At 73.1% G+C, this 114706-nt stretch carries 98 protein-coding genes, 4 tRNA genes and 2 pseudogenes (1 of these 104 running past the window's edge); 53 read left to right on the plus strand and 51 right to left on the minus strand.

Annotated elements, in window-relative coordinates; all coding sequences use genetic code 11:
- Positions 1 to 115: 115 nt before the first annotated feature.
- Entirely contained in the window at positions 116 to 835 is a 720-nt protein-coding gene (locus ABT263_RS07130; RefSeq protein WP_329488729.1) for a DedA family protein, read from the minus strand.
- A 323-nt stretch (positions 836 to 1158) separates the two neighbouring features.
- Here ABT263_RS07130 and fbaA point away from each other — a divergent pair, with 323 nt between their 5' ends.
- The 4 genes from fbaA (at position 1159) to ABT263_RS07150 (ending at position 4767) form a co-directional block, all read left to right on the plus strand.
- On the plus strand, positions 1159 to 2181 hold the full coding sequence (gene fbaA / locus ABT263_RS07135; RefSeq protein WP_329488730.1) for a class II fructose-bisphosphate aldolase: 1023 nt from the start codon (positions 1159 to 1161) through the stop codon (positions 2179 to 2181).
- A 125-nt stretch (positions 2182 to 2306) separates the two neighbouring features.
- Positions 2307 to 2720 (plus strand): DUF3151 domain-containing protein, encoded by a 414-nt coding sequence (locus tag ABT263_RS07140; protein WP_352288463.1) that lies wholly within the window; start codon positions 2307 to 2309, stop codon positions 2718 to 2720.
- A 215-nt stretch (positions 2721 to 2935) separates the two neighbouring features.
- Positions 2936 to 3898: a DUF3152 domain-containing protein gene (locus tag ABT263_RS07145; protein ID WP_352288465.1), complete on the plus strand. Its 963-nt coding sequence runs from the start codon at positions 2936 to 2938 to the stop codon at positions 3896 to 3898.
- Positions 3899 to 4056: 158 nt separating this feature from the next.
- The gene (locus ABT263_RS07150) at positions 4057 to 4767 is read left to right on the plus strand and encodes a hypothetical protein (protein ID WP_352288466.1); all 711 of its coding nucleotides are present in this window, start codon (positions 4057 to 4059) and stop codon (positions 4765 to 4767) included.
- A 23-nt stretch (positions 4768 to 4790) separates the two neighbouring features.
- On the opposite strand, the gene ABT263_RS07155 is transcribed toward ABT263_RS07150, so the two are convergent.
- From ABT263_RS07155 to purS, 4 genes are all read right to left on the minus strand, one after another.
- Positions 4791 to 5618, minus strand: coding sequence for a sterol carrier family protein (locus tag ABT263_RS07155; RefSeq protein WP_352288468.1), 828 nt, complete (start codon positions 5616 to 5618; stop codon positions 4791 to 4793).
- Positions 5619 to 5683: 65 nt separating this feature from the next.
- Entirely contained in the window at positions 5684 to 7939 is a 2256-nt protein-coding gene (gene purL / locus ABT263_RS07160) for a phosphoribosylformylglycinamidine synthase subunit PurL (RefSeq protein WP_329488735.1), read from the minus strand.
- Positions 7939 to 8616: a phosphoribosylformylglycinamidine synthase subunit PurQ gene (gene purQ, locus ABT263_RS07165; RefSeq protein WP_329488736.1), complete on the minus strand. Its 678-nt coding sequence runs from the start codon at positions 8614 to 8616 to the stop codon at positions 7939 to 7941. Before purQ ends, purL begins: the two co-directional genes overlap by 1 nt.
- Entirely contained in the window at positions 8613 to 8867 is a 255-nt protein-coding gene (purS, locus tag ABT263_RS07170) for a phosphoribosylformylglycinamidine synthase subunit PurS (RefSeq protein ID WP_033250393.1), read from the minus strand. Before purS ends, purQ begins: the two co-directional genes overlap by 4 nt.
- A 467-nt stretch (positions 8868 to 9334) precedes the next feature.
- On the opposite strand from purS, the gene ABT263_RS07175 reads away from it, so the two are divergent.
- From ABT263_RS07175 to ABT263_RS07205, 7 genes are all read left to right on the plus strand, one after another.
- Positions 9335 to 9652: a histone-like nucleoid-structuring protein Lsr2 gene (locus ABT263_RS07175; RefSeq protein ID WP_238860361.1), complete on the plus strand. Its 318-nt coding sequence runs from the start codon at positions 9335 to 9337 to the stop codon at positions 9650 to 9652.
- Positions 9653 to 9782: 130 nt separating this feature from the next.
- Positions 9783 to 9855, plus strand: a tRNA-Gly gene (locus ABT263_RS07180).
- Positions 9856 to 9894: 39 nt separating this feature from the next.
- Positions 9895 to 9970: transfer RNA gene (locus ABT263_RS07185), tRNA-Gly, on the plus strand.
- 206 nt (positions 9971 to 10176) lie between these two features.
- Positions 10177 to 11181: an ABC transporter ATP-binding protein gene (locus tag ABT263_RS07190; protein WP_352288471.1), complete on the plus strand. Its 1005-nt coding sequence runs from the start codon at positions 10177 to 10179 to the stop codon at positions 11179 to 11181.
- The gene (locus tag ABT263_RS07195) at positions 11178 to 12008 is read left to right on the plus strand and encodes an ABC transporter permease (protein ID WP_352288472.1); all 831 of its coding nucleotides are present in this window, start codon (positions 11178 to 11180) and stop codon (positions 12006 to 12008) included. The genes ABT263_RS07190 and ABT263_RS07195 overlap by 4 nt, the downstream gene beginning before the upstream one ends.
- A gap of 83 nt (positions 12009 to 12091) precedes the next feature.
- Positions 12092 to 13369 carry a sensor histidine kinase gene (locus ABT263_RS07200; protein ID WP_352288474.1) on the plus strand — a complete coding sequence of 426 codons (1278 nt, stop codon included), beginning with the start codon at positions 12092 to 12094 and terminating at the stop codon, positions 13367 to 13369.
- Positions 13366 to 13986, plus strand: coding sequence for a response regulator (locus ABT263_RS07205; RefSeq protein ID WP_329488741.1), 621 nt, complete (start codon positions 13366 to 13368; stop codon positions 13984 to 13986). Before ABT263_RS07200 ends, ABT263_RS07205 begins: the two co-directional genes overlap by 4 nt.
- A 32-nt stretch (positions 13987 to 14018) precedes the next feature.
- On the opposite strand, the gene ABT263_RS07210 is transcribed toward ABT263_RS07205, so the two are convergent.
- The 4 genes from ABT263_RS07210 to purD all read right to left on the minus strand — a co-directional run bounded on the left by ABT263_RS07210 (position 14019) and on the right by purD (position 20162).
- Positions 14019 to 14918, minus strand: coding sequence for a phosphoribosylaminoimidazolesuccinocarboxamide synthase (locus ABT263_RS07210; RefSeq protein ID WP_352288475.1), 900 nt, complete (start codon positions 14916 to 14918; stop codon positions 14019 to 14021).
- Positions 14919 to 15024: 106 nt separating this feature from the next.
- Entirely contained in the window at positions 15025 to 16566 is a 1542-nt protein-coding gene (locus ABT263_RS07215) for a N,N-dimethylformamidase beta subunit family domain-containing protein (RefSeq protein ID WP_352288479.1), read from the minus strand.
- A 220-nt stretch (positions 16567 to 16786) separates the two neighbouring features.
- The gene (locus tag ABT263_RS07220; protein ID WP_352288481.1) at positions 16787 to 18370 is read right to left on the minus strand and encodes a hypothetical protein; all 1584 of its coding nucleotides are present in this window, start codon (positions 18368 to 18370) and stop codon (positions 16787 to 16789) included.
- A gap of 544 nt (positions 18371 to 18914) precedes the next feature.
- Entirely contained in the window at positions 18915 to 20162 is a 1248-nt protein-coding gene (gene purD / locus ABT263_RS07225; protein ID WP_329488745.1) for a phosphoribosylamine--glycine ligase, read from the minus strand.
- Between the two features lie 473 nt (positions 20163 to 20635).
- Between purD and ABT263_RS07230 the strand changes: the two genes are divergently transcribed.
- A complete protein-coding gene (locus ABT263_RS07230) occupies positions 20636 to 21421 on the plus strand; it encodes an SLATT domain-containing protein (protein ID WP_380388881.1) in 786 nt (261 codons plus the stop codon).
- Between the two features lie 127 nt (positions 21422 to 21548).
- Here the strand turns inward: ABT263_RS07230 and ABT263_RS07235 are convergent, their stop codons facing one another.
- From ABT263_RS07235 to ABT263_RS07245, 3 genes are all read right to left on the minus strand, one after another.
- Complete coding sequence (locus ABT263_RS07235; protein WP_329488746.1) at positions 21549 to 22196, minus strand: putative DNA-mimic protein; 648 nt, start codon at positions 22194 to 22196, stop codon at positions 21549 to 21551.
- A 114-nt stretch (positions 22197 to 22310) separates the two neighbouring features.
- Entirely contained in the window at positions 22311 to 23405 is a 1095-nt protein-coding gene (locus ABT263_RS07240; RefSeq protein WP_352288483.1) for a GntR family transcriptional regulator, read from the minus strand.
- 158 nt (positions 23406 to 23563) lie between these two features.
- A complete protein-coding gene (locus tag ABT263_RS07245; protein ID WP_329488748.1) occupies positions 23564 to 24361 on the minus strand; it encodes a carbon-nitrogen family hydrolase in 798 nt (265 codons plus the stop codon).
- A gap of 172 nt (positions 24362 to 24533) precedes the next feature.
- On the opposite strand from ABT263_RS07245, the gene ABT263_RS07250 reads away from it, so the two are divergent.
- Positions 24534 to 25355 carry a maleylpyruvate isomerase family mycothiol-dependent enzyme gene (locus tag ABT263_RS07250; protein ID WP_352288486.1) on the plus strand — a complete coding sequence of 274 codons (822 nt, stop codon included), beginning with the start codon at positions 24534 to 24536 and terminating at the stop codon, positions 25353 to 25355.
- A gap of 78 nt (positions 25356 to 25433) precedes the next feature.
- On the opposite strand, the gene ABT263_RS07255 is transcribed toward ABT263_RS07250, so the two are convergent.
- From ABT263_RS07255 to ABT263_RS07265, 3 genes are all read right to left on the minus strand, one after another.
- On the minus strand, positions 25434 to 26864 hold the full coding sequence (locus tag ABT263_RS07255) for an MFS transporter (RefSeq protein WP_502885768.1): 1431 nt from the start codon (positions 26862 to 26864) through the stop codon (positions 25434 to 25436).
- Positions 26865 to 26925: 61 nt separating this feature from the next.
- Positions 26926 to 28158: a M64 family metallopeptidase gene (locus ABT263_RS07260; RefSeq protein ID WP_352288491.1), complete on the minus strand. Its 1233-nt coding sequence runs from the start codon at positions 28156 to 28158 to the stop codon at positions 26926 to 26928.
- 303 nt (positions 28159 to 28461) lie between these two features.
- Entirely contained in the window at positions 28462 to 29694 is a 1233-nt protein-coding gene (locus ABT263_RS07265; RefSeq protein WP_352288493.1) for a benzoate/H(+) symporter BenE family transporter, read from the minus strand.
- 215 nt (positions 29695 to 29909) lie between these two features.
- On the opposite strand from ABT263_RS07265, the gene ABT263_RS07270 reads away from it, so the two are divergent.
- Entirely contained in the window at positions 29910 to 30281 is a 372-nt protein-coding gene (locus ABT263_RS07270; protein WP_352288496.1) for a hypothetical protein, read from the plus strand.
- Positions 30282 to 30387: 106 nt separating this feature from the next.
- Here the strand turns inward: ABT263_RS07270 and ABT263_RS07275 are convergent, their stop codons facing one another.
- From ABT263_RS07275 to pdhA, 3 genes are read right to left on the minus strand one after another with little or no spacing between them, the layout of a single operon-like run.
- Positions 30388 to 31794, minus strand: a complete 1407-nt coding sequence (locus ABT263_RS07275; protein WP_352288499.1) for a dihydrolipoamide acetyltransferase family protein — start codon at positions 31792 to 31794, stop codon at positions 30388 to 30390.
- Between the two features lie 14 nt (positions 31795 to 31808).
- Positions 31809 to 32783 (minus strand): alpha-ketoacid dehydrogenase subunit beta, encoded by a 975-nt coding sequence (locus ABT263_RS07280; protein WP_329488754.1) that lies wholly within the window; start codon positions 32781 to 32783, stop codon positions 31809 to 31811.
- Entirely contained in the window at positions 32783 to 33937 is a 1155-nt protein-coding gene (gene pdhA, locus ABT263_RS07285; RefSeq protein WP_380388867.1) for a pyruvate dehydrogenase (acetyl-transferring) E1 component subunit alpha, read from the minus strand. Before pdhA ends, ABT263_RS07280 begins: the two co-directional genes overlap by 1 nt.
- A gap of 379 nt (positions 33938 to 34316) precedes the next feature.
- Between pdhA and ABT263_RS07290 the strand changes: the two genes are divergently transcribed.
- Together ABT263_RS07290 and ABT263_RS07295 are read left to right on the plus strand one after the other, a co-directional pair.
- The gene (locus tag ABT263_RS07290) at positions 34317 to 34976 is read left to right on the plus strand and encodes a response regulator (protein ID WP_352288504.1); all 660 of its coding nucleotides are present in this window, start codon (positions 34317 to 34319) and stop codon (positions 34974 to 34976) included.
- A gap of 67 nt (positions 34977 to 35043) precedes the next feature.
- A complete protein-coding gene (locus ABT263_RS07295; RefSeq protein ID WP_352288507.1) occupies positions 35044 to 36132 on the plus strand; it encodes a phosphotransferase in 1089 nt (362 codons plus the stop codon).
- 23 nt (positions 36133 to 36155) lie between these two features.
- On the opposite strand, the gene ABT263_RS07300 is transcribed toward ABT263_RS07295, so the two are convergent.
- The 12 genes and pseudogenes from ABT263_RS07300 to ABT263_RS07355 all read right to left on the minus strand — a co-directional run bounded on the left by ABT263_RS07300 (position 36156) and on the right by ABT263_RS07355 (position 48364).
- The gene (locus tag ABT263_RS07300; protein WP_352288509.1) at positions 36156 to 37967 is read right to left on the minus strand and encodes a protein kinase domain-containing protein; all 1812 of its coding nucleotides are present in this window, start codon (positions 37965 to 37967) and stop codon (positions 36156 to 36158) included.
- A 111-nt stretch (positions 37968 to 38078) separates the two neighbouring features.
- On the minus strand, positions 38079 to 39452 hold the full coding sequence (locus tag ABT263_RS07305) for a protein kinase domain-containing protein (RefSeq protein ID WP_352288512.1): 1374 nt from the start codon (positions 39450 to 39452) through the stop codon (positions 38079 to 38081).
- 322 nt (positions 39453 to 39774) lie between these two features.
- Positions 39775 to 40380, minus strand: a complete 606-nt coding sequence (locus ABT263_RS07310; protein WP_380388862.1) for a bacterial proteasome activator family protein — start codon at positions 40378 to 40380, stop codon at positions 39775 to 39777.
- A 211-nt stretch (positions 40381 to 40591) separates the two neighbouring features.
- Positions 40592 to 41512 carry a hypothetical protein gene (locus ABT263_RS07315; protein ID WP_352288515.1) on the minus strand — a complete coding sequence of 307 codons (921 nt, stop codon included), beginning with the start codon at positions 41510 to 41512 and terminating at the stop codon, positions 40592 to 40594.
- A 162-nt stretch (positions 41513 to 41674) separates the two neighbouring features.
- On the minus strand, positions 41675 to 42652 hold the full coding sequence (locus ABT263_RS07320; protein ID WP_352288516.1) for an NAD(P)H-quinone oxidoreductase: 978 nt from the start codon (positions 42650 to 42652) through the stop codon (positions 41675 to 41677).
- Positions 42653 to 42764: 112 nt separating this feature from the next.
- Positions 42765 to 43328, minus strand: a complete 564-nt coding sequence (locus ABT263_RS07325) for a YbaK/EbsC family protein (protein WP_352288518.1) — start codon at positions 43326 to 43328, stop codon at positions 42765 to 42767.
- Between the two features lie 25 nt (positions 43329 to 43353).
- The gene (locus tag ABT263_RS07330; RefSeq protein WP_329488763.1) at positions 43354 to 44406 is read right to left on the minus strand and encodes a potassium channel family protein; all 1053 of its coding nucleotides are present in this window, start codon (positions 44404 to 44406) and stop codon (positions 43354 to 43356) included.
- Positions 44403 to 45611, minus strand: a complete 1209-nt coding sequence (locus ABT263_RS07335) for a molybdopterin molybdotransferase MoeA (protein ID WP_352288521.1) — start codon at positions 45609 to 45611, stop codon at positions 44403 to 44405. The genes ABT263_RS07330 and ABT263_RS07335 overlap by 4 nt, the downstream gene beginning before the upstream one ends.
- Positions 45608 to 45838, minus strand: a pseudogene (locus ABT263_RS07340) (DUF6457 domain-containing protein); the annotation flags it as partial. The gene ABT263_RS07335 and the pseudogene ABT263_RS07340, both read right to left, overlap by 4 nt.
- 176 nt (positions 45839 to 46014) lie before the next feature.
- Positions 46015 to 46590: pseudogene (gene mobA / locus ABT263_RS07345) on the minus strand (molybdenum cofactor guanylyltransferase); the annotation flags it as partial.
- Positions 46591 to 46630: 40 nt separating this feature from the next.
- Positions 46631 to 47608, minus strand: a complete 978-nt coding sequence (locus tag ABT263_RS07350; protein WP_352288524.1) for an MBL fold metallo-hydrolase — start codon at positions 47606 to 47608, stop codon at positions 46631 to 46633.
- 120 nt (positions 47609 to 47728) lie between these two features.
- On the minus strand, positions 47729 to 48364 hold the full coding sequence (locus ABT263_RS07355; protein ID WP_329488767.1) for an FMN-dependent NADH-azoreductase: 636 nt from the start codon (positions 48362 to 48364) through the stop codon (positions 47729 to 47731).
- 107 nt (positions 48365 to 48471) lie between these two features.
- On the opposite strand from ABT263_RS07355, the gene ABT263_RS07360 reads away from it, so the two are divergent.
- The gene (locus ABT263_RS07360; RefSeq protein ID WP_329488768.1) at positions 48472 to 48879 is read left to right on the plus strand and encodes a winged helix-turn-helix transcriptional regulator; all 408 of its coding nucleotides are present in this window, start codon (positions 48472 to 48474) and stop codon (positions 48877 to 48879) included.
- A 140-nt stretch (positions 48880 to 49019) separates the two neighbouring features.
- Here the strand turns inward: ABT263_RS07360 and ABT263_RS07365 are convergent, their stop codons facing one another.
- Positions 49020 to 49784, minus strand: coding sequence for a polyprenol monophosphomannose synthase (locus tag ABT263_RS07365; protein WP_352288527.1), 765 nt, complete (start codon positions 49782 to 49784; stop codon positions 49020 to 49022).
- 308 nt (positions 49785 to 50092) lie between these two features.
- Here ABT263_RS07365 and manA point away from each other — a divergent pair, with 308 nt between their 5' ends.
- Entirely contained in the window at positions 50093 to 51292 is a 1200-nt protein-coding gene (gene manA / locus ABT263_RS07370) for a mannose-6-phosphate isomerase, class I (RefSeq protein WP_352288529.1), read from the plus strand.
- Positions 51293 to 51386: 94 nt separating this feature from the next.
- On the opposite strand, the gene dnaB is transcribed toward manA, so the two are convergent.
- Complete coding sequence (dnaB, locus tag ABT263_RS07375) at positions 51387 to 52871, minus strand: replicative DNA helicase (RefSeq protein WP_352288629.1); 1485 nt, start codon at positions 52869 to 52871, stop codon at positions 51387 to 51389.
- A 581-nt stretch (positions 52872 to 53452) separates the two neighbouring features.
- On the opposite strand from dnaB, the gene ABT263_RS07380 reads away from it, so the two are divergent.
- Positions 53453 to 54781, plus strand: coding sequence for an MATE family efflux transporter (locus ABT263_RS07380; protein WP_352288532.1), 1329 nt, complete (start codon positions 53453 to 53455; stop codon positions 54779 to 54781).
- 118 nt (positions 54782 to 54899) lie between these two features.
- Here the strand turns inward: ABT263_RS07380 and rplI are convergent, their stop codons facing one another.
- From rplI to rpsF, 4 genes are all read right to left on the minus strand, one after another.
- Positions 54900 to 55346, minus strand: a complete 447-nt coding sequence (gene rplI / locus ABT263_RS07385) for a 50S ribosomal protein L9 (protein ID WP_329488772.1) — start codon at positions 55344 to 55346, stop codon at positions 54900 to 54902.
- A 17-nt stretch (positions 55347 to 55363) separates the two neighbouring features.
- Entirely contained in the window at positions 55364 to 55600 is a 237-nt protein-coding gene (gene rpsR / locus ABT263_RS07390) for a 30S ribosomal protein S18 (protein ID WP_030304537.1), read from the minus strand.
- Between the two features lie 78 nt (positions 55601 to 55678).
- A complete protein-coding gene (locus ABT263_RS07395; RefSeq protein ID WP_329488773.1) occupies positions 55679 to 56290 on the minus strand; it encodes a single-stranded DNA-binding protein in 612 nt (203 codons plus the stop codon).
- A 96-nt stretch (positions 56291 to 56386) separates the two neighbouring features.
- The gene (gene rpsF, locus ABT263_RS07400) at positions 56387 to 56677 is read right to left on the minus strand and encodes a 30S ribosomal protein S6 (protein WP_329488774.1); all 291 of its coding nucleotides are present in this window, start codon (positions 56675 to 56677) and stop codon (positions 56387 to 56389) included.
- 302 nt (positions 56678 to 56979) lie between these two features.
- Between rpsF and ABT263_RS07405 the strand changes: the two genes are divergently transcribed.
- From ABT263_RS07405 to ABT263_RS07415, 3 genes are all read left to right on the plus strand, one after another.
- A complete protein-coding gene (locus ABT263_RS07405) occupies positions 56980 to 57279 on the plus strand; it encodes a hypothetical protein (protein WP_352288535.1) in 300 nt (99 codons plus the stop codon).
- 236 nt (positions 57280 to 57515) lie between these two features.
- Complete coding sequence (locus ABT263_RS07410) at positions 57516 to 58634, plus strand: lipid II:glycine glycyltransferase FemX (RefSeq protein WP_329488776.1); 1119 nt, start codon at positions 57516 to 57518, stop codon at positions 58632 to 58634.
- Positions 58635 to 58677: 43 nt separating this feature from the next.
- On the plus strand, positions 58678 to 59712 hold the full coding sequence (locus tag ABT263_RS07415; RefSeq protein ID WP_352288536.1) for an alanine racemase: 1035 nt from the start codon (positions 58678 to 58680) through the stop codon (positions 59710 to 59712).
- Positions 59713 to 59759: 47 nt separating this feature from the next.
- On the opposite strand, the gene ABT263_RS07420 is transcribed toward ABT263_RS07415, so the two are convergent.
- Both ABT263_RS07420 and ABT263_RS07425 read right to left on the minus strand, forming a co-directional pair.
- Positions 59760 to 61364 (minus strand): glycosyltransferase family 87 protein, encoded by a 1605-nt coding sequence (locus ABT263_RS07420; protein ID WP_352288538.1) that lies wholly within the window; start codon positions 61362 to 61364, stop codon positions 59760 to 59762.
- A 273-nt stretch (positions 61365 to 61637) separates the two neighbouring features.
- Complete coding sequence (locus tag ABT263_RS07425) at positions 61638 to 64295, minus strand: transglycosylase domain-containing protein (protein ID WP_352288540.1); 2658 nt, start codon at positions 64293 to 64295, stop codon at positions 61638 to 61640.
- Positions 64296 to 64647: 352 nt separating this feature from the next.
- On the opposite strand from ABT263_RS07425, the gene ABT263_RS07430 reads away from it, so the two are divergent.
- From ABT263_RS07430 to ABT263_RS07450, 5 genes are all read left to right on the plus strand, one after another.
- Positions 64648 to 65349 (plus strand): PadR family transcriptional regulator, encoded by a 702-nt coding sequence (locus ABT263_RS07430; protein WP_329488780.1) that lies wholly within the window; start codon positions 64648 to 64650, stop codon positions 65347 to 65349.
- Positions 65350 to 65475: 126 nt separating this feature from the next.
- Positions 65476 to 66558 carry an inositol-3-phosphate synthase gene (locus ABT263_RS07435; RefSeq protein WP_329488781.1) on the plus strand — a complete coding sequence of 361 codons (1083 nt, stop codon included), beginning with the start codon at positions 65476 to 65478 and terminating at the stop codon, positions 66556 to 66558.
- Between the two features lie 155 nt (positions 66559 to 66713).
- Positions 66714 to 68051, plus strand: a complete 1338-nt coding sequence (locus tag ABT263_RS07440) for an MFS transporter (protein WP_352288543.1) — start codon at positions 66714 to 66716, stop codon at positions 68049 to 68051.
- A 95-nt stretch (positions 68052 to 68146) separates the two neighbouring features.
- Positions 68147 to 68809 (plus strand): LppU/SCO3897 family protein, encoded by a 663-nt coding sequence (locus ABT263_RS07445; protein WP_352288546.1) that lies wholly within the window; start codon positions 68147 to 68149, stop codon positions 68807 to 68809.
- A 61-nt stretch (positions 68810 to 68870) separates the two neighbouring features.
- On the plus strand, positions 68871 to 69899 hold the full coding sequence (locus tag ABT263_RS07450) for an LppU/SCO3897 family protein (protein ID WP_352288549.1): 1029 nt from the start codon (positions 68871 to 68873) through the stop codon (positions 69897 to 69899).
- A gap of 74 nt (positions 69900 to 69973) precedes the next feature.
- Here ABT263_RS07450 and ABT263_RS07455 read toward each other — a convergent pair whose 3' ends face one another.
- On the minus strand, positions 69974 to 71422 hold the full coding sequence (locus tag ABT263_RS07455; RefSeq protein WP_380387651.1) for a CCA tRNA nucleotidyltransferase: 1449 nt from the start codon (positions 71420 to 71422) through the stop codon (positions 69974 to 69976).
- Between the two features lie 381 nt (positions 71423 to 71803).
- Here ABT263_RS07455 and ABT263_RS07460 point away from each other — a divergent pair, with 381 nt between their 5' ends.
- From ABT263_RS07460 to trxA, 7 genes are all read left to right on the plus strand, one after another.
- A complete protein-coding gene (locus ABT263_RS07460; protein ID WP_352288551.1) occupies positions 71804 to 74350 on the plus strand; it encodes a DUF6049 family protein in 2547 nt (848 codons plus the stop codon).
- A 61-nt stretch (positions 74351 to 74411) separates the two neighbouring features.
- The gene (murJ, locus tag ABT263_RS07465) at positions 74412 to 76940 is read left to right on the plus strand and encodes a murein biosynthesis integral membrane protein MurJ (protein WP_352288554.1); all 2529 of its coding nucleotides are present in this window, start codon (positions 74412 to 74414) and stop codon (positions 76938 to 76940) included.
- A gap of 305 nt (positions 76941 to 77245) precedes the next feature.
- Complete coding sequence (locus ABT263_RS07470) at positions 77246 to 79150, plus strand: protein kinase family protein (protein ID WP_352288557.1); 1905 nt, start codon at positions 77246 to 77248, stop codon at positions 79148 to 79150.
- 89 nt (positions 79151 to 79239) lie between these two features.
- On the plus strand, positions 79240 to 80022 hold the full coding sequence (gene sigM / locus ABT263_RS07475) for an RNA polymerase sigma factor SigM (RefSeq protein WP_352288633.1): 783 nt from the start codon (positions 79240 to 79242) through the stop codon (positions 80020 to 80022).
- The gene (locus ABT263_RS07480) at positions 80019 to 81029 is read left to right on the plus strand and encodes an RsmA family anti-sigma factor (RefSeq protein ID WP_352288560.1); all 1011 of its coding nucleotides are present in this window, start codon (positions 80019 to 80021) and stop codon (positions 81027 to 81029) included. The genes sigM and ABT263_RS07480 overlap by 4 nt, the downstream gene beginning before the upstream one ends.
- Before the next feature lie 270 nt (positions 81030 to 81299).
- Positions 81300 to 82265 carry a thioredoxin-disulfide reductase gene (trxB, locus tag ABT263_RS07485; RefSeq protein WP_352288563.1) on the plus strand — a complete coding sequence of 322 codons (966 nt, stop codon included), beginning with the start codon at positions 81300 to 81302 and terminating at the stop codon, positions 82263 to 82265.
- 97 nt (positions 82266 to 82362) lie between these two features.
- Positions 82363 to 82689: a thioredoxin gene (gene trxA / locus ABT263_RS07490; RefSeq protein ID WP_329488790.1), complete on the plus strand. Its 327-nt coding sequence runs from the start codon at positions 82363 to 82365 to the stop codon at positions 82687 to 82689.
- Positions 82690 to 82808: 119 nt separating this feature from the next.
- On the opposite strand, the gene ABT263_RS07495 is transcribed toward trxA, so the two are convergent.
- From ABT263_RS07495 to rpmH, 9 genes are all read right to left on the minus strand, one after another.
- A complete protein-coding gene (locus ABT263_RS07495; protein ID WP_352288565.1) occupies positions 82809 to 83426 on the minus strand; it encodes a GNAT family N-acetyltransferase in 618 nt (205 codons plus the stop codon).
- 125 nt (positions 83427 to 83551) lie between these two features.
- On the minus strand, positions 83552 to 84643 hold the full coding sequence (locus ABT263_RS07500; RefSeq protein ID WP_352288568.1) for a ParB/RepB/Spo0J family partition protein: 1092 nt from the start codon (positions 84641 to 84643) through the stop codon (positions 83552 to 83554).
- Positions 84640 to 85632: a ParA family protein gene (locus ABT263_RS07505; RefSeq protein ID WP_329488793.1), complete on the minus strand. Its 993-nt coding sequence runs from the start codon at positions 85630 to 85632 to the stop codon at positions 84640 to 84642. The genes ABT263_RS07500 and ABT263_RS07505 overlap by 4 nt, the downstream gene beginning before the upstream one ends.
- Before the next feature lie 309 nt (positions 85633 to 85941).
- The gene (gene rsmG, locus ABT263_RS07510) at positions 85942 to 86775 is read right to left on the minus strand and encodes a 16S rRNA (guanine(527)-N(7))-methyltransferase RsmG (RefSeq protein WP_329488795.1); all 834 of its coding nucleotides are present in this window, start codon (positions 86773 to 86775) and stop codon (positions 85942 to 85944) included.
- 178 nt (positions 86776 to 86953) lie between these two features.
- Positions 86954 to 87484 carry a Jag family protein gene (locus ABT263_RS07515; protein ID WP_329488796.1) on the minus strand — a complete coding sequence of 177 codons (531 nt, stop codon included), beginning with the start codon at positions 87482 to 87484 and terminating at the stop codon, positions 86954 to 86956.
- Between the two features lie 84 nt (positions 87485 to 87568).
- Positions 87569 to 88726, minus strand: a complete 1158-nt coding sequence (gene yidC / locus ABT263_RS07520) for a membrane protein insertase YidC (RefSeq protein ID WP_352288571.1) — start codon at positions 88724 to 88726, stop codon at positions 87569 to 87571.
- Positions 88723 to 89094 (minus strand): membrane protein insertion efficiency factor YidD, encoded by a 372-nt coding sequence (gene yidD, locus ABT263_RS07525; RefSeq protein ID WP_352288573.1) that lies wholly within the window; start codon positions 89092 to 89094, stop codon positions 88723 to 88725. Before yidD ends, yidC begins: the two co-directional genes overlap by 4 nt.
- Positions 89091 to 89519, minus strand: a complete 429-nt coding sequence (rnpA, locus tag ABT263_RS07530; protein WP_352288575.1) for a ribonuclease P protein component — start codon at positions 89517 to 89519, stop codon at positions 89091 to 89093. The genes yidD and rnpA overlap by 4 nt, the downstream gene beginning before the upstream one ends.
- Before the next feature lie 18 nt (positions 89520 to 89537).
- Positions 89538 to 89675: a 50S ribosomal protein L34 gene (gene rpmH / locus ABT263_RS07535; RefSeq protein ID WP_148643823.1), complete on the minus strand. Its 138-nt coding sequence runs from the start codon at positions 89673 to 89675 to the stop codon at positions 89538 to 89540.
- A 442-nt stretch (positions 89676 to 90117) separates the two neighbouring features.
- Here rpmH and dnaA point away from each other — a divergent pair, with 442 nt between their 5' ends.
- The 13 genes from dnaA to ABT263_RS07600 all read left to right on the plus strand — a co-directional run bounded on the left by dnaA (position 90118) and on the right by ABT263_RS07600 (position 105800).
- On the plus strand, positions 90118 to 92004 hold the full coding sequence (gene dnaA, locus ABT263_RS07540) for a chromosomal replication initiator protein DnaA (protein ID WP_352288578.1): 1887 nt from the start codon (positions 90118 to 90120) through the stop codon (positions 92002 to 92004).
- A 946-nt stretch (positions 92005 to 92950) separates the two neighbouring features.
- Positions 92951 to 94081, plus strand: coding sequence for a DNA polymerase III subunit beta (gene dnaN, locus ABT263_RS07545; protein ID WP_329488801.1), 1131 nt, complete (start codon positions 92951 to 92953; stop codon positions 94079 to 94081).
- A gap of 206 nt (positions 94082 to 94287) precedes the next feature.
- Positions 94288 to 95163 (plus strand): phosphogluconate dehydrogenase (NAD(+)-dependent, decarboxylating), encoded by an 876-nt coding sequence (gene gnd / locus ABT263_RS07550; RefSeq protein WP_329488802.1) that lies wholly within the window; start codon positions 94288 to 94290, stop codon positions 95161 to 95163.
- Between the two features lie 46 nt (positions 95164 to 95209).
- On the plus strand, positions 95210 to 96343 hold the full coding sequence (gene recF / locus ABT263_RS07555; protein ID WP_329488803.1) for a DNA replication/repair protein RecF: 1134 nt from the start codon (positions 95210 to 95212) through the stop codon (positions 96341 to 96343).
- A 163-nt stretch (positions 96344 to 96506) separates the two neighbouring features.
- Positions 96507 to 97106, plus strand: a complete 600-nt coding sequence (locus ABT263_RS07560; protein ID WP_352288580.1) for a DciA family protein — start codon at positions 96507 to 96509, stop codon at positions 97104 to 97106.
- Positions 97107 to 97362: 256 nt separating this feature from the next.
- Entirely contained in the window at positions 97363 to 99387 is a 2025-nt protein-coding gene (gene gyrB, locus ABT263_RS07565; protein ID WP_329488805.1) for a DNA topoisomerase (ATP-hydrolyzing) subunit B, read from the plus strand.
- Between the two features lie 56 nt (positions 99388 to 99443).
- Entirely contained in the window at positions 99444 to 102050 is a 2607-nt protein-coding gene (gene gyrA / locus ABT263_RS07570) for a DNA gyrase subunit A (RefSeq protein ID WP_380387630.1), read from the plus strand.
- Positions 102051 to 102200: 150 nt separating this feature from the next.
- Positions 102201 to 102947 carry a DUF3566 domain-containing protein gene (locus ABT263_RS07575; RefSeq protein ID WP_329488806.1) on the plus strand — a complete coding sequence of 249 codons (747 nt, stop codon included), beginning with the start codon at positions 102201 to 102203 and terminating at the stop codon, positions 102945 to 102947.
- Positions 102948 to 103216: 269 nt separating this feature from the next.
- The gene (locus ABT263_RS07580; RefSeq protein ID WP_352288583.1) at positions 103217 to 104602 is read left to right on the plus strand and encodes a class I SAM-dependent methyltransferase; all 1386 of its coding nucleotides are present in this window, start codon (positions 103217 to 103219) and stop codon (positions 104600 to 104602) included.
- A gap of 16 nt (positions 104603 to 104618) precedes the next feature.
- Positions 104619 to 104695, plus strand: a tRNA-Ile gene (locus tag ABT263_RS07585).
- Between the two features lie 121 nt (positions 104696 to 104816).
- On the plus strand, positions 104817 to 105131 hold the full coding sequence (locus ABT263_RS07590; RefSeq protein ID WP_352288586.1) for a DUF6191 domain-containing protein: 315 nt from the start codon (positions 104817 to 104819) through the stop codon (positions 105129 to 105131).
- 276 nt (positions 105132 to 105407) lie between these two features.
- The gene (locus ABT263_RS07595) at positions 105408 to 105536 is read left to right on the plus strand and encodes a DLW-39 family protein (protein ID WP_014137031.1); all 129 of its coding nucleotides are present in this window, start codon (positions 105408 to 105410) and stop codon (positions 105534 to 105536) included.
- A gap of 191 nt (positions 105537 to 105727) precedes the next feature.
- Positions 105728 to 105800, plus strand: a tRNA-Ala gene (locus ABT263_RS07600).
- A gap of 75 nt (positions 105801 to 105875) precedes the next feature.
- Here ABT263_RS07600 and ABT263_RS07605 read toward each other — a convergent pair.
- Positions 105876 to 106763, minus strand: a complete 888-nt coding sequence (locus tag ABT263_RS07605) for a DUF5324 family protein (RefSeq protein ID WP_352288589.1) — start codon at positions 106761 to 106763, stop codon at positions 105876 to 105878.
- A gap of 262 nt (positions 106764 to 107025) precedes the next feature.
- Between ABT263_RS07605 and ABT263_RS07610 the strand changes: the two genes are divergently transcribed.
- The gene (locus ABT263_RS07610; protein ID WP_352288592.1) at positions 107026 to 107931 is read left to right on the plus strand and encodes a rhomboid family intramembrane serine protease; all 906 of its coding nucleotides are present in this window, start codon (positions 107026 to 107028) and stop codon (positions 107929 to 107931) included.
- A 312-nt stretch (positions 107932 to 108243) separates the two neighbouring features.
- Here ABT263_RS07610 and crgA read toward each other — a convergent pair whose 3' ends face one another.
- The gene (gene crgA, locus ABT263_RS07615) at positions 108244 to 108492 is read right to left on the minus strand and encodes a cell division protein CrgA (RefSeq protein ID WP_329488811.1); all 249 of its coding nucleotides are present in this window, start codon (positions 108490 to 108492) and stop codon (positions 108244 to 108246) included.
- Positions 108493 to 108664: 172 nt separating this feature from the next.
- On the opposite strand from crgA, the gene ABT263_RS07620 reads away from it, so the two are divergent.
- The 5 genes from ABT263_RS07620 (at position 108665) to ABT263_RS07640 (ending at position 112528) form a co-directional block, all read left to right on the plus strand.
- Entirely contained in the window at positions 108665 to 109426 is a 762-nt protein-coding gene (locus ABT263_RS07620) for a DUF881 domain-containing protein (protein ID WP_329488813.1), read from the plus strand.
- Between the two features lie 165 nt (positions 109427 to 109591).
- Positions 109592 to 109768: a hypothetical protein gene (locus ABT263_RS07625; RefSeq protein ID WP_329488814.1), complete on the plus strand. Its 177-nt coding sequence runs from the start codon at positions 109592 to 109594 to the stop codon at positions 109766 to 109768.
- Positions 109769 to 109824: 56 nt separating this feature from the next.
- Positions 109825 to 110487 carry an aminodeoxychorismate/anthranilate synthase component II gene (locus tag ABT263_RS07630; protein WP_352288595.1) on the plus strand — a complete coding sequence of 221 codons (663 nt, stop codon included), beginning with the start codon at positions 109825 to 109827 and terminating at the stop codon, positions 110485 to 110487.
- Positions 110488 to 110492: 5 nt separating this feature from the next.
- On the plus strand, positions 110493 to 111659 hold the full coding sequence (locus tag ABT263_RS07635; protein ID WP_352288597.1) for a class E sortase: 1167 nt from the start codon (positions 110493 to 110495) through the stop codon (positions 111657 to 111659).
- 50 nt (positions 111660 to 111709) lie between these two features.
- Positions 111710 to 112528, plus strand: a complete 819-nt coding sequence (locus ABT263_RS07640) for a class E sortase (protein WP_502885769.1) — start codon at positions 111710 to 111712, stop codon at positions 112526 to 112528.
- Between the two features lie 111 nt (positions 112529 to 112639).
- Here the strand turns inward: ABT263_RS07640 and pknB are convergent, their stop codons facing one another.
- Positions 112640 to 114706 carry the 3' portion of a Stk1 family PASTA domain-containing Ser/Thr kinase gene (gene pknB / locus ABT263_RS07645; protein WP_352288602.1) on the minus strand. It continues 72 nt past the right edge of the window, so the window shows 2067 of its 2139 coding nt (coding positions 73-2139); its start codon lies beyond the right edge, outside the window; the stop codon is at positions 112640 to 112642.

Genomic DNA, 114706 nt, shown 5'->3' on the forward strand with positions numbered 1-114706 from the left:
GCGCCCCCCCCCGCCCCCGCCCCCCCCCCCCCCCCGCCCCCCCCCCCCGGGGGGGGGGGGGGCTTTTTTCCCCCCCCCCCCCCCCCCCCGGCCCCGGCCGTTCGTCGTGGGGCGCTCAGCCGCGGCGGTGGCGCCCGGCACCTGCCTGGGCGGTCTCGGCGTCGGCGGCCTCGGCACCGCCGGCCTTCTTCTTCCGGCGCTCGCGCACCACCTCGACGAGGATCGGCGACACCGAGAGCAGCACGATCAGCAGCACCGCGGGGATCAGGTACTTGTCGATCACCGGGGCGAGCGCGTCACCGAAGAAGTAGCCGATCAGCAGCATGGACTCGGTCCACAGCACGCCGCCGATCACGTTCCAGAGGAAGAACGTCCGGGCCGGCATCTCCAGGGTGCCCGCGACCGGGTTCAGGAAGGTCCGGACGATCGGCATGAAGCGGGCCAGCACCACGGCCTTGCCGGGCCCGAACTTGTTGAAGTACTCCTCCGCCTTCAGCACGTACTCGCGCCGGAAGATCTTCGACTCCGGCTTGTCGAACATCTTCGGTCCGACCTTCACCCCGATCAGGTGCCCGAGCTGGGCACCCGCGACGGCGGCCAGTGGGGCGCCGATCAGCAGGGCCGCGATCGGCAGCTTCGTGCCCTCCCCGAGCACCGACGACGCGGCGTTCGAGGAGGCGACCCCGGCGATGATCAGCAGTGAGTCGCCCGGGAAGAAGAACCCGACCAGCAGGCCGGTCTCGGCGAAGATGATCGCGATCAGCCCGATGGCACCGAGGGACGAGATCAGTGATTTGGCGTCGAGCAAGTTGACGGCCAGCTGGTTGTAGTCCACGGGCGCAGGATAGCGGGCCCGTCTTGACGCGGGCTTCCGCCCGGGGGGCGAGACGGTGGTCATCCCTTCGTCGCACGTGCGCGGCCGTCCCGACAGGCGGGCCACATGGTGGCGCCGGGGCCCGGGATGGGAAGATGGCTCCCGGCGTCCGGACCGCGGTCGCAACACCCTCATTGTCGTACCGCGGTGGCCGCCTCGAACCTTGGTACTGGTGGCCGCCCCGCAGAGCCGCGCGTCGGCCCCGGTACCCCGGAGTCGTAACAGGCGTACACAGCGTCGGACAGCACCGTCCGTACGCCGCAACCCGACAGGAGCGGATTCGCATGCCCATCGCAACTCCCGAGGTCTACAACGAGATGCTCGACCGGGCCAAGGCGGGCAAGTTCGCCTACCCGGCCATCAACGTCACCTCGTCCCAGACCCTGCACGCCGCGCTGCGCGGCTTCGCCGAGGCCGAGAGCGACGGCATCATCCAGATCTCGACCGGTGGTGCGGAGTTCCTGGGGGGTCAGCACAACAAGGACATGGTGACCGGCGCCGTCGCGCTCGCCGAGTTCGCGCACGTGGTCGCCGCCAAGTACGACATCACCGTCGCGCTGCACACCGACCACTGCCCCAAGGACAAGCTGGACGGCTACGTCCGCCCGCTGCTGGCGATCTCCGCCGAGCGCGTGGCCAAGGGCCTCAACCCGCTGTTCCAGTCGCACATGTGGGACGGCTCCGCCGAGACCCTCAACGACAACCTGTCCATCGCCGAGGAGCTGCTGGCCCAGGCCGTCGCCGCCAAGATCATCCTTGAGGTCGAGATCACCCCGACCGGCGGCGAGGAGGACGGTGTCACGCACGAGATCAACGACGAGCTGTACACCACCGTCAACGACGCGGTCCGCACCGCCGAGGCGCTGGGCCTGGGCGAGAAGGGCCGCTACCTGCTGGCCGCCTCGTTCGGCAACGTGCACGGCGTCTACAAGCCGGGCAACGTCGTCCTGAAGCCGGAGCTGCTGCGCGAGCTGCAGGACGCGATCGGCAAGCAGTACGGCAAGACCGACCCGTTCGACTTCGTCTTCCACGGCGGCTCGGGCTCCACCGCCGAGGAGATCGCCACCGCGCTGGAGAACGGCGTCGTGAAGATGAACCTGGACACCGACACCCAGTACGCCTTCACCCGTCCGGTCGTGGACCACATGTTCCGCAACTACGACGGTGTGCTGAAGGTCGACGGCGAGGTCGGCAAGAAGAACACCTACGACCCGCGCACCTGGGGCAAGCTGGCCGAGGCCGGCATGGCCGCCCGCGTGCTGGAGGCCGCCCAGCAGCTGCGCTCGGCCGGCACCCGCCTGAAGTAAGGCACCCGCCCGAAGTAAGGCGGGCCCGAAGCAGGGCACCCGCCCGACCCGAGGCACCACCGGAGTCCCGGCGCTTTCCCCGGGCCGGTCCCCGGCTCATGGCCCCCAGTGGTTCACTGGGGGCCATGAGCATTCACCAGAACCTCCTCGGGGGTCCGCCCCCGACGCACCTCCCCGCCGAGCCCGCTCCTCTGGAGCTGCTGGCCGGCGGCGCCTCCCCGGCCGAGGTCGCGGCGAAGTACCCGACCTCCTCGCTGGCCTGGGCTCAGCTCGCCGACGACGCCTTCGCCGCCGGCCGCACCGTCGAGTCCTACGCGTACGCCCGCACCGGCTACCACCGCGGGCTGGACTCGCTGCGCCGGGCGGGCTGGAAGGGCCACGGCCCGGTGCCGTGGGAGCACGAGCCGAACCGCGGCTTCCTGCGGGCGCTGCACGGCCTCGGCCGGGCCGCCGCCGCCATCGACGAGAAGGAGGAGGCCGAGCGCTGCGCCCAGTTCCTCCGGGACAGCTCGCCGACCGCCGCCGCCACGTTGGGCTGACCCGCCCGCCCCCAGGTAGCGCCCCGGGCCGACCCGCCCGGCCCGGCCGCCCCCGTACCCGCCCTCCGGCCCGTACGGGGGCGGCCGCATGCCGGGACGCGCATCCGGTACGTGGACAGCCGTCGGGTCTCCGTGTCAGGGTGGTCCGTGCGAGGGGGGCGCACAGAGGTTCGAACGGCTTTGGCGACCCCACAGGTCCGACAGGAAGCCCAGACGTGCCCGCAGCCAGACCCGACCGACGCCGCTCCCGCGCGCGCAGCTCCGGCCCGGCCGGCGAACGCACCGGCGGCTCCCGCACCGGCCGCCCCCGCGCCACCGGTGCCCGGCGCAGGCGCCGCCGGATCCGCCCCGGCATGATCACCGCGCTGGTGGCGGCGCTGGCCGTCCTCGGCGGGGCACTGCTCATGCTCGACCGCCCCGAGCCGCGACCGACCACCGGGCCGACCGCGCAGGGCCGGATCGCCCCGCCCGAGGCGAGCACCCCGCCCGCCGCCGCGCCCGCCGCCCCGGCCCTGACCCCGGCCCTGACCCCGACCCCGGCGCCCACCCCGACCTCGCCCCCGCCACCGGCTCCCGGTCCGACGCCCGGACCGGCCTCGCCGGGCACCCCGGGCCCGGCCCGGGGCGCGGGCACCTTCACCGTCGCCCCGGGCGCGGCCGCGGCGGTCGGCAAGGGCACCGTCCGCCGCTACCGGGTCGAGGTCGAGGACGGCATCGGGATCGATCCGGCCGCGGCCGCCGCCCAGGTCCAGAGCATCCTCGCCGACCCCCGGGGCTGGACCAACGACCGCAGGAACGGCTTCCAGCTGGTGTCGAGCGGTGCCTACGACTTCACCGTGAAGATCGCGTCGCCGGCCGCCGTGGACCGGATCTGCGGGGCCGCCGGACTGGACACCCACGGCGAGGTGAACTGCAACGTCGGCAACCAGGTGCTGGTCAACGTCAAGCGCTGGAACACCGGTTCACCCCAGTTCAGCGGACCGATCGACGAGTACCGGGCACTGATCGTCAACCACGAGGTCGGCCACCGGATCGGCCACGGGCACGAGACCTGCCCGGGCAAGGGCAAGCCGGCGCCCGCGATGATGCAGCAGATCTACGGCCTCAAGGGCTGCGAACCCAACGCCTGGCCGTACTCGGCGGACGGCAGCTACCTCAGCGGCCCGTCGGTGCTCTGAGCCGCAGGTCCTGAGCGGCAGGCCGAGCGCCCGGAGAGCGCGCCCGACCGGAGCCCGACCGGAGCCCGCCCGGAGCCCGACCGGAGCCCGCCCGCGTCGGAACGGATCCGATACCCGTTCACCGACCCACCGGTACAAGGCCGTTCTAGGCTGATCGCATGACCGCAGACCGCACCGCAGCAGGGCGCCGCCGCCTCCTCACCGTGGCCGGCACCGCCGGGATCCTCCTCGGCACGGCCGCCTGTTCCTCCTCCGGAGGCGTCACCGGCACCGGCAGCCTCTCCTACGACCACGTCCGGTCGACCGCCCAGGGGCTCGCCGGGACCGGCCCGTGCCCGTTCGGTCTGGACCTCCCGGCGGCGCTGAAGGCGGCCGGGATCGACCGCCCGGTGACCCCCGGGTCCAAGGGCGGGCCGGCGGTCACCACCGACCTCGGCAACGGCAGGCCGGCCGAGCCCTGGCCCTCCGGCTTCTCCGCGCCGCCCTCGATGGCCTCGGTCCCGGCCACTCCCCCGACCGCCTGGGTGACCTGCGCCTACACGGTCGGCTCGGCCCCGATCCAGATCGACCTGCTGGCCGTGCCGGAGAACGGGGTCGCGATCAACATGATGCTGCCGTACATCCAGAAGGCGGGGGGCATCGGCGTCGACCAGCTGACCCGGTTCGCCGAAGCGCAGCCGACGGCCGGCCAGACCAAGCTCACCCCGGGCGCGGAGTCGGTGGGCGTCGCCCGGGTCGCGGCCAACGGCAAGGGCGACATCGCGCTCACCCTCTCCCAGAGCTCCTCGGACGCCGGGCCGGAGCAGGCCCTGACCGGGGAGGCGCTCCGCAAGGCCACCGAGCGGCTCGCCGCCCAGCTGCGCCCGTAGGGCCCCGGCCGGTCCCGGGCGTCCTACCCGAGGACCGGCAGATGGGCCCGCAGGTCGCTGCGCTCACCGCTGGCCGAGAGCGCGGCGGCCTCCACCGCGGCGTCCCAGTCCGTCCGGCCGGTGGCGAGCCGGATCCAGGTCAGCGGGTCGGTCTCGACCACGTTCGGCGGGGTGCCCCGGGTGTGCCGGGGGCCCTCGACGGCCTGCACCACGGCGTACGGCGGGATCCGCAGCTCGACCGCGCCGCCGGGCGCCTGGTCGGCGAGGGCGTCGGCCAGCAGCCGGGTGACGGCGGCCAGCGCCTGCCGGGCGTGCGGGAAGGCTGCCGTGCCCACCGCGTCGGCCAGGTCGTCGGCGTGCACCACCGTCTCCACCAGCCTGGTCACCAGCATGTCGGTGAGCGTCATCGAGCCCAGCCGGATCTCGAACCGCCGGCCCGGGTCGGCCGTGCCGGCGTCCGCCAGGACGGCGATCAGCCCGTCGGCCGCCCGCCCGAAGGCCTCCGCGACCGAGGCCGGGTCACCGCCGTACTCCCCCGCCGCCCGCGTCCTGGCCTGCTCGTCCAGCAGCGGGGCGAGCGTACCGACCCGCCGCACCCACCGCGGCAGGTCCAGCGGCGGCCGGCCCTCCAGCGGGTCGTCCAGGTGTGCGGGCACCCAGTCGACCTGGACGCCGAGGTGGGCGATCAGCTCGCGCACCGTCCACGTGCCCAGCCGGGTGGGCCGGGCGAGCAGGTCGGCGGCGTCCGGGCGGGCGCAGAGCGCCCGGACGGTGTCGCGCAGCGCTGTGGTCTGCTCCACCAGCGCGGCCTGGACCTTGGCGGGCTGGTACGTACGGGACTTGGCGGGCATGCGCCCCAACATACGCCGAGGGGCGGACGGTTCCGTGGAACCGTCCGCCCCTCGGAGCACGCGGATCAGGCGAGCAGGGCCTCGATGACGCCGGTGTGGGCGTCCTTCAGCTCGGCCAGCGAGACGGTGAACTGGCCCTGGACGTCCAGGACATCACCGTCGACCACACCGATCCGGGTGGCCGGCAGGCCACGCGCGGTGCACATGTCGTTGAACCGGAGCTCCTCGCTGCGCGGCACCGCGACGACCGCGCGGCCGGCCGACTCGGAGAACAGGAACACGAACGGGTCCTGGCCCTCGGGCACGATGATCCGGGCGCCGTGGCCGCCCTTGAGGCAGCTCTCCACGAGGGCCTGGCCCAGGCCGCCGTCGGAGAGGTCGTGCGCGGCGTCGATCATGCCGTCGCGCGAGGCGGCGATCAGGATGTCGCCGAGCAGCTTCTCGCGGTCCAGGTCGACCTTGGGCGGCAGGCCGCCGAGGTGGTCGTGGACCACCTGCGTCCAGGCCGAGCCACCCAGCTCGTCCTCGGTGTCACCGAGCAGGTAGAGCAGCTGGCCCTCCTCGGCGAAGCCGATCGGGGTGCGGCGGGTGACGTCGTCGATCACGCCGAGCACCGCGACCACGGGGGTCGGGTGGATGGCGGTCTCGCCGGTCTGGTTGTACAGCGAGACGTTGCCGCCGGTGACCGGGGTGCCGAGCGCCAGGCAGGCGTCGGCCAGGCCGCGGGTGGCCTCGGCGAACTGCCACATCACGTCCGGGTCCTCGGGGGAGCCGAAGTTGAGGCAGTCGGAGATCGCGAGCGGCTTGGCACCGCCGGCGGCGACGTTGCGGTACGCCTCGGCGAGGGCCAGCTGGGCGCCGGTGTACGGGTCCAGCTTGGTGTAGCGGCCGTTGCCGTCGGTGGCGACCGAGACGCCGAGGTTGGTCTCCTCGTCGATCCGGATCATGCCGGAGTCCTCGGGCACCGAGAGGACGGTGTTGCCGAGCACGTAGCGGTCGTACTGGTCGGTGATCCAGGACTTGGAGGCCTGGTTCGGGCTGCCGGCGACCTTGAGCAGGTCGGCCTTCAGGCCCTCGCCGGTGGTCGGGCGGGCGAGCCGCTCGGCACTCGGGGCGTCGGCCTGCAGCGCGTCCTGCCAGCTCGGGCGGGCGTACGGGCGCTGGTAGGTCGGGCCCTCGTGGGCGACGGTGCGCGGCGGCACGTCGACCACCAGCTCGCCGTGCCAGAAGATCTCCAGCCGCTCGCCCTCCGTCACCTCACCGATGACGGTGGCGATGACGTCCCACTTCTCGCAGATCTCCAGGAAGCGGTCGACCTTGCCGGGCTCGACGATGGCGCACATGCGCTCCTGCGACTCGCTCATGAGGATCTCCTCCGGCGAGAGCGTCTTGTCGCGCAGCGGCACGGTGTCGAGCTCGATCCGCATGCCGCCCGAACCGGCCGAGGCCAGCTCGGAGGTGGCGCAGGAGAGACCGGCGCCGCCGAGGTCCTGGATGCCCTTGACGAGCTTCTCGGAGAAGATCTCCAGGGTGCACTCGATGAGGAGCTTCTCCTGGAACGGGTCACCGACCTGAACGGCCGGGCGCTTGGCGGGCCCGGTCGCGTCGAAGGTCTCCGAGGCGAGCACCGAGACGCCGCCGATGCCGTCGCCACCGGTGCGGGCTCCGTACAGGATGACCTTGTTGCCGGCGCCGGAGGCCTGCGCGAGGTGGATGTCCTCGTGCTTCATCACGCCCACGCAGAGCGCGTTGACCAGCGGGTTGCCCTGGTAGCAGGAGTCGAAGACGACCTCGCCGCCGATGTTGGGCAGGCCCAGGCAGTTGCCGTAGCCGCCGATGCCCGCGACGATCCCGGGCAGCACGCGCCGGGTGTCCGGGTGGTCGGCGGCGCCGAACCGCAGCGGGTCCATCACGGCGACCGGGCGGGCGCCCATCGCGAGGATGTCGCGCACGATGCCGCCGATGCCGGTGGCCGCGCCCTGGTACGGCTCGATGTACGAGGGGTGGTTGTGCGACTCGACCTTGAAGGTGACCGCGTAGCCCTGGCCGACGTCGACCACACCGGCGTTCTCGCCGATGCCGACGAGCATCGCGTCGTTCGGCGGAACCTTCTCGCCGAACTGCTTCAGGTGCACCTTGGAGCTCTTGTAGGAGCAGTGCTCCGACCACATGACCGAGTACATCGCGAGCTCGGCGCCGGTCGGGCGGCGGCCGAGGATCTCGCGGATGCGGGCGTACTCGTCCTCCTTGAGGCCGAGTTCGGACCACGGCTGGGCGGAGTCCGGGGTCTGCTCGGCGTTCTTGACGGTGTCGAGGCTCATCAGGCGTTCACCAGCTGCTTCAGGACGGAAGTGAAGAAGCCCAGGCCCTCGGTGCTCGGACCGGTGAGCGGCTCCACGGCGTGCTCCGGGTGCGGCATCAGACCGACGACATTGCCGGCGGCGTTGGTGATGCCGGCGATGTCGCGGTACGAACCGTTCGGGTTGACGTCGACGTAGCGGGCGACCACCCGGCCCTCGGCCTCCAGCGCGTCCAGGACGTGCTCGTCGGCGACGAACCGGCCCTCGCCGTTCTTCAGCGGGACGACGATTTCCTGGCCGGCCGAGTAATCCCGGGTCCAGGCGGTGCCGGCGTTCTCGATCCGCAGCTTCTGGTCGCGGCAGACGAAGTGCAGCGAGTCGTTGCGGGTGAGCGCGCCGGGCAGCAGGTGCGATTCGCACAGCACCTGGAAGCCGTTGCAGATACCGAGAACCGGCATTCCCAGCTTCGCCTGCTCGATGATGGTGTCCATCACCGGCGAGAAGCGGGAGATGGCGCCGCAGCGCAGATAGTCGCCGTAACTGAATCCGCCGGGCAGGACGACGGCGTCGACCTGGTGGAGATCCTTGTCACGGTGCCAGAGGGCGACCGGCTCCGCGCCGGCCAGGCGGACCGCGCGCTGGGCGTCGCGGTCGTCGAGGGAACCAGGGAAAGTGACGACGCCGACTCGGGTGGTCACTTGCCCTCCTCCTCGACGCGGACGGTGAAGTCCTCGATCACAGTGTTGGCGAGAAAGGTCTCGGCTGCTTCGCGGATACGGGCGAGCGCGGCGTCGTCGACCGGGCCCTCCAGCTCCAGCTCGAAGCGCTTGCCCTGGCGGACGTCGGCGATCCCGGCGAATCCGAGACGGGGCAGTGCGCGTTGCACCGCCTGTCCCTGGGGGTCGAGGATCTCCGGCTTGAGCATGACGTCGACTACGACGCGTGCCACTGGCACTCCCGGTGGTGTCTTCGTGAAGGCGGGGGAACTCCAGACTACCGGGGGTTTCGGGCGACTTTGCTGGCCGGGGAGGGTGACGCGCGTAGACCCACGACCCTTACGCCACAAGGGCTCCGCCTCCCCGGTACCCCCCGGCGGGCACCCCTTTTCACCGGATTCGACGGCCCGAGCGAGAACGGCCGAAGAGCACCCGAATACCGGCACTCCGGACAGATCGGCCAGCCGAGTGCACCGGGTATCCGGCACCCGCCGAAGACACGTGAATATACGGAAAAGAAAGCCGGACTCTTCGATTTCGACCCGCTTCGGGTGCAGAATAGGGCCACCTGTCGCGGCAAGTGCTGCGTATCCGGCACGCCATCGGGCCTGCCCGTATGCGCTTGCGCGAGTGGTGCACATCAGGCCACGGGAGCGCACCCCGCGCCCTTCGGCCGAATTGCCCGAGAGGATTGACACCCATGGCTCAGCGTGTAGTCGTCACGCTCTCCGACGACCTGGACGGCGGCGCAGCCGCGGAAACCGTCCACTTCGGCGTCGACGGGAAGTCGTACGAGATCGACCTGTCCCTGGACAACGCGGAAAAGCTGCGGGAGGCCCTCGCTCCGTTCGTCGCGGCCGGCCGCCGCCAGAGCCGTACCGGTAAGTCCTTCCGCCGCACCGCGCTCACCCCGGACCCGGCCGCCGTGCGCGCCTGGGCCCAGTCGCGCGGCATGGAGCTGCCCGCCCGGGGGCGCATCCCCAAGCACGTGTACGAGGCGTTCGCCGAGGCGAACTGACCCCGCCGGACCCGGTCGTCCCACCTGCCCCGAAAGGGTGGGGCGACCACCCCGACCGATGGGGTAGAGTATTCCTCGTCGCCGCAACGGAGAGATCCGAAGAGGCGGCCGGTGCCCCACCAGGCACCGTGCGGACGTGGCTCAGTTGGTAGAGCATCACCTTGCCAAGGTGAGGGTCGCGAGTTCGAATCTCGTCGTCCGCTCGCAGTGCGCGAGCACAGCACAACTCAATATCTTGACCTGCGGACGTGGCTCAGTTGGTAGAGCATCACCTTGCCAAGGTGAGGGTCGCGAGTTCGAATCTCGTCGTCCGCTCCAGTACGAAGGGCCCCCTCGATCGAGGGGGCCCTTCGGCATTCCCCGCGGTTGTGCCGGGCCCCGCCCGAGCAGCCGTCCCCGCATTCCCGGCCCGCCCCGCCGCCGGAGCGCCGATGACATTTGTCACCGCCGACCCGTGGATCCGCACCGCCTTCTCATGAGAGCCCGCACTGCCCGGGGCGCCCCGGCGGCGGAAGGCTTGAGCCATGGAAACGAGCCAGCCGCGCACCGCGAGCGACCCTGTGATCGAGGTCACCGACCTCCACCGCCACTACGGCTCCGGCGCCACCGGCTTCCACGCGGTGCGCGGGGTCGACCTGACCGTCGGCCGCGGTGAGCTCTTCGCGCTGCTCGGTACCAACGGGGCCGGCAAGACCTCCGCCATGGAGCTGATCGAGGGCCTCGCCGCCCCCACCGCCGGTACGGTCCGGGTGCTCGGCCACGACCCCTACCGCGAGCGCGCCGCGCTCCGCCCCCGGATCGGCATCATGCTCCAGGAGGGCGGCTTCCCCGGCGACCTCACCGTCGCCGAGACCGGCCGCAGCTGGGCCGGGATGACCAGCGGCGCCCGCCCGCTGGAGGAGGCGCTGGAGCTGGTCGGCCTCGCCGACCGCCGGGGCGTCCGGGTCAAGCAGCTGTCCGGCGGCGAGCGGCGCCGGCTCGACCTCGCGATGGCCCTGCTCGGCCGGCCCGAGGTGCTCTTCCTGGACGAGCCGAGCACCGGCCTCGACCCCGAGGCCCGGGCCTCCGTCTGGCGGCTGGTCCGCGACCTGCGCGCCCAGGGCACCACCGTGCTGCTCACCACGCACTACCTGGAGGAGGCCGAGGAGCTGGCCGACCGCCTGGCGATCATGCACCGCGGCCGGATCGTCACCACCGGCACCGTCGCCGAGGTCATCGCCGGCCGGCCTGCCCGGATCTCCTTCGAGCTCCCGGAGTTCACCGGAGCCTCGCTCCCGCCGCTGACCGGGGCCACCCTGGTCGCCGACGGCCGCCGGATCACCCTGCAGACCGGGCAGCTCCAGGCCACCCTCACCGACCTGCTCGGCTGGGCCGCCCGGCACGGCATCGCGCTCGGCGCCCTCGACGCCCGCAGCGCCTCGCTGGAGGAGGCCTTCCTCGCCATCGCCTCCGAGGCCGCGCACCAGCCCCCGGCCGACGCCCCGGCCGCCCCCACCACCCTCCGCCGCCTGATGGGACTCTCCCGATGACCACCGCCACCGCCCGTCCCGCCGCCGGCCCGCGAACCACCGCCGTCCGCCGGCTGCTCGCCCTCGGCCGGGCCGAGGCCACCCTGCTGCTGCGCAACCGGACCGCGATGTTCACGGCCCTGCTGCTGCCGCTGATGCTCATCGGCGCCCTGCGGGGCGTGCTCGAACAGCAGGCCGAGACCCACCCCGGCCTCGACGTCGACTCGCTGCTGGTCAACGGGGCGATCGGGATGGTGCTCGCCTTCGTCGTCTACTACAACCTGACCGCCGCCTACGTGGCCCGCCGCGGCGAGCTGGTGCTCAAGCGGCTGCGCACCGGCGAGGCGCGGGACGTCGAGATCCTGGCCGGCACCGCGGTGCCCTCGGTCGCCCTGGCCCTGCTGATGTGCCTCGTGGTCGCCGTCGGCGGCGGCGTCGCCCTGGACCTCAGCGCGCCGGTCAACCCGCTGCTGATGGCCGCCGGGCTGGTCCTGGTGATCGGCACCCTGATGGCGCTGGCCGCCCTCTCCAGCGCCTTCACCAGGACGGTCGAGAGCGCCGGCATCACCACCATGCCGGTCCTGCTGGTCTCCCAGTTCGGCTCCGGCCTGTTCATCCCACTGGAGGTCATGCCCGACCGGATGGCCGACGTCTGCCGGCTGCTCCCGACCACCCCGGCCTTCCAGCTGATCCGCCTCGGCTGGTTCGGCACCGACGGCTCCGCCGCCGCCACCGGCTTCGCCGGCACCTGGTCCCCCGCCGCCCCGCACCTGGTCACCGGCATGGTCTGGCTCGCCCTGGCCGCCTGGGGCGCCGTCCGCTGGTTCCGCTGGGAGCCCCGCCGCTGACCGGAGCCGGCCCGCCCCGGCGCCCGCTCCCCACCTGATAGGAAGGGCACAGCACGATCATGATCGAAGGGGGAGCGGGAGAGATGAGCGTCCTGACGCCGAGACGGCGCTGGAAGGGGTCCAGCAAACCCCAGCGCACCGAGCTGTACCTCCGCTGGTCGCTCTACTTCATCCCGCTGATCCTGCTCCCGATGATCGTGCTGGCCATCGCCGCCCCCACCGGCCGGGAGGACACCCGCGGCAGCGCCCAGGTCAGCGTGGTCGTCGGCCTGGCCACCACCCTGCTGACCCTGCGGGCCCTGCGCGCCTCGCTCGACCACTACCTGAACCGGCCGACCGACCACCTGCGCCGGCTCCTCACCCTCGGCGTCGTGACGATCGCCGGCTCCTGGGCGATCCTGCTGCTCGGCCCGGCCGACGGCGGACCGGACAGCCCGGGCGCACCGCCGTTCACCGTCGTGGTCGTCTCCCTCCTGCTGGCCGCCGCCTTCTGCCCGGTGAGCGTCGGCCTGCCGGTGCGCCGGGCCTGCCTCACCGGGGTGACGGCCCAGCTCCTGGTCGCCCCCGCGGCCCTGCTCGCCGGGCTCGACGGCGCGACCACGGCCGGTCTGCTGGTCGGCAACCTGATCGCGCTCACCTTCATCGGGTCCAGCTGCCGCAGCTTCGCCTGGCTGCAGTCCGTGGTCTGGGAGCTGGACGCCGCCCGCGAGGCCCAGTCCAGGCTGGCCGTGGCCGAGGAGCGGCTGCGGTTCTCCCGGGACCTGCACGACGTGATGGGCCGCAACCTCACCACCATCGCGCTGAAGAGCGAACTCGCCGCCCAACTGGCCCGCCGCGGCCGGCCGGAGGCCGCCGACCAGATGGCCGAGGTGCAGCGGATCGCCCAGGAGTCCCAGCGCGAGGTCCGCGACGTCGTCCGCGGCTACCGCACGGCGGACCTGCACGCCGAGGCGATCGGCGCCCGCGCCGTGCTGCGCGCCGCCGACGTGGCCTGCGAGATCGACCTGGGCGAGGAGCCGCACGAACTGCCGCTGCCGGTGCAGTCGGTGCTCGGCTGGGTGATCCGCGAGGCCACCACCAACACGCTGCGCCACAGCGAGGCCGCGCACTGCTCGATCCGGCTGCGCCGCGAGGACGGCCGGGTGGTGCTGGAGCTGGAGAATGACGGGGTGCCGGCCGTGCCGATCCCGTCCCAGGGCAGCGGGACGGGCCTGCACGGGCTGCGCGAGCGCCTCGCCGCCCACGACGGCGAGCTGACCCTCCCGGAGGCCGGGCCGGGCCGGTTCCGGGTGCTCGCCAGCGTCCCGCTCCGGCCCCCGTCCGCCACCGCACCGCTCCCGTCCGGAAGAAGGCCCCGATGACCGAGACCGACCCCGTGCGCGTGCTGCTCGCGGACGACGAGCACCTGATCCGGGGGGCGCTGGCCGCGCTGCTCTCCCTGGAGGACGACATCACCGTGGTCGCTCAGGCCGCCTCCGGCCCGGAGGCGGTGGCGATGGCGCAGGCGCACCGCCCGGACATCGCGGTGCTGGACCTCCAGATGCCCGGGCTGGACGGCATCGAGGTGGCCACCGAACTGCGCCGGCTGCTGCCGGACTGCCGCTCCATGATCGTCACCGGGCACGGCCGACCCGGCTACCTGAAGCGGGCGCTGGAGGTCGGCGTGCGGGGCTTCCTGCCGAAGACGGTCTCGGCGGCGGACCTCGCCGGGATCATCCGCACGGTGCGCGCGGGCGGCCGCTACGTGGACCCGGAGCTGGCGGCGGACGCGATCAGCGCGGGCGAGACCCCGCTGACCCCGCGCGAGACGGACGTCCTGGAACTGGCCGCCGACGGCACCTCGATCGCCGGGATCGCCGAGCGCGCGGCACTCTCCCAGGGCACCGTCCGCAACTACCTCTCCTCGGCCGCCGGCAAGCTGGGCGCCGAGAACCGCCACGCGGCGGTGCGGATCGCGCGCGAGCACGGCTGGATCTGAGGACCCGGCCGTGCCCGCGCGGACGGCTACCCCTAGGCCCAGGGGGTACTGGTCAGCCGCTCGTAGACCTCGATGTACTTGGCCCTGGTCTGCTCGACGACCTCGGCCGGGAGCTCCGGCGGCGGCAGCTCACTGGCGCGGTCCCAGCCGGAGGCCGGCGAGACCAGCCAGTCGCGGATGAGCTGCTTGTCGAAGGACGGCTGCGAGCGGCCGGGCTGCCACTCGTCGGCGGGCCAGAAGCGGGAGGAGTCCGGGGTGAGCACCTCGTCGCCGATCACCAGCTCGCCGTCGGCCAGGCCGAACTCGAACTTGGTGTCCGCCAGGATGATGCCGCGCGACCGGGCGATGTCCCGGGCCCGGGCGTAGACGTCCAGGGTGGTGCGGCGCAGCTGGGAGGCGAGTTCCGCGCCGATCCGGCGGGCGGTCTCCTCGTAGGAGACGTTCTCGTCGTGCTCGCCGACGTCGGCCTTGAGGGCGGGGGTGTAGATCGGGGCGGGCAGCTCGGAGCTGTTCACCAGGCCCTCGGGCAGCGCGATGCCGCAGACCGTGCGGTCCGCCTCGTACTCCGTCAGGCCGGAGCCGGCCAGGTAGCCGCGGGCCACGCACTCGACCGGGATCATCTCCAGGCTGCGGCAGACCAGCGTGCGGCCCTTCCAGTCGGCGGGGGCGCCGGCCGGGACCTCGGTGGAGATCACGTGGTTGGGCACGATGTCGGCGATCCGCTCGAACCACCACAGCGAGAGCTGGGTGAGGATGCGGCCCTTGTCGGGGATCTCGTTGGGCAGGACCCAGTCGTGCGCCGACATGCGGTCGCTGGCGACCATCACGAGGTCGCCCGACTCGGCGCGGTAGAGGTCGCGCACCTTGCCGGTGTGCAGGTGGACCAGGCCGGGCACCTGGACCGGCTCGGGCTTGGTGACAAATCCGCTCAAGGTTGTCTCAGTCCTCAGGGGTCGTTCGCGGGCGTGCGGCGCGAAAGGGGAGGTCAGTGGACCCGAGTCTGTCACGAACGCCCGTCGGGGCCCCGGCCGGGCGCCCTCAGGCGTTCTTGCAGAGGCGGTCCAGCAGGTTGGCGGTGGCCCGCTGGATCCGCTCGTCGGTGAGTCCGGGCCGGTCCAGCGCGGGCGACCACGCGAACGTCCCGGCGGCGAAGACGTACGCGCCGCTCGGCGCCCGGTACAGCGAGGTCTCCTGGTACCGGGTGCGGCCGGCGAGGTCCCGGTACGGGGAGTGCGCGAGCAGCACCCGCTCGGTGTGCCGGGGCAGCGCCACCTTGGGGTAGTACCGGTCGGCCTCGCCGGCGACCAGCCCGGGCAGCTCGTCGCCCTCCTGGACGCCGGTGCCGTCCCAGAGCCAGTGCGCGGTGTGCCGGGCGACGAGCGGGACGGGGGAGGCGACCCGGCCGGAGTACTGCAGGCCGAGCAGGTGCTGCTCCGGTTCGCCGGCGTCCCGCCAGAGCGCGCTGGCGGCGCCGCCCACCCCGGTGGCCGGGCTGCCGGGCTCGACCTTCTGCCGCTTGCGGCAGTTGAGCAGCCGGTTGGGCTCGCCGGACGGCGCGGGGCTCAGCTCGACCCGCCAGTACATGGTGTTGGCGGAGAGGAAGACCAGCGAGGTGCCGCCGTCGCGGGCCCGCTCGACCGTCCGGCGCATCGGCTCCGACCAGTACTCGTCGTGGCCGGGGAAGACCAGCGCCCGGTGCCGGGCCGGGTCGACCAGGCCGGCGTGCAGGTCGGTGGCGGTGGCGTAGGAGAGGTCGTAGCCGTAGCGCTCGGCCCAGCGGATGAAGTCGTAGGCGTGGCCGACGTGCAGCGGCAGGCCCGCGGTGGCGTGCGGGCGGTCGAAGGAGACGGTGACGGCCGCCTCCCGCTCGCCGACCAGCCGGCCCCGGTCGTCCCAGGCGTGGTACAGGCTGGCGCCGCTGCGGCCGTCCTCGGGGAAGAGGTTGTAGGCCTGCCAGGTCACGTCCGGGATCACCAGGAGCAGCTCGGCGGCGTGCGCCTGGTCCTCGAAGTCCCGCACCGTGAAAGGGATGTGGCTGCGGTGCAGCATGTCCGCGGTGGTCAGGACGGCGACGTAGGCGCCGGGGCGCCAGTGGGTCGGGATCTGCAGCCGCCAGGAGTGCCACCAGTGGTGGCAGGAGACCGTCCGCCCGGCCACCAGCGGGGCCGGCTGGGCCAGTCCGGCGATCAGCGGGCTGGACGTCATGTGGTGGGCACCGTCGCCGCCGTAGTGGCCGATCCGGTAGACGTCGACGGTGAACTCGCGGGGCGGGTTGACGGTGACCCGGAAGTCCACCGAGCCGCCGGGGCGGACCACGCCCGCCGAGGCGAACCCCTTGATCTGTTGCACCACGTCGTTGGCGCCCTGCGGGGTGCCGACCGGCGGCTTCGGTCTGGCGCCGCCGGCCAGCGGCTGCTGGCCCGGTGCGTCCACCGAGACGTACCAGGGGACGGCGCCCTCGGCCCCGGCCAGGTACTGGTCCGGGCTGCGGAGCCAGGGCAGCGGGCCCTGGCCGAAGGGGTCGGAGACGCTGTACGCGTGCGTTCCGGACTCCCAGCGGCGGTTGAGTTCCGTCCCCACGCGCCCCTCCCACAAGGTGCACCCTCCGCCGGTCGGCATGTGCCTCCCGGATGTGCGTGCGGTCAAATACACCACAGAGTGCTGGCGCTGCGTCACCCATCGGTAGCAACTGGTGTCCGGGAATCTTCCGGTCCCCCGGTGGAGGGGCTCCGGCCTGCGAAGACCTGCCGCCGGTGACCGTCACGGGGGCGCGAGCCCCGGTAGCGAGCGCCCTCCGGGCTCAGAGTCGGACCGGCTTCTCCAGCCGGACGTCGGCGGCGTCCAGCCAGGCCCGCAGCGGGCCGTCCTGGCCCTGCTCGACGGCCTGGGCGATCGGCCCGGCCAGATCGGTGCGGCGCACCCCGCCGATCAGCAGCACCGGCCCGTCCAGCCAGTCCAGGCCCGGGGTGGCCCCGGCGGTGTCGACGGCGGCGCAGCAGACCATCGCGGTGACGTGGTCGACCAGCAGGTCCCGCCCGGTGCGGACGGGTTCGAGCAGCGGGGCGGGCGCCGTGGTCCGGGCCAGCTCGGCGGTGAGCGCGGCCGCCAGCTGCTCGCCGCCGCCCTCGGCGAGCCGGCCGAGCAGCCTGGTCACCGTCGGGGCGCCGGGGCGGGCCTGCGGGGCCAGCCGGTCCAGCGCGGACTGCAGCGCGGTGGCGCGGGCCCGCCAGCCGGCGTCCACCACCTCGGCCGGGTAGTCGGTCCACTCGACCTCGCGCCAGGCGCCGGAGGCGGGGCGGCCGAAGAACAGCTCGGCGGCGAGCAGCGAGACCGCCTCGTCCACCGTGCCCGGCTCCTCCAGCAGGTCGCAGGCGGGGCGGTCGCCGAGGCGGCTGCCGTACCCGTCGGCCAGCCGGTCGCGCCGCGACAGCTCGGTGAGCGCGGCGACCACCCCGGCGTTGAGGTGCGCGGGGTGCCGGCCGAGCCGCCAGGCGGGCAGCGCGACCCGGGTGAGCAGCCGGTCCCAGCCGGCGTAGGCCAGGCCGACCTGCTCCTGGGCGGCGATCCGCAGGCCGTAGTCGACCGCCCGGGCCTGCTCGGAGGCCCAGCCGGCGACGGCCCGCTCGAGTTCGGCGGAGTGCGCCCGGCAGGCGCGGAGCAGCCGGCGGGTGATCCGGTCGGTCAGCGCGGCCGGGCCGCGGCGCCCGCGCGGCGCGGCGGGCGCGGGGGCGCCGACCACGCCGGGCCCGGGGGCGGCGTCCAGGCTGGCGTCCAGACCGCGCAGGAAGCGGCGGGCGGCGGCGATGTCCGGGTCGGCGGCGGCCCCGGTACCGGCCACCACCGGGGCGAGCAGGGCCCGCAGCTCGCCGGCCCGCATCCACCAGAGGAACGGCGAGCCGATCACCAGCACCGGCGCGGGCGGGTCCGGCTCGTGGCGCGGCGAGTGGCGCGACGAGCGGCCGGTGCCGGTCGGTCGGGCCGGCGGGACGTCCTCCAGCCAGCTGTCGCAGTCCGGGGTGAGGGCGATCGCCGAGGGGGCGGGGACCGCCAGCCGGTCGGCCAGCTCGTCGATCAGCCGGTACAGCTCGGGGGCCTGGGCCCGGTCGAGCGGGACGACCGGGGTCTGCGGCGGGACGGCCCTGCGGTGGGCGCGGGCGGCCAGGCCCGCGACCAGCAGGGTGGCGGCGGCCACCGCGCAGACCACCCAGCGGACGGCGTCCCAGGCGGCGGCGTCGGCGGAGCCTGGCGCACCGAGCCGGCCGGTGAACCGGCCCGCGAGCAGGACCACCGCCGCGGCGGCGGGCAGTACGGCGGTGGCCAGGGCGATCCCCCGGACCCGCAGGACCGCTTGGGCGTGAGCGCGCGCGGTGTCGACAGCGGCCATACGGTGCGGCACCCCCTTCGGAGCCCTCGGGCACCCGGCGACGGGGCCCTGAGCCGACTCGAAACGATCAGTTCCGACCGGGAATCGGCGGCGTCCGATCCCGGTAGTACATGCTGCGTGGCGCTTCTGACATTCTTGACGCCCTTGTCCGGGTGGGTGTTCCGGATCGCCCCGGTTTCCACTCGTCCCGGTGACGGTGCCCGGATTCCGGACGACCGCGCCGCGCGCCGTGCAATGCGGCCCGGGCGCGCTCGGTCCGGCCGGACGCCGTCCAGCATCCCCCCGCGCGACCGCCGCTACCCGGTGCGGCCGCGCACGACGCGGCCCCCGGGACCGCGGACCAGCGCACCATAAGGCCGGGCGGCCGGTTGCGTCAGCCGGATGCGGCCGCTGTCACTCGATGGGCTGGATTCCGGCCGCCGAACAGTGCGGCGGCCCCGGAACCGCTCCCGTGCCACCCGGCCCGGAAACGCCGCGGGGCGCTGCGTCCATGGGGGTTGTTTCCCCTCGGACGCAGCGCCCCGGAACGCGGCGAAAAGGCCTGCTACTGGGCGGCCTTGAGCGCGATGTCGGTGCGGTGCTGACCACCCTTGAGGCTGATCCGGTCGACCGCCGCGTACGCCCGGCCGCGCGCCTCGGCGAGGTCGACGCCGGTGGCGGTGACGGAGAGGACCCGGCCACCGGCGCTGAGCACCCGGCCGTCCTCGTCCGCCGCGGTGCCGGCGTGCAGGACGAACGCGGTGCCGTCGGCGGCCTCGGCCTCCGCCAGGCCCTCGATCACGTCGCCGGTGCGCGGCGCCGCCGGGTAGCCCTCGGAGGCGATCACCACGGTGACGGCGGCGCCGTCGTCCCAGCGCAGCGGCTCCAGCTGGTCCAGCGCGCCGGTGGCCGCGCCGTGCAGGACGGCCGCCAGCGGCGTGCGCAGGCGGGCCAGCACGACCTGGGTCTCCGGGTCGCCGAAGCGGGCGTTGAACTCGATCACCCGGGTGCCGCGCGAGGTCAGCGCCAGGCCGGCGTAGAGCAGGCCGGAGAACTCGGTGCCCCGGCGGCGCAGCTCGTCCACGGTGGGCTGCAGGACGGTCTCCAGGACCTCCTCGACCAGGCCCTCGGGCGCCCACGGCAGCGGCGAGTAGGCGCCCATGCCGCCGGTGTTCGGGCCCTCGTCGCCGTCCAGCGCGCGCTTGAAGTCCTGCGCGGGCTGGAGCGGGAGGACGGTGGTGCCGTCGGTGATCGCGAACAGCGAGACCTCGGGGCCGTCCAGGTACTCCTCGATGACCACGCGCTCGCAGGAGGCGGCGTGGGCCAGCGCGGCCTCGCGGTCGGAGGTGACCACGACGCCCTTGCCGGCGGCCAGGCCGTCGTCCTTGACCACGTACGGCGCGCCGAAGGCGTCCAGCGCCTCGGCGGCCTCGGCGGGGGTGGTGCAGAGGTAGGAGCGGGCGGTGGGCACCCCGGCGGCGGCCATGACGTCCTTGGCGAACGCCTTGGAGCCCTCCAGCCGGGCGGCCTCGCCGGACGGGCCGAAGACCGGGATGCCGGCCGCGCGCACGGCGTCGGCGACGCCCGCGACGAGCGGGGCCTCCGGGCCGACCACGACCAGGTCGGCGTCGAGCCGCCGGGCGAGCGCAGCGACCTGCGCACCGTCCAGCTGGTCGACGGGGTGGACCGTCGCCACCTGCGCGATCCCGGCGTTACCCGGGGCACAGTGCAGCTCGGTGACGGCGGAATCTTGGGACAGGGAGCGGCACAGGGCGTGTTCGCGGGCGCCGCCGCCGATGACGAGGACCTTCACGGTTGGCAAGGGTAGTCGGTGGCCGGTTCGCGCCGCCCTCCGGTCCCGTCGGAACCTCCAGGCGGAGCCGTCCGTACGCCGCCGGGCTCGGAGGATCATCCAAGCCGGGACGGGGGCGGTGCACCCGGGGTGCCCGGGTCAGGACAGCGGGTCACCGGAGGCTCGCTCGGACGGGTGAAATCTCGCCGACCGCCGCAACCCCCTCACCTCGGCATCCGGGCCCCGAATCCGGTAACGATCATTGGTGAAGCGCCCCCATGGTCAGCCATTTGGCGGTAAGAAGTGCTGATGGACAACCGCCGGCCACCGGCCGGTACGCCGTCCCGGGGCACCCACACTCGCCCGGGGGCGCCGTGTGTTCCGATCCGTCGTCCGGCGTTTCACGGCCCATCAGGTCGATGACTTGTCAGGAGGACGGGTTGGAGGACGCGATGTCAGACCCAGCAGTCCGCCCGCCACAGGGAGCCCCACAGGTGAGCCAGCCGGAAATGCAGCCCGAGGAGAGTGCCTGGGGCAAGGAGATCGGCGAGGAGGACCCGCCCCCCGCCGCAGTCGCGCCCCGGGCCGACACGCGTCGCCGGGCCGATCTGAGCGCCCGCCAGTTCCCCCTCGGGGACTGGGGCGAGCCCGCCGAGCGGCTGGAGGAGCTCTACCGCTGGTCCGAGGAGCGGGCGGTCGAGGCGATCGACTGGTACCGCCGGGACCGGGTCTGGAAGCGCCGCTGGGCACGTCTGCTGAGGTTCGGCACGGCCGGCTTCGTGGTGGGCGGCGTCACCGCGCCGCTGGTGGACCTCACCGGCACCGTCGCGAACGCCACCAGCTGGGGCTACGTCGGCCTGGCGCTCGCCGCGGCCTGCTACGGCGCCGACCGGGCGTTCGGGCTGACCTCCGGCTGGATGCGGGACGTCTCCACCGCGCAGGCGCTGCAACGCCGCCTGGAGGCCTTCCAGTTCGACTGGGCCTCGGAGTGCGTGCGGGAGGTGCTCGGCCCCACCGAGGGCACCGCGGGCGAGGCGGCCGAACGCTGCCTGGGGGTGCTGCGGCGGTTCTGCGAGGACGTCTCGGACATGGTCCGCACCGAGACCTCGGAGTGGATGCTGGAGTTCCGCGCGGGCATGACCCAGCTGCCCACCCAGGCCTCCGGCAGCTGGGGCGGCCGCAGCGAGTCGGGGATCGGCGCCCAGGTGCGGATCCTGCCCCCGCCGGGCACCCGGCCCACCATGCCGCGCCAGCGGCCGCCGGAGGGCCCGCTGCGGTAGCGGGGGCGGCGCGCGGAGGCCTTCGAGCCCGGACGCTCGCGGGCAGGACGTTCTTGGCGGGCCCGGACGTTGGCGGGCCCGCAGGCCGGGTGGCCCGCGGAGCCGGGCGGCTCGCGGGCCCGTCGGCTCAGGCGAAGACGATCATCGAGCCCTGGGTGAGGCTGCGGGTGGCCGCCGCGTACAGGCCCGCCCAGGCGTGCCGCTCCCGGGCGAAGGGGTGCAGGTCGTCCAGCGGCGGGCCGAACGGCTGCTCCAGGCCGGTCGGGCCGAGCGGCCGGGTCGGGTCCGGCGGGTCTGCCGGGTCGATGTCCAGCGCCGGGGCGATGGCCTGGAGTTCGCGCAGCAGCCCGTGGCTGGAGCCCAGCGGACCGCCGGAGGCGAGCAGCGCGTCGTCCACCAGCGGAGCCGCGAACTCGATCGGCACGTAGGCCCCGGCGTGGTCGAAGTGCCAGACCAGGTGCGAGTGTTCCGCGCTGCTCTCGAACATCTCCAGCAGCTGCTCGTAGTCGCCGCCGAGCGCGTCCACCGGCGTGATGTCCAGGCCGGTCAGGCCCAGCAGGTAGGCGCGGCGCAGGAAGTGCAGCGAGTCGTAGTCGAAGGCGGCTATCGGCTCGACCGCCCCGCTTATCCCCGGGACGAACTGGTAGACCGGCACCTCGGGCAGCCCGTGCGCGGTCAACACGGCGTTGTACAGCGCGAGATCGTCCCGGAAGGGGTTGTCGGGGCTGTGGCTCAGCACGTCCACGAGCGGGACGAGCCAGAGGTCGCAGGCCATGGGCCGGCTCTTCCTCTCCGGGCGGCGGAGTCGCCCGCGCGAGCGGGTGACGGATGGGCGGGTCGGGGTCCGGACGGTCGGTACGGGGACCGCCCGGGGCGACGACCGCCCACCCTACCGGCCCGGCGCGCGGTGCGGGCCGGGCCGCCCCTCGGACAGTTGGCCGGCCGACGGGTCGGCCGGCCGGCGGCCGAAGCGCCCGTACGGCACCGAACGCGGCTGCGGCACCAGGCCGAGGCCCAGCCCCAGCTCGCGGCCGAGCTCCCGGCCCAGCTCCCGTTCGCGGCCGCAGCCGCCCTCCGCCCGCTGCGGCTCCGGCCTGCGGCCCGCCTCCGGGCCCGCCGACACCGGCGAAGGGACCGAAGGGCCGGAAGGAACGGAAGGAACGGAAGACCTGCCGGCCGGCACCGGTGAGGGAGCCGGTCCGGACGGCCCACCCGACCGGGCGGCCGGCGGCGCGGCCACCGGCGCCGCGTCGAGCCCGGCGGCCAGCAGCGGCAGCACCCCCACCGACTCCTCCGACTCCCCGGTCAGCCCGGCCAGCGCCCGCACGGTGAACAGGTTGTACTCGCAGACGATCCGGTGCGCGCCCGCGAGGTCCTCCCGCTCGATCGCCTCGACCAGCTCGACGTGGCGGTCCCAGCAGAACCCGCCCAGCGTCGGCATCGCCCGCAGGTACGGCGCGGCGAACATCCAGGACTGCACCCGGAGCCAGTCCAGGTAGTCCCCGATCCGGCGGTTGCCGAGCAGTCCGGCGACCTCCTGCCAGAACCGGCGGTCGCAGCCCACCATGACGTCCAGGTTGCCCGCCCGGACCGCACCGACCGCCGCGTCCGCCCGGCGGCGCAGCGAGGGCAGCCGGGCGGCGTCCGGCGTCGCCGGGCGGACCGCGAGCTGGCGGAAGCAGCTGTCGGTGAGCAGCACCCGGGACTCGAAGATCTCCAGGAAGTCGGCCCAGCCGAACTCGGGCACCGTGAAGCCGCGGTGGTGCTCGGCCCGGAGCAGCCCCTGCGCGCCGAGGTCCACCAGCGCCTCGCGGGCCGGGGTCGCGGAGACGCCGTACAGCTCGGCGATCTCCTTGACGGTGAAGTTGCGGCCGGCCGCCAGCCGGCCGGCCATCATCTCCTCGCGCAGCGCGCCGGCGATCTGCTCGCGCAGGCTGTTGCGCTGGATCACGGTGCTGGTGTCGCCTGCGCCGGTGCCGTACATGCGCGCGACCTCCTCGGGCAGGCTCGACGGTCTGCCTCGGGACAGGCCGGCTGAAGAACGGCGGGTAACACGACGAAGGCTCATCTTCTCAAAAATGCCGCCGCCCCGTACAAGCCTCCCGTATGCCCCGGAAAGCCCCGCTCACCCGGCCGGGGGCGTCACCGCTGGACGGGGGCCGGGATGCCCAGCAGCCGGTCCCGGTGGACCGGGAACTCGGCGCGGGCCTTGCCCACCTCCGCGGGGTCGAAGTCCACGGTCAGCACCTCCTCGCCGGCACCCGCCTCGGCCAGCACCCGGCCCCACGGGTCCACCACGATGCTGTGGCCGGCCTGCTCGACCCCGCCGTGCGTCCCGGCGGTGTTGCAGGCCAGGACGTAGGCCTGCTCCTCGACCGCGCGGGCCCGGCTCAGCAGCGTCCAGTGCTCGCGCCGCCGCGCCGGCCAGGCCGCCGGCACCACCATCAGCTGGGCGCCCGCGTCCAGCAGCGCCCGGAACAGCTCGGGGAACCGCAGGTCGTAGCAGGTCGCCAGGCCGAGCGTGGCGAAGTCGGTGGCGGCGGTGACGATCTCCTGCCCGGCGCCCATCACCACCGCCTCGCCGCTGTCGAAGCCGAAGCGGTGGATCTTGCGGTAGGTGTGCACCAGCTCGCCGTCCGGGGCGAACAGCAGCGAGGTGTTGTAGATCGGCCCGTCCGGGTCGCGCTCGACGATAGAACCGGCGTGCAGCCAGACCCCGGCCGCCTTCGCGGCGGCGGCCATCGCGTCCGAGGTGGGCCCGTCCAGCGCCTCGGCGCCGTCCGACCAGAGGTCGTACGCGAAACCGCCCAGCGCCCACAGCTCCGGCAGGACCACCAGGTCGGCCCCCTGCTGGGCACGGACCAGGGCCGCCGCGCGGGCCCGCCGCTCGGCGGGCGGCTCGGCGTCGGAGACCGCGAGTTGGATCAATGAAGCGCGCACAGTACCACCGTCCACGGCAAGAGTCCTACGATCGTCACTCGAAAGCGCTGCCCTGTTCTCACCCGGCAGCGTAACGTGCGGTTAGCGTGTGCGCCCGGAAGCCGGACTTTCCCGTCCGACCCGAAAACAGCGCGCGCGTGGCAAGGCAGCTGACGGAGGGCCGGAGATTCCCGTGACGGACAACCAGACCGTGCAGGCTTACACCGAGGCGTGGACGCAGTCCATCGAATCGATATCGGAGCTGGTGGCCCCTCTCCCGGAGGGCTCCTGGAACCGGGCCACCGAGTGCCCCGGCTGGTCGGTCCGGGACATCGTCTCGCACGTCATCGCCGTCGAGTCCGAGCTGCTCGGCGACCCGCGCCCGATCCACTCGCTCCCCCGCGACCTGCGCCACGTCACCACCGAGTTCGCCCGCTACATCGAGCTGCCGGTCGACAAGCGCCGCTGCCACACCGCGCTGGAGATGACCGGCGAGCTGGAGTACACGATCATCCGCCGCTCCCGGGCGCTGCGCAACGCCCGGCAGACCCCGTCCGAGCCGGTCCGCTTCCCGGGCGGCCCGCTCAGCCGCGACGTGCCGTACCACGAGCTGCTGCGCCACCGGGCCTTCGACGTCTGGGTGCACGAGCAGGACCTCCGCCGGGCCCTCGCGGTGCCGGGCAACCTGGCCTCCCCGGCCGCGCTGCTCGCCCGGGACGTGCTGCTGGAGTCGCTGCCCAAGGCCGTCGCCCACCGGGCCGGCGCCCCGGCCGGGACGGCCCTGGTGCTGGACGTCACCGGCCCGGTCGAGTTCCTGCGTACCGTCCGGGTCGACGCCGCCGGCCGCGGCACGGTCGACGAGTCGATCAGCCTCGCCCCCGACGTACAGCTCACGATGGACTGGGAGACGTACGCCCGGCTCGCCTGCGGCCGCGGCCGCCCGGGCCCGGTCACCGTGGAGGGCGACCAGGAGCTGGCCTCCCGGGTGCTGGCCAACTTCGCCGTCACGGTCTGACGACCCGGCGCGGCCCGCACGGCCCCGGCCGCGCGGGCCGCGCCGAACGGCCGGCCGGCCGGCTGTCGGAGGCGGCCGTCAGACGCCCGCCGCCGCGCCCCGCTCCCGCTCGGCGACCTTGCGCCGCAGCCGCAGGATCATCAGGGTGCCCGCCGCGAGCGGCACGTAGAGCCAGCAGAAGGCCCAGCGGAAGGCGTCGGCGGAGTAGCCGCCGGTGCCGGCCGGGGTGAGGGCGTCCAGGAGGACGCCGATGCCGAACAGGGTGATCATCGTGCCGATGAAGCCGCCCATGTTGACGATCCCGGAGGCGGTGCCGAGCCGCTCCACGGGGTTGCGCGCACGGGCGTAGTCCAGACCGACCAGCGAGGCCGGGCCGTTGCTGCCCATCACCAGGATGATCCCGACCAGCAGCCAGAGCGGCGGGTGCCCGCCCGGCCAGGCCAGCACCAGCGCCCAGCCGACCGCGGTGGCGGTGATCACGGTGAGCACGATCGGCATCCGGGCCCGGGCGGTGCGCGAGAGCACCCGGCCGAAGAGGAGGCCGAAGGACATGTTGGCGAGCACCAGCAGGGTCAGCAGCCCGCCCGCCGCGGTGCGCGACATGCCCTGGGCCTCCACCAGGTAGGGCATCCCCCAGAGCAGGCCGAAGGCGTTGCCGGGGAACTGGGTGGTGAAGTGCACCCAGAGGCCGAGCCTGGTGCCGGGCTCCGACCACGCCAGCCGGACCTGCCGGCCCACGCCCGGCCGGAGCGGCGCGCCCCCCGGCCCGACGCCCCCCGGCCCGGCGGCCGCGGCCCGCTGCGGCGCGCCCGCCGGAGCCTCCCGCAGGAAGAGCGCGACCAGCGCGAACACCGCCACTCCGAGCAGCGCGATCGCGGTGAAGGTCGGGGTCCAGCCCTCCCGGTGCAGGGCGTCGGCGAGGACGACGGTGGTGACGAGGTTCCCGCCCATCCCGGCGAGGCCGGTCAGCTGGGCGACGAACGGGTTCTTCGCGGCCGGGAACCAGCGCGCGGCGATCCGCAGCACGCTGATGAAGGTCATCGCGTCACCGCAGCCGAGCACCGCCCGGGAGGCCAGCGCCGGCCCGAAGGAGGAGGAGAACGCGAAGGCGAGCTGCCCGGCGCTCAGCAGCAGGACGCCGAGCAGCAGCACCCGGCGCGGGCCGAACCGGTCGACCAGCAGGCCGACCGGTATCTGCATCGCCGCGTAGACCAGCACCTGGAGGATCGAGAAGGTGGAGAGCGCGGAGGCGCCGATCGCGAAGCGGTCGGCGGCGTCCAGCCCGGCCACCCCGAGACTGGTCCGGTGGATCACCGCGAGGACGTACACGCTGACGCCGATGGACCAGGCCAGCCAGGCGGCCCGACCGCCGGGCGGCGCCGGGATCCCGGTGGCCGGGGGCACGGGGGCCGCCGGGGGCACGGGGGCCGCCGGGGGCGTCGGCCCGGCGGTGGCCGGGGGAGCGGGAACGGACAGGGGGCGGGCTGAACTGGCGGGCTCCACGGACATAGTGTCCCCAGATTAGTCATCCCATCATTCGACCCTCGGGCCGGGGCGGGGCGGGCCCGGCTCAGCCGGTGACCGTCCAGGAGACCGTCCTGGTCATGTAGCGGTCGCGGAAGGCCTCGTCCCGGACCCAGTCGGTGGTGTCCCGGACGGTGGCCGTGACGGTGGCGCTCTGCCCCGGGAACAGGTTCAGCGCGGCGGTGTCCAGCCAGCTGCGGTCCGGCGCCTGCGGCTCCACCGCGGCGCCGTCCACCTTCCAGTCCACCTGCAGCGCGCGGGTCCCGACCAGCGGCAGCGGCCGGACCTCCAGCCGGGGGCGGCCGGTCACCTCGCCCGGGGCGGGCACGGGTGTGTCGGTCGGCCGGATCCGGCGGTAGATCTCCTCGATGATCGCCTCCCGCGAGGGCAGGTTGTAGGCCCCGCCGAGGGTGCGCATCACCGAGTCCTGGGTGGGCCGGTAGATCCCGTTGGCGCTGCGGTAGGCGCCGATCGTGCCGCCGCCGTCCGGGGACTCCGCGCCCAGCCAGCGCCACCACTTGGTCTGCTTGCGGCGCATGTCGTCGGCGTTCTCGGTGGCGAGGTTGGGGTAGTCGGCGTCGTCCGGCGCGCTGTCGTACTCGTCGCCGAGGTCGCCCACGGTGTGCCCTATCTCGTGCTGGATGATCCGCCCCGCGTCCGGGCTGCCGCCGGCCAGGGTGGTCACCCCGGTGCCGCCGGCACCCCCGTACTCGCTGGAGTTGGCCAGCGCGATCAGATACTGCGGGCCGTCGCCCTCGCCGGCGTAGCGCGCGGTGGCGGCCTCGTCGGCGCAGAGCAGCCGGGCGGTGCCCTCGCACCAGAAGTGCATGCCGAGCGGGGTCCCGGGGTTGCGGCCCCGGCTCTCGGTCTCGGCGATGCCGGAGTCCGCCGAGACGACCTCGACCCGCCTTATGTTGAAGAACCCCTGGTAGCTGCGGAACGGCTCGATCTCCATCAGTGCCCGCCAGGCCCGGTCGGCCTGGGCGCGGAAGAGCTCCTGCTCGTCCGCGCTGTAGCCGTCGCCGAGCAGCACCAGCGTGATCCGGTTCGCCGGGTCCCCGGTCCGCCTTATGTCGACGGTCGGGGCGGCGCCGGCCGCGCGGAGGTCGGCCCGCTGGGCGGTGTGCGGCGGCACCGCCCGGTCGGCGGGGGCACCCGGCCCGATCACCCCGAAGGGCGAGGGACCGGCCAGCTCCAGGGCGGCGGGCAGTACGGCGGTGGACACCAGCACGAGCGCGGCCAGACTCCGGACGAGCCGGCCAGGGTTGCCAGGCGGCATACGGGTGCGTCCTCGGGGATCCGGTCACCCGGCGTCGCCCGGGTGGTGGACGCGAAGACGTACCCGGACCGGCGTGTCACCCTCACCGTCCGGCGAAAATGTCACCGCCATGGCCGAACGACCCGGATCACCCCGGTCATACCTATGAGTCCGATCAGGTGGATGATTCGGATGGCCCGTGACCCACCAGCGCCGCCTCCGGCGGAGCCGGCCCACCCCGCCGCCCCCGGCCGAGCACACCACCGGCCGAGCGCACCGCCGGCCTGGGGCGCACCGGCCGCGCAACGCCTCAGCCGCAACGCCTCAGCCGCGCCGCTTCGGCCCCGCCCGGAGCACCAGATGGGTGCCCAGCCCGAGCAGCAGCCCCCAGAACGCCGAGCCGATGCCGAGCAGGCTCATCCCGGAGGCCGAGGCCAGGAAGGTCACCACCGCCGCGTCCCGGCCGCCCTCGTCGGCGACGGCCGCGGCCAGGCTGCCCTGGAGCGAGGCCAGCAGGGCGACCCCGGCGATCACCGCGATCAGCTCCTTCGGCAGACCGGTGAACAGGCTCACCAGCAACCCACCGAAACTGCCCACCAGCACGTAGAGCAGACCCGCCGACATCCCGGCGACGTAGCGGCGCCGCGGATCGGGGTGGCTCTCCGGACCGGCGCAGATCGCCGCGGTGATCGCGGCCAGGTTCACCCCGGGCGAGCCGAACGGCGCCAGCAGGACGGAGACCCCGCCGGTGGCCCCGATCAGCAGCCGGTCGTCCGGCTGGTAGCCGAAGGCCCGCATCACCCCCAGGCCGGGGGCGTTCTGCGAGGCCAGCGCCACGATGGTGAGCGGCAGCGCCAGCCCCACCATGGCCGGCCCGGAGAAGGCCGGCACGGTGAACACCGGCGTGGTCGGCCCGCCGGACCCGAGGTGCACCGGCAGCCCGACGGTGACCGCCGCCAGCACCCCGCCGGCCAGCAGCGCGACCGGTACGGCGTACCGCGGCGCCAGCCGCTTCGCCAGCAGGAAGGCCGCGAAGCTGCCGAGCACCAGGGCGGGCGCGCCGTGGACGGCGCCGAAGATGCCGGCGCCGAAGGAGAACAGGATGCCCGCCAGCATCGCGTTGACGATCCCGGCCGGGATCGCGGCGATCAGCCGGCCGAACAGCCCGGTGACACCGAACAGGGTCACCAGCACCCCGCTCACCAGGAAGGCGCCGACCGCCTCCCGGTAGGGGTACGCGCCGAGGCTGGTGACCAGCAGCGCGGCGCCCGGCGTGGACCAGGCGGTGATCACCGGCGTCCTGGTCCACCAGCTGAGCAGCAGACCGGGCAGCCCGCTGCCGATGGCCACCGCCCAGATCCAGGAGGCCGTGTGCGCCTCGTCCAGCCGCCCGGCCGAGGCCGCCGCGAGCACCACCACCAGCGGGCCGGAGAACGACACCGCGATGCACACCAGCCCGGCCAGGAGGGCGGGGAGGGAGACGTCCCGCCGCAGCGAGCGGCGCTCCTCGGGGTCGGTCCGACTGTCCGCCGAACGGGTTATCAGCTCCTCTGCCATGGCGGCAGTATCGCGGAGCGGGCACCGGCGGCGGGCCTTTCGAAGAATCCCGGAGGACTTCCGGATCCACCCGCAACCTCCGGCGGGGCCGCGCGTCCTTGGAAGTGGAGGGCTGGAGAGCGAGCCGGGAAGCGCCGGGGGGCGCTACCGGCCGACGGGGGCAGGACCGGCCACCTCCACCCACCACCGGCTTCATGACTGCGGGGAGTCACGTCGTGCGCATGCCTGTTTTCTCCACTTCTGCGAAGAACGCCCACCCGCGCTCCACCCGCGGCCGGCTCGCGACCGTCGCCGTCGCCGTCGTCCTGGCCGGCTCCGTGCAGCTGCTCGCCACCGACACCGCCTCGGCCCACGGGTCCGACCCCGGGACGTCGGCCGCCCGGCAGGTGTCCGGACCGCCCGCCCCGACGGCGACCCTCGGCGCTCCCGGGGCCGTCGTCGGCGCGCCCGCCTCCGGCCCCACCGCCGGCGGGCCGACCGGCATGCCGGAGCAGGCCCCGACCGGCACCGCCGTCGGGATCCTGACGGCCGGTCTCGGCGCCGTGCTGCTCGTGCTCGGCCTGGGCGTCCGGTACGCCGGGCGCTGACTGCGCGGCGCGCGCTAAGGCTTGTCCGGTGTCCGGTGTCCGGAAATGCCGAAGGGCCCTGCCCCGCACTGTCGTGCGGAGCAGGGCCCTTCCTCGGTCCGGCCGGTCAGCCCCAGGTGATCAGGCGCTTGGGGTGCTCCAGCAGCGCGGCGACGTCGGCCAGCACCCTGGAGCCCAGCTCGCCGTCCACCAGGCGGTGGTCGAAGGAGAGGGCCAGCGTGGTGACCTGGCGCGGCACCACCTTGCCCTTGTGCACCCACGGCAGCTCCCGGACCGCGCCGAAGGCGAGGATCGCGGCCTCGCCCGGGTTGAGGATCGGGGTGCCGGTGTCGACGCCGAAGACGCCGACGTTGGTGATGGTGACGGTGCCGCCCTGCATGTCGTTCGGCGAGGTCTTGCCCAGCCGGGCGGTGTCGATCAGCTCGCCGAGCGCGGCCGCCAGGCCGGACAGCGTGCGGCCGCCCGCGTCCTTGATGTTGGGGACGATCAGGCCGCGCGGGGTGGCCGCGGCGATGCCGAGGTTCACCTGGCCCCTGATGACGATCTCCTGGGCCGCCTCGTCCCACTGGGCGTTGATCTCGGGGTGCCGCTTGATCGCGGTCAGCAGCGCCTTGGCGACCAGCAGCAGCGGGCTGACCCGGATGTCCCGGCCCAGCTCGCCGCTCTCCTTGAGCCGGCGGACGAACTTCATCGTGCGGGTGACGTCGACCTGGACGAACTCGGTGACGTGCGGGGCGGTGAAGGCCGAGGCCACCATCGCCTGCGCGGTCGCCTTGCGGACGCCCTTGATCGGCACCCGGACGTCCCCGGTGCCGGCGGTCGCCACGACCACCGGTTCCACCGGTGCCACCGCGGCCGGCTCGGCCGGGGGCGCCGCGACGGCGGCCGCCGCGGCGACGTGCGCGTGCACGTCCTCGCGGGTGACCACGCCGTCCGGGCCGGTCGGTGTGACGGCCCGCAGGTCGACGCCGAGGTCCTTGGCGAGCTTGCGCACCGGCGGCTTGGCCAACGGCCGGTCACCGGTGGGCTGGGCCAGTACCACCGACGGGGCAGCCACGGGGGCCGGCGCGGGAGCGGCCGGAGCCGGAGCCGGGGCGACCACGGTGGTCGTGGTGGTCCGGCGGGCCCGGCGCTGGGTGCCGCCGGTCCGCGGACCGTAGCCGACCAGCACCTCGCGCCGGGCCGGCTCGGCCTCGGCGGGAGCGGCCACCGGGGCGACCGGGGCGGCCGCGGCCGGAGCGGCGGCGCCCGCCTCCCCCGCCACCGCGACCGAGATGATCACGGTGCCGACGTCGACCGTCGCGCCCTCGGGGAAGAACAGCCGCTCCACCACCCCGTTGAACGGGATCGGCAGCTCCACGGCGGCCTTGGCGGTCTCCACCTCGCAGACGACCTGGCCGTCCGTCACGGTGTCGCCGGGCTTCACGGACCAGCTGAGGATCTCGGCCTCGGTGAGGCCCTCGCCCACGTCGGGCATCTTGAACTCGCGGAGCGAGCGAACTTCGGTGGTCATCTTCGCTCCCCGGTTCAGTACGCGAGCGCGCGGTCGACGGCGTCGAGCACGCGGTCCAGGTCCGGCAGGAAGGCTTCCTCGACCCGGGACGGCGGGTACGGCGCGTGGTAGCCGCCGACCCGCAGGATCGGCGCCTCCAGGTGGTAGAAGCACCGCTCCGTCAGCCGGGCGGCCAGCTCGGCGCCCATGCCCAGGAAGACCGGCGCCTCGTGCACCACGATGCCGCGGCCGGTCCGCTTGACCGACTCCTCCAGGGCGGCGAAGTCCACCGGGGAGAGCGAGCGCAGGTCGACGACCTCCAGCCGGCGGCCGTCCTCCTCGGCGGCCGCGGCGGCCTCCAGGCAGACCTTGACCATCGGGCCGTAGGCGATCAGCGTCGCGTCCGTGCCGGGGCGCACGATCCGGGCGTCGTACAGGCCCAGGTCGGCGGCGTCGCCGACCTCGCCCTTGTCCCAGTAGCGGCGCTTGGGCTCCAGGAAGATCACCGGGTCGTCCGACTCGATGGCCTGGCGCAGCATCCAGTGCGCGTCGTGCGCGCTGGACGGCGAGACCACCCGCAGACCGGCGGTGTGCGCGAAGTACGCCTCGTGCGACTCGCTGTGGTGCTCGACCGCGCCGATGCCGCCCGCGTACGGGATGCGGATGGTGACCGGCATCTTGACGTGCCCGAGCGCACGGGCGTGCATCTTGGCCAGCTGGGAGACGATCTGGTCGAAGGCCGGGTAGACGAACCCGTCGAACTGGATCTCCACCACGGGGCGGTAGCCGCGCAGCGCGAGGCCGATCGCGGTGCCGACGATGCCGGACTCGGCGAGCGGGGAGTCGATCACCCGGCTGTCGCCGAAGTCCTTCTGCAGGCCGTCGGTGATCCGGAAGACGCCACCGAGCTTGCCGATGTCCTCGCCCATCAGGAGCGTCTTCGGGTCGTTCTCCAGCGACTTGCGCAGCGCCTCGTTGAGCGCCTTCGCGATGCTGAGCTGAGCGGCCATCAGAGGTTCTCCCCCGCCTCGAAGGAGGCCGCGTACTCGACGTACTCGGCCCGTTCCTCATCGACCAGTGTGTGCGGCTCGGCGTAGACGTGGTCGAAGATCAGGGTCGGGTCCGGGTCCGGCATGGTGCGCACGCCCTCGCGCACCCGCAGCCCCAGCTGCTCGCTCTCGGCCTCGATCGAGGCGAAGAACTCCTCCTCGGCCAGGCCCTCCTTCTCCAGGAGCGCCCGGAGCCGGGTGATCGGGTCCTTGGCCTTCCAGGCCTCGGTCTCCTCGGAGGGGCGGTAGCGGGTGGGGTCGTCGGAGGTGGTGTGCGCGCCCATCCGGTAGGTGAACGCCTCGATCAGCACCGGACCGTTGCCGCTGCGGGCGTGGTCGAGCGCCCAGCGGGTGACCGCCAGGCAGGCCAGCACGTCGTTGCCGTCGACCCGGACGCCGGGGAAGCCGAAGCCGGAGGCGCGGCGGTACAGCGGGATCTTGGTCTGGGTGGTGGTGGGCTCGGAGATCGCCCACTGGTTGTTCTGGCAGAAGAAGACCACCGGGGCGTTGTAGACCGAGGCGAAGGTGAAGGCCTCGTTGACGTCGCCCTGGCTGGAGGCGCCGTCGCCGAAGTAGGCGATCACCGCGTCGTCCGCGCCGTCCTTGGTGATGCCCATCGCGTAGCCGGTGGCGTGCAGGGTCTGCGCGCCGATCACGATGGTGTACAGGTGGAAGTTCTTCTCGTTCGGGTCCCAGCCGCCGTGGTTCACGCCGCGGAACATGCCGAGCAGGTTCAGCGGGTCCACGTCGCGGCACCAGGCCACGCCGTGCTCGCGGTAGGTGGGGAAGGCGTAGTCACCGGTGCGCATGGCCCGCCCGGAGCCGACCTGGGCGGCCTCCTGGCCGAGCAGCGAGGCCCACAGGCCCAGCTCGCCCTGGCGCTGCAGCGCGGTGGCCTCGGCGTCGAACCGGCGCACCAGCACCAGGTCGCGGTAGAGGGCGCGCAGCTCGTCCGGGGTGGTGGTGAGCGGGTAGTCCGGGTGCTCGATCCGCTCGCCTTCCGGGGTGAGCAGCTGTACGAGCTCCGGCTGGGCGTCCGTACCCGTGGCGCGGAGGGTGTCAGGGACGCCGGGGGCCGCCTTCTTGCGGGCCCTCGCCGTGCTTTTGACGGTCACGTTCACTCCTCGGTCTGTCCGGCCGCCCGGGGTCGCCGGTGACCGGTCCGGTCACCGCCTCGCGGGGCGCGCGTGGGTGTGCGCACCGGCTGCAAGGCAGGTGGTGATCCTGTTCCGACGGCGTCCCTCACGAGAACGTTACCCAGCGGCAGCCCTTGGCGCGCTTGCGCTAGGACGTCCTACTTGTTCAGGGCCTACAACTGCGGGTGTGGCGCAGCTCTCAATTCGGTCGCCTTCAGGACACCTGCGCACGTTATCCGGGCGGAGCCCCGTTCGTAAGGGGGTTACCGGCATCGCTTTCGACTGATCTGGCCGGATAGCGTTCCGGGGGCGGTGCGGGCAATAGGTCGCCCCTGCGGCGATATGGGAGGCTTTACACGTGACTGATAACGGACAAATCAGGGTATTTCTGCTCGACGATCACGAGGTGGTCCGGCGGGGCGTCCACGATCTCCTCTCGGTCGAGGACGACATCGAGGTGGTCGGCGAGGCCGGGACGGCCGCCGAGGCGATCACCCGGATCACCGCCGTGCACCCCGACGTCGCGGTCCTCGACGTCCGGCTGCCGGACGGGAACGGCGTCGAGGTCTGCCGGGAGGTCCGCTCCCGGCTGCCGGAGATCAAGTGCCTGATGCTGACCTCGTTCTCGGACGACGAGGCGCTGTTCGACTCGATCATGGCGGGCGCCTCCGGCTACGTCCTGAAGGCGATCCGCGGCACCGACCTGATCACCGCCGTCCGGGACGTCGCGGCCGGCAAGTCGCTGCTCGACCCGGTGGCCACCAGCCGGGTGCTGGCCCGGCTGCGCGACGGCGGCGAGAAGGAGGACGAGCGACTGTCCCAGCTCACCAAGCAGGAGCGGCGGATCCTCGATCTGATCGGCGAGGGGATGACCAACCGTCAGATCGGCAACGAGCTGCACCTGGCCGAGAAAACGGTCAAGAACTACGTCTCCAGTCTGCTCGCCAAGATGGGCATGGAGCGGCGCACCCAGGCAGCCGCCTTCGTGGCACGGCACCAGGCCGACCAGCAGCACTGAAAGCGCCGCGGATCACAGTTCTGACGGTTTGTCAAGGACCCCCGCCAGGGGGCCCTAACCTCAGCCTGTGACTTTCAGCCAGACCCTCGCCTGTGCCCCGGCCCGCCCCGATCTCACCGCACCCCCGATAGGGACCCTCAGCCCGCCCGTTCCCCACCTCGTCCTGACCGAGGTCCTGCGCCGCTACCGGGTGGGGCGGCTGCTCACCGCCGAGCCGGTCGCCGAGGGCCTGTTGAACCGGGGCTACCGGGTCACCACCGAGGCCGGGACGTACTTCCTGAAGTGCTACGTCGACGCCGCCACCGCACACCGCGAATCGATCGCCGGGCACCACCGCGCGATGGCCGCGCTGGAGACCCTCGGACTGCCCGTCGCTCCCCCGCTGGCGTGTGCCGAACGCTCCGGCACGGTGGCCTCCTTCGGCAGCCGGCTGTTCGCGCTCTTCCCCTGGGTGGATGGCCGGCACCGGCACGGCAGCGACCTCTCCCTGACGCAGTGCGGCGCGCTCGGAGCGCTGCTCGGCCGGCTGCACGGCGCGCTCGACGACGTCTGCGCCCCCCTCGCACAACCCGCCGGCTACCACAGTGCCGACCCGCTGGACAGCGCCCGGCTGGCCCGCGAACTCCGGCTCAGCGCCCGCGAGCAGCGCCCGTACGGCGCGCTGGACGCGCTGGTCGAGCGGCGCCTCACCGAACGGCTCGACCTGCTCGCCGAGTACGCCCACCGCCGGCCCGTCCCGCAGGCCGCCCCGCCCACCGGCTGGACGCACGGCGACTTCCACGGGCTCAACCTGCTGCACGCGGGCGACCGGATCGCGGCCGTCCTGGACTGGGACAAGCTCGGCCCGCAGCCGCGCGCCGAGGAGGCCGTCCGGTCCGCCACCCTGGTCTTCAACGACCGGACGTCGGGCACGCTCGACCTCGTCCGGGTCCGGACCTACTCGCAGGCGTACCGGGCCACCGGGGCGGCCACCGCGGAACACCTGGCGGCGGCCGTCCACCGGGTCTGGTGGGAGCGGCTCAACGACTTCTGGATGCTCCAGTGGCGCTACCAGCGGGCCGACCACCGGGCCGACCCGCTCTACCCCGCCTCGGCCGGCCAGCTGGCGTGGTGGTGCCAGGAGTACGAGCAGGTCCTGGACGCCTTCGCCAACTGACCGTCACCGGTCGGCGCCGCCGGTCAGCCGCCGGCCCCGGGCGCGGTGGTCGGGGGCTGGGTGGCCGGCTTGGTCGGCGGCGGCTGGGTGCCCGTCGGGGCGTTGGTCGGCGTCCCGCTCGCGCCGCCGGTCGGCGTCCCGGTGCCCCCGCCGGTCGGCGTGCCGGTGGACGACGGGGTCGTCGTCGACGACGGCTTGGTACCGGTGGGCGTCGGGGTCATGCTCGGCGAGTGCTTGGGCACGGTGGCCGGCGGGCTCTGGTTGTTGTTGTTGTTGTTCGTGTCGGTCGGCTGGTTCGGCTTCCGGCTGGTCTGGCTGGGCACCACCGTGGTCGGGGAGATCCCCCCGCCGGTGGGCGTACCGGCGTCGGAGGAGGAGACCACCGAGACGGACGGGGCGGGCGTCTGGCCGGGGTCCTTCGTCCCGCCGCCGCCACCGCCGCCGCTGAGCGCGAGCGCGATCCCGACACCGGACGCGACGAACACCGCCGCGGCGCCGGCCACCCAGGCCCAGGGCCCGCGCCGCCGGCGGCGGTCGTCGCCCCCGTCGCCGCCGTCGCCGCCCGGGCCGCCGTGACCGCCGTCGTACGAGCCACCGTCGTACGAGCCGCCGCCGTACGGGCCGCCGGCCCCGGGGTAGGGCGAGGACGGCGTGTGCGGGCCGCCGGGCACCTGGTACGGCAGCACCGTCGTCGAATCGCTCGGGCCGCCCAGCCCGAACGGCGCGGTGACGGCCGTCTCGCCGTCCGCCCCGGGCATCGGGGTGGCACCGCTGTGCCCCTGGCCGGCCGCCGCCAGCCCGGCCGCCGCGGCACCCGTCGCCCAGGCCCCGCCGTGCATCTCGCGCAGGGCGTGCTGGAGGTGGGCGCGGAACTCGTCGGCGTCCTGGAAGCGGTCGTCCGGGTTCTTGGCGAGCGAGCGCAGCACCAGCGGGTCGAGCGCCGCCGGTACCCGCGCGTTGACCTGCGCGGGCGGCACCGGCGGGTCCTGCACGTGCTGGTAGACCACCGAGAGCGGGGTGTCGCCGGTGAACGGCGGGCGCAGCGTGAGCAGCTCGTAGAGCATGCAGCCGGCCGCGTACAGGTCGGAGCGGTGGTCGACCGGCTTGCCGAGGGCCTGCTCGGGCGAGAGGTACTGCGGGGTGCCCATGACCATGCCGGTCTGGGTCATGGTGCTGGCGGTGCCGGTCAGCGCGCGGGCGATGCCGAAGTCCATCACCTTGACCGCGCCGGTGGTGGTGATGATGACGTTGGCGGGCTTGATGTCCCGGTGCACGATGCCGTGCCGGTGACTGTAGGCGAGCGCCTCCAGCACCCCGGCGATGATGATGAGCGCCTGGTCGACCGGCGGCTCCTCCTCGTCCACCAGCAGCTCGCGGACGGTCCGGCCCTCGACCAGCTCCATCACGATGTAGGGCGTCGACTCGTCGCCGACGTACTCCTCGCCGGTGTCGTAGACCGCGACGATCGAGTGGTGGTTGAGCGCCGCGACGGCGTGTGCCTCGCGGGTGAAGCGCAGCCGGGCGATGTCGTCCTGGGCGAGTTCGGGGCGCAGCAGCTTGACGGCGACGGTCCGGCCGAGCCGGACGTCCTGGGCGGCGAACACCTCGGCCATGCCGCCGCGGCCGAGCCGGTGGGTCAGCCGGTAGCGGCCGTCACCCACCGTGCCGAGCGGGGCCGCGGTGCCGCGGCCGGGGGTCTGCGGGCCGCCGCCGTACGGCGGGAGTGCGGAGGTGGCGGCGCTGTCGCTGCCGGGCTCGGGCACCCTCCGGGCCCCGCCGGTCGAACCGGCCGCCCGGGCACCCTCGTCGTCGTCCGGCCGCTGCGTCTGTGCCATCGCTCCTCGCCCCGGGCCTTCGCTCGGATCGCGGTGCCCTGTCGCTTCGTGTCCCCGAACGCTACCGCCTCCGGACTTCCCCCGTAGCACGCCCGATCCGGGCGCACCGCGTCAGAGCAGGCCATTCCGGTCGGGCAGGTCGTCCAGGTGCAGGACGGTCGCGGGCCGCTCGACGGACCGGGAGGTGCCGGTCTTCTCCGCCTTGGTCACCACGATGGCGATGATGATGATCGCGAGGACGATCACGCCGATGATGATGCCGACGATCACGAGCGCGGTGGAGCAGCCGCCGCTGTTCGACGCGGGGGCCGGCTGGAACTGCGTCGGCATCGGCATCGGCTGGGGCGGCGGGGTGTGCGCCTGCGGCGGGAAGTGCTGCGGGGCCTGGAAGGCCGGCGGCGGGGTCTGGTACTGCTGCGGGAAGGGCTGCGGCGTCTGCGGGTGCTGCGGCGGCGGGGTCTGGAAGGCCGGCGGCGGCGTCCGGTACTGCTGCTGGAACGGCGGCGGGGTCTGCGGGGCCTGCGGCCCGGCGTGCACCGAGCGCGGACCGTCGGTGATCACCAGCGGCGAGCTCGCGGCCAGCTGGTTGCCGTTGCCGCCGCCCTTCTCCGCCGCGATCAGCCGCTCCGCCTCGTCGCGCATCGCCGCCGCGCTCGGGAAGCGGTGCGCCGGGTCCTTGCGCAGCGCCTGGGCGACGAAGGCGTCCACCGCCGGGCTGACCGCCCGGTTGACGGTGGACGGCGCCGAGGGCTCCTCCTGGACGTGCTTGTAGGCGATCGAGAACGCCGAGTCGCCGTCGAAGACCAGCTGCCCGGTGAGCATCTCGAAGAGCATCACGCCGACCGAGTAGAGGTCGGAGCGGGCGTCCACCGGCTTGCCGAGCGCCTGCTCGGGCGAGAGGTACTGCGGGGTGCCGACCACCATGCCGGTCTGGGTCATCGAGGTGACCCCGGACTCCAGCGCGCGGGCGATGCCGAAGTCCATCACCTTGATGTTGCCCTTGCGGTCGAACATCACGTTGCCGGGCTTGATGTCGCGGTGGACCAGCCCCTGGTCGTGCGAGGCCTCCAGCGCGTTCAGCACGCCGACGGTGACCCGCAGCGCCTCCTCGGTGGGCATCGCGCCGTACTGCGCGACCGCGTCGTTGATCGCCTCGCGCAGGCCCTTGCCGTCGACCAGCTGCATCACGATGTACGGGGTGGTGGAGCCGTCGGCGGCGACGTCCTCGCCGCTGTCGTAGACGGTGACGATGTTGGCGTGTTCCAGCCGGGCCACGGCCTGCGCCTCGCGCCGGAACCGCTCCTTGAAGGACTCGTCCCGGCCGAGCTCGGCGTGCATGCTCTTCAGCGCGACCGAGCGGCCGAGCACGTTGTCGTAGGCGAGGTGCACGGAGGCCATGCCGCCCTCGCCCAGCACCCGCTGCAGCACGTACCTGCCGTTGCCCAGGGAGTGGCCCTCGACCGCCGCGTTGCCGTGCTCGCTCATGGTCCTCTGCTCCCCCTCGGCGCGGTCGTGCCGCCGCAACCGTGACGTTCGGTCTCGTCCGTGCGTGGTCGGGCCCGGTTTGGTGGCCCACCCGACCCCTGTCGCGGCGCTAGCCCGGCCTGCGACAGGGGCTCAGGGTATCGGCTCACGGCGACAGTGATCGGCGCAGGGCCGACACTGTGTCCGAGCCGCGACCCACTACCGGACGGTAGTGGGTCGGTCGTGCGTTCGGCACCGGATCGTGGCGGTACGTCCGATACCGGGCGGTCACCACGGGGTCCGCGGCGCCGACCGGGGCGGCTGCGCCGGGCCGGTGGCGGGCCTACAGGTACGGGCCGGAGCGGATGCCGCGGCCCTCGCCGGGCTCGTCGTCCTCCTGCTCGGCGCCGTGCAGACCCGGCGGCAGCGCCCGCCGCATCTGCTCCAACTGCGCCCGGGCGGCCATCTGCTGGGCGAAGAGCGCGGTCTGGATGCCGTGGAACAGCCCCTCCAGCCAGCCCACCAGCTGCGCCTGCGCGATCCGCAGTTCGGCCTCGGTCGGGATGGTGTCCTCGGTGAACGGCAGCGAGAGCCGCTCCAGCTCCGCGACCAGCTCGGGCGCCAGGCCGAGCTCCAGCTCCTTGATGGAGCTGGCGTGGATGTCCTTCAGCCGGACCCGGCTGGCCTCGTCGAGAGGAGCCGCCCGGACCTCCTCCAGCAGCTGCTTGATCATGCTGCCGATCCGCATGACCTTGGCCGGCTGCTCCACCATCTCGGTCACCGGGAGCTCGCGCGGCCCTTCACCGTCGTCGTGCGTCGAGCCGGCGAACCCCTGGCCCACGGGCAGCCCGTCCGGTCCGACGATCAGCACCTTCTGGCCGTCCTGCGACTGCCCGCCCATGGCCTGGTACAGGTCCTGCGGCGAGCGCTCGTTCATCGGATTCGTCATGAACAACATTCTTCCTCACTGGGGTTGGCCGGGTGGTTGGCCGGGTGGAACCCCCGACCGCACCGCCGCCCCGCACCACGGTCGCCGGTCACCGGCACCGGTCACCGCACCCGCTTCCGTTGACGACGCTACGCCCCCGCACGGCGGCCCGGCATCCGTACGGATACTCAGGTCGCGCGGGGGCGCGGCGGCCGGCGCCGGCCGCCGCGGCTCAGCCCTTGCGCAGGCGCAGTCCGATCAGCCCGAGGCCGCAGCCGATCAGGCCGAGGCCGGCGCCCAGCGGCAGCTGGAGGGTGGAGGCGTCGCGCCAGCGGGCGGGCAGTACGGCCGGGACGGCCCCGGCGGCCTGCTGGGTAGCTCCGGCCGCCACCGTGGCGCCGTCCGGCACGGCGTCCTCGGCCGGTGCGGCGCCGTCCGGCGTGCCGGGGTCCGCGTCCGGGACGGCCTGCGTGGCCTCGACGGACTGCTCCGGCCCCCGCTGCGACCGGTCGGGCACCCGCTCGGCACGCTCGGGGGCCGAGGCCGGGCGGTGCCGGTGACCGGCCCGGGGGCCGACGGGCGCCGGGCCGGGCCGCGGGTGCCAGTCCTGGTGCAGCGGCGGCGCGGCGGCCGCCGAGAGGGCGGCCGGGGGCGGCTGGGTGGCGGCCGGGGCCGGCGGCGTGCTCGGGGGCGCGGCCGCCGACGGCTCCGCCGAGGGTGCGGCGGAGGGCGGGGGCGAGGCCTCGGAGGACGCCGGACCGGCGTCGGCGGAGGGCGAGGGCGAACCGGACCACCCGGGGCCGCCGGGCTGCGGTCCGTCCGCCGCCGGAGCGCCGGGCTCGGAGGCGGTGAACGGCGCGGACGGCTCGGACGGCTCGGCGGGCACGGTGGGCGGGTCCGACGCGGCGGGCCCGGCGACCGCCTCCCACGGGCCGGACGGCCGCTGCGGACCGGCGGCCGCCGCCGGGGGCACGACGGTCAGCGGCAGGGCGAGGCCGAGCACCGCCATCGTCAGCAGCCGCCGCACCCGGTGGTCGCCCCGGCCACGGGGGGTACCGGTACCGGCCCGGCCCCGGGTGCGGGTACGGCCGTGGGGCGGCGCGGCGGGCAGCGGCCCGAGGAGCGCGTTCGAGGGGGTCGAAGGTGCGGCCACGGTCGAGGTCCTTCCGACGGCCGACCGCGCACGGGCGGGGTCGGCGGCGGGACAGCTCCGGACCAGCGTCACACAATCCGACATTCCAGGCATTTCGAACGGCTGTGCACCAACCGCCCCGCCCGGCCACCGGCTCCCCGGGCCCGCCGACCCCGCCCCGCCTCAGGCCCGCAGCACCACCTTGCCCACCTGATCGCCGGCCTCCAGCACCCGGTGCCCGTCGGCCGCCGCGGTCAGCGGCAGCACCCGGTCGATCACCGGCCGCACCAGGCCCGACTCGACCAGCGGCCAGACGTGCTCGCGCACCGCCGCCACGATCGCGGCCTTCTCCGCCAGCGGCCGCCCGCGCAGATTGGTCGCGATCACCGCGCCGCGCTTGCGCAGCAGCGTGTTCAGGTTGATCTCGCCCTGCACGCCGCCCTGCAGCCCGATGATCACCAGTCGGCCGTTGACCGCCAGCGCGTCGACGTTGCGCTGCAGGTACGCGGCGCCCATCAGGTCCAGGATCACGTCCGCCCCGGCGCCGCCGGTGGCCTCCCCGAGCACCTCGACGAAGTCCTGCTCGCGGTAGTTGATCGTGATGTCGGCGCCGAGCTCGGCGCACCGGGCCAGCTTCTCCGCGCTGCCCGCCGTCACCGCCACCCGGGCGCCGACCGCCTTGGCCAGCTGGATCGCCATCGTGCCGATGCCGCTCGCCCCGCCGTGCAGCAGCACCGTCTCCCCCGGGCGCAGGTGCGCGACCAGGAAGACGTTGGACCACACCGTCGAGGCGACCTCCGGCAGCGCGGCGGCCTGCTCCAGGTCGAGCCCCTTGGGCACCGGCAGCAGCTGCCCGGCCGGCACCGCGACCCGCTGCGCGTAGCCGCCGCCCGCCAGCAGCGCGCAGACCTCGTCGCCGACCGCCCAGCCGGCCACGCCGGCCCCCAGGGCGACGATCCGGCCCGAGCACTCCAGGCCGGGGTAGGGCGGGCTGCCGGGGGGCGGGTTGTAGAAGCCCTGGCGCTGGAGCAGGTCGGCCCGGTTCACGGCGGTCGCCGCCACCTCGACCAGGACCTCGCCGTCACCGGGCACCGGGTCCGGCACCTCGGCCCAGACCAGCGCGTCGGGACCGCCGGGTTCGGGAATCGTCATCGCATGCATGACCCGAAGCTACTGCGTCCTGACGGGGCGGCGGGGGCGCCCCGCGCGGTCCGCGGGAGCGCCGGGCGAACCCGGTCCGCGCTCCCGGCCGGCCCGCCGGGAGCGCCCCTGTTCAGCCGGCCAGCCCGGCCAGCACCTCGGCGCCCGGCAGGGCCGCCAGCGCCCGGCCCGGCAGGATCAGCTTGCCCCGCCGCCGCCCGCTGCCCACCAGCACGTACGGTGCCCGGGCCACCGCCTCGTCGATCAGCAGCGGCCAGTCGGCGGGCAGCCCGACCGGCGTGATGCCGCCGTACTCCATCCCGGTCAGCTCGACCGCCGCGTCCATCGGCGCGAACGAGGCCTTGCGCGCCTCCAGGCGCTTGCGGACGGCCCGGTTGACGTCCACCCGGGTGTGGGCGAGCGCCAGGCAGGCGGCCCGCGTGGTCTCACCGCCGCGCTTGGCGGCCACCACCACGCAGTTCGCCGAGGCCTCCAGCGGCACCCCGTAGGTCTCGCAGAACACCGCGGTGTCCGCCTTCTCCGGGTCGGTGTCCACGTAGAGCACGGACCGCGCGGCCTCCCGGTCCGCCCAGGCCGCGAGGGCGTCGGCCACCGGCCCGGCCAGCAGGTCGCGGACGTCGAGGGCCGGCGCGACCGTCTCGAACGTGCCGAAGGGGAGCTGCGGTTGATCGTTCATGACACGAACTGTAGTCACCGGCGGATCACTTGATGACGATCACCCGGTCGGTGAGCTGGAGCACCTGGGCCTCCGGCTCGGTGTAGTTGAGCACCCGGCGGCCGCGGACCACCGCCACCACGAGGTCCTCGCACTCGCGCGGGCCGTGCCCGGCCTCGGCCCGGGTCACCGGACGCTCGATCACGTCCAGGCCGTTGCCGTAGGTGAGCAGGTCCTCCATCACCGCGCCGGCGTGCGGGCTGAGCATCGACATGCCGAGCAGCCGGCCCGCCGAACTGGAGCTGGTCACCACCACGTCGGCGCCGCTCTGCCGCAGCAGCGGGGCGTTCTCGTCCTCCCGCACGGCCGCGACCACGGTGGCCGCCTTGGTCAGCTGACGCGCGGTCAGCGTGATCAGGACGGCGGTGTCGTCCCGCTCCGGCGCCACCACCACCCGCGCGGCCGCGGGCAGTCCGGCGCGCAGCAGGGTGTCGGTCCGGGTGGCGTCGCCGACCACTCCCACCAGGCCGTGCTGGGCGGCCTGGTCGATCACCTTGCGCTGCGGGTCGACCACCACGATCTCCTCCTTGCGCACCCCCTGGCCGAGCAGGGTGTCGACGGCGCTGCGCCCCTTGGTGCCGTAGCCGATCACGACGGTGTGCTCGCGCACGGTGGACCTCCAGCGGTTCAACCGCCACTGCTGACGGGTGCGTTCGGTGAGCACTTCGAGCGTGGTGCCGACCAGGATGATCAGGAAGACCACGCGCAGCGGGGTGATCACGAAGATGTTGGTGAGCCGGGCGCTGTCGCTGAACGGCGTGATGTCGCCGTACCCGGTGGTGGAGAGCGTGACGGTGGCGTAGTACGCCGCGTCGAGGAAGCTCACCCCGCCGCCGGCGTTGTCGTTGTAGCCGGCCCGGTCGAGCCAGACGATCACGGTGGTGGCCACCAGCACGCCGAGGGCCACCAGCAGCCGTGAACCGACCTGCTGGAAGGCGGGCGCGGTCCGCCGGGCGGGCAGCACGATGCCGGCGTCCGCCCACGGCTCGGTGCCGGGGGTCACCGGGCGCAGCGGCGACTCACGGCGGCGGGCACTCACGGGACCTCCAGGAGTTCGACGGTGGCGCCCTGCGCCGCGCCGCCCGGCGGCACCACGGCGAGCGCCTCGGCCCGGGCCAGGCCGCGCAGCATCGCCGGGCCGTCGAAGGCCAGCGGGACGACGCCGTGCGCGGTGCGGCGCACCGGCAGCAGCCGGGTGTCCGCGGGATGGCCGGCGAGGTCCACGGCGGCGAGCGCGAGCGCCGGCTCGCCGGCGGACCGGCCGCCCCGGGCGTGCAGCAGCGGCAGGGCGAGGGTGACGGCGCCGGCCACCGCGGCCAGCGGGTTGCCCGGCAGGCCCACCAGGTGGCGGCCGCCCGGGAGTTCGGCGAGCAGCATGGGGTGGCCGGGGCGGACGGCGACGCCGTCGACCAGCAGCCGGGCGCCGGCCTCGGTCAGGGCCCGGTGCAGGAAGTCGACCGGACCGGCGGCCGTGCCGCCGGTGGTGACCACCACGTCGGCGGTGGAGTGCCGGACGGCGTCCCGGAGCAGGCCGAAGTCGTCCCGTACCGCCCGCGGCTCACCCACCTCGGCACCGGCCGCCCGGAGCCAGGGCGGCAGCAGCGGGCCGAGCGCGTCCCGGACCAGGCCGGGCCGCGGGACCCCGGCGCAGAGCAGTTCGTCACCGAGGACGAGGAGTTCGACGACCGGGCGGCGGCGGACCGCCAGCCCGTCGTGGCCGCAGGCCGCCGCGAGGCCCAGCACGGCCGGGCCGACCGGGGTGCCGGCGGCCAGCAGCGCCTCGCCCCGGCGGCACTCCTGACCGCGCGGGCGGACGTCCTGGCCGGTGGTCAGCGAGCCCGGGCCCCGGTCGTGCAGCAGGGCGCCGATCCGCTCGCCGTGCTCGCGCCGGAGCACCGCGGTGGCACCGGGCGGCAGCTGGGCGCCGGTCGCGATCTCGGCGGCCGCGCCGTCCTCCAGCGGCGGCACGCCCGACTGCCCGGCCAGTATCCGCCCGGCGACCCGCCAGGGGCCCGGCCCGGCGACGGCCCAGCCGTCCATCGCAGAGGTGTCGAAGGCCGGCAGGTCGGTGAGGGCGGTGAGCGGCTCGGCCAGGGTCCGGCCGAGCGCCTCGGCCAGGTCCAGGCGCTGCGGCGGGAGCGGGTGCAGACCGGCCCGGCGGGCGGCCGCCCGGGCCTGCGGCCAGGTCAGCGGGCCGGCGGCGGAGCGTCCACCGGGCACCGCGGCCTCCTCGACCGTGCTCACGGGTGCTCCGGCCCGGCCGCCGCCGTCCAGCGCTCGGCGAGTTCGGCGGTGCGCCGGGACGCCTCGGTGACGGCCTCCGGGCCGCCGCCGCGCTGCGCGGCCGCGTAGCCGACCAGGAAGGCGGTCAGCGGCGCGGCGGGCCGGGCCACCCCGTGCGCGACCACCCGGGCGAGGTCGAGCAGTCCGGGGACGTCGACGTCCAGGTCGATCCCCAGCTCGGCCCGGACCTCGGCCATCCAGTCATCCAGCGTGCGCTCCATGGGCCCCATGCTGCCTGATCGGCGGTTTCCCCGGGATGTTTCCCCGATGAGCGCCGCGCGTCGTCTCCCGCACGGCGGGCCGCCGGCCCCCGTGAACCGGCCGGCCGGGACTCCATGAGAGGGAGCGGCGGGCGTCAGCGGGAGCGGTCCCGTTCCCGGGCCAGCTCCAGCTCCTCCCAGGTGTCGCAGTCGTGGCTCACGTCGTCGGTGTCGGCCAGCCGCAGGGTGCGCAGGCCGCCGGTCAGCCGGCGCAGCGGCAGCCCGGCCGGGTCCCCGGCGGCGGCCAGCGCGGCGCGCAGGGCGGCGGTGCGGTAGGCGGCGGCGAGCGGCTGGTCGCGGCCGCCGGCGTCGACCAGGACGACCGCCCCGGTCTCCGGCCCCGCCCCGGCGAGGGCCCCGGCCAGCCGGCCGACGGTCCGCGCGTCCAGGAACGGCAGGTCGGCGGCGAGCAGCAGCACCACCTCGGCCGTCACCTCGGCCAGACCGGCCGCGACGGCCGCCACCGGTCCGCCGCCGGGCGGCCGCTCGCGGGTCCAGCGGATCCCGGTCCGGGCGGTGGGCCGGGCCGGGCCGACCACCACGGTGGTGCGGGCACCGGCGGCGGCGGCGAGCACCCGGTCGAGCAGGGCCGTCCCGCCGACGGTCAGCCCGGGCTTGTCCGCTCCCCCGAGCCGGCGGGCGGCGCCCCCGGCGGGCACGATCACGTCGTACGGCGTCATGCCGCCAGTATCCGCGCCGCGGCGCCCGGTCCGCCCCGGCTCAGTCCTCGGGGTCCTCGTCGACCAGTTCGGCGTCGACGATCCCGTCCTCGTCCGGCAGGGGGCGGGGGCGGGGGCGGGCGAGGTTGGCGGCGACGCTCAGCTCCAGGATGGCCGGCAGGGTCAGCTCCCCGTACCGCTCGCCCACCGCGGCGACCAGCGCCTCCGCGTCGTCCGGGTGTGCGGCCAGCAGCCGGTCGAAGTCCTGGAGGTACTCACCGGTGAAGGCGAGCACCCGGCCCGCGTCGTCGTCCTGCTCGGGCGCCCGGTGCCCGGCGATCACGCGGTCGGCGCCGAGTTCGGCGATCCGGCCGAGGTTGCGCACCCACGCGGTGCGCTGTTCCGGAGTGGTGTCGGCCGTCCAGACGTGGGTGCCGTTGTAGACGAAGTCACCGGCGAGCACGGTGCGGATGCTGGGCACGTGGACCACCGTGGACCCCTCGCAGTCGCCCTGGCCGAACAGCAGCACCGGAATCACCTGGCGGTCGACCATCAGCGGCTGGGGCAGCAGCGGCGCGGGCACCAGCGGGTGGTCGGGGATGTCGTCGCCGTACACCGGCTTCCACTGGGCGACCTTGGCGGCCGCGGTGCGCAGGATGCCGTCCACCACCGGCGGCGCGGCCAGCAGCTGCGCCTCCGGGAAGAGCTTCAGCACCTCCTCGGCACCGAAGTAGTGGTCGGGGTGCTGGTGGGTGATCACGATGGCCAGCAGCCGTCGGTTCTTGCCGGCCACCCACTCGGCCAGCTCGCGGCCGGCGCTGCGGGTGAGCTGGGCGTCGACCAGGATCGCGGTCCGCTCGCCGAGGATCAGGGTCGAGGTGGCGAAGAAGGCCGACTCGGGACCGGTGAACACGGCGATCTCCAGCGGCCGGACACCGGCCGTCCCGGCCGCGTCCGCCCCGTCCGCCCCGGCCCGGTCGCCGTCCGCGGCGCCCGCGCGTTCCGCGGCGGCGCTCCCCTCGGGCGAGGACGACGTCACTGGCTGCTCCCTCCGGTCGGCGCTCGGACTCCCTGCGCCCTACAGCATGGGAGCACGGCCCGCCGATTGCGCGGAAGGCGCGCCCGGCGGGGCACGCCTTCCGCGCGGGGTACGGCGCCGTCAGGCGGCCGAGGCCTTCGCCAGGCGCGCCGCGTCCTCCAGCGCCCGGGCCTTGGAGTCGGCGGCGTGCTGAACGAAGTCCGCCATCGCCGGCACCGTCGCCGCCAGGGTGAACTCGGGGACGATGAACTCGACCTCCAGCCCGAGCATCCCGGTCAGCACCTTCTCCAGGTAGGTGGTGACGAACTCGTAGGGCTCGCGCGGGGCGCCGGGCGCGTAGGAGCCGCCGCGGGCCGCGACCACCGTCACCGGGGTCCCGGCCGCCGAGGGGGTGTCCCCCGCCGTGCGGCCCATCAGGATCACCTGGTCCAGCCAGGCCTTGAGGCTGGACGGGATCGTGAAGTTGTACATCGGGGTGCCGATCACGATCGCGTCGGCCCGCTCCAGCTCCGCCATCAGCTCCTCGCGCAGCGCGAAGGCCGCGGCCTGCTCGGCGCTGCGTCCCTCCGCGGGGGTGAAGGCCGCGGAGATGCCGTGGGCGTCCAGGTGCGGCACCGGCAGGGCGGCGAGGTCGCGGTGGATCACCGTGCCGTCGGGGTGCTGGGCCTGCCAGGCGGCCCGGTAGGCGGCCGAGACCTCGCGGGAGACCGAGCCGTCGGTGAACGCGGACGAGTCGATGTGCAGCAGAGTGGGCATGGCGAACCTCCATCAAAGTAAGCAGCTGCTCTTTCCGCCGCAGCTATCAGTACCGTAGCAGCTTACTTTTCTGCAGTCACTAGCGGACAGACCGGTAGGCTGTACCCATGGCCCAGCAAGAGGTGACCGAGCAGGTCCACGCCACCCCCGGGGAACACGGGGCGGCGGTGGTCGCCTGCACCGGCACGGAGATCGCGCTGACCCGGGTGTTCACCCTGCTCGGCAAGCGCTGGACCGGCCTGATCGTGGCCACGCTCACCAACAACGGGCCCGGCTACTTCTCCGAACTGCGCCGGGCCGTCCCCGGCATCAGCGAACGCATGCTCTCCGACCGCCTCACCGAACTGGCCGAGGCCGGACTCGTCCTGCGCCAGGTCGACGAGGGCCCGCCGCTGCGCGTCAGCTACCGGCTCACCGAGGCGGGCGCCGCGCTGCGCCCGGCCCTGACCGAGCTGGCCGTCTGGGCCGACCGCTACCTGCCGGACAGCGCCCTCAAGCAGCCCGGCTCCTGCTGACCCGCCCGCGCCGCACCCCACCCGCCCCGCCGGACGGGCCCACCCCGGACAGCACGAAGCGCCCGGGCCCGCCTGTTCTCACAGGCGGGCCCGGGCGCGGTCGGTCTCTTCGGCCGCCGGTCAGCCCTTCGCGCGGGCGGTCAGCCCTTCGCGCGGGCAGCGAGCTTGGCGACCCGGTCGGCGACACCCCAGGAGGTGACGCGCCAGAGCGCCTCCAGCACGATGTGGCGGCTCATCTTGGAGGCACCCAGCTCGCGCTCCACGAAGGTGATCGGCACCTCGGCCACCTTGAAGCCGGCCTTCACCGTGCGCCAGGCCAGGTCCACCTGGAAGCAGTAGCCGGCCGAGGCGACCTCGTCCATGCCCAGGCCGAGCAGGGTCTCCTTGCGGAAGGCCCGGTAGCCGCCGGTGACGTCCCGGATCGGCACGTTCAGCATCAGCCGCGAGTACGTCGAGCCGCCGCGCGAGAGCAGCAGGCGCGACTTCGGCCAGTTCACCACCCGGCCGCCCGGCACCCAGCGCGAGCCGAGCACCAGGTCGGCACCGCGCAGCGCGCCCAGCAGCCGGTCGAGCTCCTCGGGCTGGTGCGAGCCGTCCGCGTCCATCTCGACCAGGACGTCGTAGCCGTTGTCGATGCCCCAGCGGAAGCCCGCCAGGTAGGCGGCGCCCAGCCCCTCCTTGCCCCGGCGGTGCATGACCTGCACGTTCGGGTCCTCGGCGGCCAGCTTGTCGGCCAGCTCGCCGGTCCCGTCAGGGCTGTTGTCATCGGCGACCAGGACATGGGCCTCGGGCACGGCCGCACGGACCCGTCCGACGATCCGCTCGACGTTCTCCGCCTCGTTGAACGTCGGGATGATCACCAGCACCCTGCCGAGATCAGCAAAACTCTGCTGGTTCACGGTCACGTACAAACCTCTCGGCCGGTGGCGGGAAGTGCCAGTCACCGTTGCCCGCACTCTGGGACGCAGTCCCCGTCGGCATCCCGCCGACCTGGAAACCACTGTGGAAATTACTGCGTCCTGGCATCCTACTACCGCGTCCTCGAGCAGCCGGTACGGCTCTGGCACTCCCGGCCGACCCCGGCCGTTTCCCTTCCGACGGCGCCGGTCGGCTAGGGTCGATGCCCAGCCTTTGCCCGGACCACCCGCCCGCCGGGCCGTCTCCCGGCGATCCGGCACACCAGCCACAGCAGCAGAGGAGCAGGACCGCGCGCATGGACAGGCTCGTCAACACTGTCCGCCCGTACGCCTGGGGGTCGCACACCGCGCTCCCCGAGCTGCTCGGGCAGGAACCGACCGGGGAACCGCAGGCCGAGCTGTGGATGGGGGCCCACCCCGGAGCGCCCTCCCGCGCCGACCGGGGCGACGGGCTCCGACCGCTGGACGAGCTCATCGCCGCCGACCCCGAGGGCGAGCTGGGCGCCGCCACCGTGGCCCGGTTCGGGCCCGCCCTGCCGTTCCTGTTCAAGGTCCTGGCCGCCGGCATCCCGCTCTCCATCCAGGCGCACCCCACCCTGGACCAGGCCCGCGCCGGGTACGCCGCCGAGAACGCCCTGGGCGTGCCGCTCGACGCCCCGCACCGCAGCTACCGCGACGCCAACCACAAGCCCGAACTCATCTGCGCGCTCGACGAGTTCGACGGCCTCTGCGGCTTCCGGACACCGGCCGGGGCGGCCGCCCTGATGGCCGGGCTGCGGGTGCCGGCGCTCGACCCGCTGATCGCGCTGCTCGGCGCCGAGGACGAGGCCGAGGCCCTGCGCGCCACCCTGGCCGCCATCCTCACCATGGACGAGGCCACGGCCGCCGCGACCGTCCGGGAGACCGCCGACGCGGTGGACAAGGCCGCCGCCGGCGACCCCGACGGCCCCTACGCGCTCTACGGCCGGATCACCCGCGAGTTCCCCGGCGACCGCGGCCTGATCGGCGGCCTGCTGCTCAACGCCGTCCGGCTCCGGCCCGGTCAGGCGCTCTACCTCGGCGCGGGCGTGCCGCACGCCTATCTGCACGGCGTCTGCGTCGAGCTGCAGGCCAACTCCGACAACGTCCTGCGGGCCGGGCTGACGCCCAAGCACATCGATGTGCCGGAGCTGCTGAAGGTGGTGGACTTCACCCCCGGAGCGCCGGAGCTGCTGCTGCCGACCGCCGTCGACACCCCCCCCGGGGAGGAGCTCTTCCCCGTCCCGATCGACGAGTTCCGGCTCTCCCGCTTCGTGCTGACCGGCCGGGAGCGCGAACTCGACGGCCGCGCCCCGCAGATCCTGCTCTGCACCGCCGGCCGGGCCCGGCTCACCGCCGCCGACGGCACCGTGCTGGACCTCGCCCGCGGCGGGTCGGTCTTCCTCCCCGCGACCGGCACCGCCACCCGCCTCGACGGCGACGACGCCACCGTCTTCCGCGCCACCGTGACGCTCTGACGCCCCGCCACCCCCGCGCGCCGTCGCGAGCCGGCGACACGAAGGGCCCGTACCCCACCGGGTACGGGCCCTTCGCACGGCCGGAGCGGCGCGGTCAGTCCCGCGTCATGTCGACGAAGCGCGAGTAGTGGCCCTGGAAGGCCACCGTGATGGTGGCGGTCGGACCGTTACGGTGCTTGGCGACGATCAGGTCGGCCTCGCCGGCGCGCGGGGACTCCTTCTCGTAGGCGTCCTCGCGGTGGAGCAGGATGACCATGTCGGCGTCCTGCTCGATCGAGCCGGACTCGCGCAGGTCGGAGACCATCGGCCGCTTGTCGGTGCGCTGTTCGGGACCACGGTTCAGCTGGGAGAGCGCGATCACCGGCACCTCCAGCTCCTTGGCCAGCAGCTTGAGGTTTCGCGACATGTCCGAGACCTCCTGCTGGCGGTTCTCGGCCCGGCGGGAGCCGCCGGACTGCATCAGCTGGAGGTAGTCGATGACGACCAGCTTGATGTCGTTGCGCTGCTTGAGCCGGCGGCACTTGGCGCGGATCTCCATCATCGACAGGTTCGGCGAGTCGTCGATGAACAGCGGCGCCTCACTGACGTCCGGCATCCGCCGGGCGACCCGCGTCCAGTCGTCGTCCGTCATGTTCCCCGAGCGCATGTGGTGCAGCGCCACCCGGGCCTCCGCCGAGAGCAGACGCATGGCGATCTCGTTGCGCCCCATTTCGAGCGAGAAGATCACGCTCGGCAACTTGTGCTGGATCGAACAGGCCCGCGCGAAATCCAAGGCCAGGGTCGATTTCCCCATGGCCGGACGGGCCGCGATGACGATCATCTGGCCGGGGTGGAGGCCGTTGGTGAGCTGGTCGAAGTCGGCGAAGCCGGTCGGGACGCCGGACATCTGGCCGTTGCGGGAGCCGATCGCCTCGATCTCGTCGAGGGCGCCCTCCATGATGTCGGAGAGCGGCGCGTAGTCCTCGTTGGTCCGCTGCTCGGTGACGGCGTAGATCTCCGCCTGGGCCGCGTTGACGATCTCGTCGACGTCGCCCTCGGCGGCGTAGCCCATGCCCGCGATCCGGGTGCCGGCCTCGACCAGCCGGCGCAGCACCGCCCGCTCGTGGACGATCTCGGCGTAGTACTCGGCGTTGGCGGCGGTCGGGACGGAGTTGACCAGGGTGTGCAGGTAGCCGGGGCCGCCGACCCGGACGAGCTCGCCGCGCTTGGTCAGCTCGCCGGCCACGGTGATCGGGTCGGCCGGCTCGCCGCGGGCGTAGAGGTCGAGGATGGCGCCGTGGATCAGCTCGTGCGCGGGCCGGTAGTAGTCGGCCGGCTTCAGCACCTCGACCACGTCGGCGATGGCGTCCTTGGACAGCAGCATGCCGCCGAGGACGGACTGCTCGGCGGCGAGGTCCTGCGGGGGCACCCGCTCGAAGCCGTCGGCCGCGGAGCGCTCGTCCTCGTCGTCCTGGCGCCGCTTGCCGCCGTCGCGCTGGAAGCCGCCCGAGCCCTTGCCGCCGCCCTTCTGGAACCCGCCGGAACCGGAGCCGGAGCCCGAACCCTGGCCGCCCTGGCCGCGCCCGCGCGCGACCGGCAGCCGGTCGCCGGGACCGTCCGGGAAGGGGGCGTCGGCGAAGGCACCGACCGGGAACGGGTCGTCCGCGGTCTGCCAGTCCTCCTCCGGCGGCGGGGCGTCGTGGTCGTCGTACTGGGGGCCGGTCACGCGTGTTCCCCGATCAGCGAGTGGTGCGAGTTGGAGCGGGCCTTGCCGGTGGCTGGGTGGAGCGGAGCCGCGCCCCTCTTTCTACCTCCACCGCACCGACAAATCGGACGCCGGGGCGGGTGGGAGTGTCGGGCGGAGAGCCCACGCTAAGGCGCCGGAAGCCCTTCAGCCAAGGCGGTTATCCACAGGGGGTGTGGACGAGCGGCCAGAGGCTGTGGAGAAGTGCCGCAAACCTGTGGACGCCCCTGTGGAAAGCCCTGTGGATAACCGGACCATCGATCCACCGTCAACCCGATGACCTGGTATTACCTCGTTCGAGGGCTGTGCATGAGAAATTCTTCACACGCAGCCGAGTGGCCGTGGACACACAGCACCGCAGACTCGTCGCTCAGGATTTCGAGTAACACTCCAAACCGGCTGGCGGTCATTACCTGTGGATGAGTAGCCTTGACCCCATGACCGCCCCCACCACCGACCGCCGCCGGCACGACCGGGAGATCCTCGCCCTGGCCGTCCCGGCCTTCGGCGCCCTGGTCGCCGAGCCGCTGTTCCTGCTGGCCGACTCGGCCATCGTGGGCCACCTCGGCACCCCCCAGCTGGCCGGTGTGGGTGTCGCCTCGGCCGCGCTCACCACCGCCACCGGGGTCTTCGTCTTCCTCGCCTACGCCACCACCGCCGCGGTCGCCCGCCGGATCGGCGCCGGCGACCGCCGGGCCGCCATCCAGCAGGGCATCGACGGCATCTGGCTCGCCCTCGCGCTATCGCTCGGCGTGGTCGCCCTGGCCCTGCTGCTGGCGCCCTGGGCGGCCGACCTGCTGGGCGCCTCGGCCACCGCCGCGCCCTACGCCGTGACGTATCTGCGGATCAGCGCGCTCGGCATCCCCGCGATGCTGATGGTGATGGCCGCCACGGGCGTGCTGCGCGGCCTCCAGGACACCCGCACCCCGCTGCTGGTGGCGGTCGCGGGCTTCGCCGCCAACATCGGCCTGAACGTCGGCCTGGTGTACGGCGCCGGGCTGGGGGTGGCCGGCTCCGCCTGGGGCACCGTGCTGGCCCAGACCGGGATGGCCGCCGCCTACCTGGTCGTGGTGGTCCGCGGGGCCCGCCGGGAGCGCGCCTCGCTGCGGCCGGACGCGGCGGGCATCCGGGCCTGCGCCCGGGCCGGCGGACCGCTGATGGTCCGCACGCTGAGCCTGCGCGCCATCCTGATGATCGCCACCGCGGTCGCCGCCGGGCTCGGCGACGACGCGATAGCCGCGCACCAGGTCGCCATGACGGTCTTCCTCTTCATCGCCTTCGCCCTGGACGCCATCGCCATCGCCGGCCAGGCGATCATCGGCCGCCACCTGGGCGCCGCGGACGTCGCCGGGGCGCGGGCGGCCACCCGGCGGATGATCGAGTGGGGCATCGGCTCCGGACTGCTGCTCGGCCTGCTGGTGGTGGTGGCCCGGCCGCTGTACGTCCCGCTGTTCACGCCCGACCCGGCGGTGCAGGCCCAGCTGAACACCGTGCTGCTGCTGCTCGCCCTCTGCCAGCCGGTCTCCGGCCTGGTCTACGTCCTGGACGGGGTGCTGATGGGCGCCGGCGACGGCCCGTACCTGGCCTGGGCGATGCTGGCCACGCTGGCGGTCTTCGCCCCGGTGGCCCTCGCGGTGCCGGCCCTCGGCGCCGGACTGGCCGGGCTCTGGTGGGCGATGAACCTGTTCATGCTGGTCCGCGCGGCCTTCCTGGCCCGGCGCGCCCTGAGCGGCAAGTGGCTGGTCACCGGCGCGGTGCGGGCCTGAGCCAGGGCCCCGGTTCGGCGCCTGAGCCCGGGCTCCGGTGCGGCGCCGGGCCCCGGAACGACCGAGGGCCGGCCACCCCCGGAAGGGGTGACCGGCCCTCGGGCCACAGCTACGGAGCTCAGGCAGCGACGACGGCGACGTCGAGGTTGGCCTGGACGTCGGAGTGCAGCTTGACCGAGACCTTGTGGGTGCCCACGGTCTTGATCGGCGAGGCGATCGCGACGGCGCGCTTGTCCACGGCCGGGCCGCCGGCGGCCTTGATGGCCTCCACGACGTCGGCCTGGGTCACCGAACCGAACAGACGGCCGGCCTCGCCCGAGCGAACGGCCAGCTTGACCTGGACGCCTTCGAGCTTGCCCTTGACCTCGTTGGCGGCCTCAAGGGTCTGGATCTCGTGGATCTTGCGGGCGCGACGGATGGCGTCGACGTCCTTCTGGCCGCCCTTGGTCCAGCGGATGGCGAAGCCACGCGGGACCAGGTAGTTGCGGGCGTAGCCGTCCTTGACCTCGACGACCTCGCCGGCGGAGCCGAGACCCGGCACCTCGTGCGTGAGGATGATCTTCATTACTTGGTCACCCTCTCTTAGCGCGCGGTGCTGGTGTAGGGCAGCAGCGCCATCTCACGGCTGTTCTTCACGGCCGTGGCGACGTCACGCTGGTGCTGGGTGCAGTTGCCGGTCACCCGGCGGGCACGGATCTTGCCGCGGTCGGAGATGAACTTCCGCAGCAGGTTCGTGTCCTTGTAGTCAACGTAGTTGACCTTGTCCTTGCAGAAGACGCAAACCTTCTTCTTCGGCTTGCGAGCAGGCGGCTTCGCCATTGTGTGCTCCATTTGGGGTTCACGGCCCGGCAGGCGTCTCACGACGCCGGCGCCGGGCCGCACGAAATCTGTCAGCTCTTAGAACGGGGGCTCTTCCGAGAAGCCGCCACCGGACGGAGCGCCCCAGCTGCCGCCACTCTGGTTGCTGTTGCCACCAGAGGGAGCGCTGGACGCCCACGGGTCGTCGGACGGGCCGGACTGGCCGCCGGAGTTTCCACCCCAGTTGCCGCCCTGCTGGCCGCCACCGCCGCCCCAGTTACCGCCGCCCTGGCCGCCGCCGCCCTGCTGGCCGCCGCCGAAGCCGCCGCCGCCGGGAGCGCCGGACCGGTTGGCCCGGGTGACCTTCGCGGTCGCCGAACGCAGGCTCGGGCCCACCTCGTCGACCTCGACCTCGAAGACCGTCCGCTTCTCGCCTTCCTTGGTCTCGTAAGACCGCTGGCGCAGTCGGCCCTGCACGATGACACGCATGCCGCGCTGCAGCGACTCGGCGACGTTCTCCGCCGGCTGCCGCCAGACGTTGCACGTGAGGAAGAGGCTCTCGCCGTCCTTCCACTCGTTCGTCTGACGGTCGAAGGTGCGGGGAGTGGACGCGATGCGGAACTTCGCGACCGCCGCACCCGACGGGGTGAAGCGCAGCTCGGGGTCGTCGACGAGATTGCCGACGAGGGTGATGACGGTCTCGCCTGCCATGGTGGTGATGACCTCTCCGGAAGAGTTCCGTTCACCGCTGTTTCACGTGAAACAGCGGACGCGAGCTACCCGAGGCCCGAAGGCCTCAGAGGTGGCTCAGTGGGTGTCCGGGCGCAGGACCTTGGTCCGCAGAACCGACTCGCTCAGGCCAAGCTGGCGGTCGAGCTCCTTGACGACCTCAGGCGTGGCCTTGAGGTCGATGACCGAGTAGATGCCCTCGGACTGCTTGTTGATCTCGTAAGCCAGACGGCGACGACCCCAGGTGTCGACCTTCTCCACCTTGCCGCCGCCGTTGCGGACGACAGTGAGGAAGTTCTCGATCAGGGGGGAGACAGCGCGCTCCTCGACCGAGGGGTCGAGGATGACCATCAGCTCGTAGTGACGCATGTGTAACCCACCTCCTTTGGACTCAGCGGCCACGGTCTCTCCGTGGCAGGAGGGTTGTGCAGCGTCGGCACCGGAGTCAGTGACGACACCGGCCCACCGTAGTGGTCCGGTCCGACACTCGACCCCCGTCCACCCGGAAGAGGGCGCAAGGGGGCACAACTACACCAGTGCAGACGGCACAGCCTACCCGCACCCGGACGGCCGAACAAAATGCATAGGGGTTGTGATCCGCGCCCCAACCACCGCAATCTGGACGGAACGGGTTTCCTGCTCGTTCGTCTCTCCGCCAGGAGGTGGGACACATGGCCCAGACCTTCCACCGGTTCCCCGCCCTCACCCTGAACACCGACGGCAACCGGCACCCCCGCGAGAACACCCTGGTCGGCATCACCCTGCTGTTGGGCGTGCTGGCCTTCACGACGTCGTTCTTCCACAACCTCCATCTGCTGAGCTCGTGGACCGGACTCCTCGGCATCGTCACCGGCCTCTGGGGGCAGTTCGTCTCCGTCACCACGGCCGAGCGCTTCGTCCTGGTCATCAGCCTCACCGCCTCGGCCTTCGGCTTCTACCTGGGCGTGGCCCACGGCGGCCTCTGGGGCTAGCCCCGCGAACGCCCCGCCCGTCCCGATCGTCCAGACCGTCCCGATCGTCCAGACCGTCCCCGACCCCTCCGGCGCCGCCGGAACTCTCGGCGCCCCCGTCACGTACCTCCTCAGTGAGACAGGTAGGTGACGGGGGCGCCGCCACGCCCGCAGCCGTGGGCGCCGGTGCCCCGGACGATAGGGTCAGCCCCAGAACCCGGGGCCGCCCGCAGCCCGACCGACGAGGAGCACCGAGCATGAGCCTGCGCCTGAGGACGATCACCCGCGAGGAGCACCTCGCCTTCATCAGGAGCCGCGCCTCTGCCAGCCACATGCAGGTGCCGTCCTGGGGCGACGTGAAGGCGGAGTGGCGTTCGGAGTCGATCGGCTGGATCGACGAGTCCAACCAGATCGTCGGCGCCGGGCTGGTGCTCTACCGCCAGCTGCCGAAGGTCAAGCGCTACCTGGCGTACCTGCCCGAGGGCCCGGTGATCGACTGGTTCGACCGCGACATCGAGCGCTGGCTCTCCCCGATGCTGGCGCACCTCAAGTCTCAGGGCGCCTTCTCGGTGAAGATGGGCCCGCCGGTGGTGATCCGCCGGTGGAACGCGCCGACCATCAAGGAGGCCATCGCCGCCAAGCAGGCCAAGCGCCTGCGCGACATCGAGGCCGACTGGTACGAGCCGCGCGCCTTCGAGGTGGCCGACCGGCTCCGCAAGGCCGGCTGGCTGCAGGGCGAGGACGGCGGCGCCGGCTTCGGCGACGTCCAGCCGCGCTACGTCTTCCAGGTGCCGCTGGCCAACCGCTCGCTGGACGACATCCAGAAGGGCTTCAACCAGCTCTGGCGCCGCAACATCAAGAAGGCCGAGAAGAGCGGCGTCGAGGTGGTCCAGGGCGGCTACGACGAGCTGCCGATCTTCCACCAGCTGTACCTGGTGACCGCCGAGCGCGACCGCTTCACCCCGCGCCCGCTGGCCTACTTCCAGCGCATGTGGAAGGCCCTCACCTCCGAGGACCCGAACCGCATGCGGCTCTACATCGCCTACCACGAGGGCGAGCCGCTGGCCGCGACCACGATGCTCGTGGTCGGCGAGCACGTCTGGTACTCCTACGGTGCCTCGGCCAACCACAAGCGCGAGGTCAAGCCGTCCAACGCGATCCAGTGGCGGATGATGCGCGACTCGTACGCGCTCGGCGGCGGGGTGTACGACCTGCGCGGCATCAGCGACACGCTGGACGAGAACGACCACCTGTTCGGCCTGATCCAGTTCAAGGTCGGCACCGGCGGCCAGGCCGCCGAGTACCTCGGCGAGTGGGACTTCCCGCTCAACAAGCTGCTGCACAAGGCGCTCGACCTCTACATGTCGCGCCGCTGAGCCGCTTGCCCGCCGTGCCCAACACCCCCTGGGAGATGACCCGATGACGCTGTCGCTCTACCTCGACACCGAACGCTGGCGCACCCACCAGCGCTCCGTCCTGGCCGAGTTCCCCGGCCTGGTGCCGGTGGCGAAGGGCAACGGCTACGGCCTGGGCAACCACCGGCTCGCCGAGGAGGCGACCCTGCTCGGCACCGGCGTGATGGCCGTCGGCACCGCCTACGAGGCGGCCGACGCGGCCGACTGGTACGGCGGCGAGCTGCTGGTGCTCACCCCGTACCGGGTCGGCGAGGAGGTGCTGCCGCTGCCGCACGCCCGGGTGATCCGGACGGTGGCGAGCCTGGACGGGCTGCGCGCGCTGCACGGCGCACGGGTGGTGGTGGAGTGCATGACCACCATGCGCCGGCACGGGGTGAGCGCGGCCGACCTGCCGGCGGTCGCCGCCGAGCTGGACGGCGTCTCCTTCGAGGGCCTGGCGCTGCACCTGCCGATGGACCGGCCGGACGGCTCCGACCCGGTGGACGAGGTCGCGCACTGGGTGGACACCGCGCGGGCGGCCGGCATCCCCGTGCACACCGTGTTCGTCAGCCACCTCGGCGCGGCCGGCATGGAGAAGCTGGCCCAGCGCTACCCCGGCACCGTCTTCCGCGCCCGGATCGGCACCCGGCTCTGGCTCGGCGACCACGGCGCGCTGGAGGTCCGGGCCACGGTGCTGGACGTCACCCCGGTCGCGAAGGGCGACCGCTACGGCTACCGCCAGCACCCGGCGCCCGCCGACGGCCACCTGCTGGTGGTCGCCGGCGGCACCGCGCACGGCATCGGCCTGGAGGCGCCCAAGTACGTCCAGGGCATGTCCTCGCGGGCCAAGGGCATCGCCCGGGCCGGTCTGGCGACGGTCAACAAGACCAAGTCGCCGTTCAACTGGGCCGGCAAGCAGCTCTGGTTCGCCGAGCCGCCGCACATGCAGGTCTCGCTGCTCCTGCTGGACAACGAGACCAAGCCGCCGGTGGTCGGCGACGAACTCGTCCTTCAGGTCCGGCACACCACCACGCACTTCGACCGCGTGGTGGACCGCTAGAGCACGCGGCCGGGAGCCCGTCCGGGCGGACGGGCTCCCGGCCCGCCCTACGGCTTGGCGCTGCCGGCGGTCTCCGGCGCGTGCGGCTCGTCGTCGAGCCACAGCTCGGGGCCGGCCGGCGCGTAGCCGGCGTAGCTCGCCGCCTCCCGCAGCTGTCGGGCGGTGCCGACCACGAAGACGTCCGGGGCGTGGTCGAGCACCCCGCCGGACGGGTCGTCGGTGCCGTCCCAGCGCACCGGGTCGCGGTCGGGCAGCAGGATGTCGCGGATCACCATGCCGCACAGGTACAGCGTGCCGAGCAGGTGCAGCACGATGGCGAAGTGGTACCAGGACTCGCCGATCCCGTGCTGCTTGGGCCCGGTGACGAAGCCCAGGTGGGACCAGATGCCCAGGGTGTAGAGCACCTCGCAGGCCTGCCAGATCAGGAAGTCCCGCCAGCGCGGCCGGGCCAGCACCGCCAGCGGCAGCAGCCAGAGCGCGTACTGCGGCGAGTAGACCTTGTTGACCAGGATGAACGCGGCCACCACCAGGAAGGCCAGCTGGGCGAAGCGCGGGCGGCGGGGCGCCGAGAGGGCCAGCCAGGCGATCCCCAGGCAGGCGAGCACCATCAGGATCCCGATGAAGAGGTCGAGGTTGGCCAGGCCGATGCCGCGGCTCTGCATCAGGATCAGCCAGAACGAGCCGTAGTCCTCGGTGCGGTGCTCGCTGAAGACGTAGAAGGTCGACCAGCCCCGCCAGTTGGCGAGCATGATCGGCAGGTTGACCAGCAGCCAGGCACCGACCGCGCCGCCGAGCATCGCCCGGAACTCGCGCCAGCGCCCGGCCCGCCAGCAGAGCAGCAGCAGCGGACCGATCAGCAGCAGCGGGTAGAGCTTGGCGGCGGTGGCCAGGCCGATGAAGACACCGGCCCAGACCGGCCGCGAACCGGACCACCAGGCGATAGCGACGGCGGCCAGCGCGACCGCCAGCAGGTCCCAGTTGACGGTGGCGTTCAGCAGCAGGCAGGGCGCCAGCGCGAACATCAGCGCGTCCCACGGGCGGCGCCGGTGGGTGCGGGAGAGCGCGACCACGGCGACCACCGCGCAGGCCATCAGCAGGCCCGCGTTGATCGCCCAGAACCACTGCTCCTGCTGCTGGCTCGAGCCGCCGCCGGGCGTCAGCCAGGCCGCGATCTGCATGAAGAACCCGGTCAGCACCGGGTACTCCAGGTACTGCAGATCGCCCGAGGTGCCCGGGATCCGGTCCACGTAGGGGTGCAGGCCGGCCGCGAAGCCGCGCCCGGAGAACAGGTGCGGGATGTCGCTGTAACAGGCGTGGATGTACTGCGGCGACCCCGGCTGGAACCAGGCGGCGTCGTAGCAGGGCAGCTTCTGCGCCATGCCCAGCACCGAGACCACGATCACCACCAGCGCCAGGAAGCGCGCCGGGATCCACCAGGAGACGCCCAGCAGCGCGCGGCGGCCGGGCGGGCCGCCGAACACCTCGCTGCCGGCCGCGGCCACCGGGTCCTCGTCCGCCGGGACGACCACGGTGTTGGCGGGCGGGGCGACCGTGGCGGGCGGCGCGACCTTCGCGGGCGCCGCCGGAGCCGGCCCGGAATCCTCGATGGGCCCGATGTGGCCGACGGGTTCGTCACGATCGCTCGACGTCATGCCGGACATCCTGCCGCACCTCCCCCGGCTGGACGAGGAGGCCCCCTGAGCGGCCCGGGGCCGATCCGGCGATTCATGGCCAAATGACGAGAATGCCGGTGCCGGCGGGGCGGGGACCGGCGAGACGGGGACCGGCGGGACGGGGCAGGGCAGGGCAGCGCGGGCAGGGCGGCGCCGCGCCCACCCGGCCGGGAACGACGGAACGGCGGTGGCGGACCTCCGAGGAGGTCCGACACCGCCGTTCGCACGTCTCGCGCCGCTCGGCGCCGGGCGTCAGGGCGCCGCCGCGCCCTGCGGGGCACCACCCGTCGGACTGGGCGACATGGTCGGCTTGGTCGGCTTGGTGCTGCTGGGCGCGGGCCCGGTCGACGCGGTCGACGACGTCGGCTGCGGGGTGGTGCAGAGCCCCGGGATGAGGCAGGTGGGCGAGGATCCGCCACCTCCGTTGCCGCCACCGCCGGTCGGCGGCTGGGTCTTGGTCGGCGCCTGGGTCGGCACCGTGCCCGGGCAGTCCACGCCGGGCACACAGGCCGGCTGGGTGTTGGTGGGCTGCGTCGGCTGCTGCGCGCCCGGGTCCGGCGCGGTGGGCGCCGTGGTCTCGGTCATCGTCGGCGAGGACGAGGGCGAGGCCGTGCTCGGGGCCCCGGAGGAGTCCACCTGGGTGCCGACCGGCTGCGGCGTCGGGAAGTCCATCTTCTTCTCGTTGGCCAGGGCGGCCTTCATGTACCGGGTGAAGACGTCGGTCGGGGTGTCACCACCGTGCACCGAGTCCTTGCCGCCGGTGCCGTTGAGCGACAGGCGCTCGTGCTTGGTCGGGTCCTCGCGCCACATCGCGACGCTGGTGGCCAGCTGCGGGGTGTAGCCGACCCACCAGGCCGACTTGTTCTCGTCGGTGGTACCGGTCTTGCCGGCCACCGGGCGGCCCAGCGCGTTGCTCTTGGAGCCGGTACCGTTCTTGGCCACGTTCACCAGCACGTCGGTGACGTTGTCCGCGACGGCCGGCTCCAGCGCCTGCTTGAGCTCGGGCTTGCTGAAGCCCGGCCGCGCCGTGCCCTTCACCTCGACCTTGGTCACCGAGTACGGGTCGGCCTGCTTGCCGCTGGCCGCCAGGGTCGCGTACGCGTCGGCCATCCGGATCGGGCTCACGGTGGAGGTGCCGAGCGCGAAGGTCGGGGTCTTGGGGTCGGCGAAGCTCTCCTTGCGCACGCCCATCGCCTCGGCGATGTTGGCCACGTTCTGACCGCCGACGTCCTGGTTGAGCTGGACGAACGGGACGTTGAAGGAGTACTGCATGGCCGCCCGCAGCGAGACGTAGCCGCGCTTGCCGGCGTCCTCGTTCTTCTGCCGGTACGGCTTGCCGTCGTCACCGATCACCAGCGAGCCGTCCGGCTTGCGGATCTCGGACAGGTCGTCCGAGAGGTAGCGGCTGTCGGCGTTGATCCGCTTCGGCTGGCCCTTGTCGTCCTTCGCGGTCTGCACCCCGACCTGCATCGCGGCGGCCAGCACGAAGGGCTTGAAGGTCGAGCCGACCTGGACGCCCTTGGCGTCCGCGTTGTTGTCGAAGTGCTGGTTCTCCACGCCGTCGCCGCCGTATATGGCGACGATCGCACCGTCGCCGGGGCGGACGCTGGCCGCGCCGAACTGGACGAAGTTGTCCTTCTCGGGCCGCTTCTGGACGTTGAGCGTCTCGCCCTTGACGTCGTCCACGGCCTTCTTGAGGGCGTCGACCTTGTCCTTCTCGAAGGTCGTGTAGATCTTGTAGCCGCCCTTGTCGATCGACTGCTGGGTGATCGTCGGGTCCTTGGACATCATGAACTTGTTCGCGGTGTCGACCAGGTAGCTGATCTCGCCGTTCATGTTGGTCGGCGGCTTGCGCGGGATCGGCTCGGGGAACGCGGTGCACTTGGCCCGCTCCTCCGCCGTGGCGTTCTTGGTGGTGACCATCCGGTTCAGGATCCAGGTCCAGCGCTCCACGGCGCGGTCCTTGTTCGCCGGAATGGTGGGGTCGTACAGTGCGGCGCCCTTGAGCAGACCGGCCAGCATGGCGCTCTGGCAGATGTCGAGGTCCTTGGCGTCGATGCCGTAGTACGCCTGGGAGGCCGCCTGGATGCCGGTGGCCCCGCGGCCGAACCAGCTGACGTTCAGGTAGTCCCGCAGGATGTCGTTCTTCTCGGTCTCCTGATTGACCTTCAGGGTGATGAAGAACTCGCGCACCTTGCGGCTGAGCGTCTGGTCCTGGCTCAGGTAGGCGTTCTTGACGTACTGCTGCGTGATCGTCGAGGCGCCCTGGGTCTCGCCGCCGGTCGCCATGTTGTACACGGCGCGCATCATGCCCACGGGGTCGATGCCGCTGTCGGTGCGGAAGGTGGCGTTCTCCGCGGCGATGACGGCGTTCTGGACGTTGGGGCTGATGTCGGCGAGCTCGACGATCTGCCGGTTGGTCTCGCCCTTGCGGGCCATCTCCGAGCCGTCGGCCCAGTAGTAGATGTTGTTCTGGTCGTTCACCAGGTCGTGGATCTGCGGGACGGTGGTGGACGCGTAGGCGTACCAGACCCCGCCCACGCAGGTCGCGAAGAAGACCAGGAAGCCGGTGAGCCACTGCTTCCACGACGGCAGCCAGCGGCGGACACCCTGCTTGCCGAAGCGCGGGTAGTCGATGAACCGCTTCTTGCCGGGCTTGCCGGGCTTGCCACCGCGGTCATCCGCACCGGCCGCCGCCGCGCCGCCGGTGCGCTTGCCGCCCTTCTGGGCCGCCTTGCGCATCTCGGCCCGGGTCATCCGGGGCTGCTGCGCGGTCTCCCGGACACCCGCCGGACGCCGGCGGCCGGGACCGTCCGGGCCGGGCCCGTCCTGTCCCGCGCCGCCCGGGCGGCCGTTGTCACCCGGGGGCTGCCCGCCACCGTCGGCAGACCTCCGCCGTCGTTCGCTCATGTTCCAGCTACTCCTCGCCAGGCGGTCGAGCCTGAAGGCAGGGTTCACGTCCGATGCCCGCAACCGCCCTAACCCCGGAGGTGGTCCTCGTGCACACGCGACAGCGTACGCAGCCGAGAACCGCACCTAATCGGGCATCAGGTACCAATACCCGCAAAACGACGGCAGATCATTACATGCCCGTTGCCAAGCACACCTGCGCGTCGCCTTGTGATCACATTCACGCGTGCCCCCCTTGCCCGACCGGGGACCCAGGTTTACTGTTCTCGATATATCGAGCCGATACATCGGCACGGCATACCGCCGGAGACGGCGGGCCAGGATCCGGCCTGGAGGAAGGAGGACGACGGCATTGGGCAGGCGCTCAGGAGTGCTGGAGTTCGCCGTTCTCGGCCTGCTCCACGACGCCCCGATGCACGGGTACGAGCTGCGCAAGCGGCTCAACGTCCTGCTCGGAACGTTGCGCGCGTTCTCCTACGGAACGCTCTATCCGTGTCTGAAGAGCCTGGTGGCCCAGGGCTTCCTCGTGGAGGACAACCCGGACGACGAATACGTCCCGGCCACCGCGCTCAACGGCAAGCGGTCCAAGATCGTCTACCGGCTCTCCCCCGAGGGCAAGGAGCGCTTCGAGGAGCTGCTGGCCGACTCCGGCCCCGACGCGTGGGAGGACGAGCACTTCGGCGTCCACTTCGCGTTCTTCGGCCAGACCGACCGGGCCGTGCGGATGCGCGTCCTGGAGGGTCGCCGCAGCCGGCTGGAGGAGCGCCTCGAACGGATGCGCAACTCGCTCGCCCGGGCCCGCGAGCGGTTCGACGACTACACCGTCGAGCTGCAGCGGCACGGCCTGGAGTCGGTGGAGCGCGAGGTCCGGTGGCTCAACGAGCTGATCGAGACCGAGCGGGCCAACCGCAGTGGCCGGACCGGACCGCTCACCGGCGGGCCGAGTACCGCAGGATCCGACAAGACTTCGGACGGCCGTGGCCAGGAGGCCGGATCCCCGGATCCGCCCGGGCCACCGTACGACCGCCCGGGGCGCTCCGACCAGGAGCGCTGACACCGCGTCCGCCCTGTGCCGCGCGGTAGGAGTGGGCGCCTCGCGCCCGTCAGGCATTCATCGAAAACGCAGGACGAGCGCCGCCGAGCACCGGCGGCCCTCATGAGATCACAGGGAGCAACCGGAATGGGTTCGGTTCGCGTAGCCATCGTGGGCGTGGGCAACTGCGCCGCGTCGCTGGTGCAGGGTGTCGAGTACTACAAGGACGCCGACCCGGCCGGCAAGGTCCCCGGCCTGATGCACGTCCAGTTCGGTGAGTACCACGTCCGTGACGTGGAGTTCGTCGCCGCCTTCGACGTCGACGCCAAGAAGGTCGGCTTCGACCTGGCCGACGCCATCGGCAGCAGCGAGAACAACACCATCAAGATCTGCGACGTGCCGCCGACCGGTGTCACCGTCCAGCGCGGCCACACCCTCGACGGCCTCGGTAAGTACTACCGGGAGACCATCGAGGAGTCCGACGAGGCCCCGGTCGACGTCGTCCAGGTCCTCAAGGACCAGCAGGTCGACGTTCTCGTCTGCTACCTGCCCGTCGGTTCGGAGCACGCGGCGAAGTTCTACGCCCAGTGCGCCATCGACGCCAAGGTCGCCTTCGTGAACGCCCTCCCGGTGTTCATCGCGGGCACCAAGGAGTGGGCGGACAAGTTCACCGAGGCCGGCGTGCCGATCGTCGGTGACGACATCAAGTCCCAGGTCGGCGCCACCATCACGCACCGCGTGATGGCCAAGCTGTTCGAGGACCGCGGTGTCGTGCTCGAGCGCACCATGCAGCTGAACGTCGGCGGCAACATGGACTTCAAGAACATGCTCGAGCGTGAGCGCCTGGAGTCCAAGAAGATCTCGAAGACGCAGGCCGTCACCTCGCAGATCCGGGACCGTGAGCTGGGCGCCAACAACGTCCACATCGGCCCGTCCGACTACGTGGCGTGGCTCGACGACCGCAAGTGGGCCTACGTCCGCCTTGAGGGTCGCGCGTTCGGCGACGTCCCGCTGAACCTCGAGTACAAGCTCGAGGTCTGGGACTCCCCGAACTCCGCGGGTGTCATCATCGACGCCGTGCGCGCCGCGAAGATCGCCAAGGACCGCGGCATCGGCGGCCCGATCCTCTCCGCGTCCTCGTACTTCATGAAGTCCCCGCCGGTCCAGTACTTCGACGACGAGGCCCGCGAGAACGTCGAGAAGTTCATCAAGGGCGAGGTCGAGCGCTGAGCTCGATGACGATCCCGATCGTCGGGCGCCCGGGTTCCGGGCGCTGAGCACAGGACACGCGCTGAACGGGTCCACGGTCCGCCGTGGGCCCGTTCACCGTTTTCCGGCGAATGTTTCACGTGAAACACGGACCGGTTCCATGGCAGTCTGGGCGGGTGGCGATCACGGACAACGGCAGCACCGACCAGACCGCGCACCGCGCCACGCTCCTCGGCCTGCTCCGCGGGCGAGATTTCCGCCGACTGCTGACCGCCCGGGTGCTCTCCCAGCTCTCCGACGGCGTCTTCCAGGTCTCGCTCGCCGCCTACGTGGTGTTCTCCCCGGAGAAGCAGTCCTCCCCCGCCGACATCGCCTCGGTGCTGGCCGTGATGCTGCTGCCGTTCTCCGTGATCGGCCCGTTCGCCGGTGTGCTGCTGGACCGCTGGCGCCGCCGTCAGGTGCTGTTCTACGGCAACCTGGCCCGGTTCGGGCTCGGCCTGGTCACCGGCGGCCTGCTCCTGGCCGAGGCCCCGACCGCGCTGTTCTTCGCCTCCGCGCTGCTGGTCACCGCGCTCAACCGGTTCATCCTGGCGGGCCTGTCCGCGGCGCTGCCCCGGGTCGTCCCGCAGGACCAGCTGGTGACCGCCAACGCGCTCTCCCCCACCCTGGGCACGGTCGCCGCGGCCTCCGGCGGAGGCCTGGGCTTCCTGCTGCACCAGGTGCTGACCCCCGGGCCGAGGGCCGACGCGGCGCTGGTCACCGTCGCCGCGCTGCTCTACTTGTCGGCCGCGCTGGCGGCCCGCCGGATGGACCGGGACCTGCTGGGGCCCGAGCACCGCACCGACCGCCCGCCGTTGGGCCGGGCGCTGGTGCTGGCCGCCCGCGACCTGGGCGCGGCCGTCACCCATCTGGTCCGGGACTGCCGGCCCGCGGTGCACGCGCTCGCCGCCGTCACCGCGGCCCGGTTCTGCTACGGCGTGCTGATCGTCGTCCTGGTGATGCTCGCGCGCTACACCTTCAACGACCCGAGTGACAGCGCCGCCGGGCTGGTCACCCTGGGCCAGGCGGTCGGCCTCTCCGCCGCCGGCTTCTTCCTCGCCGCGGTGATCAGCCCGTGGTGCACCCGACGGCTCGGGCTGGGCGGCTGGATGACGCTCTGCCTGGCGGCTCCGGTGGCCTTCGTGCCCGCGCTCGGCCTGAGCTTCTCCCTGGTGCCGTGCCTGATCGCGGCGCTGCTGCTCGGCGTGGTCACCCAGGGCACCAAGATCTGCGCCGACACCGTCGTCCAGGAGTCGGTCGAGGACGACTACCGCGGCCGCGTCTTCGCCATCTACGACGTGCTGTTCAACGTCGCCTTCGTGGCCGCCGCCGCGGTGACCGCGCTGGTGCTGCCGCTCTCCGGCCGCTCGGTCGGGGTGGTCGTGGGAGTCTCCCTGGTCTACGCGCTCGCCGCCGTGTTCTACCTGCGGGCGGCCCGGCGGACCGGACCGCTCCCCGGCGACCGGGTGTCCTGAGACCGCGCACCCTCGGAACCTGCCCCGTCCGGGTGAGTCGCTAAGGTACGTCAGATCTGTCGGAGCGACAGCACTCTGTCTCGGGGGAGAACCTGATGAGCACACCGCCCGGTCCGTACGGGCCGCCGCCCCAGTACGGCTATCCGCAGGCCCCCGGGCCGGGCGTTCCGCCCCAGGGCGGACCGCCGTACGGTGCTCCGCCTCCGCAGTACGGGCCGCCCCAGCCGGCGCCCGCCGGCTACGGACAGCCGCCGGCCTACGGCTACCCGGCCGCGCCGCCGCCCGCCCCGGCCGCCCCCGGGTACGGGCAACCCCCGTACGGTCCGCCGCCCGGCGGCCAGGCCCCGTACGGCCAGCAGCCGCCGTACGGGCAGCAGCCCCCGTACGGGCAACCGCCCGCCGAGCCGGCGCGCAAGACCGGGACCAAGGCCAAGCTGAAGGCCGGCGTCGCCGTGGTCGGCGGCGCCGCGCTGGTCGTCGGCTACTTCGTCAGCGGCCCGAGCGTCAGCAGCGCCAAGGCCGGCGACTGCGTCAAGGCCAGTGGCTCGCGCAGCGTCGACATCGTCAAGTGCACCGACAGCAAGGCCAATTACAAGGTGCTGGCCACGTTCGACAGCACCGACACCAGCCGCTGCAGGCAGACCGTCGGAACGACCAGCACCGTCTCGGGCAAGAGCGGGCGGCGCTGGAACAAGAAGCGCTACGTGCTCTGCCTCGGTCCGCTGACCACCGGTGTGCCGCCGGTCAAGAAGTCCTGACCCCTTCTCCTCACCGCTCACCTTCCACGGGGGACCCCCTTTGTCCGTTCCACCTCCCCAGATGCCGTACGGCGCCCCGCCGCCGGCCGACGCCAACCCCTACGCGGCCGGCAATCCGTACGGCGCCCAGCCGCCGCCCCCGGCCCCGCCCGGCTACGGCTACCCCGCCGCGCCGCCGCCGGCCGCACCCGGGTACGGCGTGCCCGCCCAGCCCGCACCGCCCGGTTACGGCTACCCGCAGCAGCAGGCCGGGTACGCCCAGCAGGCGCCCCAGGGCGGACCGGTCTGCCGGTTCTGCGGCGGCTTCCCCGCCGTGGAGACCACCGTCCGCGGGCACCAGGGCATCATCATCGTCATGCGGTTCCTGAAGCAGCCGGGGCCGTTCTGCCGCACCTGCGGCACCGCGGTGGTCCGCGACATGTCCGCCCGCACCCTGGTCCAGGGCTGGTGGGGCTACCTGTCCTCGATCATCACGCCGATCACCCTGCTGCGGAACCTGGCCGCGCACAACAAGATCAAGGACCTGCCGCCGCCCGCCCCCGGCACCCACGGCCCGCAGCTCGACCCGGGCGTCCCGCTGACCAAGCGGCCGCACATGCTGATGCTGCTGCTGCCGATCCTCTCGATCACGTCGTTCGTCATCCTGATCACCACCGGCGCGCTGCTCGGGGCGAACCACCGCAGCGCCACGCCGTACCACCCGATCGTGCTGCCGCCGCCGGCCACGGTGTCCATGCCCCCGATGCCGTCCTTCTCGCTGCCGCCGATCCCGGAGATCACCACGCCGGGTGCGGCGAAGCCGTCCTCCCCGGCCGGGGCCTCCTCGGTGCCCAGCGACATCGACCGGGCCAAGGCCGGCGACTGCCTGCGCAACGAGAACGGGACGGGTGCCACCCACGACCCCAACCCGCGGATCACGATGCTCGCCTGCTCCGACTCGCGGGCCCAGTACAAGGTGCTGCGCAAGATCCTCGCCTCCAGCGACGACAAGGCGTGCGACAACGTGCCGAACTCGGACAGCAGCTACACCCGCGAGGCGTCCACCGCGGCGCTGAGCTACGTCCTCTGCCTCCAGGGGATCAACGGCTGACGGCCCACCGCCACGACGCGGGAGGGGTGGTCCGGGGAGTCCCCGGGCCACCCCTCCGGCGTGCCGCGCCCTGCTCAGCCCTGCTGGGCCGCCCACCAGGCACGGAGGGCGGCGACCGCCTCCTCGTGCTCCAGCGGGCCGTGCTCCAGACGCAGTTCGAGCATGTGCTTGTACGCCTTGCCGACCTGCGGACCCGGCTTGAGGTCGAGCAGCTCCATGATCTGGTTGCCGTCCAGCGCGGGGCGGACGGCGTCCAGCTCCTCCTGGGCCTTCAGCTCGGTGATCCGCTCCTCCAGCCCGTCGTACGTCCGGGAGAGCGCCGCCGCCTTCTTCCGGTTGCGGGTGGTGCAGTCGGAGCGGGTCAGCTTGTGCAGGCGCTCCAGCAGCGGCCCGGCGTCGGTGACGTAGCGGCGCACCGCCGAGTCGGTCCACTCGCCGCCGCCGTAGCCGTGGAAGCGCAGGTGCAGCTCGACCAGGCGCGAGACGTCCTCGGTGAGCTCCTTGGAGTACTTGAGCTCACGCATCCGCTTGCGGGTCATCTTGGCGCCGACCACCTCGTGGTGGTGGAAGGAGACCCGGCCGTCGGACTCGAAGCGCCGGGTCCGCGGCTTGCCGATGTCGTGCAGCAGCGCGGCGAGGCGCAGCGTGAGGTCGGGGCCGTCCTGCTCCAGGTCGATGGCCTGCTCCAGGACGGTCAGCGAGTGCTCGTAGACGTCCTTGTGCCGGTGGTGCTCGTCCCGCTCCAGCTTCAGCGCCGGCAGCTCGGGCAGCACGTGGTCGGCCAGGCCGGTGTCGACGAGCAGCCGCAGGCCCTTCACCGGGTGGGCGGCGACCAGCAGCTTGTTGAGCTCGGCCTGGACCCGCTCGGCGGAGACGATGGTGATCCGCTCGGCCATCGCGGTCATCGCGGCGACCACCTCGGGGGCCGGCTCGAAGTCCAGCTGGGCGGCGAAGCGGGCGGCCCGCATCATCCGCAGCGGGTCGTCGGAGAAGGACTCCTCCGGGGTGGCGGGGGTGCGCAGCACCCGGGCCTCCAGGTCGTCCAGACCGCGGTGCGGGTCGACGAAGCCGCGGCCGGGCAGGTCGACGGCCATCGCGTTGACGGTGAAGTCACGGCGGACGAGGTCCTGCTCGATGGTGTCGCCGTAGGTGACCTCGGGCTTGCGCGAGGTGCGGTCGTACGCCTCGGAGCGGTACGTGGTGATCTCGATCAGGAAGGAGCCCTGCGGGGTGTCCTTGCGGGCGCCGACGGTGCCGAAGGCGATGCCGACGTCCCAGACGGCGTCCGCCCAGCCCTTCACCAGCTTCAGGACCTCGTGCGGACGGGCGTCGGTGGTGAAGTCCAGGTCGTTGCCGAGGCGGCCGAGCAGCGCGTCCCGGACCGAGCCGCCGACCAGCGCGAGCCGGTGCCCGGCGGCCTGGAAGCGGCGGGCGATCTCGTCGGCGACCGGGGACACCCGGAGCAGTTCCTGCAGCCCCCGGGTCTGCGCCTCGCTCAGCCCTGGAACGGCCTGGGTGGCGATGCTGGAATGATGGGCGCCGGACTCGTGGGCGGTGGGCTCATTGGCAGTGGACACGGCTCACAAGGGTACGTGGCCCGGCGGCCCCGCTGCCCGCGCGTTTTCCGGTGCTCACCCCAAGGCCCGCAACACTGCACCACCCGCTGCATCGTTACCATGCCGGGTGGAGCGAGTCTCGGGCACCGGCGAGGAGCCGCGGTGCCGCGCGCCGGCACGGCCGACCGGACCGTCGGGCGGACGCGTTCCTCACCACCGATCCACCGATCTACCGATCTACCGATCTACCGATCTACCGATCCACGGCCGGTCCTCTCCGGCCGGCGGGACATCCGCAGCAGTACAGCATCAAGCAGCGAGCAATCGAGAACGGCGAGGGCGAAGCGCGTGGGCGAGCCGGCACGGCACTCGGGCCTGGAGGCGGACGGACACCCTGGGCGGGCCTGCGAACGCACCGGAGGCGGCGCCGACGGGCGGGGCCCGGGGCGCCGCCCGGCGCGTGCCGTCCGGCGGCTGGCGGCCGTCCTCGGCGCCGCGCTGGCGCTGCTCCCGGCCGTGCCGGCCGGAGCGACCGGGGCGTCGCCCGCCGGGGGCGGCCGTCCGGCGGCCGGGACGGCGGTCTCCGCCGAGTACCCGGTGGTGATGACCATCGACGGCGTGAACAAGCCGGTGGCCGTCCAGAACGGCACCGTGACGATCACCGGGCAGGTCACCAACGCCGGTCAGTCGGTGCTGAAGTCGGCCCACGCCGCGGTGCGCAAGCCCTGGCAGGGCCGGCCGCTGACCACCCGCAGCGATCTGACCGTGACCGCCGGGCGGACCAACCCGGTCGGCGCGGACGGCGTCGACCTGGACAGCCCCCAGTACGCGCTGAACGAGCTGGGCCCGGGCCAGAGCCAGCCGTTCACGCTGAGCGTCGCGGTGGCCGACCTCCAGCTGTCCGGCGGTGAGGGCGTCTACGAGCTCGCCGTGGACGTCTGGGGCTCGACCGGCGACAACCAGCACGACCGCCCGCTGGGCATCGCCCGCACCTTCCTGCCCTACACCCCGTCCACGGCCGAGGCGCAGCCCTCCAAGCTCACCACCGTCTGGCCGCTGGTCCACGCCCCGGTGCTGGCCGCGCAGACGATGTCCGACAACGACCAGAGCATCCCGGTGCTGCGCGACGACAGCCTGGCGGCGGAGTTCGCGCCGGGCGGCCGGCTCTACGAGCTGGTGGAGACCGGCGCCACGCTGCCGAACCTGACCTGGGTGGTCGACCCGGACCTGCTGGACACCGCGTTCGCGATGACCAAGCAGTACCGGGTGCAGAAGCCCGGCACGGAGAAGAAGGCGGCGAAGGAGGACAACACCGTCGCGGGCAGCGGCTCGGCGGCCGCCACGGCCTGGCTGGAGAAGCTGCGGGCCGCCGTGGCGAAGGCGGGCAGCCAGGTGGTGTCGCTGCCGTACGCCGATCCGGACCTCGCCTCGATCGCGCACAACGCCGCCGAGCTCCCGGGGGTGGACGCCGCGCTCGGCAAGGCCGCCACGGCGGGCCGGCTGACCGTCGAGGGCCGGCTGGCGGTGGACACCCGCTCGGACGTGGCCTGGCCCTACCAGGGCTACCTGGACCAGCAGATCGCGGCGATGTCCCAGCGCACCGGCAGCTCCCTGGTGCTGGTCAACGGCGCGAGCCTGCCGGAGCCGGACGCGTTGAAGTACACCCCGACCGCCGTGCGCCCGATCGGCGGCGGACAGAACGCGGTGGTGGCCGACGAGACCGTCTCCGCGCTGTTCGACCGGGACCTGAACACGCCGCAGGAGCAGATCCTGGCGGTCCAGCGCTTCCTCGCCGAGACCTTCGTGATCTCCCGGCAGGAGCCGCAGAACCCGCGCGGTCTGCTGGTGATGCCGCCGCGCGACCTGACCGCCGGCACCGCCAAGGCGCTCGCCACCGCCGTGCTGGCGGCGCAGGCCGGCAGGTGGGTGGACCCGGTCAAGCTGGACACGCTCGCCCAGGCCGCGGCCGATCCGAAGGCCAACACCGCCGTCCCGGCGGCCACCGACTACCCGTCGCAGGCCCGGGCCTCGGAGCTGCCGTCCTCGGCGCTGACCGACACCATCAGGATCCAGAGCGATCTGGACACCCTGATGCGCGTGCTCACCCTGCCCCAGCGGGTGCGCGGCCCGTTCAGCGCCGCGATGGTCCGCTCGATGTCGACCGAGTGGCGGGCGCAGGCACCGGAGGGCTCCGTCTACCGGGACGGCGTGGCGGGCTACCTCAGCGAGCTGACCAAGGCGGTGTACGTCCCGAAGAAGAACGTCATCACCTTCGCCGGTGACACCGGGGTGCTCCAGGTCAGCGTGCGCAACGACCTCACCCAGCCGGTCACCAACCTCAAGCTGGTGCTGCTCCCGGGCCAGGCCAACCGGCTCAAGATCCGGCCCGCCGAGGAGCTGGTGCTGCCCGCTTCGCAGAGCGTCACCCTGCGGTTCCCGGCCGAGGCCCAGAACAACGGGCCGGTGTCCGTGACCGCCCAGCTCTGGACCACCGGGCCGAACCCGCAGAAGTACGGCGAGGCGCAGGTCTTCACCGTGGAGGTCACCTCGGTGACCAACGGGGTGCTGTACGTCTTCGGCGGCGGTCTGGTGCTGCTCCTGCTGGCGGCCCTGCGGTTCTTCCGCCAGCGCAAGCGCCGGGCGGAGGACGACGGCGACGAGCCGTACGGCGACGCGCCGCTGGACGACCAGCCGCTCGACGACGCCCCGGCGGCCGGCGACGGGGCGGCCGACCGGCCGGCCCGGCCCGAGGGGGCGGCGGACCGGACGGAGCCCGCGGCGGCGGACGGGGACGGCCCGCAGGGGCCGGAGCGTGGAGGAGCCGCGCAGACACCGCGCGGCAGCACCGCAGATGGCCGGGATCGGACCACCAGTGATGAGAAGGTTGGTCCTTGACACCGCCGATACCCGCCCGTTTTCTCCGGGGCGGCCTCCCCCACGACATCGAAGAGGTGACATGACCGGGCGCAGCGAGGAGCGGCCGCCGGGCCGCGGTGAGGGCCGGCCGGGTGCCGAGTCGCCGTCCGGCGACTGGTACGTGGCCGACACCTACGCCCAGGACCCGTACGCGGCCGACGCGTACCAGGGTCCCCAGGACGGCCAGGACCCGTACGGTCTGCGGGCCGCCCGGCCGGCCGAGCCGCAGCCGCCGGTCGCCGCGTACGACGTGCCGCCGCAGTTGCCGCCGCAGAACGGCGGCTACCCGACGCCGGTCCCCCCGGCGACGTTCGCCCCGCCCGTCCCGCCGGTGCAGCCCGGCTGGGACACCCCGGTGCAGCAGGGCGCGGCCCACCAGGGCGCGGCCGAGCAGCCGGTGGCGGCCTGGCAGCAGGGCGCGCCCCACTGGGAGCAGCCGGCCCCGGTCGGCGGCCAGTGGGGCGGCCAGGAGCAGCCGCACCAGCAGCAGTGGCAGCCCGGCCCGGCGCATTCGGCCTGGGACTCCGAGAGCACCGAGTACGTGGGGGTGGACGACCTGTTCGGCGGCCGGTCCGCCGAGGCCGCGGCCCGCCCGCCGGCCCAGCAGCCGCCGGCTCCGCAGCCGCCGGCTCCCCCGATGACGGCCCAGCCGCCGGTCGGACCGGCGCCGTTCCCGTCCTCCGCGCCGTTCCCCCCGGCCGGCGCGTACCACGGGAACCCGGGCCACCCCGGTCCGCAGGGCTACCGCAACGGTCCGGAGGGGCAGCGCCCGTTCGTGCCGCCGATCGAGTTCGACCCGCCGCTCTCCGAGGAGGAGGCCACCATGCAGGTGGCGGCGGTCCAGCTGCCGCCCGCGGTGGAGCCGCTGGAGGAGCTGGCCGCGGAGGCGCCCGCCGCACCGGCCCCCGCCCCCGCCACCGGCGGCGGCAAGGTGTCGAGCCTGCTGAACTCCAGCGCCATCATGGCGGCCGGCACGCTCGTCTCCCGCGGCACCGGCTTCCTGCGCACCATGGTGATCGCCGCCGCGATCGGCCTGGGCGTGATGGGTGACTCCTACAACGCGGCGAACACCCTGCCCACCCTGCTCTACATCCTGATCGGCGGCGGCGCCCTGAACGCCGTCTTCGTGCCGCAGCTGGTCCGCAGCATGAAGAACGACGCGGACGGCGGCACGGCCTACGCGAACCGGCTGCTCACCCTGGTGATGGTGGGCCTGGCCGGGGTGACCTTCGTGGCCGTGCTGGGCGCTCCGCTGCTGGTGCAGCTGATCGCGCACCCGCTGATGGGCAACGCCGCCAGCGCCGACACCACGGTGGCCCTGGCCCGGTACTGCCTGCCGACCATCTTCTTCATGGGCGTCCACGTGGTGATGGGGCAGATCCTCAACGCCCGCGGCCGCTTCGGCGCGATGATGTGGACCCCGGTCCTGAACAACATCGTGGTGATCTTCACCTTCTCCGCCTACCTCTGGGTCTACGGCGGCGCCGGCACCACCCAGGTCAGCCCGGAGACGATCTCCCCCGAGGGCGTCCGGCTGCTCGGGATCGGCACCCTGGTCGGCCTCGCCGTCCAGGCGCTGTCGATGGTCCCGTACCTGCGGGCGGCCGGCTTCCACTACCGGCCGCGCTTCGACTGGCGCGGCCACGGCCTGGGCAAGGCCGCCCGGCTGGCCAAGTGGACCTTCTTCTTCGTGCTGGCCAACCAGGCCGGCTACCTGGTCATCACCCAGCTCGCCACCTCGGCCGGGGACTCCGCCGCGAAGGGCGGCCACGGCGGTGTGGGTCTCGTCGCCTTCTCCAACGCCCTGCTGATCTGGCAGCTGCCGCAGGCCGTCATCGTCGTCTCGATCATGAGCGCGGTGCTCCCCCGGCTCTCCCGGGCCGCCGCCGACGAGGACGCCGGCGCGGTGCGCGACGACCTCTCGCACGGGCTGCGCAGCACCGCCGTGGCGGTCGTCCCGGCCGCGTTCCTGTTCCTCTCGCTCGGCCCGGCGATCGGCCGCGCGATCTACGCGGTGGGCGGCAACGACGTCGCCCTGGACAACGCCACCAACGTCGGTCTGATGCTCTCCGCCTTCGCCCTGGGCCTGATCCCGTACTCGGCGCAGTACGTGATGCTGCGCGGCTTCTACGCGTACGAGGACACCCGGACGCCGTTCTCCAACACCGTCTGGGTGGCGGCCTGCCAGGCCGTGTTCTCCCTGGTCTGCTGGATCGTCCTGCCGTCCGAGTGGGTCGTGACGGGCATGGCGTTCGGGTACGGTCTCGCGTACGCCGTCGGAGTGACGGTGGCGGTGCCCAAGCTGAAGAAGAAGATCGGCGGCCTGGACACCAAGCGGATCGGCAAGACCTACACCCGGCTGATCACCGCCTGTGTGCCGGCCACCCTGGTCGGGCTGGGCGTCAGCCTGGCGGTCCAGCAGGTCATCGACGGCTGGACCGGCAGTGTGCTGACCATCGTCCTGGCCGGCGGCGTCCAGCTGGCCGTCTTCGTGCTGATCGCGAAGAAGCTGCGGATCGAGGAGCTGAACGCCATGCTGGGCATGGTGCGCGGCCGACTGGGTCGCTGACCCTTCGTACCAACCGGTCCGTCCGGGCGGCGCCCTGACCGGGCGTCAACCGGACGGACCGGACTCTCCGCCCCCACGGGCGGGTGCTGGGCCGCCGTCGGTGTCCGGGATCGCCCGGGACCGAGCCGGCGGCCCAGTGTCGGATCTGCACCACATCTCTCCACCGGCACGCAACCGCGGGTACCTTTCAGCGGTCGTACTCGGTGGAGAAGAGTGGGCACAATTGTCCTGGAGCACAGGGCCTCGGCCCGAGCGCTCCAGCGACTCTCTCAGGCCGGGGCGACACAAGGGGAGGCAGGACCACGGTGGCTGATGGCACCAAGGCGGTCGTCGACACGTCAGCAGCTGACGGGGCGGCGGACGAAGCCGCACTGGCCGCGGCGATCGACGAGCTCGCCGAGACGGCCCCGTCCACCACGTCCGGCGAGGACGCCGAGGACGCCGACGAGGACCGGGCGAAGCCCGCGCGCCCCGCCGGCGAGGAGACCTCGGAGATCACCGCGCCGCTCTCCGCCGACGAGATCCGGGCCGAGCTCGCCGCCCGCGAGGCCGGGCCCAAGCCGGCCGCGGCGCCCGCCGGCCGGCCCTCCGGGCGCCCCCCGCAGGACCCGCAGCCGACCCACGACCCCCGTGACACCGCCACCCTCCCGCGGACCCTGCCCGCCCCGCTGCGGCACAGCGGCGACAAGGTCGGCCACCGGTACCGGCTGGAGGAGTGCATCTCCCACACCGAGACCTTCAGCAGCTGGCGGGCGGTCGACGAGAAGCTGCGCCGGGCCGTCGGCGTCCACCTGATGGCCTCCGGTCACCAGCGCGCCCGGGCGGTGCTGGCGGCCGCCAAGTCGGCCGCGCTGCTCGGCGACCCGCGCTTCGTCCAGGTCCTGGACGCCGTCCAGGAGGGCGAGCTGGTCTACGTCGTGCGGGAGTGGCTGCCGCACGCCTCCGACCTCGCCAAGCTGCTCGTCACCGGCCCGATGGAGCCGCACGAGGCCTACCAGATGGTCCGCCAGGTCACCGACGCGGTGGCCGCCGCCCACCGGCGCGGCCAGGCGCATCTGCGGCTCACCCCGCGCTGCGTGCTGCGCACCGACAGCGGCCAGTACCGGATCAACGGCATCGCCGTCGACGCCGCCCTGCGCGGTCTGCCCGCCGAGGGCGCCGACGAGGACGCCGAGCGCACCGACACCCGGGCCATCGGCGCCCTGCTGTTCGCCGCGCTCACCCACCGCTGGCCGTTCCCGGAGGACCGCTACGACCTCCAGGGCCTGCCGAAGGACCTCCGCGACGTCCCGCCGGACCAGGTCCGGGCCGGCGTCCACAAGGGCCTGTCCGAGCTGGCCGCGCGCGCCCTGTTCGACCAGCCGCCGCACCACGCGGAGCCGATCTCCACCCCGGAGGAGCTGGCCAGGGCGATCGCGCTGATGCCGCGGATCCGCCCGCCCGAGCCGGAGCTTCCCGCCTTCGCCCCGCCGCCCCGGCACACCACCCACGCGCTGCCCACCGCGCCCAACCCGACCCGGGTGGTGGCCGCCCCCGGCGCCGGACCGGCGCCCGCCCCGGCCCGTCAGGCCCCGGTCCGGCGCACCCGCCGCCGGCTGCGCCGGGCGCTCAAGGTGACGGCCTGGACGGTGGCCCTCGGCGCGATCGGCGTCGCCTCCTGGCAGCTGGTGGACCACCTGCGCAACCCCGGGACGTCGGTGGCCGCCGCCGACCCCTCGCCCTCCGGGACGTCGCCGACCGCGCACACCGCCCCGCACCCGCCGGTGCCGATCCAGATCAAGGACGCCCAGGCGTTCAGCCCCTCGGGCGAGAACAAGTACTCCCCGGCCAAGGCCTTCGACGGCGACGCCGGCACGTCCTGGGTCAGCTCCTGGTACAACGACCAGCTGGGCCCCAAGCCCGCCCTCCGGGACGGCATCGGCCTGCTGCTCGACCTCGGTTCCCCGCAGGCCGTCAGCTCGGTCAGCGCGCAGTTCGTCGGCAGCACCACGGCGGAGTTGCGGATCCCCGGCCCGCAGGCGGCCGGCGACCCGGCCAGGGCGCAGCCGGGCGACTTCACGGCGGTCGGCAAGCAGAGCGGCACCACGCTCGACTACGCCCTGGAGAAACCGGTCACCACCCGCTACCTCTTGCTCTGGATGACCAGCCTGCCGAAGGATACGGACGGCAAGTACAAGGCCTACGTCTCCGAGGTCAAGGTCTCCGGCTGACCGGAGCCCGACCGGGCGGGCACGGCAGGACGCCGCGCCCCGCCCGACGGGGGCGGGGCGGCAGGACACGGAACGGGCGAGGGGTGGCAGTGGCGGACGGGGCCGACCGGACGGACGACGACGCGGCGCTGCTCGCCCGGCACGTCGCCGGCGACCGGGCCGCCTTCGGCCTGCTGGTCGACCGCCACCGCGACCGGCTCTGGGCGGTCGCCCTGCGCACCCTGGGCGACCGCGAGGAGGCCGCCGACGCCCTCCAGGACGCGCTGGTCTCCGCCTTCCGCGCCGCCCACACCTTCCAGGGCCGCTCGGCCGTCACCACGTGGCTGCACCGGATCGTCGTCAACGCCTGCCTGGACCGCGCCCGGCGCACCGCCGCGCGGCGCACCAAGCCGCTCGACGACGACCCGCAACGCCTCGACGCCATGGTCGGCTCCGCCGAACCGGCCGACTCCCCGGTGGTCCGCGCCGAGCTGCACCGGGAGGTGGCGGCGGCGCTCGGCGAGCTGGCGCCCGAGCAGCGGGCCGCGCTGGTCCTGGTCGACATGCAGGGCTACCCGGTCGCCGAGGCGGCCGAGCTGCTGGGCGTGCCGGTCGGCACGGTGAAGAGCCGCTGCGCCCGCGGCCGGGCCCGGCTGCTGCCCCTGGTGCGGCACCTGCGCGAGGGCCGCGGCGCCGATGCTCCACCCGCAGCCGATGTTTCACGTGAAACAGGGCCGTCGGGAGCAGCCTCCCCGGACGGCGCCGGGCCGTCGGGAACCGCCCCGGGCGGCCGCGCCGCGCCCCCGGGGAACCCGTCCGGGGCCAGGACCGTCAGAGGAACGGGCCCCGACACCGGTCGGCCCGTTCTGGAAGGAGACGCGAGCACGCGATGACGGCCCCCCTCTCCTCCCCCGACCCCGTCGGAGCGCACCCCTCCGTCGACGAGCTCGCCGACCTCGCCGAGGAACTGGTCGAGCCCGCGGCCGCCGAGGCGCTGCGGACGCACCTGGCCGGCTGCGCCGACTGCCGCGAGACCGCCGAGGCGCTCGCCGGGCTCGCCACCCTGCTGGCCGGGGCACCGGCCCCGGTGATGCCCGCCGACATCGCGGCGCGGCTGGACGCGGCCCTCGCGGCCGCGGCGGCCGACGCCGACCCGGCCGACCCCGGGACGCCCCCCACCACGGCTCCCGACGGCCCCCACACGGGCACCGGGGCCCCCTCCCGGTCCATGGACCCGGCCGCCGCCCCGCGCCCTGCCACAGCCCCCCTCGGGCCGCCCCGGCGGCCGGCCACGGCGAACTCCGCCACCGGTCCGGGCCGCCACCGCCCGCGCCGCCGACGGGCCGCGGTCCTGCTCGGCGCCGCGGCCGCGCTGCTCGCGGTCGGCCTCGGCAGCTCGCTGCTGCTGCGGCCGGCCGAGCGGCAGACGGCGGACACCGCCTCCGCCCGGGCCGCCGCGACGGCTCCCTCGGCCGGCCCCAAGGCGCAGCTCTCGACCGGCGGCACCGCGTACCAGGACGACCGGCTCGCGGCCCAGGTGCAGCAGCTGCTCGCCCGTACCGGCGCGACCCCCGACGGCCGGGCCGAGACGTCCGGGTCCGCCGCGCCACCGGCCGACGGCGGACCGGGGCTGGGCCCGGGCGCGACCCGCAAGCCCTCCGCCCCGTCCGCGCCGGCACCCACCGACGGCGGACCGGGCCTCGGCCAGGGCGGTAGCGCCCCGGCCTGCCCGGCCCCCGCCGACGGACCGCTGCTGGCCTCCGAGCGCGGCAGCTACGCCGGTGACCCGGCCGAGCTGCTGGTGTACGGGGTGCCGGGCAGGGCCGACCGGGTCGACGTCTACCTCCGCGCGCCGGACTGCGGCCCGGTGCTGCTGCACCGCACCGTCCCGGCCCCCTGACCGGCGGGCCGGCCGGCGCCCCGCGGCAGGCCCGCCGAAGAGGCGCACCCATGGGCCGCGGGCGCGCCGGGAGGCCGGCCCCGGCCGCCCGCCGCGCCCGCACCGTTCCCGTGCGATCCACGCCGGGTGCGGCCCGGCACTCCCACACTGCGGGCGCCTGGTGCCGATCGGCCTGGGAATGCGAGAGACTGGTCAGTCGTTGTCCCGGGCGGCGGAGCAGGACCGCCCTCCCCGCCCTAGCGCGGGTCGCGATGCGAACCAGGAGATGCAGTGAGCGACGTCCGTAACGTGATCATCATCGGTTCCGGCCCGGCCGGCTACACGGCTGCGCTCTACACCGCCCGTGCCGCCCTCAAGCCCCTCGTCTTCGAGGGCGCCGTCACCGCCGGTGGCGCGCTGATGAACACCACCGAGGTCGAGAACTTCCCCGGCTTCCGGGACGGCATCATGGGCCCCGAGCTGATGGACAACATGCGCGCCCAGGCCGAGCGCTTCGGCGCCGAGCTGATCCCGGACGACATCGTGGCCGTCGACCTCACGGGCGACATCAAGACCGTGACGGACTCCGAGGGCAACGTCCACCGGGCCCGCGCCGTGATCGTCACCACCGGTTCGCAGCACCGCAAGCTCGACCTGCCGAACGAGGACAAGCTCTCCGGTCGCGGCGTCTCGTGGTGCGCCACCTGCGACGGCTTCTTCTTCCGCGACCAGGACATCGCCGTGGTCGGCGGCGGTGACACCGCCCTGGAGGAGGCCACCTTCCTCTCCCGCTTCGCCCGCAGCGTCACGATCATCCACCGCCGGGACACCCTGCGTGCCTCCAAGGCGATGCAGGAGCGCGCCTTCGCCGACGAGAAGATCCGCTTCGAGTGGGACAGCGCGGTCGAGGCGATTCACGGCGACCCGAAGCTGAGCGGCGTCACCCTGCGGGACACCACCACCGGCGAGACCCGCGAGCTGGCCGTCACCGGTCTGTTCATCGCCATCGGCCACGACCCGCGCACCGACCTCTTCAAGGGTCAGCTGGAGCTGGACGCCGAGGGCTACCTGAAGGTCGAGGCCCCCTCGACCCGGACCAACATCCCGGGCGTCTTCGGTGCCGGCGACGTCGTCGACCACACCTACCGCCAGGCCATCACCGCCTCCGGCACCGGCTGCTCCGCCGCGCTGGACGCCGAGCGCTACCTGGCCTCGCTCGCCGACCTGGAGGCCGCGGCCGCCACCGTGGCGGTCTGAGCACCCCCCACCGACCCACCCCGCCGGGCAGAAACAGAACGGGCCCGCCCGTTGTTCTCCTGGCAGCACCCCCTCCGCACCACCCCGAGGAGTTCCCGTGGCCGGCGCCACCACTACCGTCACCGATGCGACGTTCAAGGCCGACGTCCTGGACAGCGACAAGCCCGTCCTGGTCGACTTCTGGGCCACCTGGTGCGGCCCGTGCCGCCAGGTCGCCCCGATCCTGGACGAGATCGCGGCTGAGCACTCCGACAAGCTGACCATCGCCAAGCTCGACGTCGATGCGAACCAGCAGACGGCCGCCCAGTACAACGTCATCTCGATCCCGACGCTGATCGTCTACAAGGGCGGCGAGCCGGTGAAGTCCATCACCGGTGCCCGTCCGAAGGCCGCGCTGCTGCGCGAGCTGGCCGACTTCCTCTAGGCCGTCGGCCCTGGGCCCCCGGGCCCGGTTCCGGCCGACACAGCGCGATGGCGGCGCCCCCACCCCGGGGGCGCCGCCATCGTCGTTCCCGGCTGCCCGGTTCCCCCGGACGGCGCGGCTCAGAACGGTCGCAGCGCGGGCTCCTTCCGGCCTCCGCCCAGCAGCCGCTCCAACGCGCCCTCGACGTCACCGCGCCAGGACAGCGTGGTGCGTGCCTCCAGCCGCAGCCGCGGGTAGCGGTGGTGCGGCCGGATCGTCTTGAAGCCGACCGCCAGCAGATGATCGGCCGGCAGGACACAGCTCGGCGACTGCCGACCGACCGCGCCGAAGGCCTCGATCGCCCGGACCCCGCGCCCCATCAGGTCCTTGGCCACCGTCTGCACCAGCACCCGGCCGAGCCCCTGCCGCTGGTAGCCCGGGAGCACGCGGCTGATCATCAGCTGAACGGCGTCCGGCGAGACCGGACTGGTCGGGAAGGACTGCGACCGCGGCACGTACGCCGGCGGGGCGTAGAGCACGAAACCGGCGGGGTCGTCGTCCACGTAGACGACCCGGCCGCAGGATCCCCACTCCAGCAGCACCGCGGAGATCCAGCCCTCCTTCTCGGCCTCCGACTTCCCGGATTCGACGGCCGCCCGGCCGGTGACCGGATCCAGCTCCCAGAACACGCAGGAGCGGCAGGTCGTCGGCAGGTCCTTGAGGTTGTCCAGCGTCAGCGGAACGATCCGGCGTCCCATGCCCCGCACCTCCTCGTCCACTCCACAGTCGAGCATTCCCCCTGAACGCCGATGGGTGCATGTTTCACGTGAAACAGCCGCTCACGTGGAACATGCACCCGTCGAGATCCGTGGTCGGCCCCGGCTCAGCCCTGCGACAGCCGCAGCCCGTCCTCACCCGGCGCCAGGCTGTCCAGGATCCGGTTGAGGTCCTCCACCGAGCCGAACTCCAGGACGACCTTGCCCTTGCCCAGCTTGCCGCCGCGCTGCGAGACCTCCACCTTGACCCGGGTGTCGAAGCGGTCCGAGAGCCGGCTCGCCAGGTCGTTGAAGGCCGGCGAGAGCAGCTTGCCCGCCTGCGGTCCGACCGAGCGCTTGGGCTTCGGCTCCTGGCCGCTCATCAGCATGACGAGCTCCTCGGTGGTCCGCACCGAGAGCCCCTCCGCGATGATCCGCTTGGCCAGCTCCTCCTGGCCCTCGGCGTCCGGCACCCCGAGCACCGCCCGGGCGTGCCCGGCGGTCAGCGTCCCGGCCGCCACCCGCCGCTGCACACCCGGCGAGAGCTTCAGCAGCCGCAGGGTGTTGGAGACGTGCGAGCGCGAGCGGCCGATCCGGTCCGCCAGCTCGTCGTGCGTGCAGGAGAAGTCCCGCAGCAGCTGGTCGTAGGCGGCCGCCTCCTCCAACGCGTTGAGCTCCGCCCGGTGGAGGTTCTCCAGCAGGGCGTCCAGCAGCAGCTTGTCGTCCTCGGTGGCCCGAACGATCGCCGGGATCTGCTCCAGGCCCGCCTCCCGGGAGGCCCGCCAGCGCCGCTCGCCCATGATGAGCTCGAAGCGCTCGGGTGCGACCTGGCGCACCACCACCGGCTGGAGCAGGCCCACCTCCTTGATGGAGGCGACCAGCTCGGCCAGCTTGTCCTCGTCGAAGACCTCGCGCGGCTGACGCGGGTTCGGCGTGATCGAGTCCAGCGGCAGCTCGGCGAACCGGGCGCCGGGCACCTGTGCCAGCTCCGGTGCGGCGACCGCCTGCTCCCGCTCGGCCTGCTCCCGCAGGCTCTCGGCGGCCGCCTTGGCCGCCAGCGTTCCCCGCCCGGTCGGCAGCAGCGGCACCGCGCCCGGCGAGACCGTCCCGGGGGACACCACCGTAGCCGCCGAGGCCTGCGTCGCCGCGCCGTCGGCCGCCGGTGCGGCGGGTCCGATCAGCGCTCCGAGCCCTCGTCCCAGACCCCTGCGACCACTCACCGATTGCCCTCCGTCGTGCCGTGCTGTGCCATCGGGGCGTGCTGCCCCGGCTCGCTGCCCTGCTGCTGACCCGCCCGCTGCTGACCGACCAGCGTGCCACCGGTACCGATGCCCGGCGCCCGCATCGCCAGCTCGCGGGCGGCCTCCAGGTAGGAGAGCGCGCCGGTCGAACCCGGGTCGTAGGTGATCACCGTCTGACCGTAGCTGGGCGCCTCGGAGATCCGGACCGAGCGCGGGATCGCGGTCTGCAGCACCTCCTGCTGGAAGTGCGTCCGGACCTCCTCGGCCACCTGGGCGGCCAGCCTGGTCCGGGCGTCGTACATGGTGAGCAGGATGGTGGAGACGTGCAGCGTGGGGTTGAGGTGCGCGCGGACCAGCTCGACGTTGCGCAGCAGCTGGCCGAGGCCCTCCAGCGCGTAGTACTCGCACTGGATCGGGATCAGCACCTCCTGGCCGGCCACCAGCGCGTTGACCGTCAGCAGGCCGAGCGAGGGCGGGCAGTCGATCAGGATGTAGTCCAGCGGCTGCTCGTAGGCGGCGATGGCGCGCTGCAGCCGGCTCTCCCGGGCGACCAGCGAGACCAGTTCGATCTCCGCGCCGGCCAGGTCGATGGTGGCGGGGACGCAGAAGAGCCCCTCGACGTCCACCACCGGCTGCACCACGTCGGCCAGCGGCTTGCCCTCCACCAGCACGTCGTAGATCGACGGCACCTCGGCGTGGTGGTCGATGCCGAGCGCCGTGGAGGCGTTGCCCTGCGGATCGAGGTCCACCACCAGCACGCGCAGTCCGTGCATCGCGAGCGAGGCCGCCATGTTGACGGTGCTGGTGGTCTTGCCCACCCCGCCCTTCTGGTTGGCCACCACGATCACCCGGGTCGCGACAGGTCGGGGAAGACCCTCGCCCGCTCGGCCGATCGCCTGTACCGCAGCCTGGGCAGCCCGTGCGATGGGCGTGTCATCGATCTGGTCGATGGTCTCCGAGTCCTGCATGGGGGTCAGTGTTTCACGTGAAACCGGAGCGGCAACAGTCGCCGCCCGGCTGCGACTGAGGATTCCGGAAAGCAGGGAGCGACGTTTCACGTGAAACACCATGCCCGCAATGTCGGAATTCTGATGGTGCGACACTCCGGTGGCCGGGAGTCACCCGGTCGGCCGCCCGCCGGTCGCTCCGGTGTCACCGGGCCCGCCGCCGGCTCCTTCGGCGCGGGCCCGGGTGCCGGGGACGACGACCGCGCGCGGCCGGAACGCCGAACGGGCGGGTGGTCCGAAGACCACCCGCCCGTTCCCGCTCCCGCCCGCTCAGCGGCTGCGGCGCCGTCCGCCCCGGCTCCGCTCACCGGTGCGCGGGGCCCCGGCGTTGCGCCCGGCCCGGGCCGCCCGGGCCCGCCGGGTCGCCGCCTTGACCCCGCCGGGGCTCTCCCCCGCCTTCACCTGGATCACCCGGGTCGAGGTCTCCAGCGTGCCCTCGCCCACCGAGATGACCGTCCACTCGACCGCGCCCAGCTTGGCCAGCCCGGCCCGCGAGTCGGCCAGCTCCTGCTCGGCGCTGTCCCCCTTGAGCGCCAGCATCTGGCCGTGCGGGCGCAGCAGCGGCATGCCCCAGCCGGCGAGCCGGTCCAGCGGTGCCACCGCCCGGGCGGTCACCACGTCCACCGCGAGCTTGCCGACCATCTCCTCGGCGCGCCCGCGCAGCACGGTGACGTTCTCCAGGCCGAGCTCACGGACCACCTCCTCCAGGAACGTGGTGCGGCGCAGCAGCGGCTCCAGCAGCGTCACCGAGACGTCCGGGCGCGCCAGCGCGACGGGGATGCCGGGCAGCCCGGCCCCGGAGCCGACGTCGCACAGGGTCGACCCGGGCGGCAGCAGCTCGGCGAGCACCGCGCAGTTCAGCACGTGGCGGTCCCAGAGCCGGGGCACCTCGCGAGGGCCGATCAGCCCGCGCTGGACTCCCGCGGTGGCCAGCAGCTCGGTGTAGCGGACCGCCGCCTCGTAGCGGTCACCGAAGACCTCCCGAGCCACGGCCGGGGCGGCGGCCAGCCCCTCGGCCGCCGCGCCTTCGGCGCCCGGGCCCTCAGCGGCCGAACTACCGGCACCCGCCGCCGGATCCCCGGCTGCCGCGCTCTCCGTGTCCATCTCGACCTCTCCGCTCCCCGGATCCACCGACCCGCTCTCCGCACTGTTTCACGTGAAACATCTTTCGCCGGGCCACGCCCCGCGAAGGGACGACGACCCCGCCCGCACGAGGCGGACGGGGTCGAGTCCTCTGAAGGTCACCGGTCGCCGAAGCGGCCGGTCATCGACTTCCCCGGTGTCAGGCCGGCAACACGACCACGCACCGCTGGGGCTCTTCGCCCTCCGACTCACTGCGCAGACCGGCCGCGGCGACGGCGTCGTGCACGACCTTGCGCTCGAAGGGCGTCATGGCCCGCAGCTTGACCTGCTCCCCCGAGCTCTTGACCTGCTCCGCGGCCTGGGCCCCGAGCTCGGCCAGCTCGGTGCGCTTGCGGGCGCGGAAGCCGGCAATGTCCAGCATGAGGCGGCTGCGCTCGCCGGTCTCCCGGTGGACAGCCAACCGGGTCAGCTCCTGCAGGGCCTCCAGCACCTCGCCGTCCTGGCCGACCAGGCGCTGCAGGGCGCGGTCATTGCCGTCGCCGACGATGGACACCAGGGCGCGGTCGCCCTCGACGTCCATGTCGATGTCCCCATCGAGGTCGGCGATGTCGAGCAGACCCTCCAGGTAGTCCGCCGCGATGTCGCCCTCCTGCTCCAGGCGGGAGACGAGGCTCTCGTCGGCGCTGGAAGCGGCCTCGACCTCGACGGCGGAGGTGGTGCCTTCCGTCACTGATGGACTCCTTCGGGGATGGGCCCGGATGGTGGGCCGGGAACGAGGTTCAGAGGGCCGCTGGGACGGTCCGGGGCCGGTCGGTCAGGACTTCTTCTTCGGCCGCTGGCCGCCCTGCCCACCGCGCTTCGGCTGCTGCCGGCCGCCCTGCCGGGCCGGGCCGGACTTGGCCCCGGAGGGCCTGGTCGCGGTCGGCTTGGCACCGGCGGACTCGGCCGGGACCGCGGCCTCGGACTCCTCGGCCGGGGCCGGGGCGTCCTTGGTGAGGCTGGCCGTCGGAGCGGCACCGGTGTGCTGGCGCTGCGACTTGGTCTGCTTGCGCGGCTGCTGGCGGCGCACCTGCACCGCGTCCTCGACGACGGCCTCGGCGGACGCGGCCGTCTTCTTCGGAGGCAGCATGCCCCAGAGGGCGCCCTTGATCTCCGAGCCGTCCGGGTTGAGGCGGCCGTTCTTCTTCAGCCGGACCTGGCGCTCGTCCCAGGCCTTGCTGCCGGGCGTCGGGTTGTTCCGGATGACGATCAGCTGCTGGCCCATCGACCAGACGTTGGTGGTCAGCCAGTAGACCAGCACACCGACGGGGAAGTTGATGCCCATCACGGCGAACATGATCGGGAAGACGTACATCAGCATCTTCTGCTGCTGCATGAACGGCGTCTTGATCGTGAGGTCGACGTTCTTGGTCATCAGCTGGCGCTGCGTGATGAACTGCGACAGCGACATCAGGATGATCATCACCGCGGTGACGATCTTGACGCTGACCTCGCTGCTGCCGAGGAAGGTCGCCGACAGCGGGGCGCCGAAGATGTGCGCCTGGCCGGCGCTGGTCAGCAGGTCGCCGTGGATGACGCCGATCGGCTCGCTCTTGGCGACCTTGGCGAGCACGCCGTAGAGGGCGGTGAAGAACGGCGCCTGCACGATGATGGGAAGGCAGCTGGAGAACGGGTTGGTACCCGCCTCCTTGTACAGCTTCATCATCTCTTCGGACTGGCGCTGCTTGTCGTTCTTGTAGCGCTCCTGGATGGCCTTCATCTTCGGCTGGATCGCCTGCATGGCCCGGGTCGCCTTGATCTGCTTCACGAAGAGCGGGATCAGGCAGATCCGGATGACGACCACCATCGAGGCGATGGCAAGACCCCAGGCCCAGCCACCGTTCGGGTCGAAGACGTGGCTGTACAGCGAGTGGAACTGGACGATGATCCAGGACACCGCTGTGTACAGGGGGTTCAGGAAGGAGAAGGTCACCGGTCAGGCTCCTTGGACATTGGGATCGGCCCCACGGGACCAATGGTCGCCGGGCCCTCTGGGTCCGGACCGGCGGGGGGCGTGGCGACCGGCTGATCGGCGGCGGACCCGCGGTTCAGCAGGTCACGCAGCCGGCGGTGCCACACCGGGTGCTTGCGCGGCGGAACATGATCGACCCCGCCGGGCGTCCACGGATTGCAGCGCAGGATGCGCCACACGGTCAGGCCGCCGCCCTTGACCGCCCCGTGCACCTTCACGGCCTCGAAGCCGTAGTGCGAGCAGGAGGGGTAATAGCGGCAGACCGGACCGAGCAGCGGGCTGATGGTCCACTGGTAGACCCTGATCAGACCCATCAGCAGGTACTTCATCGACCTGCTCCCGTCGGCGCCGTCACGGCGGGCTCCGCCTTCAGCAGCCGCTTGAGCGCCGCGTCCAGGTCGCGTTCCAGGTCCTGGTACGAGGCGGACGCGGCCGGGGGCAGCGCACGCACCACTATCAGGCTACCGGCGGGCAGCCCGGAGAGACGATCACGGACGAGGTGGCGCAGTCGGCGCTTGACCAGGTTACGGACGACCGCCGGACCGACGGCCTTGCTCACGACGAAACCCGCACGCGCCGAAGGAGTCCCCTCGGCGACGTGCGGGCGGGAGTCGCTGGCCCGGTCGGCCTGCCCCGTGAGGTCGCCGTCTCTGCTGAGATGGACGACCAGTAGGGGCCGGCCGGCCCGGCGACCGCGTTTCACCGCGGTCGCGAAGTCCTGGCGCCGCCGCAGCCGATTCTCGGAGGGCAGCACAACAGACTCTGGCGCGGATCAGGCGGAGATGGCGCTGCGGCCCTTGCCACGGCGGGCGGCCAGGATGGCACGGCCGGCGCGGGTACGCATACGCAGCCGGAAGCCGTGGGTCTTCGCGCGGCGACGGTTGTTCGGCTGGAAGGTGCGCTTGCTCACTCGGGGGCTCCTGAGGTGAATCGTAGGATGACGGGAAGTCGCTTGGCCGTCACCGTGCGTCCGCGTGATCTCCCCTGATACGGAAATCCGACCCGTCCTCCCAGTTCGGCTGGGGTTCAGGGCAATCCACGGCGCCCGTGCTGCGCGCCTTATGGAGCGGGTGGACCCGCGGACATGCGGCAGCGGCCATCGACAACTCGACCTGGTTACGGTACGCGGGACGGGGCGCGAGGGTCAAACCAGCCCTTCACGACGGACGCCCCGGGCCGCGCGCACGGCCCCCGTCGCCCACAGCCTGTGGACAACGACTTGATCCGGCTCTGTTCGCTGACTACCGTTGCAGGACTTGTCTGGTTTTGTTCTTCGTCAACGGACACAGATCCACAGTCTCTTGATCCACCACCCCTGCTGGAGCCGCGGGGAACCGAGAAAGCGTGCACCAGTGGCTGATGTCAACAGCGACCTCGTCCCGGTCTGGGCGAGAGTCGTCGAGCGGCTGGTCAGCGACCCGGACGTCGGGGAGATGGACAAGCAGTGGGTGCAGCGCACCCAGCCGATGTGGATGATGCACGACACCGCCCTGCTGGCGACCCCCAACGAGCGGGCCAAGCAGGTGCTGGAGGGGCGACTGCTGCCCCAGCTGACCGAGGCGCTCAGCCGCGAACTCAGCCGCCCGGTCCGGATCGCGGTGATGGTCGACGCCAACGCCGTCCCCACCACCCCCGCGCCCGCGCAGGACGAGCCGCCGGCCGGCGAGCCGTACCAGCGCGACGACGGCGGCGACTACGGGCACCAGGGCTACGAGCGCCGCTACGACTCCGAGTCCGGCTACGAGCACGACCGGTACGACGACGGCGGCGGCTACCAGGAGCACCAGGCGCCGGCGTACGGCTCGGGCCGGCCGCCGGGCGGCGGCTACGGCGGCCCGCCGCAGAACCAGCCCTGGGAGAGCCACCAAAGCCACCAGGGTCACCAGGGTCACCAGAGCCACCAGGGCTATCCCGAGCACGGTTCCGGCTACCCCGAGCAGGAGCCGCCCGCCCAGCGCCCGGCTCCCCGCCCGGCGCACGGCCCCTCGTCGACCACCCAGGGCGACCTTTTCGGCGGCGCCTACGGCCCCGGCCCCGGCGAGCACCCGCGGACCGGCGGTGCCCGGCGCGGTCCCGGCGGGCGCCCGGCCCCCGGCCGGCCCGCGGAGAAGCCCGGCCCCGAGCGCGCCACCGACCGCGCGGCCGTCCCCGGCGTGCCGGCCCCGCCCGGCGCTCCCCCGGCCGGCGGCTCCCGCAAGGACGAGCCCGCGGCCCGGCTGAACCCCAAGTACCTCTTCGACACCTTCGTCATCGGCGCGAGCAACCGCTTCGCGCACGCGGCGGCGGTGGCCGTCGCCGAGGCCCCGGCCAAGGCGTACAACCCGCTCTTCATCTACGGCGAGTCCGGGCTGGGCAAGACCCACCTGCTGCACGCCATCGGGCACTACTCGCGCAGCCTCTTCCCGGGCACCCGGGTGCGCTACGTGTCGTCGGAGGAGTTCACCAACGAGTTCATCAACTCGATCCGGGACGGCAAGGCGGACGCGTTCCGCAAGCGGTACCGGGACATGGACATCCTGCTGGTGGACGACGTGCAGTTCCTGGCGAGCAAGGAGTCCACGCAGGAGGAGTTCTTCCACACCTTCAACACCCTGCACAACGCGAACAAGCAGATCGTCCTCTCGTCCGACCGGCCGCCCAAGCAGCTGATCACGCTGGAGGACCGGCTGCGCAACCGCTTCGAGTGGGGGCTGATCACCGACGTCACCCCGCCGGAGCTGGAGACCCGGATCGCGATCCTGCGCAAGAAGGCGATCCAGGAGCAACTCAACGCCCCGGCGGACGTGTTGGAGTTCATCGCGTCCAGGATCACCCGCAACATCCGGGAGTTGGAGGGCGCCCTGATCCGGGTCACCGCCTTCGCCAACCTCAACCGGGCGCCGGTGGACCTGGAGTTGGCCGGCATCGTCCTCAAGGACCTCATCCCCGGCGGGGACGAGGACGCCGGACCGGAGATCACCGCGCAGGTCATCATGCAGCAGACCGCCGCCTACTTCGGGCTGGGCGTGGACGACCTCTGCGGATCCTCCCGCAGCCGGGTGCTGGTGACGGCGCGCCAGATCGCCATGTACCTCTGCCGGGAGCTGACCGACCTCTCGCTGCCGAAGATCGGCGCGCAGTTCGGCGGCCGCGACCACACCACGGTGATGCACGCCGACCGCAAGATCCGGTCGCTGATGGCCGAGCGGCGCTCGATCTACAACCAGGTCACCGAACTGACCAACCGCATCAAGAGCTAGCCGGACCGGACGGACGGGCCGTCCGCACCCCTGCGAGGGCGTCAGGAGCGATCCTGACGCCCTTTCGGCATATCCGGAGGTGTGCGTCGCCGATCGGCTGGGCAGGAATGCCCCGACGGACGCTCCGCCAGTCCGCCGCCCGCGCCGAACATCTGACCGGTGATTCGAACACCCCGGGCGCGCAGGGCCGTTGTCCACAGGCGGAGCCGGTTCTCCACCGTCCACAGGCCACCGGCCCGCGAGTTATCCAGAATTCCTCCACAGGCCGCGCGCCGCTACGCTCTTCCGCGCAGGTCAGGTGCCTGTGGACTTGTGCACAACAGTTATCCACAGGCTGTGGACAATTGGCGGGCCGTCAGTGGGCCATTCGGGTTGTCCACCGGTTGTCCCCAGGGTGACGGCGGTTATCCCCAGGTTGTCCACAGCCGCGTCCACAGTTCGACAACCGTGGGCCCGCGTTCATGCCCTGGTGTGAAAGGCGTCACGAAAAGTTGACCGGCCCCCGTGGATAACCGGGCCCGGATCTGGGGACAGCGCTGGGGATAACCTGTGGATACCCAACGTGCCCTGTGGGTAACGCTCCGCTGTCCACAGCGGGCCCTGTTCGTCCACAGCCGCCGTCCACACCTCCTGTGGACAAAAAACTGGGTCTGACCTGCACGAACAGGGTTATCCACGGTTTCCACAGGCCCTACTACTACCACTACACCTATAGACCAGTTGAAGGGCTTGAAAGCAGGTGGGGCCGAAATCTGTGGACAACCGCTCCCCGACATCTGTTCGGCCTGCTTCCGCCCGTCTGCCCCGTCTGTCGGTGGAGTACGTCAGACTGTCCTCTGCGACTGGATGCGGAGTGGCAGAGCTCGGCGGCCGGCCGCACCGACGACCAAGATCAGACCAACCAGACTTTGCGAGCGGGAGCGCTCGATCCAGGAGGCGGTTACCGGTGAAGTTCCGGGTGGAGCGTGACGTCCTCGCGGAGGCGGTGGCCTGGGCTGCCCGCAGCCTCCCGGCACGGCCGCCGGTGCCGGTGCTGGCCGGCCTGCTGCTGACGGCGCAGGAGGGCAGCCTGGCGCTGTCCGGCTTCGACTACGAGGTCTCGGCCCGGGTCGAGCTGGAGGCGGACGTCGAGGAGGCCGGCACCGTGCTGGTCTCCGGCCGGCTGCTGAACGACATCTCGCGCAACCTTCCCAACCGGCCTGTGGAGATCTCCACCGACGGCCAGCGGGTCAGCGTGGTCTGCGGCAGCTCCCGGTTCACCCTCCCCACCCTGCCGGTGGACGAGTACCCGGCCCTGCCCCAGATGCCGACCGCGACCGGCACCGTCTCCGGTGACGTGTTCGCCTCGGCGGTCAGCCAGGCCGCGGTGGCCGCCGGCCGCGACGACACCCTCCCGGTGCTCACCGGTGTGCGGGTCGAGATCGAGGGCGACCGGATCACCCTGGCCGCCACCGACCGCTACCGCTTCGCCGTCCGCGAGCTGCTGTGGAAGCCCGAGCAGCCGGACATCTCGGCGGTCGCGCTGGTCCCCGCCAAGACGCTGCAGGACATCGCCAAGTCCCTGGGCAGCGGCGACACCGTCTCGATCGCGCTGTCCTCGGGCGGCGCGGGCGAGGGCCTGATCGGCTTCGAGGGCGCCGGCCGCCGGACCACCACCCGGCTGCTGGAGGGCGAGTTCCCCAAGTTCCGCAGCCTCTTCCCGACGGAGTTCAGCGCCGTCGCCGCGATCCAGACGCAGCCCTTCCTGGAGGCGCTCAAGCGCGTCTCGCTGGTCGCCGAGCGCAACACCCCGGTCCGGCTCAACTTCGAGCAGGGCGTGCTGACGCTGGAGGCCGGTTCGGGCGACGACGCCCAGGCCACCGAGCGGATCGACGCGGACCTGGAGGGCGACGACATCTCGATCGCCTTCAACCCGGGCTACCTGGAGGAGGGCCTCAAGGCCATCGACTCCGCCTACGCCCAGCTGAGCTTCACCACGCCGACGAAGCCGGCGCTGCTCAGCGGCAAGGCCTCGGTGGACACCGAGGCCGACGAGGCCTACCAGTACCTGATCATGCCGGTCCGCCTCTCCGGCTGACCGACCGCCCGGGGCGGCTCCGGCCGCCCCGCCGGTGTCACGAGCGCGCGTCGCCCGGGTTGTCCACAGCCCGGGCGTCCAGCCTGTGGAAGGCCTCCCCCGGTCGGCCCGACCACGGGGAGGCCCTCGCGCTTCAGCGCGTAGGCTCAGGGCAGCGCGGCAACGGCGCCGCAGGCAGGCACGTCACCCCAGGTAAGGACTTGGTCATGGAGCTCGGCCTCATCGGTCTCGGCAAGATGGGCGGCAACATGCGCGAGCGGATCCGCCGCGCCGGCCACACCGTCATCGGTTACGACCGCAACCCCGACATCTCCGATGTCGAGAGCCTCCAGGAGCTCGTGACCAAGCTCCAGGGCCCGCGCGTGGTCTGGGTCATGGTTCCGGCCGGGGCCGCCACCCAGGCGACCGTGGACGAGCTCGCCGAGCTGCTCTCCCCCGGCGACGTGGTCGTGGACGGCGGGAACTCCCGCTGGACGGACGACATCAAGCACGCCGAGTCGCTGGCCGCCAAGGGCATCGGCTTCGTCGACTGCGGCGTCTCCGGCGGCGTCTGGGGCCTGGAGAACGGCTACGCGCTGATGTACGGCGGCGACGCCGAGCACGTCGCCAAGGCGAAGCCGGTCTTCGACGCCCTCAAGCCCGAGGGCGACTTCGGCTCGGTGCACGCGGGCGCGGTCGGCGCCGGCCACTTCGCCAAGATGGTCCACAACGGCATCGAGTACGCGATGATGCAGGCCTTCGCCGAGGGCTGGGAGCTGCTGGAGGCGGCCCCCGAGGTCACCGACGTGCGCGAGGTCTTCCGCAGCTGGCAGGAGGGCACGGTCATCCGCTCCTGGCTGCTGGACCTCGCCGTTCGCGCGCTGGACGACGACGAGCACCTGGCCAAGCTCAAGGGCTGGGCCGCCGACTCCGGCGAGGGCCGCTGGACGGTCGAGGCCGCGATCGACCACGCCGTGCCGCTGCCCGCGATCACCGCCTCGCTCTTCGCCCGGTTCGCGTCCCGCCAGGACGACTCGCCGCAGATGAAGATGATCGCCGCGCTGCGCAACCAGTTCGGCGGCCACGCGGTCGAGTCGAAGTAGTCCGCCCCACCGGGACGTCCACAGAAGGCGAGCGCAGTCCACAGCCATGCACGTCGCGCATCTGTCGCTCGCCGACTTCCGTTCCTACGCCCGGGCCGAGGTTCCCCTCGACCCGGGCGTGACGGCGTTCGTCGGGCCCAACGGCCAGGGCAAGACCAACCTGGTCGAGGCGATCGGCTACATCGCCACCCTGGGCAGCCACCGGGTGGCCACCGACGCCCCGCTGATCCGGCTCGGCGCCGAGCGGGCGGTGATCCGCACCTCGGTGGTGGCCGGGAGCCGCAGCACCCTGGTCGAACTGGAGATCACCCCGGGCAAGGCCAACCGCGCCCGGATCAACCGCTCCGACAACGTCCGGCCCAGGGACGTCCTGGGCCTGCTGCGCACCGTGCTGTTCGCTCCCGAGGACCTCAGCCTGGTCAAGGGCGACCCGGGCGAGCGCCGGCGCTTCCTGGACGAGCTGCTGACCGCCCGGGCGCCCCGGCTGGCCGGCGTCCGGCAGGACTACGAGCGGGTGCTGAAGCAGCGCAACGCCCTGCTGAAGACCGCCGCGATGGCCCGCCGCTCCGGCGGCGGCAAGGGCGCGGACCTCTCCACCCTGGAGGTCTGGGACGGCCACCTGGCACGTGCCGGAGCCGAGCTGACCGCCTTCCGGATCCAGCTGGTCGCCTCCCTGCAACCGCTGGTGACAGCCGCGTACGGGCAGCTCGCGCCCGCCGGCGGCGAGACCGTGCTGGAGTACCGCAGCTCCTTCGAGGGCGAGCTGCCGACCAGCCGCGAGCAGGCCGAGGAGCAACTGCTCCAGGCCCTGCGGGCGGCCCGCAAGCAGGAGGTCGAGCGCGGTCTGACGCTGGTCGGGCCGCACCGCGACGAGCTGGGCCTGCGGCTCGGGCCGCTGCCGGCCAAGGGCTACGCCAGCCACGGCGAGTCCTGGTCGTTCGCGCTGGCGCTGCGGCTGGCCTCCTACGAGCTGCTGCGCGCCGACGGCGGCGAACCGGTGCTGATCCTCGACGACGTCTTCGCCGAGCTGGACGCCACCCGCCGGGACCGGCTGGCCGAGCTGGTCGCCGGCGGCGAGCAGGTCCTGGTCACCGCGGCGGTCGCGGAGGACGTGCCGAAGGCCCTGGCCGGGGCCCGGTACTCGGTGGCCGACGGTGCGGTGCGCCGGGTCGACGCCTGACGGACGGCGGCCGCGCGCCCCGTTCCTCCACCGCACCTCCACACCTGCCGCCCCTTCGACCTGCCGTCCGGCGTGCCCCCGTCCCCGTCCGCTCCCGTACGCTGGACGGCTCACCGGCGCGTAGCCGCGACCGTTGTCCACAGGCTGGGGAAAGGAGATCGCCATGAGCGATCCGACCGGGAAGACCCCTCAGCCGGGTGCCCTCCCGCTGACCGCCCTCCCGCCGGCCGCCGACCAGCCGGAGGCCGGGCAGCCGGGCGGCCCGGCACCGACCGGCGCCGACCTGGCCCGTTCGGCGCTGCGGGCGGCCCGGGCGCAGGCCCGCCAGCGGGGCGAGCAGGTCCGGGAGAAGCGCGAGGCGAAGCGGTACGGGCTGCGCAGCGGGGCGCGCTCGGACGGCCGTGACCCGGTGCCGCTGGGGGCGGCGCTGAACCGGCTGCTGACCGAGCGCGGGTGGGAGTCCTCGGCGGCGGTCGGCGGGGTGATGGGCCGTTGGGCGCAGATCGTCGGCCCCGACATCTCGGCGCACTGCGAGCCCACCTCCTACGACGACGCGGCCGCGGTGCTCACCGTGCAGTGCGACTCCACCGCCTGGGCCACTCAACTGCGTTGGCTGGCAAGGCAGTTGGTGGCCCGTCTGAATCACGAGCTGGGCCGCGGCACGGTCAAGACGATCAAGGTGCTGGGGCCGGCCGCGCCGGTCCGCGGCTACGGCCGGCTGCGCGCGCCGGGGAGCAAGGGACCGGGCGACACCTGGGGGTGACCGCGGGCGCCCGCGGTCGAGCGGACCGGAATCTTCCGGAACCCCTGACGGCCCTTCCAGGCGCTCTGTGCCCCCGGGGCGAGTATCGGGACATGTGCAGAGGGGATTCAGGGCGGCGTATCTGCCCTCAGGGGCTGCCAAAAGCCCATCTCTGTCAGTCCTACCGGTAGACTGAGAGCCAAACACTGTTGCTAGTGGCAACCGAGTCGAAACGCCGTGGTCGCACGCTCGCCCGCACGGGGCGGGGATGCGGCCCGTGCTGTGCCAGAGAGGGCGCTTCGTGGCCGATTCCGGCAACCCCAGCCAGACCCCAGACCAGACCGAGCAGGCGGCCGAGAGCACCTACACCGGAAGCAACATCCAGGTGCTGGAGGGCCTCGACGCCGTCCGCAAGCGCCCCGGCATGTACATCGGCTCGACCGGTGAGCGTGGCCTGCATCACCTGGTGCAGGAGGTCGTGGACAACTCCGTCGACGAGGCGATGGCCGGGTACGCCGACACCATCGACGTCACGCTCCTCGCCGACGGCGCGGTCCGCGTCGTCGACAACGGCCGAGGCATCCCGGTGGACATCGTCCCCGGCCAGGAGAAGCCGGCCGTCGAGGTCGTGCTCACCGTCCTGCACGCGGGCGGCAAGTTCGGCGGCGGCGGCTACGCCGTCTCCGGCGGCCTGCACGGCGTCGGCGTCTCGGTGGTGAACGCCCTGTCCACCCGTCTCGCGGTGGAGATCCACCGGGACGGGCACCTCTGGACCCAGGAATACAAGATGGGCGCGCCGACCGCCGCCCTGGTGAAGGGCGAGCCGACCGAGCGGACCGGCACCACCGTCACGTTCTGGGCCGACCCGGACATCTTCGAGACCACGGTCTACTCCTTCGAGACGCTCTCCCGGCGCTTCCAGGAGATGGCGTTCCTCAACAAGGGCCTGACCATCTCGCTGACCGACGAGCGGCCGGAGCACGCGGACGAGGAGGGCAACCCGCTCTCCGTCACGTACCGGTACGACGGCGGCATCGCCGACTTCGTCGCCCACCTGAACTCCCGCAAGGGCGACGTGATCCACCCCTCGGTGATCGACTTCGAGGCGGAGGACAAGGAGAAGACGATCTCCGTGGAGGTCGCGATGCAGTGGAACTCCTCGTACACCGAGGGGGTCTACTCGTTCGCCAACACCATCCACACCCACGGCGGCGGTACCCACGAGGAGGGCTTCCGCGCGGCGCTGACCGGCCTGGTCAACCGCTACGCGCGGGACAAGAAGCTGCTCCGCGAGAAGGACGACAACCTCTCCGGCGAGGACATCCGCGAGGGTCTGACCGCGATCATCTCGGTCAAGCTCGGCGAGCCGCAGTTCGAGGGCCAGACCAAGGACAAGCTGGGCAACACCGAGGCGAAGACCTTCGTCCAGCGGGTGGTCCACGAGCAGCTGAACGACTGGCTGGACCGCAACCCGAACGAGGCCTCGGACATCATCCGCAAGTCCATCCAGGCCGCCACCGCGCGCGTGGCCGCCCGGAAGGCGCGGGACCTGACCCGCCGCAAGGGCCTGCTGGAGTCCGCCTCGCTGCCCGGCAAGCTGAGCGACTGCCAGTCCAAGGACCCGGCCGAGTGCGAGATCTTCATCGTCGAGGGCGACTCCGCCGGCGGCTCCGCCAAGCAGGGCCGTGACCCGCGCATCCAGGCGATCCTCCCGATCCGCGGCAAGATCCTGAACGTCGAGAAGGCCCGGATCGACAAGGTGCTGCAGAACACCGAGGTCCAGGCGCTGATCTCGGCCTTCGGCTGCGGTATCCAGGAGGACTACGACGAGTCCAAGCTGCGCTATCACAAGATCGTCCTGATGGCCGACGCCGACGTCGACGGGCAGCACATCCGCACCCTGCTGCTCACCCTGCTGTTCCGCTTCATGCGGCCGCTGGTCGAGTCCGGCTACGTCTACCTCGCGATGCCCCCGCTGTACAAGATCAAGTGGGGCAAGGACGACTTCGACTACGTGTACTCCGACCGCGAGCGCGACGCCACCATCGCGGCGGGCGTCGCGGCCGGTCGCCGGCTGCCCAAGGACGACGCGATCCAGCGCTTCAAGGGTCTCGGCGAGATGAACGCCGAGGAACTGCGGGTGACCACCATGGACCAGGCCCACCGCCTGCTCCAGCAGATCACCCTGGAGGACGCGGCCCGCGCCGACGACCTCTTCTCCGTCCTGATGGGCGAGGACGTCGAGGCCCGCCGCTCCTTCATCCAGCGCAACGCCAAGGACGTCCGCTTCCTGGACGTGTGACGGGGCCCGCCCCTGCCAGCACAGTCCAGTCACGCGTGAAAGGAAACTGACCACCAGTGGTCGACGACAACCGTCCCGACGGCGAGCAGCCGGACGCCAGTACCGCCACCGACACCTTCGTGTCCCGGGTCGAGCCGATCGAGCTCGAGACCGAGATGCAGCGCTCGTACCTCGACTACGCGATGAGCGTGATCGTCAGCCGTGCGCTGCCCGAGGTCCGCGACGGCCTCAAGCCGGTGCACCGGCGCGTGCTCTACGCCATGTACGACGGCGGGTACCGCCCCGAGAAGGGCTACTACAAGTGCGCCCGCGTCGTCGGCGACGTCATGGGCAACTACCACCCGCACGGTGACACCTCGATCTACGACACCGTGGTCCGCCTGGCCCAGCCGTGGTCGCTGCGGATGCCGCTGGTGGACGGCAACGGCAACTTCGGCTCGCCGGGCAACGACCCGGCCGCGGCCATGCGCTACACCGAGTGCAAGCTGATGCCGCTGGCCATGGAGATGATGCGCGACATCGACGAGGAGACCGTCGACTTCGCCGCCAACTACGACGGCCGCTCGCAGGAGCCCACCGTCCTGCCCGCGCGCATCCCCAACCTGCTGGTCAACGGTGCCACCGGCATCGCGGTCGGCATGGCCACCAACATCCCGCCGCACAACCTGCGCGAGGTCGCCTCCGGCGCGCTCTGGGCGCTGGAGCACCCGGAGGCCTCCAACGAGGAGCTGCTGGAGGCCCTGATCGAGCGGATCAAGGGCCCGGACTTCCCGACCGGCGCGCTGATCGTCGGCCGCCGCGGGATCGAGGAGGCGTACCGCACCGGGCGCGGCTCGATCACCATGCGCGCGGTGGTCGAGGTCGAGGAGATCCAGGGCCGCCAGTGCCTGGTGATCACCGAGCTGCCCTACCAGGTCAACCCGGACAACCTCGCGCTGAAGATCGCCGACCTGGTCAAGGACGGCAAGGTCGCCGGCATCGCCGACGTCCGCGACGAGTCCTCCTCGCGCACCGGCCAGCGCCTGGTCATCGTGCTCAAGCGGGACGCCGTCGCCAAGGTCGTGCTGAACAACCTCTACAAGCACACCGACCTGCAGACCAACTTCGGCGCCAACATGCTGGCGCTGGTCGACGGCGTGCCGCGCACGCTCTCGCTCGACGCCTTCATCCGGCACTGGGTCAACCACCAGGTCGACGTCATCGTCCGGCGCACCACCTTCCGGCTGCGCAAGGCCGAGGAGCGGGCGCACATCCTGCGCGCCCTGCTGCGGGCCCTGGACATGATCGACGAGGTCATCGCGCTGATCCGGGCCTCGGCCAGCGCCGACGCCGCCCGCAGCGGCCTGATGGAGCTGCTCGCCATCGACGAGCTCCAGGCCAACGCGATCCTGGAGATGCAGCTGCGCCGCCTGGCCGCCCTGGAGCGCCAGCGGATCATGGACGAGCACGACGAGCTGCAGCGCAAGATCGACGAGTACAACGCGATCCTGGCCTCCCCGGGCCGTCAGCGCGAGATCATCTCCGAGGAGCTGACCGCGATCGTCGAGAAGTACGGCGACGAGCGGCGCTCCACCCTCATCCCCTCCGACGGCGACCTCTCCATCGAGGACCTCATCGCCGAGGAGGACATCGTCGTCACGATCACCCGTGGCGGCTACGTCAAGCGGACCCGCTCCGACCTCTACCGCTCGCAGAAGCGCGGCGGCAAGGGCGTGCGCGGTGCGCAGCTCAAGCAGGACGACATCGTCGACCACTTCTTCGTGACGACGACCCACAACTGGATCCTGTTCTTCACCAACAAGGGCCGGGTCTACCGGGCCAAGGGCTACGAGCTGCCGGACGCCGGCCGGGACGCCCGCGGCCAGCACGTGGCCAACCTGCTGGCCTTCCAGCCGGAGGAGCACATCACCCAGGTGATGGCGGTGCGCACCTACGAGGACAAGCCGTACCTCGTGCTCGCCACCCGGGCCGGTCTGGTGAAGAAGTCCGCGCTCAAGGACTACGACTCGCCCCGCTCCGGCGGCCTGATCGCGATCAACCTGCGCCAGGACGAGGAGGGCCGGGACGACGAGCTGATCGGCGCCGAGCTGGTCTCCGCCGAGGACGACCTGCTGCTGGTCTCCCGCAAGGCCCAGTCGATCCGCTTCACCGCGACCGACGACGCGCTGCGGCCCACCGGCCGCGCCACCTCCGGCGTCAAGGGCATGTCCTTCCGCGAGGACGACGAACTGCTGTCGATGAACGTGGTCCGGCCGGGGACGTACGTCTTCACCGCCACCGACGGTGGCTACGCCAAGCGCACCGGGGTGGACGAGTACCGTGTCCAGGGGCGCGGCGGTTTCGGCACCAAGGCGGCGAAGATCGTCGAGGGCCGCGGATCGCTGGTCGGCGCCCTGGTGGTGGACGACAGCGACGAGATCATGGCGATCACCCTCTCGGGCGGGGTGATCCGCACGAGGGTTTCCGAGGTTCGTGAAACCGGACGTGACACCATGGGCGTCCAACTGATCAACCTCGGAAAGCGCGACGCGGTGGTGGGCATGGCCCGCAACGCGGAGGCCGAGGGCGAGGAGCTGTTGGAGGACGAGGCGTCCGACGCCGAGTCCACCGAGGTGGCCGAGGGTACGGAGACGGTGGCGGGCGGCGAGGAAGCCCAGGCCTGACCCCTACCGCGCAGGCCGGTGCCGTTGCGTCCGAACACGGGCGCGGCGGCGCCGGCCGCCGACCAGTTCCGGGCAATCCCGCCGGGTGCTGGATGACGAGTGACGACGCAGGGCGGCGCCGCCGCCCTGGTGGGAAGTGCGGGAGGACCAGTGAGTGGAGCCACGGGTGCTGCGGGAGGAGCCACCGGCGGCCGTCCGGGCGCAGCACAGGGCGGCGGGGGCTACGGGGTGCCGCAGCCGCCGGCCGAGCACCCCGCCGCGTCCACCTCGCTGATGCCACCGGTCGGTGCGGCGGGTCAGGGCGGGGCGACGTACGGCGGGCAGCCGACCCCTCCGCCGCCGGGAGCGCCGGCGCCGGGCGGTAGCGGGTTCTCGCAGCCGACCACGTACGCCAAGGGGCAGCCGACGCCGCCCCGGGGCACCCGGGTGGGCGGCAACACCCCGCCCGGCGGGACGCCCGTCCCGGGCGGCGCCCCGCGCCGGCCCGGCGCGGCGCCGGCCGTCGGGGGCGCCGGCCTCGGCCGGACCCGCAAGGCCCGGCTGCGGATCACCAAGGCCGACCCGTGGTCGGTGATGAAGGTGAGCTTCCTGCTGTCGCTGGCGGTCGGGATCATCATCATCGTGGCGGCGGCCGTCCTGTGGATGACGCTGGACTCGCTCGGGGTCTTCGACTCGCTCGGCAAGACCCTCAAGGAGGTCACCGCCGGCGAGGCGCCCAACAGCGGCATCAACCTGATGGACTACGTCGGGTTCGGCAAGGTGATGACCTTCACCTCGCTGATCGCGGTGGTCGACGTCGTACTGCTGACCGCGCTCTCCACGCTCTCGGCGTTCATCTACAACGCGGCCGCCGGCTTCACCGGTGGCATCGAGCTGACCCTGGCCGAGGAGGACTGACCCCGGCCGCGCCGGACCTGGTCTGACTCCCGGTCACATCGTCGTCCGCGGACGGAATGTGCGGGCCCCGACGGCTGTTGCAGCCTTCGGGGCCCGTCGGCGTTTCGGGTGACAGCCGGTCCCCGCGGCGTGCCGCCCGGTCGGGCGTCCGCCGCGGTGGGATTAGCTGGACGCGCTCGTGCCGAGCACCGAGTGCCGCGGGCCCGCCCCCCGGTCCGACCGGCCGGGGCGGGTACGGCTGTGCAGGTACGGCTGGACGGAGGCGCGCGATGGCTCAGCTCGCAAGGCAACTGGTCGAGGCCCTGGAAGGGCTGCTGGGGGTCCCGGTACCGCTGCGGGTGCAGGTGTGGGACGGCAGTGCCGCCGGGCCGCCGGGGGCGCCCACGGTGGTGCTGCGCAACCGGCGGGCGCTGCGCCGGCTGCTCTGGCAGCCGGGTGAGCTGGGCCTGGCCCGGGCCTACGTGTCGGGGGACCTGGAGCTCGCTCCGGGCGCCGACCTCTACGAGGTGCTGACGGTGGTCGCGCACCTCGCCGAGCGTCCCGAGATCCGGCAGCTGGCGCTGGGCCCCGGCGACGTGGTCGGCCCCCGGGGCCGCCGGGTGCTGGGGGCGCTGCTCCGGGCGGGTGCGCTCGGCCCGCAGCCCGCCCCGCCGCCGGAGGAGGCCGGGGCCGTCCGGGGCCGGGTGCACAGCCGCAGCCGGGACCGCGCGGCGATCAGCCACCACTACGACGTCGGCAACGACTTCTACGGGCTCGTCCTGGGCTCCTCGATGGTGTACTCCTGCGCCTACTGGGAGCCCGCCGCCAAGAGCCTGGAGGCCGCCCAGGAGGCCAAGCTCGACCTGATCTGCCGCAAGCTCGGCCTGCGGCCGGGGATGCGCCTGCTGGACGTCGGCTGCGGCTGGGGCTCGCTGGTGCTGCACGCCGCGCGGCACTACGGCGTCACCGCGGTCGGCGTCTCCATCTCCGAGGAGCAGGTCGCGCTCGCCCGCCGGCGGGTCGAGGAGGCCGGCCTGGCGGACCGGATCGAGATCCGGCTGCAGGACTACCGGGAGATCCCGGACGGCCCGTTCGACGCCATCTCCAGCGTCGGCATGGCCGAGCACGTCGGCTCCGAGCAGTACCGGGTCTACGCCGACGGCCTGTACGGCCTGCTGGTGCCCGGTGGCCGGCTGCTCAACCACCAGATCGCCCGCCGCCCGGACCACCCGGGCGAGCCGCACCGCCCCAGCCCGTTCATCGACCGCTACGTCTTCCCGGACGGCGAGCTCTCCCCGGTCGGTTCCACCGTGGCCCGGCTGGAGGAGGCCGGCTTCGAGGTCCGCGACGTGGAGTCGCTGCGCGAGCACTACGGGCTGACGCTGCGCGAGTGGGTGGCCAACCTGGAGGCGCACTGGACGGAGGCGGTCCGCCTGGTCGGCCGCGGCCGGGCCCGGGTCTGGCGGCTGTACATGGCGGCCTCGGCGCTCGCCTTCGAGGAGAACCGGATCGGGATCAACCAGATCCTCGCCGTGCGCACCGGTCCCGAGGGGGCGGCCCACCTCCCGGCCACCCGTGAGGAGTGGCTGCTCCGCCGCCCCACCGCTTCCCACCAGCGGACTGCCGCCGGGGCCGGTGCCGATCAGGATTTGGGAGATCGGCCGTCGGTCCGCTAATCTTTCAGTGCGGCAAGGGCCTATAGCTCAGACGGTTAGAGCGCTTCCCTGATAAGGAAGAGGCCACAGGTTCAAGTCCTGTTAGGCCCACCACCGCGAAGGGCCCGGAGCGATCTCGCTCCGGGCCCTTCGGCGTTCTCGTGCCCGGACCGGGGAACCACGGGCCCGTCCCGGGGGTTGTCCGGGGGAGGGCGGGTGGAGGGATGGTGGCGGTATGGCGCTGTTCTGGGCGATGAGCATTCCCGGACTGGTCTGCGCGCTGGTCGTGCTGGCCTTCGTCGATCAACTGGCGCTGCGGGCCCGCCGGGCCCGCTGGATCCCCTGGCGGGGGACGGGCCGTGAGGGGCAGGTCTCGTCGACCGGCTTCGAGCAGCTGCACGCCCAGTTCGCGGCGGGCAAGCAGCACGAGCTGGACGAGCGGCGCAGCACGCTGATGCTGCGCGACGAGGAGGGGGAGGGGGCTCCGCCGCGGACCGGGGTGGACCTCGCCTCCGGTACCGCCGTGGTGGTCACGCCGCCCCGCCGGTGACCGGTCCGGGTCGGTCCGGAGGGCGTCCTGGGGCCGCTCACCGGCGGGCCGACCGTACGACAGGAGGTGTGGCGTCAATCCTCCGGCCGGACGGGTCGGTTGGCGGCAGCGGTGGCTGGTCACGATTGGGACACCGGTGTGTATCATCGGCCGCAAGGGCAGTCTGGCACCCGGCAGCCCGTTCGTGCTCGTAAGAACCCATGGACTCGTCGGCCCGGCCAATCCGGTCGGCGCACGGCTGTTGAGTCCGCTACGCAAGAAGGACGAGGTCCCGCGGTGAAGAAGCTTCTCCTGGTCGCCCTGGTCGCCCTCGGCGGCTTCTTTGTCTACCGTCAGGTCCAGGCGGACCGCGCCGAGCAGGACCTGTGGACCGAGGCCACCGACCCGGTCCCGGCCGGTCGCTGAGGCCCCGGACGATCTGACGATCGACGATCTTCGGAGACGCCGCAGCGCGTCTCCCCGGTCGGTCGGCCCGGTCGGACGACCGGGCCGACCGGCTCTTCTGGCACCGGCCGGGCACCAGTGCGGGGACGGGGCGTGGGATTCGCGCCGGGACCAGGTACGCTAGTGCCCGGCGGTACACGCGGTGCCGTCGAGGGGCTTTAGCTCAGTTGGTAGAGCGCTGCCTTTGCAAGGCAGATGTCAGGAGTTCGAGTCTCCTAAGCTCCACAGACGAACAGCCGATCGGCCGCTGACCTGAATCCGGGTCAGCGGCCGATCGGCGTTCTGGGGGGCGCGGGCCGGTCAGTGCGGCTTGCGCGGGTCGTGCGGCTTGGGCCGGTCCTCGTCGTGGTCGGGCCCGTCGGGGGTGGACGGGCCGGGTTCGGCGGCGCCGGACTCGGTCGGGACGTCCGGCGCCGCCGCGGTCTCGGCCGTGGAGCCGTTCACCGGGCTGGTGGTGGCCGCGTCCACGGTGCCGTCCGCGGTACCGGCGCTCGTGGCGTGCGAGCCGCCGGGGCGCGGGGCGGCCGCGGCCTCGGCCGGGCCGGGCGCCGGGGTGGGGGCCCCGGTCGTGGGCTCGACGAGCCACTCCGGGTCGCCCTGGTGCCGCCACCACTGCCAGACCAGGATGCCGCTGCCGATGGCGACGGCGCCCGCCACGGCGAGGCCGGTGGCCCAGCCGTTGCGGTGCTCCTTCCTGGCGTTGCGGGCGGCGAGGTCGCTGATCTCGGCCGAGGTGACGTGGCCCTGCAGCGCGGTCAGCGCGGCCGCGCCGCGGGTCTGCGCCTCCAGCGCGACGGGCGTGACGGTGGCGCGGGCCTCCTCGACCGCGTGGGCGACCTTGGGGACCACGGTGGAGCGGGCCTGGTCGGCGGCGCGGATCGCGGAGAGCCGGGCCGCCAGGGCGGTCTCCTGGGCCCGGTGGAGGGCCTTGAGGGTGTTCTTCTGGGCTTCCGGGGGAAGGCTGGCGAAGGCATGCTCGAACTGCGGGGCGATGTGCTTGGCGTACTGGACACGGGCGCTGTGCGCTGCCTGGGAGGCCTTCGGCCCGACGGCGTCCACAGCGGGCCCCAGCCGCTGCTTCGCGCCGTCCGCGAGGTGCACCGCGGTTTCCTTGGCGGTGGCGGCGTAGGGCGCGAGAGTTTCCCGGGTCTTGCCGGCCGTCTCACGTGCTGAGTCCAAACGGGTCACGAGTCTCTCCTCCTGGTGGCGTCCTATATGCACTTATCCACCTAAATGCTGATCATGCACGTTGATTTGTCTGAGAGCACTCCGGAGTGGGCCGTACGCGGGGTGCGGCGGGTCGCCCGGCCCCCGGCGTCCGGGGACCGGATCCGGCCGGTGGAGATCGCTCGGCGCCGACCCGCCGCAGTACGCTGACGATCCCGGTGCCACCCGTACGGCGGGTGCCGGCGGGACCGCGCCGCCGACGTACGAGAAGGGGTTACCGCTGATGCTCCCGGACGAGTCCAGGCCGCCGACGGACGAGGACCCGCGGCCGGGCGGCGGGTCCGGGGCGTCCCGCTGCTACCGGCACCCGGAGCAGGAGACCGGTATCGGCTGCTCCCGGTGCGGCCGGCCGATCTGCCCGCGGTGCATGGTGAACGCCTCGGTGGGCTTCCAGTGTCCGGAGTGCGTCAGCGGGGACAACCGGCGGGTGCGGCAGGCGACCACGCGGTTCGGCGGCAAGCCGGCCGCCGACGGCGCGCTGGTCACCAAGGTCCTGCTCGGACTCAACCTCGCGGTCTTCCTGCTGGCCGCCTACGTGCTGGAGCCGTGGCTTGCCGAGGACCTCTCGCTGTTCAGCGTCGGCCCGCAGATCACCGGCTTCCCGTACGGCGTGGCGGCCGGGCCGGACCAGTGGTACCGGCTGCTGACCGCGACCTTCCTGCACGTCGCGCCGTGGCACATCGCCACCAACATGGTGATGCTCTGGGTGATCGGTCCCTCGCTGGAGGCGGCGCTCGGCCGGATCCGCTTCCTGGCCGTCTACCTGCTGTCCGGCCTGGCCGGCAGTGCGTTCGCCTTCCTGCTGGCCGGCGGCTTCATGAACTCGCTGGGGGCGTCCGGCGCCATCTTCGGCCTGCTCGGCGCGACCGTGGTGATGTACAAGCAGACCAGGACGCCGCTGGGACCGGTGATCGCGCTGCTGGTCTTCAACCTGATCGTCACCTTCTCGGTGTCCGGCATCGACTGGCGGGCGCACATCGGCGGGCTGGTCGCCGGCACGCTGACCGCGATCGGGCTGATGTACGCCCCGCGGGAGCGCCGGACGGTCGTCCAGGCACTGACGGTGGCGGGGGTGGCCGGGCTGGTGCTGCTGATGGTCCTGGTCGGGACGGCCCGCTACGGCGGGTGACCGTCTCGGACGTTTGTCCACAGCGCGTGGGGGGTTGTGCACAGCCGGTGCGCCAGCCGGGCTGTGGACTGTTGTTCTACGCGTGTCCCGCTGTGCGTATTCGGCATTCGGGGGAGCGCGCGCCCGGGTGTGGACAGGGCGCCGGACGCGAGTTATCCACAGGCTGGGGAGACTTTTCCCCAGTGTGGATAACCATGTGGATAAGCGTGATAAGCGGGGTAACCGCCGTCCGGTGTCCGGACACACCGCAGCGCCGCCCCGCACGGCGCTGCCGGGGCGGCGGAGCGAACGCTCAGGGCCTGGGCCCCGGCGTCACTTCCACTGGGTGGAGACGCCGAATCCCGCCGCGATGAAGCCGAAGCCCACCAGGATGTTCCAGTTGGCCCAGCTCTCGACCGGCCAGGTGCCACTGGTCACGTAATAGGTGACGATCCAGACCAGACCGACCAGGAACAGTGCCAGCATCAGAGGGGCTACCCAGCTTCGGCCCGAGCTGATCTTCACCGTTGCCACCGTCGGCGGGGTGTAATCGGACTTCTTGCGGAGTCGAGACTTCGGCACGAGGAGCTCTCCTGTCGATGCGCTGTGAGACCGCGCAGGGGTTCAGCGGGTGGGGCGGCTGGTGGGTGGCGGCTGTGGAGAACGTTAGGGGAACCGGTCCCGCACATGCCACCGGCGTCCGTTAGCGTAGTGGCTCGGCGGGTCTGAAGGAGATAAGGGTACGGTGCCTAATTTGTCGATTCCTCCTCGGCCTGCCCGCTCTCGGGCCGCCGGCATCCGAATTGTCGGCCGTGCCCTGACCTGCGCCGTCTTCGCGCTCGCCGGCCTGCTCTTCTACATCAGCGCGCAGACCGCCCGCGGGACCGATCTGCGGACCGACAACTCGCTGCTGAGCCTCGGCGACGTGATACGCCAGCGCAGCTCGCAGAACCAGCAGTCCCAGGAGCAGCTCGCCGACCTCCAGGCGCGTTCCCAGGCGCTCACCGGCCAGCAGGGGCGCAGCCCCGCGGACGCCGCCCGGTTGACCGCCCTCCAGCAGGCCGCCGCCCTGGAACCGCTGCAGGGGCCCGGACTGACCGTCACCCTCAACGACGCGCCGCCGAACGCCACCGCGCGCATCCCCGGGGTGCCCGAGCCCGGCGTCAACGACCTCGTCATCCACCAGCAGGACATCCAGGCGGTGGTCAACGCGCTCTGGCGGGGCGGCGCCGAGGGCGTCCAGGTGATGGACCAGCGGCTGATCGCCACCAGCGCGGTCCGCTGCGTGGGCAACACCCTGCTGCTCCAGGGCCGGGTCTACTCCCCGCCGTACGTGGTCAAGGCGGTGGGCCGCACGGACGCGCTGCGGTCCGCGGTGGACGCCGACCCGACGATCCGCAACTACCTGCAGTACGTGCAGGCGTACGGGCTGGGCTGGAAGGTGCAGGAGAGCGGCGAGCTCAGCGTGCCCGGCTACTCCGGCACGGTCGACCTGGGTTCGGCCGGGGGACAGTGACGGCCGGCCGGTGACCACCGGCCGGGGCGCCGCTCCGGGCCGCCGCCGCGACCCGCCGGGCGGGCCGCCGGAGCACAACGGGCGGGCGCTGCCGGGGAAGGGCGCCTCACGCGCCCGGATCACGGGTCTACTCTTGACCCCAGTCTGTTGCGTCGAGGGAGCACCATGTACGGCTGGATCTGGCGACACCTTCCGGGGCACCCCCTGGTCCGGGCCCTCATCTCGCTGCTCCTCGTCCTGGGGGTGGTCTACCTCCTGTTCACCTACGTCTTCCCGTGGGCGGAACCGCTGCTCCCCTTCGGCGACGTCACAGTGGACGGCGACGGCGGCGCCGCCGGCTGAGCCCGGCGGCCCTGCTCCTCCTCCCAGTCCCCGCAGCCCACGGAGATAGCGCGCGAATGACCCCCCAGCTGACCTCGCCCCGCATCCTGGTCGTCGACAACTACGACAGCTTCGTCTTCAACCTGGTCCAGTACCTCTACCAGCTCGGCGCCACCTGCGAGGTGGTGCGCAACGACGAGGTGACGGTCGAGCACGCGGTGCGCCGCGCGGGCGCGGAGGGCTTCGACGGGGTGCTGCTCTCCCCCGGCCCCGGTGCACCCGAGGAGGCCGGGGTCTGCATCGAGATGGTCCACCACTGCGCGCGGACCGGGCTGCCGGTCTTCGGCGTCTGCCTGGGCCTGCAGTCGATCGCGGTCGCGTACGGCGCGGTGGTCGGCCGGGCGCCCGAGCTGCTGCACGGCAAGACCTCGCTGGTGGAGCACGAGGACGGCGGCGTCTTCGAGGGCCTGCCCTCGCCGCTCACCGCGACCCGGTACCACTCGCTGGCGGTCGAGCCGGCCACCGTGCCGGCCGAGCTGGTGGTGACCGCCCGGACCGGGAGCGGCGTGATCATGGGGCTGCGCCACCGCGAGCTGCTGGTCGAGGGCGTCCAGTTCCACCCGGAGTCGGTCCTCACCGAGGGCGGGCACCGGATGCTCGCCAACTGGCTGGCCGAGTGCGGCGATCCGCAGGCCGTCGGCCGTTCGGCCGGGCTCGCCCCGGTGATCGGCCGGGGCTGAGCGGCATGACCGCGGTGCGTCCGGAGGGGCGATACCAGGCGGGCGCGGATCCGCACGGGGCCGGGGCACCCGGCCCGGGCGGCCGGCACCGGCAGCCTGCCCCGCAGTACGGCGGCCGGGGCCAGCACCCGCCGGAGAGCCAGTACCAGCAGTACGACCCCTACGGTGCGCAGCCGCTCGGACCGGGCGACCCGGAGCACGGTGGTGCCGAGGACGGCTGGAGCGTCTACGAGCAGGCCGGACAGGCCGCTCCGGGCGGCCCGGCCCACCCGGGGCAGCCCGAGTACCCCTGGCTGGCCGACCAGACCCTCCAGCTGCGGCTCCCGGCCCTCGCCGAGGAGGGCACGCCCCCGCCGCTCGGCGGCCGGGCCGAACGCCGTCGTGCCGCGCAGGGCCGGATCTCGGTGCGCTCGGGCGGCGGGCGCCGCCGGGCGGCCGACGGCGCGGCCACGGGCCGGGTGCGGCCCAAGGAGTCGCCGGCCGTCGTGGTCGCCCGCCTCGTCGGCGAGCTGTGCATCACGCTCGGCCTGGTGATGCTGCTCTTCGTCTCCTACCAGCTCTGGTGGACCAACGTGCAGGCCGACGCGGCCGCCGACGGCGCCCGCAACCAGCTGGAGCAGCAGTTCGACGCGGCCCAGCCGGCACCCGGTGCGGCCGGGCAGCCCGCGCCGGACCCGGCGAAGCCGGAGACCTTCGAGCCCGGCAAGGGCTTCGCGATCATCCACCTGCCGAAGCTGGGTCTCAAGTTCCCGATCGCCGAGGGCACGTCCAAGTCGGCGGTGCTCGACAAGGGCCTGGTCGGGCACTACGCCGGGACGGGCATGCCGGCCGACAAGGCGGGCAACTTCGCGCTGGCCGCGCACCGCAACACCCACGGCGAGCCGTTCCGGCACATCAACCAGCTCGGCAAGGGCGACAAGATCGTGGTGGAGACCGCCACCGCGTACTACACGTACGAGATCACCGGCGGCATCCCGGAGACCCCGCCGTCCAACGTGAGCGTGATCAAGCCGGTGCCCAGCGGCTCCGGGTACACCCAGGCGGGCCGCTACATCACCCTGACCACCTGCACACCGGAGTTCAGTTCCAAGGCCCGTCTGATCCTCTTTGGCAAGATGATCGAGGAGCGGCCGCGGACCCAGGGCAAGCCGCCCGGCCTCACGGTCGGCTAGGGCCTGCCGGACAAACCCCGGCGGGCCGCGGCGGACGGCCGCCGCACCGGATGGACAGCACGCGAGGGGGAGTACGAGTGACCCAGGACGAGACGGCGCAGGCAGGCCCGCCGCCCGCGCCCGCCCGCCGGCGACGGGGCCGGGCGCTGGCCGCGCTCGGCGTCCTCGGCGAACTGCTGATCACCCTGGGGCTGGTGCTCGGTCTCTTCGTCGCCTACTCGCTCTGGTGGACCAATGTGGAGGCCGACGCCGCCGCGGCGCGGGCGGGCGACCGGCTGCGCGGCGCCTGGGCGGCCGGGCCGACCAACGCCCCCCCGGCCGCCCCCGGCGCCCCGAGCCCCACCGCCGCGCCCGGCACCGGCACCGGCCCGGCCCCCCTGGCGGGCGACGGGATCGGCTTCCTGCACGTGCCCGCGATGGGCCGGGGCTACCAGGTGCTGATCCGGATGGGCACCGACGCCGACACCCTGGCCGAGGGCGTCGCCGGGGTGTACGAGCAGCCCTACCGGGCCGCGATGCCCTGGGACGCCACCGGGAACTTCGCGCTGGCCGCCCACCGGGACGGCCACGGGGCGAAGTTCCACGACCTCGACGCCGTCCACCGGGGCGCCGCGATCGTCGTCGAGACCAAGGACAAGTGGTACGTCTACCGGGTCGACAGCACCCTGGCGGAGACCTCCAAGTACGACACCGGCATCGTCGCCCCCGTCCCCAAGGGCTCGGGCTACCAGGCGCCCGGACGGTACATCACCCTGACGACCTGTACGCCGGTCTACACCTCGCGCTACCGGATGGCCGTCTGGGGCAGCCTGGTGCGGGTGGACGACATGGACGCCGCGCGCACCCCGCCGACCGAGCTGAGGTCCTGACCCGGGCACCGGCCAGCTACCGGGCCGGACCGGAAAGCCCGAGGGGCCCGTCGCAGGTGCTGCGACGGGCCCCTCGGGCGTTCCCGGCGTCAGAGCCAGGGGAACCAGGGTTTAGGGGTTGCCCCCTTTGGTGTTGGAGGGTGACGGGGTGGCGGGGTCGCCCCCTTTGGTCGGCTCGGGCGGCTTCACCATCAGGGTGACCGACTGCCCCGGGTCCAGCTGGGTCCCGGCGCCCGGCATCGAGTTGGTGACCGTGCCGTTCGGGTCCTGCGAGCCGAGCAGGGTGTAGCCCAGGCCCATCTTCTGCAGCTGCGCGATGGCGTCCTTGACCGGGACGTTCTGCAGCGGCGGGACGGTGGCCTTGTCCGGCGCCTTGAAGATCGTCAGGGTGATCTTCGAGTTGGCCGCGGCCTTGGTGTTCGGCTGGAGCGACTGCGACGCGACGGTGTTGACCTTGGTCGGGTCGTTGGTCGGCGTCGTCTTCGAGGCGTCGACCTGGAAGCCCGCGCCCTCCAGGGTGGCCTGCGCGGCCTCCTTCTGCTGGCCGACCACCCCGGGGACGGAGACCTTGGCCTTGCCCTGCGAGACGGTGAGCTTGATCTGCGCGGTCGGGTCGCCGGCCGCGTTGGCCGCCGGGTCCTGGGCGATGACCGTCTCCGTCGGAGCGGTGTCGTCGTCCTTGTACTCGGGCTGCGCGATGTTGGTGAAGCCGGCGTCGTTGAGCGCCTTGACCGCCTGGTCCTTGGTCAGGCCGACCACCTTGGGCACGGTCGCCTTGGCCGGACCGGAGGAGAGCTGCACCGTGATCGTGGCGGCCTCCGCGACCTGGCCGCCGGCCGCCGGGGTCTGGGTGCAGACCTGGTCCTTCTTGACGTTGGTGTCCGGGCAGGCCACCTTCTCGCCCTCGGTCACCACCAGCTTGGGGCCGCTCTGCGCGGCGAGGGTCTTGGCCTCGGCCAGCGTCTTGCCCACCAGGCTCGGCGCGACGACCTTCGCGGTCTCCTTCTTGTCGCCGCCCTTGTTGCCGAACATCGCCTGGGCGACGAAGAAGGTGCCGACGAGGACCAGCACGGCGGCGACCGCCAGCACGATCCAGGAGGTGTTGCTCTTCTTCGGCGGCTGCTCGCCGCGCCGGCCCCCGCCGCGGCCGTAGCCGTCGTCGTAGCCGTCGTTCCCGCCGCCGCCCGGGGCACCGGCGTAGGTCTGCCCGTAGCCGTCGTCCTGGTAGCCGGGCTGCTGGCCGTAGCCGGCCTGCGGGAGCATCGTGGTCGGCCCGCCGCCGGGCTGCTGCGGCAGCACGTTGGTCTGGCCGTACGGGTCGTGCTGCTGCGGGTAGCCGTTCTGGTCGTAGCCGTACCCGGCCGCGCCGCCCATCCCGTAGGCGGCGGCCTGCTGGGCGGCGGCCACCGGGAGGCCGTCGAGGAAGCGCTCGATGTCGTCGCGCATCTCGTCGGCGCTCTGGTACCGGTAGTCGCGGTCCTTGGCGAGCGCCTTCAGCACGATCGCGTCGATCTCGGGGCGCACCTCGGGATCGAACACCGACGGCGGCTGCGCCTCCTCCCGGACGTGCTGGTAGGCCACCGCGACCGGCGAGTCGCCGACGAACGGCGGCCGCACGGTCAGCAGCTCGTACAGCAGGCAGCCGGTGGAGTAGAGGTCCGAGCGGGCGTCGACCTGCTCGCCCTTGGCCTGCTCGGGGGAGAGGTACTGGGCGGTCCCGATGACGGCGGAGGTCTGCGTCATGGTCATCCCGGCGTCGCCCATCGCCCGGGCGATGCCGAAGTCCATGACCTTGACGTTGCCCTGCCGCGTCAGCATCACGTTGGCGGGCTTGATGTCGCGGTGCACGATGCCGGCCCGGTGCGAGTACTCCAGGGCCTGGAGGATGCCGATGGTCATCTCCAGCGAGCGCTCCGGCAGCAGCCGGCGGCCGGAGTGCAGCAGCTCCCGCAGCGTGGAACCCTCGACGTACTCCATCACGATGTACGGGATGGAGATGCCGTCGATGTAGTCCTCGCCGGTGTCGTACACGGCGACGATCGCGGGGTGGTTCAGTGACGCCGCGGACTGCGCCTCACGGCGGAAGCGGGCCTGGAAGGACGGATCACGGGCCATGTCGGCCCGGAGCGTCTTCACAGCGACGGAACGGCCGAGCCGGGTGTCATGGGCGAGGTACAC

The organism is Kitasatospora sp. NPDC001603, from assembly GCF_040298365.1.
In the GTDB taxonomy this organism is placed as follows: domain Bacteria; phylum Actinomycetota; class Actinomycetes; order Streptomycetales; family Streptomycetaceae; genus Kitasatospora.

Bases quoted from the DNA above. Each gene is read 5' to 3' on its own strand.
- ABT263_RS07260 (WP_352288491.1), bottom strand. From the start codon at position 28,158: ATGCCGCCTGGCAACCCTGGCCGGCTCGTCCGGAGTCTGGCCGCGCTC.
- recF (WP_329488803.1), top strand. From the start codon at position 95,210: ATGCACGTCGCGCATCTGTCGCTCGCCGACTTCCGTTCCTACGCCCGG.
- ABT263_RS07355 (WP_329488767.1), bottom strand. From the start codon at position 48,364: ATGCCCACTCTGCTGCACATCGACTCGTCCGCGTTCACCGACGGCTCG.
- ABT263_RS07200 (WP_352288474.1), top strand. From the start codon at position 12,092: ATGAGCGTCCTGACGCCGAGACGGCGCTGGAAGGGGTCCAGCAAACCC.
- ABT263_RS07395 (WP_329488773.1), bottom strand. From the start codon at position 56,290: ATGGCAGGCGAGACCGTCATCACCCTCGTCGGCAATCTCGTCGACGAC.
- ABT263_RS07610 (WP_352288592.1), top strand. From the start codon at position 107,026: ATGCTCCCGGACGAGTCCAGGCCGCCGACGGACGAGGACCCGCGGCCG.
- rpsR (WP_030304537.1), bottom strand. From the start codon at position 55,600: ATGGCGAAGCCGCCTGCTCGCAAGCCGAAGAAGAAGGTTTGCGTCTTC.
- ABT263_RS07305 (WP_352288512.1), bottom strand. From the start codon at position 39,452: ATGAGCGAGCACGGCAACGCGGCGGTCGAGGGCCACTCCCTGGGCAAC.
- ABT263_RS07420 (WP_352288538.1), bottom strand. From the start codon at position 61,364: ATGACGTCGAGCGATCGTGACGAACCCGTCGGCCACATCGGGCCCATC.
- ABT263_RS07310 (WP_380388862.1), bottom strand. From the start codon at position 40,380: ATGACGAATCCGATGAACGAGCGCTCGCCGCAGGACCTGTACCAGGCC.
- purL (WP_329488735.1), bottom strand. From the start codon at position 7,939: ATGAGCCTCGACACCGTCAAGAACGCCGAGCAGACCCCGGACTCCGCC.
- rplI (WP_329488772.1), bottom strand. From the start codon at position 55,346: ATGAAGATCATCCTCACGCACGAGGTGCCGGGTCTCGGCTCCGCCGGC.
- ABT263_RS07405 (WP_352288535.1), top strand. From the start codon at position 56,980: ATGGCCCAGACCTTCCACCGGTTCCCCGCCCTCACCCTGAACACCGAC.
- ABT263_RS07505 (WP_329488793.1), bottom strand. From the start codon at position 85,632: ATGCAGGACTCGGAGACCATCGACCAGATCGATGACACGCCCATCGCA.
- ABT263_RS07275 (WP_352288499.1), bottom strand. From the start codon at position 31,794: ATGACCACCGAAGTTCGCTCGCTCCGCGAGTTCAAGATGCCCGACGTG.
- ABT263_RS07175 (WP_238860361.1), top strand. From the start codon at position 9,335: ATGGCTCAGCGTGTAGTCGTCACGCTCTCCGACGACCTGGACGGCGGC.
- ABT263_RS07415 (WP_352288536.1), top strand. From the start codon at position 58,678: ATGACGCTGTCGCTCTACCTCGACACCGAACGCTGGCGCACCCACCAG.
- ABT263_RS07445 (WP_352288546.1), top strand. From the start codon at position 68,147: ATGAGCACACCGCCCGGTCCGTACGGGCCGCCGCCCCAGTACGGCTAT.
- ABT263_RS07495 (WP_352288565.1), bottom strand. From the start codon at position 83,426: ATGGGACGCCGGATCGTTCCGCTGACGCTGGACAACCTCAAGGACCTG.
- ABT263_RS07325 (WP_352288518.1), bottom strand. From the start codon at position 43,328: ATGAACGATCAACCGCAGCTCCCCTTCGGCACGTTCGAGACGGTCGCG.
- manA (WP_352288529.1), top strand. From the start codon at position 50,093: ATGGACAGGCTCGTCAACACTGTCCGCCCGTACGCCTGGGGGTCGCAC.
- ABT263_RS07580 (WP_352288583.1), top strand. From the start codon at position 103,217: ATGGCTCAGCTCGCAAGGCAACTGGTCGAGGCCCTGGAAGGGCTGCTG.
- ABT263_RS07625 (WP_329488814.1), top strand. From the start codon at position 109,592: ATGTACGGCTGGATCTGGCGACACCTTCCGGGGCACCCCCTGGTCCGG.
- yidD (WP_352288573.1), bottom strand. From the start codon at position 89,094: ATGAAGTACCTGCTGATGGGTCTGATCAGGGTCTACCAGTGGACCATC.
- gnd (WP_329488802.1), top strand. From the start codon at position 94,288: ATGGAGCTCGGCCTCATCGGTCTCGGCAAGATGGGCGGCAACATGCGC.
- ABT263_RS07435 (WP_329488781.1), top strand. From the start codon at position 65,476: ATGGGTTCGGTTCGCGTAGCCATCGTGGGCGTGGGCAACTGCGCCGCG.
- ABT263_RS07640 (WP_502885769.1), top strand. From the start codon at position 111,710: ATGGACAGCACGCGAGGGGGAGTACGAGTGACCCAGGACGAGACGGCG.
- ABT263_RS07630 (WP_352288595.1), top strand. From the start codon at position 109,825: ATGACCCCCCAGCTGACCTCGCCCCGCATCCTGGTCGTCGACAACTAC.
- ABT263_RS07360 (WP_329488768.1), top strand. From the start codon at position 48,472: ATGGCCCAGCAAGAGGTGACCGAGCAGGTCCACGCCACCCCCGGGGAA.
- ABT263_RS07155 (WP_352288468.1), bottom strand. From the start codon at position 5,618: ATGCCCGCCAAGTCCCGTACGTACCAGCCCGCCAAGGTCCAGGCCGCG.
- murJ (WP_352288554.1), top strand. From the start codon at position 74,412: ATGACCGGGCGCAGCGAGGAGCGGCCGCCGGGCCGCGGTGAGGGCCGG.
- ABT263_RS07450 (WP_352288549.1), top strand. From the start codon at position 68,871: ATGCCGTACGGCGCCCCGCCGCCGGCCGACGCCAACCCCTACGCGGCC.
- ABT263_RS07240 (WP_352288483.1), bottom strand. From the start codon at position 23,405: ATGTACGGCACCGGCGCAGGCGACACCAGCACCGTGATCCAGCGCAAC.
- ABT263_RS07150 (WP_352288466.1), top strand. From the start codon at position 4,057: ATGACCGCAGACCGCACCGCAGCAGGGCGCCGCCGCCTCCTCACCGTG.
- rpsF (WP_329488774.1), bottom strand. From the start codon at position 56,677: ATGCGTCACTACGAGCTGATGGTCATCCTCGACCCCTCGGTCGAGGAG.
- ABT263_RS07380 (WP_352288532.1), top strand. From the start codon at position 53,453: ATGACCGCCCCCACCACCGACCGCCGCCGGCACGACCGGGAGATCCTC.
- ABT263_RS07320 (WP_352288516.1), bottom strand. From the start codon at position 42,652: ATGCATGCGATGACGATTCCCGAACCCGGCGGTCCCGACGCGCTGGTC.
- ABT263_RS07590 (WP_352288586.1), top strand. From the start codon at position 104,817: ATGGCGCTGTTCTGGGCGATGAGCATTCCCGGACTGGTCTGCGCGCTG.
- ABT263_RS07425 (WP_352288540.1), bottom strand. From the start codon at position 64,295: ATGAGCGAACGACGGCGGAGGTCTGCCGACGGTGGCGGGCAGCCCCCG.
- ABT263_RS07635 (WP_352288597.1), top strand. From the start codon at position 110,493: ATGACCGCGGTGCGTCCGGAGGGGCGATACCAGGCGGGCGCGGATCCG.
- fbaA (WP_329488730.1), top strand. From the start codon at position 1,159: ATGCCCATCGCAACTCCCGAGGTCTACAACGAGATGCTCGACCGGGCC.
- ABT263_RS07195 (WP_352288472.1), top strand. From the start codon at position 11,178: ATGACCACCGCCACCGCCCGTCCCGCCGCCGGCCCGCGAACCACCGCC.
- rsmG (WP_329488795.1), bottom strand. From the start codon at position 86,775: ATGGACACGGAGAGCGCGGCAGCCGGGGATCCGGCGGCGGGTGCCGGT.
- ABT263_RS07235 (WP_329488746.1), bottom strand. From the start codon at position 22,196: ATGGCCTGCGACCTCTGGCTCGTCCCGCTCGTGGACGTGCTGAGCCAC.
- ABT263_RS07300 (WP_352288509.1), bottom strand. From the start codon at position 37,967: ATGGCACAGACGCAGCGGCCGGACGACGACGAGGGTGCCCGGGCGGCC.
- ABT263_RS07140 (WP_352288463.1), top strand. From the start codon at position 2,307: ATGAGCATTCACCAGAACCTCCTCGGGGGTCCGCCCCCGACGCACCTC.
- ABT263_RS07265 (WP_352288493.1), bottom strand. From the start codon at position 29,694: ATGGCAGAGGAGCTGATAACCCGTTCGGCGGACAGTCGGACCGACCCC.
- ABT263_RS07560 (WP_352288580.1), top strand. From the start codon at position 96,507: ATGAGCGATCCGACCGGGAAGACCCCTCAGCCGGGTGCCCTCCCGCTG.
- ABT263_RS07480 (WP_352288560.1), top strand. From the start codon at position 80,019: ATGACGGCCCCCCTCTCCTCCCCCGACCCCGTCGGAGCGCACCCCTCC.
- ABT263_RS07220 (WP_352288481.1), bottom strand. From the start codon at position 18,370: ATGGCCGCTGTCGACACCGCGCGCGCTCACGCCCAAGCGGTCCTGCGG.
- ABT263_RS07255 (WP_502885768.1), bottom strand. From the start codon at position 26,864: ATGTCCGTGGAGCCCGCCAGTTCAGCCCGCCCCCTGTCCGTTCCCGCT.
- ABT263_RS07410 (WP_329488776.1), top strand. From the start codon at position 57,516: ATGAGCCTGCGCCTGAGGACGATCACCCGCGAGGAGCACCTCGCCTTC.
- ABT263_RS07205 (WP_329488741.1), top strand. From the start codon at position 13,366: ATGACCGAGACCGACCCCGTGCGCGTGCTGCTCGCGGACGACGAGCAC.
- ABT263_RS07190 (WP_352288471.1), top strand. From the start codon at position 10,177: ATGGAAACGAGCCAGCCGCGCACCGCGAGCGACCCTGTGATCGAGGTC.
- ABT263_RS07280 (WP_329488754.1), bottom strand. From the start codon at position 32,783: ATGGCCGCTCAGCTCAGCATCGCGAAGGCGCTCAACGAGGCGCTGCGC.